At 57.7% G+C, this 111,763-nt stretch carries 114 protein-coding genes (2 of these 114 only partly in view); 64 read left to right on the top strand and 50 right to left on the bottom strand.

The genetic code is table 11. The features are described 5' to 3' along the window. Positions 1-3,395: the 3' portion of a bifunctional proline dehydrogenase/L-glutamate gamma-semialdehyde dehydrogenase PutA gene (putA, locus tag EHN06_RS15175; RefSeq protein ID WP_127333379.1), read on the top strand. Its footprint begins 235 nt before the window's first position; only the last 3,395 of its 3,630 coding nucleotides appear in the window; the start codon falls outside the window, past its left edge; it ends in the stop codon at positions 3,393-3,395. Positions 3,396-3,465: 70 nt separating this feature from the next. Here putA and EHN06_RS15170 read toward each other — a convergent pair whose 3' ends face one another. Next, positions 3,466-4,368 carry a LysR family transcriptional regulator gene (locus tag EHN06_RS15170; protein ID WP_228257326.1) on the bottom strand — a complete coding sequence of 301 codons (903 nt, stop codon included), beginning with the start codon at positions 4,366-4,368 and terminating at the stop codon, positions 3,466-3,468. Positions 4,369-4,470: 102 nt separating this feature from the next. Between EHN06_RS15170 and EHN06_RS15165 the strand changes: the two genes are divergently transcribed. Both EHN06_RS15165 and EHN06_RS15160 read left to right on the top strand, forming a co-directional pair. Then, a complete protein-coding gene (locus EHN06_RS15165; protein ID WP_127333377.1) occupies positions 4,471-4,707 on the top strand; it encodes a DUF2798 domain-containing protein in 237 nt (78 codons plus the stop codon). Between the two features lie 42 nt (positions 4,708-4,749). After that, positions 4,750-5,253: a DUF2938 domain-containing protein gene (locus tag EHN06_RS15160; protein ID WP_127333376.1), complete on the top strand. Its 504-nt coding sequence runs from the start codon at positions 4,750-4,752 to the stop codon at positions 5,251-5,253. A gap of 21 nt (positions 5,254-5,274) precedes the next feature. Here the strand turns inward: EHN06_RS15160 and EHN06_RS15155 are convergent, their stop codons facing one another. Next, complete coding sequence (locus tag EHN06_RS15155) at positions 5,275-5,586, bottom strand: hypothetical protein (protein WP_127333375.1); 312 nt, start codon at positions 5,584-5,586, stop codon at positions 5,275-5,277. 545 nt (positions 5,587-6,131) lie between these two features. Between EHN06_RS15155 and yeiP the strand changes: the two genes are divergently transcribed. Continuing rightward, entirely contained in the window at positions 6,132-6,698 is a 567-nt protein-coding gene (gene yeiP / locus EHN06_RS15150; protein ID WP_127333374.1) for an elongation factor P-like protein YeiP, read from the top strand. Between the two features lie 85 nt (positions 6,699-6,783). Beyond that, positions 6,784-7,149, top strand: coding sequence for a thiol-disulfide oxidoreductase DCC family protein (locus tag EHN06_RS15145; RefSeq protein WP_127333373.1), 366 nt, complete (start codon positions 6,784-6,786; stop codon positions 7,147-7,149). An 81-nt stretch (positions 7,150-7,230) separates the two neighbouring features. Here the strand turns inward: EHN06_RS15145 and EHN06_RS15140 are convergent, their stop codons facing one another. Continuing rightward, on the bottom strand, positions 7,231-7,656 hold the full coding sequence (locus tag EHN06_RS15140; RefSeq protein ID WP_127333372.1) for a GFA family protein: 426 nt from the start codon (positions 7,654-7,656) through the stop codon (positions 7,231-7,233). A gap of 201 nt (positions 7,657-7,857) precedes the next feature. Here EHN06_RS15140 and EHN06_RS15135 point away from each other — a divergent pair, with 201 nt between their 5' ends. Further along, complete coding sequence (locus tag EHN06_RS15135) at positions 7,858-8,358, top strand: acyl-CoA thioesterase (protein ID WP_127333371.1); 501 nt, start codon at positions 7,858-7,860, stop codon at positions 8,356-8,358. On the opposite strand, the gene EHN06_RS15130 is transcribed toward EHN06_RS15135, so the two are convergent. After that, a complete protein-coding gene (locus EHN06_RS15130) occupies positions 8,352-8,924 on the bottom strand; it encodes a DUF2845 domain-containing protein (RefSeq protein WP_127333370.1) in 573 nt (190 codons plus the stop codon). The genes EHN06_RS15135 and EHN06_RS15130 overlap by 7 nt on opposite strands. Beyond that, positions 8,902-9,606 carry a lytic transglycosylase domain-containing protein gene (locus EHN06_RS15125; RefSeq protein ID WP_127333369.1) on the bottom strand — a complete coding sequence of 235 codons (705 nt, stop codon included), beginning with the start codon at positions 9,604-9,606 and terminating at the stop codon, positions 8,902-8,904. Before EHN06_RS15125 ends, EHN06_RS15130 begins: the two co-directional genes overlap by 23 nt. Before the next feature lie 185 nt (positions 9,607-9,791). Between EHN06_RS15125 and EHN06_RS15120 the strand changes: the two genes are divergently transcribed. After that, on the top strand, positions 9,792-10,598 hold the full coding sequence (locus EHN06_RS15120; RefSeq protein WP_127333368.1) for an SDR family NAD(P)-dependent oxidoreductase: 807 nt from the start codon (positions 9,792-9,794) through the stop codon (positions 10,596-10,598). A gap of 2 nt (positions 10,599-10,600) precedes the next feature. Here the strand turns inward: EHN06_RS15120 and EHN06_RS15115 are convergent, their stop codons facing one another. Then, a complete protein-coding gene (locus EHN06_RS15115) occupies positions 10,601-11,302 on the bottom strand; it encodes a pseudouridine synthase (protein ID WP_127333367.1) in 702 nt (233 codons plus the stop codon). A 152-nt stretch (positions 11,303-11,454) separates the two neighbouring features. Between EHN06_RS15115 and EHN06_RS15110 the strand changes: the two genes are divergently transcribed. Next, the gene (locus EHN06_RS15110; RefSeq protein WP_127333366.1) at positions 11,455-12,339 is read left to right on the top strand and encodes a DMT family transporter; all 885 of its coding nucleotides are present in this window, start codon (positions 11,455-11,457) and stop codon (positions 12,337-12,339) included. Here the strand turns inward: EHN06_RS15110 and EHN06_RS15105 are convergent. Then, entirely contained in the window at positions 12,323-12,799 is a 477-nt protein-coding gene (locus EHN06_RS15105; RefSeq protein ID WP_127333365.1) for a DUF4112 domain-containing protein, read from the bottom strand. The two genes, EHN06_RS15110 and EHN06_RS15105, sit on opposite strands and share 17 nt — an antisense overlap. An 85-nt stretch (positions 12,800-12,884) precedes the next feature. On the opposite strand from EHN06_RS15105, the gene EHN06_RS15100 reads away from it, so the two are divergent. Beyond that, on the top strand, positions 12,885-13,565 hold the full coding sequence (locus tag EHN06_RS15100; RefSeq protein WP_228257325.1) for an NAD-dependent epimerase/dehydratase family protein: 681 nt from the start codon (positions 12,885-12,887) through the stop codon (positions 13,563-13,565). Between the two features lie 35 nt (positions 13,566-13,600). Here the strand turns inward: EHN06_RS15100 and EHN06_RS15095 are convergent, their stop codons facing one another. Further along, positions 13,601-15,271, bottom strand: coding sequence for a GMC family oxidoreductase (locus tag EHN06_RS15095; RefSeq protein ID WP_127333364.1), 1,671 nt, complete (start codon positions 15,269-15,271; stop codon positions 13,601-13,603). An 88-nt stretch (positions 15,272-15,359) separates the two neighbouring features. After that, on the bottom strand, positions 15,360-15,638 hold the full coding sequence (locus tag EHN06_RS15090) for a SelT/SelW/SelH family protein (RefSeq protein WP_127333363.1): 279 nt from the start codon (positions 15,636-15,638) through the stop codon (positions 15,360-15,362). A 136-nt stretch (positions 15,639-15,774) separates the two neighbouring features. Here EHN06_RS15090 and EHN06_RS15085 point away from each other — a divergent pair, with 136 nt between their 5' ends. Together EHN06_RS15085 and EHN06_RS15080 are read left to right on the top strand one after the other, a co-directional pair. Further along, a complete protein-coding gene (locus EHN06_RS15085) occupies positions 15,775-16,560 on the top strand; it encodes a substrate-binding periplasmic protein (protein ID WP_127333362.1) in 786 nt (261 codons plus the stop codon). A 126-nt stretch (positions 16,561-16,686) separates the two neighbouring features. Beyond that, positions 16,687-16,926 (top strand): TIGR02647 family protein, encoded by a 240-nt coding sequence (locus EHN06_RS15080; protein WP_127333361.1) that lies wholly within the window; start codon positions 16,687-16,689, stop codon positions 16,924-16,926. Between the two features lie 18 nt (positions 16,927-16,944). On the opposite strand, the gene EHN06_RS15075 is transcribed toward EHN06_RS15080, so the two are convergent. Continuing rightward, positions 16,945-17,457 (bottom strand): DUF2244 domain-containing protein, encoded by a 513-nt coding sequence (locus EHN06_RS15075; protein WP_127333360.1) that lies wholly within the window; start codon positions 17,455-17,457, stop codon positions 16,945-16,947. Positions 17,458-17,611: 154 nt separating this feature from the next. Here EHN06_RS15075 and mtgA point away from each other — a divergent pair, with 154 nt between their 5' ends. Beyond that, on the top strand, positions 17,612-18,307 hold the full coding sequence (gene mtgA / locus EHN06_RS15070; protein ID WP_127333359.1) for a monofunctional biosynthetic peptidoglycan transglycosylase: 696 nt from the start codon (positions 17,612-17,614) through the stop codon (positions 18,305-18,307). A 127-nt stretch (positions 18,308-18,434) separates the two neighbouring features. Next, positions 18,435-19,316, top strand: coding sequence for a chemotaxis protein (locus EHN06_RS15065; protein WP_127333358.1), 882 nt, complete (start codon positions 18,435-18,437; stop codon positions 19,314-19,316). Here EHN06_RS15065 and EHN06_RS15060 read toward each other — a convergent pair. Then, positions 19,313-20,950 (bottom strand): L,D-transpeptidase family protein, encoded by a 1,638-nt coding sequence (locus EHN06_RS15060; protein ID WP_228257324.1) that lies wholly within the window; start codon positions 20,948-20,950, stop codon positions 19,313-19,315. The genes EHN06_RS15065 and EHN06_RS15060 overlap by 4 nt on opposite strands. A 106-nt stretch (positions 20,951-21,056) precedes the next feature. On the opposite strand from EHN06_RS15060, the gene EHN06_RS15055 reads away from it, so the two are divergent. After that, complete coding sequence (locus EHN06_RS15055; protein ID WP_127333357.1) at positions 21,057-21,251, top strand: hypothetical protein; 195 nt, start codon at positions 21,057-21,059, stop codon at positions 21,249-21,251. A 42-nt stretch (positions 21,252-21,293) separates the two neighbouring features. Here the strand turns inward: EHN06_RS15055 and EHN06_RS15050 are convergent, their stop codons facing one another. Then, positions 21,294-21,959, bottom strand: coding sequence for a hypothetical protein (locus EHN06_RS15050; RefSeq protein WP_127333356.1), 666 nt, complete (start codon positions 21,957-21,959; stop codon positions 21,294-21,296). A gap of 208 nt (positions 21,960-22,167) precedes the next feature. Between EHN06_RS15050 and EHN06_RS15045 the strand changes: the two genes are divergently transcribed. After that, positions 22,168-22,833 (top strand): protein-L-isoaspartate(D-aspartate) O-methyltransferase, encoded by a 666-nt coding sequence (locus tag EHN06_RS15045; protein WP_127333355.1) that lies wholly within the window; start codon positions 22,168-22,170, stop codon positions 22,831-22,833. A 4-nt stretch (positions 22,834-22,837) separates the two neighbouring features. Here the strand turns inward: EHN06_RS15045 and EHN06_RS15040 are convergent, their stop codons facing one another. After that, on the bottom strand, positions 22,838-23,644 hold the full coding sequence (locus EHN06_RS15040) for a DUF1338 domain-containing protein (RefSeq protein WP_127333354.1): 807 nt from the start codon (positions 23,642-23,644) through the stop codon (positions 22,838-22,840). Beyond that, the gene (locus tag EHN06_RS15035; RefSeq protein ID WP_127333353.1) at positions 23,634-24,728 is read right to left on the bottom strand and encodes an arginine N-succinyltransferase; all 1,095 of its coding nucleotides are present in this window, start codon (positions 24,726-24,728) and stop codon (positions 23,634-23,636) included. The genes EHN06_RS15040 and EHN06_RS15035 overlap by 11 nt, the downstream gene beginning before the upstream one ends. A gap of 141 nt (positions 24,729-24,869) precedes the next feature. On the opposite strand from EHN06_RS15035, the gene EHN06_RS15030 reads away from it, so the two are divergent. Then, a complete protein-coding gene (locus EHN06_RS15030; protein ID WP_127333352.1) occupies positions 24,870-25,298 on the top strand; it encodes an Lrp/AsnC family transcriptional regulator in 429 nt (142 codons plus the stop codon). A gap of 79 nt (positions 25,299-25,377) precedes the next feature. Here the strand turns inward: EHN06_RS15030 and EHN06_RS15025 are convergent, their stop codons facing one another. Together EHN06_RS15025 and EHN06_RS15020 are read right to left on the bottom strand one after the other, a co-directional pair. Then, on the bottom strand, positions 25,378-25,656 hold the full coding sequence (locus EHN06_RS15025) for a YebG family protein (RefSeq protein ID WP_127333351.1): 279 nt from the start codon (positions 25,654-25,656) through the stop codon (positions 25,378-25,380). Between the two features lie 124 nt (positions 25,657-25,780). Further along, positions 25,781-26,695: a glutathione S-transferase family protein gene (locus tag EHN06_RS15020; protein ID WP_127333350.1), complete on the bottom strand. Its 915-nt coding sequence runs from the start codon at positions 26,693-26,695 to the stop codon at positions 25,781-25,783. A gap of 321 nt (positions 26,696-27,016) precedes the next feature. On the opposite strand from EHN06_RS15020, the gene EHN06_RS15015 reads away from it, so the two are divergent. After that, positions 27,017-28,699 (top strand): AMP-binding protein, encoded by a 1,683-nt coding sequence (locus EHN06_RS15015; protein WP_127333349.1) that lies wholly within the window; start codon positions 27,017-27,019, stop codon positions 28,697-28,699. Between the two features lie 122 nt (positions 28,700-28,821). Here EHN06_RS15015 and EHN06_RS15010 read toward each other — a convergent pair whose 3' ends face one another. Next, positions 28,822-29,019: a hypothetical protein gene (locus EHN06_RS15010; RefSeq protein WP_127333348.1), complete on the bottom strand. Its 198-nt coding sequence runs from the start codon at positions 29,017-29,019 to the stop codon at positions 28,822-28,824. Positions 29,020-29,149: 130 nt separating this feature from the next. On the opposite strand from EHN06_RS15010, the gene EHN06_RS15005 reads away from it, so the two are divergent. Further along, complete coding sequence (locus EHN06_RS15005; RefSeq protein ID WP_127333347.1) at positions 29,150-30,049, top strand: LysR family transcriptional regulator; 900 nt, start codon at positions 29,150-29,152, stop codon at positions 30,047-30,049. Between the two features lie 59 nt (positions 30,050-30,108). On the opposite strand, the gene EHN06_RS15000 is transcribed toward EHN06_RS15005, so the two are convergent. Then, the gene (locus EHN06_RS15000; protein WP_127333346.1) at positions 30,109-30,792 is read right to left on the bottom strand and encodes a lysozyme-like domain containing protein; all 684 of its coding nucleotides are present in this window, start codon (positions 30,790-30,792) and stop codon (positions 30,109-30,111) included. Positions 30,793-30,916: 124 nt separating this feature from the next. Between EHN06_RS15000 and EHN06_RS14995 the strand changes: the two genes are divergently transcribed. Beyond that, on the top strand, positions 30,917-31,738 hold the full coding sequence (locus EHN06_RS14995) for a DUF2059 domain-containing protein (RefSeq protein ID WP_127333345.1): 822 nt from the start codon (positions 30,917-30,919) through the stop codon (positions 31,736-31,738). A 76-nt stretch (positions 31,739-31,814) separates the two neighbouring features. Continuing rightward, positions 31,815-33,002 carry a M24 family metallopeptidase gene (locus EHN06_RS14990; protein ID WP_127333344.1) on the top strand — a complete coding sequence of 396 codons (1,188 nt, stop codon included), beginning with the start codon at positions 31,815-31,817 and terminating at the stop codon, positions 33,000-33,002. Here EHN06_RS14990 and EHN06_RS14985 read toward each other — a convergent pair. Together EHN06_RS14985 and EHN06_RS14980 are read right to left on the bottom strand one after the other, a co-directional pair. Continuing rightward, positions 32,988-33,938, bottom strand: coding sequence for a succinyl-CoA synthetase subunit beta (locus EHN06_RS14985; RefSeq protein ID WP_127333343.1), 951 nt, complete (start codon positions 33,936-33,938; stop codon positions 32,988-32,990). The genes EHN06_RS14990 and EHN06_RS14985 overlap by 15 nt on opposite strands. Next, complete coding sequence (locus EHN06_RS14980) at positions 33,938-34,216, bottom strand: peptidylprolyl isomerase (RefSeq protein WP_127333342.1); 279 nt, start codon at positions 34,214-34,216, stop codon at positions 33,938-33,940. Before EHN06_RS14980 ends, EHN06_RS14985 begins: the two co-directional genes overlap by 1 nt. 183 nt (positions 34,217-34,399) lie before the next feature. Here EHN06_RS14980 and EHN06_RS14970 point away from each other — a divergent pair, with 183 nt between their 5' ends. The 3 genes from EHN06_RS14970 to EHN06_RS14960 all read left to right on the top strand — a co-directional run bounded on the left by EHN06_RS14970 (position 34,400) and on the right by EHN06_RS14960 (position 37,542). After that, positions 34,400-35,986, top strand: coding sequence for an ABC-F family ATPase (locus tag EHN06_RS14970; RefSeq protein ID WP_127333340.1), 1,587 nt, complete (start codon positions 34,400-34,402; stop codon positions 35,984-35,986). Between the two features lie 175 nt (positions 35,987-36,161). Next, positions 36,162-36,752 (top strand): DUF1415 domain-containing protein, encoded by a 591-nt coding sequence (locus EHN06_RS14965; RefSeq protein WP_127333339.1) that lies wholly within the window; start codon positions 36,162-36,164, stop codon positions 36,750-36,752. Further along, the gene (locus tag EHN06_RS14960; protein ID WP_127333338.1) at positions 36,715-37,542 is read left to right on the top strand and encodes an NAD-dependent protein deacetylase; all 828 of its coding nucleotides are present in this window, start codon (positions 36,715-36,717) and stop codon (positions 37,540-37,542) included. The genes EHN06_RS14965 and EHN06_RS14960 overlap by 38 nt, the downstream gene beginning before the upstream one ends. Positions 37,543-37,552: 10 nt before the next feature. On the opposite strand, the gene EHN06_RS14955 is transcribed toward EHN06_RS14960, so the two are convergent. The 4 genes from EHN06_RS14955 to EHN06_RS14940 form a co-directional block, all read right to left on the bottom strand. Then, the gene (locus EHN06_RS14955; RefSeq protein ID WP_127333337.1) at positions 37,553-38,380 is read right to left on the bottom strand and encodes a metal-dependent hydrolase; all 828 of its coding nucleotides are present in this window, start codon (positions 38,378-38,380) and stop codon (positions 37,553-37,555) included. A gap of 183 nt (positions 38,381-38,563) precedes the next feature. After that, on the bottom strand, positions 38,564-39,976 hold the full coding sequence (locus EHN06_RS14950; protein ID WP_127333336.1) for a sodium-dependent transporter: 1,413 nt from the start codon (positions 39,974-39,976) through the stop codon (positions 38,564-38,566). A gap of 85 nt (positions 39,977-40,061) precedes the next feature. Further along, a complete protein-coding gene (locus EHN06_RS14945) occupies positions 40,062-41,162 on the bottom strand; it encodes a Glu/Leu/Phe/Val family dehydrogenase (RefSeq protein WP_127333335.1) in 1,101 nt (366 codons plus the stop codon). Between the two features lie 69 nt (positions 41,163-41,231). Next, positions 41,232-44,744, bottom strand: coding sequence for an indolepyruvate ferredoxin oxidoreductase family protein (locus tag EHN06_RS14940; RefSeq protein ID WP_127334462.1), 3,513 nt, complete (start codon positions 44,742-44,744; stop codon positions 41,232-41,234). Between the two features lie 374 nt (positions 44,745-45,118). Between EHN06_RS14940 and EHN06_RS14935 the strand changes: the two genes are divergently transcribed. The 3 genes from EHN06_RS14935 to EHN06_RS14925 all read left to right on the top strand — a co-directional run bounded on the left by EHN06_RS14935 (position 45,119) and on the right by EHN06_RS14925 (position 46,789). Beyond that, positions 45,119-45,661: a hypothetical protein gene (locus EHN06_RS14935; protein WP_127333334.1), complete on the top strand. Its 543-nt coding sequence runs from the start codon at positions 45,119-45,121 to the stop codon at positions 45,659-45,661. 70 nt (positions 45,662-45,731) lie between these two features. Continuing rightward, complete coding sequence (locus tag EHN06_RS14930; protein ID WP_127333333.1) at positions 45,732-46,481, top strand: AzlC family ABC transporter permease; 750 nt, start codon at positions 45,732-45,734, stop codon at positions 46,479-46,481. Next, positions 46,478-46,789, top strand: a complete 312-nt coding sequence (locus tag EHN06_RS14925; RefSeq protein WP_127333332.1) for an AzlD family protein — start codon at positions 46,478-46,480, stop codon at positions 46,787-46,789. The genes EHN06_RS14930 and EHN06_RS14925 overlap by 4 nt, the downstream gene beginning before the upstream one ends. A 25-nt stretch (positions 46,790-46,814) precedes the next feature. On the opposite strand, the gene EHN06_RS14920 is transcribed toward EHN06_RS14925, so the two are convergent. Continuing rightward, entirely contained in the window at positions 46,815-47,585 is a 771-nt protein-coding gene (locus tag EHN06_RS14920; protein WP_127333331.1) for a DUF3750 domain-containing protein, read from the bottom strand. Positions 47,586-47,696: 111 nt separating this feature from the next. Here EHN06_RS14920 and EHN06_RS14915 point away from each other — a divergent pair, with 111 nt between their 5' ends. The 3 genes from EHN06_RS14915 to EHN06_RS14905 are packed head-to-tail and all read left to right on the top strand — an operon-like array spanning position 47,697 to position 49,872. Beyond that, positions 47,697-47,912 carry a dodecin gene (locus EHN06_RS14915; RefSeq protein WP_127333330.1) on the top strand — a complete coding sequence of 72 codons (216 nt, stop codon included), beginning with the start codon at positions 47,697-47,699 and terminating at the stop codon, positions 47,910-47,912. A gap of 48 nt (positions 47,913-47,960) precedes the next feature. After that, positions 47,961-48,512 carry an isochorismatase family protein gene (locus EHN06_RS14910; protein ID WP_127333329.1) on the top strand — a complete coding sequence of 184 codons (552 nt, stop codon included), beginning with the start codon at positions 47,961-47,963 and terminating at the stop codon, positions 48,510-48,512. A gap of 22 nt (positions 48,513-48,534) precedes the next feature. Then, on the top strand, positions 48,535-49,872 hold the full coding sequence (locus tag EHN06_RS14905) for a nicotinate phosphoribosyltransferase (protein ID WP_127333328.1): 1,338 nt from the start codon (positions 48,535-48,537) through the stop codon (positions 49,870-49,872). Here the strand turns inward: EHN06_RS14905 and EHN06_RS14900 are convergent. Further along, positions 49,869-50,534, bottom strand: a complete 666-nt coding sequence (locus EHN06_RS14900; protein ID WP_127333327.1) for a hypothetical protein — start codon at positions 50,532-50,534, stop codon at positions 49,869-49,871. The two genes, EHN06_RS14905 and EHN06_RS14900, sit on opposite strands and share 4 nt — an antisense overlap. 85 nt (positions 50,535-50,619) lie before the next feature. Beyond that, positions 50,620-51,786 carry a GNAT family N-acetyltransferase gene (locus EHN06_RS14895; RefSeq protein ID WP_127333326.1) on the bottom strand — a complete coding sequence of 389 codons (1,167 nt, stop codon included), beginning with the start codon at positions 51,784-51,786 and terminating at the stop codon, positions 50,620-50,622. 162 nt (positions 51,787-51,948) lie between these two features. On the opposite strand from EHN06_RS14895, the gene EHN06_RS14890 reads away from it, so the two are divergent. The 8 genes from EHN06_RS14890 to EHN06_RS14855 all read left to right on the top strand — a co-directional run bounded on the left by EHN06_RS14890 (position 51,949) and on the right by EHN06_RS14855 (position 60,267). Then, a complete protein-coding gene (locus tag EHN06_RS14890) occupies positions 51,949-52,635 on the top strand; it encodes a response regulator transcription factor (protein ID WP_127333325.1) in 687 nt (228 codons plus the stop codon). Then, on the top strand, positions 52,632-53,954 hold the full coding sequence (locus EHN06_RS14885; protein WP_127333324.1) for a sensor histidine kinase: 1,323 nt from the start codon (positions 52,632-52,634) through the stop codon (positions 53,952-53,954). The genes EHN06_RS14890 and EHN06_RS14885 overlap by 4 nt, the downstream gene beginning before the upstream one ends. Then, the gene (locus tag EHN06_RS14880; RefSeq protein ID WP_127333323.1) at positions 53,954-54,559 is read left to right on the top strand and encodes a YigZ family protein; all 606 of its coding nucleotides are present in this window, start codon (positions 53,954-53,956) and stop codon (positions 54,557-54,559) included. The genes EHN06_RS14885 and EHN06_RS14880 overlap by 1 nt, the downstream gene beginning before the upstream one ends. Positions 54,560-54,631: 72 nt before the next feature. Further along, positions 54,632-55,186 carry a DUF4136 domain-containing protein gene (locus tag EHN06_RS14875; RefSeq protein ID WP_127333322.1) on the top strand — a complete coding sequence of 185 codons (555 nt, stop codon included), beginning with the start codon at positions 54,632-54,634 and terminating at the stop codon, positions 55,184-55,186. 16 nt (positions 55,187-55,202) lie between these two features. Next, positions 55,203-55,559, top strand: coding sequence for a translation initiation factor Sui1 (locus tag EHN06_RS14870; RefSeq protein WP_127333321.1), 357 nt, complete (start codon positions 55,203-55,205; stop codon positions 55,557-55,559). A gap of 114 nt (positions 55,560-55,673) precedes the next feature. Beyond that, positions 55,674-56,927, top strand: coding sequence for a D-amino acid dehydrogenase (locus tag EHN06_RS14865; RefSeq protein WP_127333320.1), 1,254 nt, complete (start codon positions 55,674-55,676; stop codon positions 56,925-56,927). A gap of 162 nt (positions 56,928-57,089) precedes the next feature. Next, entirely contained in the window at positions 57,090-58,820 is a 1,731-nt protein-coding gene (locus tag EHN06_RS14860; protein ID WP_127333319.1) for an alkaline phosphatase D family protein, read from the top strand. 10 nt (positions 58,821-58,830) lie between these two features. After that, positions 58,831-60,267 (top strand): alkaline phosphatase PhoX, encoded by a 1,437-nt coding sequence (locus EHN06_RS14855; RefSeq protein ID WP_127333318.1) that lies wholly within the window; start codon positions 58,831-58,833, stop codon positions 60,265-60,267. A gap of 106 nt (positions 60,268-60,373) precedes the next feature. Here EHN06_RS14855 and EHN06_RS14850 read toward each other — a convergent pair whose 3' ends face one another. From EHN06_RS14850 to EHN06_RS14815, 8 genes are all read right to left on the bottom strand, one after another. Beyond that, positions 60,374-62,017 carry a fatty acid--CoA ligase gene (locus EHN06_RS14850; RefSeq protein ID WP_127333317.1) on the bottom strand — a complete coding sequence of 548 codons (1,644 nt, stop codon included), beginning with the start codon at positions 62,015-62,017 and terminating at the stop codon, positions 60,374-60,376. Positions 62,018-62,181: 164 nt separating this feature from the next. Beyond that, entirely contained in the window at positions 62,182-62,463 is a 282-nt protein-coding gene (locus tag EHN06_RS14845) for a pyrimidine/purine nucleoside phosphorylase (protein ID WP_127333316.1), read from the bottom strand. 78 nt (positions 62,464-62,541) lie between these two features. Further along, positions 62,542-62,874, bottom strand: a complete 333-nt coding sequence (locus EHN06_RS14840) for a Na+/H+ antiporter subunit G (RefSeq protein WP_127333315.1) — start codon at positions 62,872-62,874, stop codon at positions 62,542-62,544. A 39-nt stretch (positions 62,875-62,913) separates the two neighbouring features. Beyond that, positions 62,914-63,183 carry a K+/H+ antiporter subunit F gene (locus EHN06_RS14835; RefSeq protein WP_127333314.1) on the bottom strand — a complete coding sequence of 90 codons (270 nt, stop codon included), beginning with the start codon at positions 63,181-63,183 and terminating at the stop codon, positions 62,914-62,916. Continuing rightward, complete coding sequence (locus EHN06_RS14830; protein ID WP_127333313.1) at positions 63,180-63,668, bottom strand: Na+/H+ antiporter subunit E; 489 nt, start codon at positions 63,666-63,668, stop codon at positions 63,180-63,182. Before EHN06_RS14830 ends, EHN06_RS14835 begins: the two co-directional genes overlap by 4 nt. Further along, on the bottom strand, positions 63,668-65,185 hold the full coding sequence (locus tag EHN06_RS14825) for a monovalent cation/H+ antiporter subunit D (RefSeq protein ID WP_127333312.1): 1,518 nt from the start codon (positions 65,183-65,185) through the stop codon (positions 63,668-63,670). Before EHN06_RS14825 ends, EHN06_RS14830 begins: the two co-directional genes overlap by 1 nt. Further along, the gene (locus EHN06_RS14820) at positions 65,182-65,553 is read right to left on the bottom strand and encodes a Na+/H+ antiporter subunit C (RefSeq protein ID WP_127333311.1); all 372 of its coding nucleotides are present in this window, start codon (positions 65,551-65,553) and stop codon (positions 65,182-65,184) included. The genes EHN06_RS14825 and EHN06_RS14820 overlap by 4 nt, the downstream gene beginning before the upstream one ends. Further along, on the bottom strand, positions 65,553-68,354 hold the full coding sequence (locus tag EHN06_RS14815) for a monovalent cation/H+ antiporter subunit A (protein ID WP_127333310.1): 2,802 nt from the start codon (positions 68,352-68,354) through the stop codon (positions 65,553-65,555). The genes EHN06_RS14820 and EHN06_RS14815 overlap by 1 nt, the downstream gene beginning before the upstream one ends. Positions 68,355-68,807: 453 nt before the next feature. Here EHN06_RS14815 and EHN06_RS14810 point away from each other — a divergent pair, with 453 nt between their 5' ends. Continuing rightward, the gene (locus EHN06_RS14810; RefSeq protein WP_127333309.1) at positions 68,808-70,862 is read left to right on the top strand and encodes an NADPH-dependent 2,4-dienoyl-CoA reductase; all 2,055 of its coding nucleotides are present in this window, start codon (positions 68,808-68,810) and stop codon (positions 70,860-70,862) included. 109 nt (positions 70,863-70,971) lie between these two features. Next, a complete protein-coding gene (locus EHN06_RS14805) occupies positions 70,972-71,991 on the top strand; it encodes a CNNM domain-containing protein (RefSeq protein WP_127333308.1) in 1,020 nt (339 codons plus the stop codon). Positions 71,992-72,010: 19 nt separating this feature from the next. Here the strand turns inward: EHN06_RS14805 and EHN06_RS21185 are convergent, their stop codons facing one another. Both EHN06_RS21185 and EHN06_RS14800 read right to left on the bottom strand, forming a co-directional pair. Beyond that, on the bottom strand, positions 72,011-72,175 hold the full coding sequence (locus EHN06_RS21185) for a hypothetical protein (protein WP_164735616.1): 165 nt from the start codon (positions 72,173-72,175) through the stop codon (positions 72,011-72,013). A gap of 111 nt (positions 72,176-72,286) precedes the next feature. Further along, entirely contained in the window at positions 72,287-73,282 is a 996-nt protein-coding gene (locus EHN06_RS14800; RefSeq protein ID WP_127333307.1) for a GlxA family transcriptional regulator, read from the bottom strand. Positions 73,283-73,545: 263 nt separating this feature from the next. Between EHN06_RS14800 and EHN06_RS14795 the strand changes: the two genes are divergently transcribed. Further along, the gene (locus EHN06_RS14795; protein WP_127333306.1) at positions 73,546-75,348 is read left to right on the top strand and encodes an acyl-CoA dehydrogenase; all 1,803 of its coding nucleotides are present in this window, start codon (positions 73,546-73,548) and stop codon (positions 75,346-75,348) included. A gap of 180 nt (positions 75,349-75,528) precedes the next feature. Beyond that, positions 75,529-76,308 (top strand): crotonase/enoyl-CoA hydratase family protein, encoded by a 780-nt coding sequence (locus tag EHN06_RS14790; RefSeq protein WP_127333305.1) that lies wholly within the window; start codon positions 75,529-75,531, stop codon positions 76,306-76,308. A 175-nt stretch (positions 76,309-76,483) separates the two neighbouring features. Here EHN06_RS14790 and EHN06_RS14785 read toward each other — a convergent pair whose 3' ends face one another. Then, positions 76,484-77,749: an alkane 1-monooxygenase gene (locus EHN06_RS14785; RefSeq protein ID WP_127333304.1), complete on the bottom strand. Its 1,266-nt coding sequence runs from the start codon at positions 77,747-77,749 to the stop codon at positions 76,484-76,486. Between the two features lie 177 nt (positions 77,750-77,926). On the opposite strand from EHN06_RS14785, the gene EHN06_RS14780 reads away from it, so the two are divergent. The 7 genes from EHN06_RS14780 to EHN06_RS21790 all read left to right on the top strand — a co-directional run bounded on the left by EHN06_RS14780 (position 77,927) and on the right by EHN06_RS21790 (position 86,017). Beyond that, on the top strand, positions 77,927-78,190 hold the full coding sequence (locus EHN06_RS14780; protein WP_127333303.1) for a hypothetical protein: 264 nt from the start codon (positions 77,927-77,929) through the stop codon (positions 78,188-78,190). Positions 78,191-78,319: 129 nt separating this feature from the next. Next, positions 78,320-78,619, top strand: a complete 300-nt coding sequence (locus tag EHN06_RS14775) for a hypothetical protein (protein ID WP_127333302.1) — start codon at positions 78,320-78,322, stop codon at positions 78,617-78,619. Between the two features lie 192 nt (positions 78,620-78,811). After that, positions 78,812-80,854 (top strand): PhoX family protein, encoded by a 2,043-nt coding sequence (locus EHN06_RS14770; protein ID WP_127333301.1) that lies wholly within the window; start codon positions 78,812-78,814, stop codon positions 80,852-80,854. A gap of 222 nt (positions 80,855-81,076) precedes the next feature. Then, positions 81,077-82,717: a methyl-accepting chemotaxis protein gene (locus EHN06_RS14765; protein ID WP_127333300.1), complete on the top strand. Its 1,641-nt coding sequence runs from the start codon at positions 81,077-81,079 to the stop codon at positions 82,715-82,717. Positions 82,718-82,784: 67 nt separating this feature from the next. Further along, entirely contained in the window at positions 82,785-83,147 is a 363-nt protein-coding gene (locus EHN06_RS14760; RefSeq protein WP_127333299.1) for a DUF4870 family protein, read from the top strand. Positions 83,148-83,561: 414 nt separating this feature from the next. Next, positions 83,562-84,626: an OmpA family protein gene (locus tag EHN06_RS14755; RefSeq protein WP_127333298.1), complete on the top strand. Its 1,065-nt coding sequence runs from the start codon at positions 83,562-83,564 to the stop codon at positions 84,624-84,626. A gap of 23 nt (positions 84,627-84,649) precedes the next feature. Continuing rightward, positions 84,650-86,017 (top strand): thrombospondin type 3 repeat-containing protein, encoded by a 1,368-nt coding sequence (locus EHN06_RS21790; protein ID WP_127333297.1) that lies wholly within the window; start codon positions 84,650-84,652, stop codon positions 86,015-86,017. A gap of 319 nt (positions 86,018-86,336) precedes the next feature. Here EHN06_RS21790 and EHN06_RS14745 read toward each other — a convergent pair whose 3' ends face one another. Beyond that, complete coding sequence (locus EHN06_RS14745; protein ID WP_127333296.1) at positions 86,337-86,630, bottom strand: DUF6316 family protein; 294 nt, start codon at positions 86,628-86,630, stop codon at positions 86,337-86,339. 162 nt (positions 86,631-86,792) lie between these two features. Further along, on the bottom strand, positions 86,793-88,106 hold the full coding sequence (locus EHN06_RS14740; RefSeq protein WP_127333295.1) for an MFS transporter: 1,314 nt from the start codon (positions 88,104-88,106) through the stop codon (positions 86,793-86,795). 134 nt (positions 88,107-88,240) lie between these two features. On the opposite strand from EHN06_RS14740, the gene EHN06_RS14735 reads away from it, so the two are divergent. The 4 genes from EHN06_RS14735 to EHN06_RS14725 are packed head-to-tail and all read left to right on the top strand — an operon-like array spanning position 88,241 to position 91,156. Beyond that, the gene (locus EHN06_RS14735) at positions 88,241-89,089 is read left to right on the top strand and encodes a 23S rRNA (adenine(2030)-N(6))-methyltransferase RlmJ (protein WP_127333294.1); all 849 of its coding nucleotides are present in this window, start codon (positions 88,241-88,243) and stop codon (positions 89,087-89,089) included. A 34-nt stretch (positions 89,090-89,123) separates the two neighbouring features. Next, positions 89,124-89,534: a hypothetical protein gene (locus tag EHN06_RS21525; protein ID WP_228257322.1), complete on the top strand. Its 411-nt coding sequence runs from the start codon at positions 89,124-89,126 to the stop codon at positions 89,532-89,534. Further along, positions 89,507-90,343, top strand: coding sequence for a hypothetical protein (locus EHN06_RS14730; protein ID WP_228257321.1), 837 nt, complete (start codon positions 89,507-89,509; stop codon positions 90,341-90,343). The genes EHN06_RS21525 and EHN06_RS14730 overlap by 28 nt, the downstream gene beginning before the upstream one ends. Positions 90,344-90,355: 12 nt before the next feature. After that, complete coding sequence (locus EHN06_RS14725; protein WP_127333293.1) at positions 90,356-91,156, top strand: mechanosensitive ion channel family protein; 801 nt, start codon at positions 90,356-90,358, stop codon at positions 91,154-91,156. Here EHN06_RS14725 and dctP read toward each other — a convergent pair. Further along, positions 91,133-92,236: a TRAP transporter substrate-binding protein DctP gene (gene dctP, locus EHN06_RS14720; protein WP_127333292.1), complete on the bottom strand. Its 1,104-nt coding sequence runs from the start codon at positions 92,234-92,236 to the stop codon at positions 91,133-91,135. The genes EHN06_RS14725 and dctP overlap by 24 nt on opposite strands. Positions 92,237-92,373: 137 nt before the next feature. After that, entirely contained in the window at positions 92,374-92,772 is a 399-nt protein-coding gene (locus EHN06_RS14715; protein ID WP_127333291.1) for a DUF4168 domain-containing protein, read from the bottom strand. Between the two features lie 249 nt (positions 92,773-93,021). On the opposite strand from EHN06_RS14715, the gene EHN06_RS14710 reads away from it, so the two are divergent. From EHN06_RS14710 to EHN06_RS14695, 4 genes are read left to right on the top strand one after another with little or no spacing between them, the layout of a single operon-like run. Further along, positions 93,022-94,494: an ATP-binding protein gene (locus EHN06_RS14710; RefSeq protein ID WP_228257320.1), complete on the top strand. Its 1,473-nt coding sequence runs from the start codon at positions 93,022-93,024 to the stop codon at positions 94,492-94,494. Then, positions 94,487-95,869 (top strand): sigma-54-dependent transcriptional regulator, encoded by a 1,383-nt coding sequence (locus tag EHN06_RS14705; RefSeq protein ID WP_127333290.1) that lies wholly within the window; start codon positions 94,487-94,489, stop codon positions 95,867-95,869. The genes EHN06_RS14710 and EHN06_RS14705 overlap by 8 nt, the downstream gene beginning before the upstream one ends. After that, positions 95,866-96,771, top strand: coding sequence for a DMT family transporter (locus EHN06_RS14700; protein WP_127333289.1), 906 nt, complete (start codon positions 95,866-95,868; stop codon positions 96,769-96,771). The genes EHN06_RS14705 and EHN06_RS14700 overlap by 4 nt, the downstream gene beginning before the upstream one ends. Beyond that, on the top strand, positions 96,768-97,043 hold the full coding sequence (locus EHN06_RS14695) for a GIY-YIG nuclease family protein (RefSeq protein WP_127333288.1): 276 nt from the start codon (positions 96,768-96,770) through the stop codon (positions 97,041-97,043). Before EHN06_RS14700 ends, EHN06_RS14695 begins: the two co-directional genes overlap by 4 nt. Here EHN06_RS14695 and EHN06_RS14690 read toward each other — a convergent pair. Then, positions 97,021-97,914, bottom strand: a complete 894-nt coding sequence (locus tag EHN06_RS14690; protein ID WP_127333287.1) for an alpha/beta hydrolase — start codon at positions 97,912-97,914, stop codon at positions 97,021-97,023. The genes EHN06_RS14695 and EHN06_RS14690 overlap by 23 nt on opposite strands. Before the next feature lie 135 nt (positions 97,915-98,049). Here EHN06_RS14690 and EHN06_RS14685 point away from each other — a divergent pair, with 135 nt between their 5' ends. Together EHN06_RS14685 and EHN06_RS14680 are read left to right on the top strand one after the other, a co-directional pair. Next, the gene (locus EHN06_RS14685; protein WP_127333286.1) at positions 98,050-99,069 is read left to right on the top strand and encodes an alpha/beta hydrolase; all 1,020 of its coding nucleotides are present in this window, start codon (positions 98,050-98,052) and stop codon (positions 99,067-99,069) included. Positions 99,070-99,093: 24 nt separating this feature from the next. Beyond that, positions 99,094-99,750: an OmpA family protein gene (locus EHN06_RS14680; RefSeq protein WP_127333285.1), complete on the top strand. Its 657-nt coding sequence runs from the start codon at positions 99,094-99,096 to the stop codon at positions 99,748-99,750. Between the two features lie 56 nt (positions 99,751-99,806). On the opposite strand, the gene EHN06_RS14675 is transcribed toward EHN06_RS14680, so the two are convergent. Continuing rightward, positions 99,807-100,091, bottom strand: coding sequence for a hypothetical protein (locus EHN06_RS14675; protein WP_127333284.1), 285 nt, complete (start codon positions 100,089-100,091; stop codon positions 99,807-99,809). Positions 100,092-100,310: 219 nt separating this feature from the next. Here EHN06_RS14675 and EHN06_RS14670 point away from each other — a divergent pair, with 219 nt between their 5' ends. Further along, complete coding sequence (locus EHN06_RS14670) at positions 100,311-101,603, top strand: S8 family peptidase (RefSeq protein ID WP_127333283.1); 1,293 nt, start codon at positions 100,311-100,313, stop codon at positions 101,601-101,603. Between the two features lie 86 nt (positions 101,604-101,689). Here the strand turns inward: EHN06_RS14670 and serA are convergent, their stop codons facing one another. After that, on the bottom strand, positions 101,690-102,919 hold the full coding sequence (gene serA, locus EHN06_RS14665; RefSeq protein ID WP_127333282.1) for a phosphoglycerate dehydrogenase: 1,230 nt from the start codon (positions 102,917-102,919) through the stop codon (positions 101,690-101,692). Between the two features lie 200 nt (positions 102,920-103,119). On the opposite strand from serA, the gene EHN06_RS14660 reads away from it, so the two are divergent. The 4 genes from EHN06_RS14660 (at position 103,120) to EHN06_RS14645 (ending at position 106,172) form a co-directional block, all read left to right on the top strand. Next, entirely contained in the window at positions 103,120-104,523 is a 1,404-nt protein-coding gene (locus EHN06_RS14660; protein WP_127333281.1) for an FAD-binding oxidoreductase, read from the top strand. Continuing rightward, entirely contained in the window at positions 104,523-105,206 is a 684-nt protein-coding gene (locus tag EHN06_RS14655; RefSeq protein ID WP_127333280.1) for an SIR2 family NAD-dependent protein deacylase, read from the top strand. Before EHN06_RS14660 ends, EHN06_RS14655 begins: the two co-directional genes overlap by 1 nt. Positions 105,207-105,306: 100 nt before the next feature. Further along, positions 105,307-105,690, top strand: coding sequence for a DUF6152 family protein (locus tag EHN06_RS14650; protein WP_228257319.1), 384 nt, complete (start codon positions 105,307-105,309; stop codon positions 105,688-105,690). Positions 105,691-105,710: 20 nt separating this feature from the next. Next, complete coding sequence (locus EHN06_RS14645; RefSeq protein ID WP_127333279.1) at positions 105,711-106,172, top strand: hypothetical protein; 462 nt, start codon at positions 105,711-105,713, stop codon at positions 106,170-106,172. A gap of 29 nt (positions 106,173-106,201) precedes the next feature. On the opposite strand, the gene EHN06_RS14640 is transcribed toward EHN06_RS14645, so the two are convergent. The 5 genes from EHN06_RS14640 to EHN06_RS14620 form a co-directional block, all read right to left on the bottom strand. Then, on the bottom strand, positions 106,202-107,509 hold the full coding sequence (locus EHN06_RS14640) for an ABC1 kinase family protein (RefSeq protein WP_127333278.1): 1,308 nt from the start codon (positions 107,507-107,509) through the stop codon (positions 106,202-106,204). Between the two features lie 48 nt (positions 107,510-107,557). After that, on the bottom strand, positions 107,558-108,220 hold the full coding sequence (locus EHN06_RS14635; RefSeq protein WP_127333277.1) for a fumarylacetoacetate hydrolase family protein: 663 nt from the start codon (positions 108,218-108,220) through the stop codon (positions 107,558-107,560). Between the two features lie 22 nt (positions 108,221-108,242). Beyond that, positions 108,243-108,785 (bottom strand): adenine phosphoribosyltransferase, encoded by a 543-nt coding sequence (locus EHN06_RS14630; RefSeq protein WP_127333276.1) that lies wholly within the window; start codon positions 108,783-108,785, stop codon positions 108,243-108,245. A gap of 30 nt (positions 108,786-108,815) precedes the next feature. Then, on the bottom strand, positions 108,816-110,114 hold the full coding sequence (locus tag EHN06_RS14625) for an NCS2 family permease (protein WP_127333275.1): 1,299 nt from the start codon (positions 110,112-110,114) through the stop codon (positions 108,816-108,818). 134 nt (positions 110,115-110,248) lie between these two features. Beyond that, on the bottom strand, positions 110,249-110,869 hold the full coding sequence (locus EHN06_RS14620) for a trimeric intracellular cation channel family protein (protein ID WP_127333274.1): 621 nt from the start codon (positions 110,867-110,869) through the stop codon (positions 110,249-110,251). A gap of 221 nt (positions 110,870-111,090) precedes the next feature. Between EHN06_RS14620 and EHN06_RS14615 the strand changes: the two genes are divergently transcribed. Further along, positions 111,091-111,763, top strand: partial view of an NADPH:quinone oxidoreductase family protein gene (locus tag EHN06_RS14615; RefSeq protein ID WP_127333273.1) — the 5' portion only. The gene runs 308 nt beyond the window's last position; 673 of the gene's 981 nt are visible here — the first part of the coding sequence; it begins with the start codon at positions 111,091-111,093; its stop codon lies off the right edge, out of view.

Below are 111,763 nucleotides of genomic sequence, written 5' to 3'. Positions count from 1 at the left end.
AAGAGGGCGTTGCGCTGATGTGCCTGGCGGAGGCACTGCTGCGTGTGCCGGACAACACGACCATCCACGAGCTTATTGAAGACAAAATCACCTCCGGTGCTTGGGGAGCCCATGTTGGCAAGGCCTCTTCGCCGTTGATCAATACCGCCACGGTCGCCCTGCTGATGACCAGCAACCTGCTCAGGGATTCGGAGCGCCACACCGTGGGCGATACCTTGCGCAAGCTGCTCAAGCGTTTCGGTGAGCCTGTGATTCGCACCGTAGCCGGTCAGGCAATGAAGGAAATGGGCCGCCAGTTCGTGCTGGGTCGTGACATCGACGAAGCGCAGGACGAAGCCAAAGAATACGTGGCCAAGGGCTACACCTATTCCTACGACATGCTTGGTGAGGCCGCCCGCACCGATGACGATGCCAAGCGTTATTTCGATGCCTACTCCAACGCTATCGACAGCATCGCCAAAGCCTGCGAAGGTGATGTGCGCAAGAATCCGGGAATTTCCGTCAAGCTCTCCGCGTTGCTGGCCCGTTACGAGTACGGCAACAAGGAGCGGGTGATGAACGAGCTACTGCCCCGCGCCCGTACCCTGGTGAGGAAGGCTGCGGCGGCCAACATGGGCTTCAACATCGACGCAGAGGAACAGGATCGCCTGGATCTGTCCCTGGATGTGATCGAAGCCCTGGTATCCGATCCCGAGCTGGCCGGCTGGGACGGTTTTGGCGTGGTGGTCCAGGCCTATGGCAAGCGCGCCTCGTTTACGCTGGACTGGCTCTACGGGCTGGCCGAGAAATACGATCGCCGCCTTATGGTTCGTCTGGTCAAGGGCGCATACTGGGATGCCGAGATCAAGCGTGCCCAGGTGATGGGTCTTAATGGCTTCCCGGTGTTCACCCGCAAGGCGTGCAGTGATGTGTCGTTTGTCTCCTGTGCGACCAAGCTGCTGAATATGGCCGACCGGATCTATCCGCAGTTCGCCACCCATAACGCCCACTCGGTTTCCTCGATACTGGAACTGGCAAAGGTCAAGGGCGTGGACAGCTACGAATTCCAGCGCCTGCATGGTATGGGTGAATCCCTGCATGACGAGGTATTGAAAGTGAGCGGCGTTCCATGCCGCATCTATGCGCCGGTCGGCCCCCACAAGGACTTGCTGGCGTATCTGGTCCGCCGCCTGCTTGAGAACGGCGCCAACAGCTCGTTCGTGAATCAGATTGTCGACACTCGTATTACCCCGGAAGAGATCGCCAAGGATCCGATCCTCAGTGTGGAGGAAATGGGCAGCAACATTTCCAGCAAGGCGATTGTGCATCCGTTCAAGCTGTTCGGGGAAAACCGCCGTAACTCCAAGGGCTGGGACATCACCGACCCGGTCACGGTGAAAGAAATTGACGAAGGTCGCGATGCCTACCGGGATCACCGCTGGAAGGGCGGCCCGATGATTGCGGGCGAAGTGGTCGGTACCGAGGTTCAGGTCGTGCGTAATCCTGCCAACCTGGACGACCTTGTCGGACACGTGACCCAGGCTTCCAATGCGGACGTGGATACCGCTATTACTGCCGCTGCAGCGGGCTTTAGCCGCTGGTCCGAAACACCTGTTGAGGACCGGGCTGCGTTGGTGCGCAAGGTGGGCGACCTATACGAGGAGCATGCCTACGAGCTGTTCGCGCTGACCACCCGCGAGGCAGGCAAGTCGCTGCTGGATGCGGTTGCCGAGATCCGTGAAGCGGTGGATTTCGCCCAGTATTACGCCAATGAGGCCATCCGCTATAAAAACAGCGGCGATGCCCGTGGCGTGATGTGTTGTATCTCGCCGTGGAACTTCCCGTTGGCTATCTTTACCGGCCAGATCCTGGCTAACCTGGCGGCTGGTAACACCGTGGTTGCCAAACCCGCCGAGCAGACGTCCTTGCTGGCGGCACGGGCGGTGGAACTGATGCATGAAGCTGGCATACCCCGCGATGTCATTCAGTTGTTGCCCGGCACAGGCGCCACGGTGGGGGCTGCATTGACCGCTGATTCGCGGGTGGCCGGCGTGTGCTTTACCGGCTCCACGGCAACGGCCCAAAGCATCAACAAGATGATGACTGAAAGTATGGCCCCGGATGCGCCCCTGGTTGCCGAGACCGGTGGCCTCAACGCCATGATCGTGGATTCCACTGCACTGCCGGAGCAGGTGGTGCGGGATGTGCTGGCATCCTCCTTCCAGAGCGCTGGGCAGCGCTGCTCGGCGCTGCGCATGCTCTACGTGCAGAAAGACATCGCCGACAACCTGCTGGAGATGCTGTACGGCGCCATGGAGGAACTGGGTATTGGCGATCCCTGGTTGCTGTCCACGGATGTGGGCCCGGTCATCGATGAAAATGCCCGCAAGAAAATCGTCGATCACTGCGACAAATTTGAGCGCGATGGTCGCCTGCTCAAGAAACTCCCGGTCCCTGACCAGGGGCTGTTCGTCTCTCCGGCGGTGCTCAAGGTCACTGGCATCGAGGAAATGGAAGAAGAAATCTTTGGTCCGGTGCTGCATGTGGCGACCTTTGCCGCGAAAGATATCGACAAGGTGGTGGATGACATCAACGCCAAGGGTTATGGCCTGACGTTCGGTATTCACAGCCGGGTCGACCGCCGGGTTGAACGGATCTCAAGCCGGATCAAGGTCGGTAATACCTACGTTAACCGCAACCAGATTGGTGCCATCGTAGGCTCCCAGCCGTTTGGTGGTGAGGGCCTGTCCGGGACCGGTCCCAAGGCCGGAGGTCCGCAGTACGTTCGCCGCTTCCTGAAAGGGGCAACGGTTGAGCGCCCGGCGGACTCCGGTGCCAAGCCGATTGATATCAAGAAGCTTGAGGGGCTGATTGGCAAGCTGCGCGACATGAAAGCGCCGGCACCGGAGGCCAGAATCGAGGCGATGAAACCGGTCTTCGGGGAAGTGCCAGAACCGCTGGATGCCCATTCCGAAGAGTTGCCAGGTCCGACCGGCGAGCTGAACCGACTGTCCAACCACGCCCGTGGCGTTGTTCTCTGTCTCGGCCCGGACAAGCAAACCGCATTGGAGCAGGCCGCGATGGCTCTGTCCCAGGGCAATAAAGTAGTGGTGATTGCACCGGGAGTGGACGACATCGTGAACCAGGGCGCCAAGGCGGGGCTGCCGATTGTTGGTGTCGAAGGACTGCTGGAGCCCGAGGCCCTGGCAATGGCCCGTGGCTTCCAGGCCGTGGTGAGCTGTGCTGAGCCATCGCTGCTGCGGGAATACCGTCTGGCATTGGCCAAGCGTGAGGGGGCGTTGCTGCCGTTGATCACGGAACATACCCTCGATCAACGGTTCGTGATTGAGCGCCACCTGTGCGTGGATACCACCGCGGCCGGTGGTAACGCCAGTCTGATTGCTGCGTCTGAGTAACGATCGGCGAACAAACGCCATCAGCGGCCGGGGCCGCTGATGGCTTGCCATATTTTACTGGCCGGTGGTGTCAGGCCGTTGCGGCATAAGCCCTCGGCAGGTGCCGCTGTATATATTCCTTCAGATAGTTGCGAAGGCATTTGGCCTTTGCGTTCATCAATTGCCCGCTGGGCCAAACCAGATATATCTCCCTTGGCTCTCCCAGCCATTGCGGCAGTACCTGTACCAGTTCACCGGACTCGAGCTCCGGCTGTACCTCGGTGAGGGGGAGTAGGGCGATGCCCTGCGCATCGCAGGCCAGGTATTTCGCCAGGCTGGTATCATTAAAGGTACCGCTATACCGGGGGTAGATTTCCTGGCAGGTGCCGGTTTCACGATGGCTCAGTTTCCATTTTGATGCCATGGTGGTTCCGATGATGCGGTGTCCCTTGATATCAGATGGTGTGTAAGGCTCGCCGTATTGCTTAAGGTAATGTGGGGAAGCTACCAGCACTTTGTCGATCTGCCCCAATTTCTGTTGATAGAGCAGCGAATCCTGCTGGGGGCCGATGCGTATTGCCATATCCGCCTGGCTCTTCACCAGGTCCTGTAACTGGTTTCCCAACAGCAGTTCCAGTTGGATGTCCGGATAGGTTCGGGTAAAGCCCAGCCACATTGGCCGGAAGAAACCGTGGGAAATGTTGGTGGGCGCCAACACTTTCAGGCGGCCGCGCAGCTCTGTCATGTCTTCGCTCAGCCGCCGCTGGGTCTGTTCGAATTGCTCAACCAGGTTGGCGTAAGCCTGATAATAGACTTCCCCTTCCTGAGTCAGCACACATTGCCTTGCCGAGCGATGAAGCAAGCGACAACCGAGGTGCTGCTCCAACTTCTGAAGCCGGCGTGTCACGGTGGCTAATGGCAATCCGAGGTAGCGCCCGGCACTGGAAAGATCACCCTGCTGAACAATGTGAACAAATAGGGCTATGTCATTCATCATGATTTCATATATGAAATTTAAGTTTTAAAAGTTGTCTGTATTTCTGTATGTGGAATTCAGACTATCATGGTTGCCTGGTTAAGCGAATGGAGTGTCACTATGGTTCCGGTGAAATATGCGCCCTATGTGTTTTCGTTTTTTATGTCCCTGCTGATGTCAGGGATCATGTCATTCGTCATTTCCGTGTTTAACGTTGGCCTGGTGGACGACATTGTAATCATCTGGCTGAAGGCCTGGATGTTCGCTTTTGCAGTCGCCCTCCCCACCATCATTGCAGTGACACCCCTGGTGAGAAAACTGGTTGCCCTGACGGTCGTTCAGGGAGAGGAACACTAGAGTCCGGGTTGGTGGTGATGGAACTTTTAACGGAGCGAGGACATGGTGTTGGAAACGTCTTACCTGTTGGGTGCGTTGGTCGTTGGAATTGGCGCCACGCTGATCATGGATGCCTGGGCCCTGCTATTGCGCCGGGCCTTTAATGTGGCTTCGCTGAACTTTTGCCTGGTTGGCCGCTGGCTACTGCACATGCCGGATGGAACATTCAGGCATCCGCACATTGCCAAGGCTCCCGAGAAAAAGGCGGAATGCACGATTGGCTGGGCCGCTCACTACCTGATCGGCATTGCGTTTGCCTTTGTTCTGGTTATTCTCACGGCAGGGACTTGGCTTGAAAACCCATCCCTCTGGCCTGCGTTGTTGGTTGGCATTGGTACAGTGGTGATACCCTTTTTTGTCATGCAGCCTGCGTTTGGCTTGGGCGTTGCGGCGGCGAACACCCCCAGGCCTTCACAGGCCCGGCTGAAAAGTCTGGTGACCCATACCGTCTTCGGGTTGGGACTGTATGCGTCGGCTGTGCCATTCAGTTATTGGCTGGCTGTGTAGGATTAGTGGAGCAGGTCGACATCATTCCGTTCCCTGGTAGAACTGCCGGCTCTTCTCATACACCGGTCCCATGTCGACCATTGAGAATCCCATCACTGGCCCCTGCAGGTAAAACACATATTCACCGCCCGCCGGCACCGTTTCCCAGTATTCCGGGATCTTGCTGCTCCGTTGGTCGATGACCGGATGGGCGGGATGCTCGAATAGCGCTGTGGCGGTTGATTGGTAAGGTACCGCGATCGCTTGCGGTGACGCGAGCAGGCTATAGCGTTGCAGGCCAGGGTAGGTGGCGGCAACGGTGACCAGAGCCGTGACGCCAAGGCGTTCCGCCATCGGGACGCCCCGTCCCAGGCGGTGTTCCGGCCCATCAGACCCATGCCCGTCAGCCGGGGGATTTGGATGTTGAACGTGGACGAATTCAGCTCAACCCGGACTTTCCGATTACTGATAACGATGAACGGCAGCAGTGCCAATAGGGCCAAAACCAGAATGCTCTCGTAGCTCAGGGAGCCATCGTCCGTATGGATCAGTTTTGACAGATCCCCGGTTTCACTGACCCCTAGCCAAGCCAACACCACGAATACTCCCAACATAGGCAGCAGGAGCAAGCTGAGCAGGGCAGTCATGTGAGTGGTGCGCAGGATGCTGGGAGAGTACCGAAAATGTTGGGTGGTCATGGTCAGTTACTTCCCTGAAACTGGTTTCTATCGGCCATTAACACGGGGAGGATAGCATGGAGCCCGGGGGCGGTTTGTGATGGGCTACGTATTGGGCGGTTGCGCCCACCGAAAGCACCTATCCACCTATCGCTTTGTAGTCCAACTTCATGGTATATCAGCAACTCCTTTGTCCTATTCTTTATTCCGGAACCAGAAACAATGCCAAAAGCAGGTGAAATCAAGAAAAACTCAGCGGTTGAATATGAAGGACGGGCCTACTTCGTCAAGGACATCGAACGCTCCGTGCCACAAGGCCGCGCCGGCGGCAGCCTGTACCGCATGCGGATGTATGACGTGGTCACGGGTAACAAGATCGACGAGACCTTCAAAGACTCGGACATGCTGAACCTGGCCGACCTGGTTCGCCGACCGGCGACCTTTTCCTATTCCGACGGCGATGAATACGTCTTCATGGACAGCGAGGACTTCACGCAATACAGCCTGAACCGGGAGTCCATCGCAGAAGAACTGCTGTTTATCAGCGAGGACACCGAGGGCCTGATGGTGATTCTGGTGAGTGATGCACCGGTTGCACTGGCTCTGCCGCCGACGGTGGACCTGGAGATCTTGGAAACCGACCCCTCCATCAAGGGCGGTTCGGCCACGGCGCGGACCAAGCCGGCAACCTTGTCGACCGGATTGGTGATCCAGGTGCCCGAGCATATTTCAACCGGCGACCGGATCAAGGTGAACGTGGAGGAACGCCGGTTCCTCGGGCGAGCCTGACGGTACTGGAATCGAAGGGCATTGAAAGAGCCGCCATCCGGATTCGATAATGGATGTGGCGCCAATATCCCTGAAGGAGGCGACTATGGCAACCGCAGCCGGCAAACTGGTGGTTTTCTACGATGGCTCCTGTCCTGCCTGCATCAAGGACCGCCGGTGGTATGAAAAGCTGGCGGGCAAAACCGGGGAATCCGTTGAGTGGCTGGATATTACCGGGCGTGACGATGAGTTGCGGAGAGAGGGGATTGATCCCGACAAGGCCCTCAGGGAGTTGCACGTCAAAGACAATGAAGGCAGGGTGCACCGGGAAATGGATGCCTATATCCTGTTGATGTCCCGCGTACCTGTACTGAAACCCCTTGCCTGGCTGATTGGCCTGCCGCTGATCCGGCCCGCTCTTGCTTGGCTGTATCACCGGTGGGTGGCCAAACGCCTCAGCACCAGCCAGTAACTGATGGTGTCTGTCCTGAGTTCCGCGTTCGTCGGACATGAATACCCCGGACCAGGGGGCTGGACTAGTCCGGGACGGTGATTACTCGGGCAGAGTCTCGCCCGAGCCTCCCATCTCCGCTGGCACGTCCTTCATCTTGGGCAGGCCATCATGGATAGGTAATACGGATTCCTGGTAGTGCACATGCAGTGCCGGCTTGAACTCCAGGTCGGGCAGGTTGGCTACGTACACGTCCACCAGTCCCATCTTCGGGTGGTCGGTAAAGACGTGCCCTCCGCATTTTTTGCACCACTTGCGATAGCTTTGTTCTGTCAGGTGGAAAGTGCCGATCTGGTCTTCGCCGGCCAGAACTTTGAAACTCTCGGGTGGCCATAGCGAAAACGCGTTCACGGGGCTCGCCGACCATCGCCGGCAGGAATCGCAGTGGCAGTAGCCCATGGCCGCAGGCTCACCACTGACCTGAAATGTCACTTCACCGCAGAAACAACTTCCTTGATGCTGGCTCATGATGTTCTCCCTCAGATGCCTGAATACGGAATGTTCCCATACTCTCTGTGATCAATGGGGTTCAAGTTAATATCCCAGAGAGATCCGGTTCATGTAAATACGTCTAAAGTGCTGATAGCTGGCTACTCAATGTCGATTTCTACTGTTATCTCTCAGAGGGATTCAGTACGCTTGGCAACCTGGTCTATTCAGGAGGGAGGCATGCCCAGTACCGACACCAAACCCGTTTCCGTCTCTGCCATCGAGAAGCATGTCTATAAAGTGTTTCCCAATGACATGAACTCCCATAACACGGTGTTCGGTGGAATGATCATGGCCAAGTGCGATCGCCTGGCACTGGTGGTAGCCGAGCGTCACTCCGCCCACGTCTGCGTGACAGCCGCAGTGGATTCCATTCACTTTCGGGCGCCTGCGAAAGGCAACGATACCCTGCTGTTCAGCCTGTCACTGAACCGAAGCTGGGGATCCTCCATGGAAATCGGTGCCCGGGTCGAGGCTGAAAACAGCTACACCGGCGAGGTGCGGCATATCCTGTCAGCTTTCTTCACATTTGTAGCGTTGGATGAAGAGGGTAAACCGGTAGATGTGCCTGAAGCGGTTCCGGAGACTGACGAACAGAAACGTCGGTTCGACAACGCAGAAATTCGACGGAAAGGGCGTTTGCAGACCCGGGAAAAACTGTCCGGCCGGACGGGTCAGTAGGGCTTTTTGGTGGACTCCACATCCACCACCCGGCCATTGCGAAGGGTGATCACCCGGCGAAACTGGGTGTTGCTCAGTTCATACAGCCATTCTTCGACGGGAACCGGATAGCTTTGGGTGGTCAGCCCGGTGCGGTTGGGCGTGACTACCTGCCAGGTCACCTGCTTTGACAGAGGCTTGCCACAGCGGGCGACGACTTCGAATTCGCTGATGCCTTCCTGCAGGGCGCCGGTCGTGCAGGGGCCTGCGTTATCCGGGTAAAAGCCGTAGCCCAGGCTGTCTTCCCGGTGCAGCTTGCCGTTACGGAAAACCAATCGACGAATAAAGCTCTGAGGGCCTCGGTTGTAGTACCAGTGCTCCTCGGTTTGTACCACGCCCAGTCCCGGTATGACGGCCTGGGGATAGGTCGCAACGTAGTCTGGCTGACCACAACGCTCTTCCACTTCCAGCGGCCAGTCACCCTGGCTCACCAGAGCGCTGCCACAGCGGAAAGAGGCCATCGCGGGATTGATGGTCAGCAGTAAGGTAAGGCTGGCGAGAACTTTAGTTGCGCGCGTAACGTTCATGGAGAATACCCACCCGCTCAACATAGGCACGGGTTTCCGCGTATGGCGGGATGCCACCATGGCGACCGACCGCGCCGGGGCCGGCGTTATAGGCCGCGGTGGCCAGCCTGGTGTCACCACCGAAACGTCTCAGCATTTGTGCCAGGTAATTGACCCCACCGCGGATATTTTCGGCGGCGTTCATAGCGTTGCTGACGGCCAGCTCCCTTGCCGTTGTCGGCATCAACTGCATCAGCCCCTGCGCCCCCTTGGGGGAAATGGCGCCAGCATTGAACGCGGATTCCGCATGGATGACCGCGCGAACCAGGGCTGGATCTATCTGGAACTGTCGGGCAGCCGCCTGGATTTCGTCACGGTAGGGCTCGCGGTAAAGCGGCGTGGTCCGCCAGTCCACTTTGGAGTTCGGATCGCAGGCGTAGCAGTGGAAGCGGATGACATCAAAGTCTGCCCCTGATGGCCGGTTGCCGCTGTAGGCGACCACGCCATTTTGGTCCCGATAGCGATAGACCACCTCACTCTTGCTTGAAGCGTGCCGCTGTTCGCTGCTTTTGACATTGGTGTATTCCACCGTGCCATCGGGATGGACAATACGTTTTACACTGTCGCCGGCAACCGGTTGGGACAGTAATGCCAACACCAGGGTTGCCAGTAATGGTGTGGAGAGAAGATTACCGCTTGTCATTGCGCACTCGTGAGAAACCTGAACGGACACTTGTCTGATAATCGTCAGTATACGTTGTTGTGGTACGGAAGAAACGTAACGGTCAGTGTCAATATCCGCAAATGTGATGGCGTCTCCAGTCATTGTATTTGTAACGGGTTTGACCCTAGGCTTTTGCATCAACAATAAACACGGGATTCACGATCATGAACGTAGCGGGTAAGACGGTGATAATCACCGGCTCTTCCAGTGGCATTGGCGCGGTTGCGGCGAAACAGTTAGCGAAGCAGGGGGCCAGGGTGTGCCTGGTGGCGCGACGGGAGGAAGAACTGGCCCGTGTTCAGGGTGAGATCATCAGCGGCGGCGGGCAGGCATGGATCTACCCGGCGGATCTGACCGATGAAGCGTCGCTCAACCAGTGTGCCGAACGGATTCTGGATGAGCATCAACGGGTAGATGTGTTGGTGAATAACGCCGCCCACTCCATTCGGCGCCCGATCACCGAGGCGCTGGACCGCCTGCACGATTACCAGCGTACGATGAACATCAATTACATCGCGGCGGTGGGGCTGACCCTAAAGCTGCTGCCCCGCATGCTTGAGCAGGGGGAGGGGCAGGTGGTGAACATCTCGACCCTGTCATCCCAGGTCCCGATCCCCCTGTTTTCGGCCTACCTGGCCAGTAAATCGGCGCTGGAGTCCTTTTCCCGTTCCCTGCTGGCAGAGCTTGGCCACAAGGGGATCGACGTCACGGTGGTGTATTTCCCGATGGTGCGGACGCCGATGTCCTCGAGAACCAGTATCTACCGGCATATGCCAATGATGAACGTGGACAAGGCCGCCGGGTGGATTGTGAAGGCGGTGAACAAACGCCCGGCGCGGGTGGGAAGTCCGGTGGGCACTTTGGGGAGCCTGGCACTGGCAGCACTGCCGGGGCCGGTGACCCGGCTGACGCAGCCGGCCTTTCGGCAGATGGACCGTCTGTTGAAGCAGAAGATGGGCCGGGACGGTTGACCCTATCCGCAGGGGACGGACCGGGTTTCCTGATGATTCAGTGCCCGGTATTCTCCCGGTTGCAGGTTCTGGTCCAGGGCTATGTTGCCCATCTGCTCCCGATGCAGGGAGACCACTCGATTACCTACGGCATGGAACATTCTTTTGACCTGGTGGTAGCGCCCCTCGTAAATGGTCAGCAGAGCGTTGCTGGCGTCAATCTGTTCAATCTGTGCCGGTGACGTTGTCAATTGTTCGTATTCAAACCAGATGCCTTCGGCAAAGCGTTCGGCGGTGTCCGGCGATATGGGGTGTGCCGTGGTTACCCGGTAGACCTTGGGAATCCGGATTCGGGGTTCGGTCAGACCACGGGACCAGGTGCCGTCGTTGGTCAGTATCAGCAGCCCGGTGGTGGCCCGGTCCAGGCGTCCCGCGATATGTAGGCCTGGTCTCAGGTCCGGGGCAATCAGGTCCAGTACTGTGGGGTGGAGGTCATCCTCGGTGGCGCTGAGGTAGCCGGCAGGCTTGTGCAGCATCAGGTAGCGGGCCTCGGTGCCCTGTTGGATGATGCTGTCATCAACCGCGACGGTGGCAAACCGGTCAACATCCACGGACGCCTGTGTACACACCTTACCGTTGATCGTGACCCGCCCGGCCGCGATCAGCGCATTGGCCTGTTTGCGGCTGACACCGTTCTGGTTGCTGAGGATTCGCGAAAGTTTCATGGCGTGAATGATAACGGGTTGGTCTGGCTCCGCACAGGGTTACCACAAGGCATCTGTGATGGTGGTAAAGGCCGTTGTCTGTATCTGTATTGTTTGCCTGCTAACTTTTAAAGTGGTTGTATTCTGGAATCCTTTTGCCTGGTTGAATCGTCATGCGTTCAGTTTTCTATACTTTTCTGGTACCCGCGCTGTTTGTGTGGTTGTGGAGCACTGGATTCATCGGCGCCAAGTACGGGCTGCCGTATGCGGAGCCGTTCACGCTGTTGCTGATCCGCATGTTGCTGACCCTGGTGTTGTTGGCGGTGCTGGCCTGGCTGATGAAAACGCGGTGGCCGGGATGGCGGGGTGCGGGGCATCTGGCGGTTACCGGCCTGCTGGTCCACGGCTGTTACCTCGGTGGTGTGTATTACGCCATCCAGGGCGGTATGCCGTCGGGTATTGTGTCGCTGATTGTTGGTCTGCAACCGCTGGTCACGTCGGCCGCTGCGGTTATTGTGTTGAAGGAAGGTGTCTCGGGGCGGCAGTGGCTGGGGCTGACTCTGGGGCTGGTGGGAGTCACACTGGTGTTGCTGGAAAAGTTTGTCGGAGGTGATGGCCATACTTCTGACTTTCCCCTGTGGACGCTGGTCTGGGCCGGGTTCTCCCTGGCGGGAATATCTCTGGGAACGGTGTACCAGAAACGACATGGCACCCAGGTAGACCTGGTGGCGGGCACGCTTATCCAGTACACCGCCGCGGCGGTGTTTTTTGCCATCGGCGCTTTCACACTGGAAAGCCGGGAAGTGGAATGGGCGCTTCAGCTGCAGCTCTCCATGGCCTGGCTGGTGTTTGGTGTGTCCATCGGCGCTATCCTGCTGTTGATGTGGCTGATCCGCCAGGGGGCCGCGTCGCAGGTGGCCAGTCTGTTTTATCTGGTCCCGCCGGTGACCGCCCTGGAAGCCTTCCTGTTATTTGATGAGCGGCTGGGTGTTCTGGCCATGGTCGGTGGCGCGATTTCCATCACCGGGGTAGCGCTGGTCGTTACCAGGCGATCATGACCACACTGGTGAGGATGGCAAGCAGAATGGCCAGGAACACCACTTGCGTCCATGGAAAGCGCGGTTGTGGTTCAGTCTTCAGTTCCTCCTCCAGATACTCCCGCAACAGCCGTGTATTGCGGGTGTTTGCCTTGTAGACAATATCGAAGGCATCTCCCACCACCGGCACCATGCCACCGAAGGTTTCAATCAGCATGTTCTTGATCATGTGGGCCTTGATGCGCTTGCTGGCGCCGGCCCGCTGGGCTTCCAGCAGGACATACAGGGACAGCACCAGGCCGATCAGGTCTCCCACCACGGGCAGTAACCCGATGATGGGGTCCAGGCCAAGACGGATCCGGGTAAAGGGAATCCGGATGGCGGTGTCGGTTACCCGCGAAAACCTGTCAAGGCGGGCAAGTGTTGCCTGCTGCCGGGTTCTCAGTTCGGCTTGGTCGCTGGTGGTTTCCCCGTTGGGCATGTCAGGTTGATCCTCGTAAATTCCTGAGTGTGAAGTGAGTTAGAATGTTAGCCTTCTGCAAAGATGGATGCGAGGACTAAGGTAAATGACGGCAATGACGGTTACGGTTCTGGGTGCAACGGGTCTTACCGGCGCCGCGGTGGTGAAAGGTCTGCTGGCGAGGGATGAGGTGGCGTCGGTGGTGACCCCCGTACGTCGGGCAACCGACAGGCAGCACCCGAAACTGATACAGCGGGAGGTGGACTTTGACCGGCTGGATGACCACGCAGATCTGTTTCAGGCTGACGTCATTGTGTGTTGTCTCGGCACGACCATCCGCAAAGCCGGTTCCCAGCAGGCGTTTCGACACGTGGATTACGACTATCCCCTGAAGGCGGCGGAACTTGGGCGATCCCGGGGTACGCGGGCATTTGTGCTGATGTCCGCGATTGCGTCTTCGTCTTCGTCAACCGTGTTCTATAACCGTGTGAAGGGGGAGTTGGAAGACAGTATTGGTGGTCTGGGCTATCCTTTCCTGTCGATCTATCGTCCCAGCCTGTTACTGGGGGACCGTCGGGAACACCGAACGGCCGAGGCTCTGGGCATGAAGGCCATGCCCCTGGTCAACCGGGCGCTGATCGGGCCGCTGGAAAGGTTCCGTGGTATTGACGCTGAGACTGTTGCCCGCGCCATGGTGAACGAGGTCTGTGGGCTGACATCGGCCACCGATGGCGAAGGCCTGGTCCGGATTCACGAGTATCCGGACATCGTGGCCCTGGCAAGGTAAACCCCTCCCCGAAAACTTTTTGCTTCCCGGCAGGCTTATTCGCCAGCCAGTATCCAGCCTGCCGCCTTTTCGGCGATCATCAGTGTCGGTGAATTGGTGTTACCGCTGGTAATGGTGGGCATGACGCCGGCATCCACGACCCGCAAACCGTCGACCCCGCGAACCCTCAGGTGGGAATCCACCACCGCCATCTCATCATCGGCCCGCCCCATGCGAGTGGTGCCCACGGGGTGGAAAATGGTGGTGCCGATGTCTCCGGCCAGGCGGGCCAGTTCGTCGTCGGTCTGGAACTGCACGCCGGGTTTGTATTCTTCCGGCTGGTACTTCGCAAAGGCCGGTTGTGCTGCGATGCGGCGGGTAACTCGCAATGAATCCGCCGCCACTTTAAGGTCTTCCGGCGTGCTCAGGTAGTTGGGGGCGATGGCCGGCGCTTCACCGGGATCGCGGCTGCGGATGCGCACCGTACCCCGGCTGGTGGGATTGAGGTTGCACACGCTGGCGGTGATGGCGGGGAAATCATGCAGCGGCTGGCCGAAGGCTTCCAGGCTCAGTGGCTGCACGTGGTACTGGATGTTGGCGTAATCGTAGTCATCGGAGCTGCGGGTGAAGGCGCACAGCTGGGACGGTGCCATGCTCATGGGGCCTGAGCGTTTAAATAGGTACTCGAGGCCGATCTTCGCCTTGCCGATCAGGGAGTGAGCCATGGTGTTAAGGGTATTTGCCCCGTGGACCTTGTAGACCGAGCGAATCTGCAAGTGGTCCTGAAGGTTTTCACCGACACCGGGTAGATCCCGGATCAGCTGAATATTGTGTTGTCTGAGCAGGTCCGCCGGGCCGATGCCGGAAAGCTGGAGCAATTGTGGTGAGCCGATGGAGCCGGCTGACAGGATGACTTCCCGTGATGCCAGTGCGAGGCTTTCGCGGTGCCCGGAACCGGTGATGCGGACACCAATACAGCGGGGCTGACTGTCCGTCCCGGATTCCATTTCGAGCCCCAGTACCCGGGTGGAATGCCGGACGGTCAGGTTGGGGCGTTTGGCGGCGCTGCGCAGGAAGGCCTTGGAGGTATTCCAGCGCCATCCAGCGCGCTGGTTCACCTCGAAATAATCCACGCCCTCGTTGTCGCCCCGGTTGAAATCCCGGGTACGGGGAATGCCAGCCTGCACCGCAGCCTCGGCGAAATCCTCCAGCACCTGCCATTTCAGCCGCTGGTGTTCCACCCGCCATTCGCCGCCGTGACCGTGGAACTGTGCGTGGTGAGCGTCGGCATCTCCGCCGGCATCGAGCCGGTAGTGATCTTCGTGGCGCATGAAGTCCGGCAGGCAGTTGTCCCAGCGCCAGGCGTCGTCGCCGGTTACCTCCGCCCAGTGATCGTAGTCGCGGCGCTGGCCACGGATATAGAGCATGCCGTTGATGCTGGAACAGCCGCCCAGGGTCTTGCCACGCGGATAGATCAGTGAGCGACCGTTGAGACCGGGCGACGGTTCGGTCCGGAAGCGCCAGTCCGTACGGGGGTTATCAATGCAGTAGAGATAACCCACGGGGATGTGAATCCAGTGGTAGTTGTCCCGACCGCCGGCTTCAAGCAGCAGTACACGGTGGTCCGGATTGGCGCTGAGACGATTGGCAAGCAGGCACCCGGCGGTGCCGGCACCCACAATGATGTAATCGAAGTATTCTGGAACAGAATTTGTGCTGTCGTTCATGCCGATTAACCAGGGTGTTTTTGTTGTAGTGGCCATTGGTTTTGTAGCGTATATCGCGGCCAATTACACCCTGGCTTAGACTAATTCCTCAGGCCGGTCTGTCGGAATGACCCAAATCCCGCTGTGGATTGATTTCATCGCGGACCAACTGCTTGAGTTGCATGATCTCCGGGAAGCCTCCCTGTTCCTTGCGTGACCAGATTTGTGTACCGTTGACCCAGACTTCGAAAATACCGCCGGTACCCGGGTGCAGTGTCAGCTCATCCAGTTCACCTTCAAAGGTGGTCAGCAGTTCCTGGGCCATCCAGGCCGACCGCATCAGCCAGCGGCAGCCGGTGCAGTAGTGAATATCAACTCGATTGGTCATGGCTCTCCACACTGTTTGCAAGGGGTTAGGTTGGTTTTGCACAGATACGTTTTGTCACTGACTTTTCTTTTCTGAACGGTAACCATAGGCATCGCCCAACACTAACATAAGCAGAATTGTCGATAAGGACACGATCATGTCTACCCTGATGACCTCGTTCATCGCAAGGTTACTGAAAGGCACCGTACCGGGTTTTGTTGTGCTGAGTACTGTCATCCTTAGTAGCGGCACCAATGCCTCCGAGCGTCTGTACATCTTCACGGAAAACTATCCGCCGTACAACGAGGCGGTATCCGGCAAAGGCTACGCCCACAGCGAGGACGGGATTACCGGTATTTGCAGCGAAATGGTGAAGGCGATGCTGGCCCGCGTGGATTACGACTACGTGATGAAAATGCGGGACTGGAGTTATGCCTATGATTGGGTCCAGGGGCGGGAGAATCATGGCCTGTTCTGTACTGCCCGCACCGATGAGCGTGAAGGTCAGTTCCAATGGGTAGGACCGTTGGCTCCGATCAAGTGGACACTGTTTGCTGCTCCGGGATCGGATATCACGCTGGACTCCCTGGAGGATGCCAGGAAACACCGCATCGCCGGGTACAAGGGGGATGTGATGTCTGATTATCTGGTGAGCCAGGGATTTGACGTGGTCATGAGCATCTCAGGGGATGTTAACCCCCGCCGGCTCGAGTTGGGAGAGGCCGACCTGTGGGTCACCGATGGACTGGTCGGTCCGCTGGTTGCGCAAGAGGAACATGGTATCAGTGGCCTGAACCCCGTCCTGGTGTTCCGTGAAACGCCCATGTATCTGGCGCTGAGTAACGAGACTTCACCTGCAATAGTGGCGGCCCTGCAGAAGGCCCTGGACCAGGCGCGTGAGGCGGGAGAACTTGATCACCTGATCCGTCAGTACCAGCCATGAGTTGAGCTGCGCCGGCAAGGCCGCAGGACACCGGGCGTTGCGCAATTTGTTCAGAAATGTTTTGTAGATTCGTCGATCCTCGTATAGAACTGGTAGGGTAGCTACAAACTCTTACGAGGATCGTCCATGGCTTTTTCCCCTGAGTATCTTGCTGAACTGAATTTGCTGACGCAGTTTGGGTCTTCTTCAACCCAGGAAGGTATCAAGGTGCACCAGCACTCTGCGTCGGAGGAAACCGTGAAAGCGGCTGAACGGTTGCACCAAAAGGGCTTGATCACCCAGCAGGACGGTGGTTATCTGACCAGTCTCGGCAGTGAGGCGGTGGAATTGACTCAGAAGCTCCAGTCCATTCTGTCCAGCCAATGAGTTCGTTGGGCTCTGGTGTCAGTGCCAGAACGGAATGTCTGATTCTGGTGCCCTGCGATCAATACTCACCCCTTTGCCTTCCAGGATGCGTAGCAATATCTGGGTGTCTTCCACATTGAGGAACGCCCCCAGGGAGATGTCCTGCTCCCGGTAGGTGAGAAACAGCTTGGCGGGCGTAAAGGGGTGTCGTGGCATATGAACGCGGACCCGGGCGTAACGACGTGGAAGTGTCCATTCGGCCTGTTTGACACGTCTGCCTTTCTCCAGGGTGAGACTGTCAGTGTATATGGACAATACCTCACGCGTCTGGCAAGCCTGTGCCGTGTAATAAATGCCGGCTGCCAGTGCGATGAGTTCCAGTCCCGCAAAGGGCATCACAACCCAGGCGCCGGCCACTGCCATGCCGGTGGCGATTACCAGTGATACAGTAAACAGGGCCAGCCAGACCTGAACGTTGCCCCGCCAGCTGAGTGACCGGTTGGGGGTTAGTAACAACCTGAGACCTTCATTGCATTCGAGGTGTTCTACCATGGCCCTTATCCCGCAACGGATTTGACCGCTGATACCCCAGGGCGGTTGATGCCGACAGGTTGCCGCACCCTGACAGAGCCGTAATTCAAAAGGGACGGAAACCGCGACATACTGTCTGCTTTCAGCATAGCTGCTAGTACATCGGAGTTTCCATTTGGCGAAAAAAACTTTTCCGCGAGGTATTGTCCGGTCCCTGTTCTGGGGTGTTGCCAGTTTGCTGGGGCTGCTGATTGCTGTCCTGTTGGTGTTGCGGTTTATCAATCCGCCCACCACCGCGTTCATCGTCGCTCACAGCCTCAGCCACCCGGATGACAACATCCGGAATCAGTGGGTGGACTACGCCGATATATCCCCATGGATGCCCCTGGCGGTGGTCGCCAGTGAGGACCAGCGCTTTCCCGATCATTGGGGCGTGGATTTTGCCGCTATCCGCAAAGCGTTGGCCGAATACGAGGCGGGCAGGGGGCTCCGGGGAGCCAGCACCATCACCCAGCAAACCGCCAAGAACCTGTTTCTCTGGAACGGTCGAAGCTTTGTGCGCAAGGCGCTGGAGGCGGCCCTGGCGCTGGGACTTGAAACTCTGTGGCCAAAACAGCGGATTCTTGAGGTGTACCTTAACGTCGCGGAATTCGGGCCGGGAATATACGGCGTGGAGGCGGCCAGTCAGGCCTATTTCGGCACCAGTTCACGCTACCTCTCGCCGTCCCAGGCTTCGAGGCTGGCAGCCGTGTTGCCCAACCCGAAAGTGTTGAGTGCGGATAACCCCTCCCGGTATGTGTGGGAACGTGCCGCCTGGGTGCAACGGCAGATGCGACAACTGGCGGGGCCGGGATACATTCAGGGACTGTGATTCGAACGCCTGGTGATCGGGATCAGGGCGGACGTAACGAAATCAATACACTCTTTCAGATACCCCGTCTGTGGCGGCTCTGTTAGAGTATTGTCGTCGTTATCTCGCTACAGGATCTGCGCCTGATATGTCCAGACAAACCACCCATTCCCAGAAGTTGTTGCTGTTCAGTCTGACCGGACGAAAGCAATTCGCGCTCGGAACGCTGAAAATCCGCGAAATTCTGCCTTACACCCGGCTGACCCGATTGCCCCACAGTCACTCCGCCGTGCTCGGTACCATGTCGTTTCGCGGCGCCGCCGTGCCGGTTATTGATATGGCAGCCGCTGTGGGTGGGCGCTCCCTGACCATCGACGAGCAGAAAGCCGGTTCCATCATCGTGACGGATATCCAGCGCCGGGAAATCGGTTTTGTGGTGCGTAGCGTCAGCAAGATCATAGAGGCGGACTGGAAGCAGGTTCAATCGCCGCCGGCGGCGCTTGGGGACCAGGCTTTTGTGACTGGACTGCTTGATCTGGAAGGCGAGCTGATCCAGTTACTGGACGTAGAGTTACTGTTGTCGAAAGTCTATCCTTCCGCCGTCAATGTCGACATGGCGGCCCTGACGGATGTGGAAAGCGAGACCCTCAGGGCTCAGCGCATTCTTCTTGTGGATGACTCTCAGGTTGCCCGCAAGCAGCTCTCCGATGTGCTCGATAGCAAGGGCATTCCCTATGAGGTGACCAGTAATGGTCAGAGCGCAATGGATATCATGCTGCAGGCGGCATCCATCGGTGAACCCGTGGATATCCTGGTGAGTGACATTGAAATGCCAGGGCTGGATGGCTACGAACTGACATTCAAGCTCCGTGATCATGGCTCACTCAAGCAGCCCTATATCATTCTTCACACCTCTCTTAACAGCGAAATGAGCCTGAGCTATGCCAATCAGGTTGGCGCCAACGAGGCTCTGACCAAATTTGATGCCCACGAGTTGATGCAGGCAATGTTACGTGGGGCTGAGTACTAGTCGCTGCGGGCTTGATCGGGAGTCAGTGTTCGGGGGGATTCTGTCAGCCGTGCGATGAGGCGCGGGTTACGTTCGTAGATGTCATTACGGAAGTGCAGGGTGCCGTCGCCGTCCACCCAGGTGGTCCAGTATTCCAGATGTACCGGCACCGGCTCTTTCAGGTATACGGTGGTCAGCTCGCGGGAATTGACCACACGCTCAATGCGTTCCCTTGACCAGCCATCCTGCCCCTCCAGCAACAGGCTGGCCAGCCGGAACGGCTCCTCGACACGAATACAGCCGGAACTGAAGGTCCGTTTGCTGTGGGAGAACAGGCTGCGGGCGGGCGTGTCATGCAGGTAGATATCAAATTTGTTCGGGAACATGAATTTGACCCGGCCAAGTGCGTTGCGTGGTCCGGGCTCCTGAACCAGTTGAAACGGAAAGTTGTTTTTGGACAGTAGCCACCAGTCGATGGTTTCCGGATCGACCCTTTCACGATCCGCACCCCACCCCCGATACACTGTGAAGTCCATTGTCTGAAGATAGTCTGGATCTCGCCGTATGGTGGGTAACTGGTCTTCGATCATGATGGAACGGGGAACCGTCCAGGTCGGATTGAAGACCAGATAGCGAATTCGATCGCTGAATACCGGTGTCTGCCGGTACGGGCGACCGACAATCACCCGTGTTTTCAGAACCTCTTTGCCTTCTTTCACCATGCGCAGTTCGAACCCGGCAATGTTCACGATGATGTAGGTGTCGCCGAGATCTTCGGGCAGCCATCGCCAGCGTTCAAGGTTGGCGTCAAGTTGGACCAGCTTTTCCCGTGGGGTGATGTTGAGGCTGGCGAGGGTGCGTCGCCCGATCAAACCGTCGGTGGCCAGCCCGTGGCGAGCCTGGAATCGGGTGACAGCCGCCTCCAGCCTGTCACTATAGTGGCTCTCGATTATCTGTTCTTCCAGCGATATTGTGGGCATCAGGTCGCCCAGGGCAATCAGACGCTGGCGGATAAGCGGTAGCCGATCATCGGTCATGCCGGGGCGGATGGTGGGGCCGCCGGCAATTGGCTCCCAGGGGATGGCGAGCAGGGATTGCAGGAATTCGCGGGCTGTCAGTAACTGCCGGTAATCGCTGGAAGAGGGAGTCAGGCGATCGATCAGGGTATGGATCTGTTGATGCTCCAGAGCCTGGGTTACGATTTTAGCCACGTTTTCAGCTTGGCGGCTCGCTGTCCATTCCGCCTCCATGGAGTCTTTGTTTACCTTGCCATGAAGTAGGTGCGAGGTGAGCAGGAGCAGGCTGTCACTGAGTAACAAATCCAGATCCGCCCTTGCCTCGGGGACCAGGTCCTCAGGGGAGCGCGCCGCAAACGTTGCCAGCACGTTGTAATGATAGTCCGACGGCTTCAGGCCGTGACGTCCTGCTTCCCGGATCGTGTCCAGTAACACTTCGCGATCTTCGTCCCGGTTCCAGGCCAGGGCGTACTCCCTGTGACTGTAGAATTCCGGCAGGGCGTTCAGCGCCAACAAGGGTTCCCCGAGTGCGCTGATTGTGAACCCCTGGTGCACTGCTTCCATGCGTTCACGGATAGCGTCGTTCGCCACGCTGACCAGGGACCACAGGCACACTAACAAGCACAGCAGAACTCGCACAGCCGTCAATCCTGGGAACATCCTTCTCTCCCGGGCGGGTAAAAATTGAACCGCCCTGTTATTAATCCTAGACTTTTATTGGGCGGTTAAAAAGGAGGTGTGCCCGATGAACAAGACATTGAACGGACATTACGAGGATTTCGATCAGGCAAGAAATACCGAAGAGGATTTGCTCGCAACGGGGTTGCCGCGGGAATCGGTTTTTGTGGACAAGGAAAACCAGGTAATCAGAGTGATGATTCCCTCGGAGGAAGAGCGGGAAATCAGGGAAATCTTCGACCGGCACCGCGTCACTTATTAGGAGGGCAGGACCCCGGCTAATCAATGGGCGGGGTCCTGTTATTCAGCCAGCCCGACCGAATACACGTTCGAAGAAGCCCGCCTCTCTGGTGTCGGGAATGGGGAGGTTGTCCATTTCTGCAATAGCACGCCGCCAGAAATGCTCCGGGTTATCCAGCGCAACAACTTTGTTTCGCTCCTCGGAGGTGAAGGAGTTGTGTTCGCCGCCGATGCCCAGCGCAATGAGCTCTCGCGTCCACAGGTAGATCGCGGCCCGAACCGTTTTCAGGATGCCGGAGTAGGTGTCTCGGCTGACATTGATGGCCAACTCGGCACTCAGGTTGATCCTGGATTGCAGTTGCGCCATTGCCTCAGGGGGCAGAACAACCCTGTTGCCCGTACCTTTTTTGCAGTTCAAACAGATTTTTTCCAGTTCCTTGATGCCGTCATTCAGATCCAGGTGGCCGTGATCCGCTTTCTGTTTGTCGTCCACTGGCGCAGGAATCCAGCCATATTGGGGAGAGCGGGCAACGATGTGGCCAGGCAGGTCCCGACGATAGGGTGGTGCCAGTGTACTGTCACTGTAGCCTTCGAACTCAGTGCGTAGCCACGTTGCCATTTTGCGGTGGCGAAGCATCATCGCCAGCGTAATCGCGGACGGCATCATCTTTCCGAGAAGTTCATTGGCATCCTGTGCTCGTTCCTCCAGATGATTCACTGGTGCGGACATTCCGGATCTCCTCATGGACAAACGGCAGCCACTGGCTGCCTTGTTGTTTTTATTGGTAAGCCCGTTTTCGGTATCACGGACCATGGTTGAAAAGTAGTCAGGAAGAGCACAATCGTCCATAGTAAAGCGTAGGTGTTTTGTTACTTAAAGTAAGGCAGGGGCTGTCGCCTTGACGCTTGGCATCGCCGAACGGAATCAGGGGATTATCATGAACGAGCCCGATTTTACTGCGCGCAGGATGGCGATGGTGGAATATCAGGTCCAGGGCAGGGGGATTACCTCAACCCTGGTGACTGAGGCTATGCGTCGTGTCCGGCGGGAGCGGTTTGTACCAGAAGATATGCAACTGTTGGCTTATGAGGACGGCCCGCTGGGGATTGGGGAGGGGCAGACCATTTCCCAGCCCTATGTGGTGGCTTTGATGATTGATGCTCTCAATCTTCAGGGGGGAGAAAAAGTGCTCGATGTGGGCACGGGGTCTGGCTATGGGGCGGCGGTGCTGGGCTGTATCGCCGGTGAGGTTTTCGGCGTCGAGCGACTGCCGACCCTTGCTGCACGTGCCCGCGATGTATTGCGCGCAGAGGGGTTCAGCAACGTTCATGTTTATTGCGGTGATGGCACCCTCGGGATGCCGGAGGTGGCGCCTTTTGATGGCATTGTCGTTGCCGCCGGCGGCCCGTCGGTCCCGCAGGCATTGAAAGACCAACTGACCATCGGTGGACGCTTGGTCATGCCTGTTGGCGGCGAGCACATCAGTCAGGATCTTGTTCGTATCACCCGGGTGTCAGCATCCGAATACGAGAGCGAAAGCCTGGGTGGGGTACGATTCGTCCCCCTTCTCGGAGCACAGGGCTGGCCGGAAGAATTTGGCTAGCCCTTTAGCCCGTTGCATTGGTGCTCTCAAAGATCTTGTCCGCAGAGGCGGCTACAAAGCCCGGATACAGTTTGCCACTGGCATCGGGATAACGCAGTGCAAATTCATAGAAGCAGCTCGGAATGGCTTCAGTGCGGTCGGAAAAACGGACCGGCACCCTGTCCGCCATGGTAGAGGACTGCTCCAGAAGGTCTTGCGGTGAGCCTTTGATCTCTCCGCCGGAACGGTTAACCCGATAGCCGTTGTCTTTCAGCAACTGATTGATCTCGGCCACCGTCTGGTACTGGCTGAGCTGGTTGATGCTGACGGTAAAGTGGTTGGCACGGAAGCCCCAGGCGGCCAGCCATGCTGCGTACTCGCTTTCCTGCAGCAGGGTCTCATAGGTGGCGTAGTCCACGTTCCAGTGTCGTCCCGAGTACAGGAAGTTGTCCGCCTGAACGTCGTCAGGGTTGACTTGTGACACCAGTTCATTGGCAATAACCTGTAACTCATTTGAGCACTGCTCGGTCAGGAGTTCCGAGATGAAGACTTTCGGGGCTAACGGGTCCGGGTGTTCATAATGTCGGGCGTAGAGTTTTTTCGCCTCGAAATGGTATTCCCCGCCCTGGTAGTAACCGAGAGACGTGAAGTGTTCCGCCAGTGCATCCAGGCCAACGGGTGACAGGTTGAAGGTACGCAGGGCTATGTGGTCATTGACGATGGTCTGACCTTCCGCCGCGCCAAGGATCCTGTGTATTTCCTCAGCCGAGGGTGTTACCTGGCGGTAGGTGTCCCACAGATGTTGAAACAGTGTGTTCCGGTCAGTGTGCATACAGGACCTCCGGTGAGTTGGGGTGGATAGTGGTTTCGGCTTTGCCAATGGCGGCCAGTGACAAAAAGCGGGTCATGCTGCCGTCCGACAGCCCCAGTTTCCGGGCCAGGGATGCCGGCACTGAGAGCAGATTGTGATGGGGCAGCCAGGCCGCTGCGTGGGTGATCGTGGCGCGGAAATCCGAAACAGCGGTGTTGGCAATCAACATGGCATTATCACGGTTGCCCGTTTGATTGCGGGTAATCGCGGGCATGGAGTCATCAACCACCTGAACCCGGCACAGACTGGAGCGTCTGATACTGGTGATCTCGTGCAGTTGTGCCTCCACCGTGGGGCCTGCATCAAACAGGTCGACGAAACCGGTGTGCCGGAAACCCTCTGCTATCAGCATCTTCAGTGCGGGCCTTGTCTGCTCGTGAACCTGGCCTATCACCTGGCGCGCTGCCGGAGGCATCGCCGCCATGGGCAGCGGTCCGTCCGGCAGCAGGGTGTCCAAAAGCTCGGGCGTGGCGGTGCCTGCAAGTCGGGTGACGGTGGCAAAGTCCAGGTTGCCTGCCCGGGTTTTCAGCCAGTTCCAGAAAGGAGACTGGCCATTGGCATCGGAGACACCCCGCATCTCGGCAATGATGGTGGCGGAAAATCGATGCGGATTCTGGGCCATGAACAGGAACCGTACTTTCGACAGCAGCTTGCCGGCGTTGGCCCGGCGATATCGGGGGCGCAGGTAGAGGCTGCAGATTTCTGTACAGCCGGTGTAATGGGAACAACGGGTGAGCCGTTCACTCCCTGAGAGAGAGGCGGGGTCGGTTTCCCTCCTGAAGTGGCAGAGTGGCCTGTCATGCCCTGCGGAAGCTTCAATACCGGTTGTGCCCATAATATCGCCCGTTGTCTCATCTTCCAGGACAAAAAGGTAGTGTTCATCGCCAGGCTGGTAAAGCTTCCGTTGGAAACTGTCGATGGTGTGCCGAAGCTTGCTGTCCAGATACTCCGGATCATCAACCAGAGACGTGAAACCGGGGCCGGATTCACGTGCAATCGCGCGCAGTGCTGGCAGATCCTGGTACTCGATTGGGCGAATAATCATGGTCAGTCCCCGCGTGTGGATGATGTGCCTGTTGTCATTGCCTCTTGTGAGTCAGTATGTAAGCGGAGGGCGGTAAAATGTAGTGGTAAAATGACCGAATTAGTGGAAAGATTTATCAAAACGTTGGCGTGAGTTGGCAATATGATAGGAAAGCAGGATCAGAAGTTGTTGCTGTTACTGCGGCAGAACGCACGAACGAGCATTTCCGACCTGGCGCGTGCGCTCCATTTATCGCGGTCAACGGTCCAGAACCGTCTCGGGCGTCTGGAGAGCAGTGGGGTGATCAAGGGCTATTCCGTGCAGTTGGGGGATGCCTATGCTGCCAATCAGGTTGAAGCCCACGTGTCGATCAAGGTCTATCAAAAGCTGACAGCCAGAACCAACGCTTCGCTGGAAAGTATCAGCCAGGTATCGCAGCTTTTTTCAGTAAGCGGGGAGTACGATCTGATTGCGATCGTGCAGGCTCAATCGCTGGAGGAGTTGAGCAAGGTGCTGGATGACATTGGCAATCTGGAAGGGGTTGAGCGAACCAACTCGGCGGTGGTGCTGGAAACCCGGTTTCGGCGCTAGTCGTTGGCGTAGGCTCGTCCCTGAGCCGCGCATCTGGCTTTATTCCGACAGGATGCGTTCTATTCTGGAAGGCTGCTCTCTATTCTGGAAGGGTACTCTGGTTCAGCAGTGACGGCTTCTTCAGGGCTTTGCCAAACAGGTCCTTTTCTTCGGCGATGGCCAGCGCCGCTTTCTCCGCCAGGTGTTCATCCAGGCCTTCAACCCGCGCCTGCAGGAACTGGGTGATTTCCTCCGCCAGTTCGAGAACCTTGTCTCTGGCATCGGCGTCCGCCTTGGATGAGAACAGCAGGGTATCCGGGTGTTTCAGCGCCATCTCCAGTCCATCCCTTTCCGAGTAATACAGTGCTTGTACAGCCATGAATCTCTCCATTGGGCCCCCACACCCCGGAATCGGGTGTGGGGTGATTGTTACGTATGGGAAGAGTGTACAATACTGTCGCTGTATATGTATACAGTGTTTGGTCTGGGTGGTGGGTGCTGAGTCACGCAGGGGACATGGTAAAGCCCTGTGTGGGGAAGTGAACATGAAGCACACCCGTTCGTGGGTGCTCGCGCGCCAGGATGATGGCGTTATCATCTCCGAAAACCAGCACGCCCTGCACCGGTTCCCGGCCATAGTCGTCGGGTGCTACGACAACGGTCTGCCCGATCAGGGGGTGTGGGGAGTCGTTGTCAAGATCCCGGGGGATCGAATTTCTGGCCATGTCCAGGGCCTGATCCTCAGTAATGTCAGAGGGGCGGCCATGACCGAACGCCTTCATGCGAGTCATCCAGTCCCGGACGCGGGGGTAGTCCCTGAGCCAGGGCTTGCCGGCCAGGTCGCACACAAACCAGAGGCCGTGATAGGCGGAAAAATCGGCAATGCAGGGCGAGTCGCCAAACAGGAAGTCCTGCTCCAGCATGGATTCCATGTTTGCCATGTGGTCGAGAACCAATGCCTTGGCTTCCGGCCCTCTGACCGCTTTCACCCGCGCCTTTCGGCCCATATTGATGCGGTCCTTCAGGAAGCGGAAGGCATTCAGCAGGGAGGTCTCTTTGATCAGTTTTTTCAGCATACGGCCATCACTGGCGGCGATGACACAAGCCAGAAACAGGCTGAGGTCCGCTTCCCTGACAAAGGCCTGAACATCGGCGGATTGTTGCTCAAGAATCAGTTCATTGCGGCCACTCAGACGGGCGATTTCAACGGCGATGCTCCGGCTATCGCAGAATATGTCGGCCCCGTTCTGGGCCACCGGAATCTTGCGGTAGCCGCCGGCGATGGCTTCAAGTGTGGGTCGTGGAGGCATTTCCCTGACAGTGACTGATTGCCAGTCAAGATCTGCGTAGCCGAGCATGGCCCGGGTTTTCTCCGAGAACGGAGACATGGCGTAATGGTAGAGGACAAGTTCTTGCATCAGGTTGTCAGTAATCCCGTGGAAGCGCAGTAAATGAAAGCAGCAGAGCCTACCAGAATGAGGGCCCAGGCCGGAAAGATAAGGGATGAGCGAGTGGTTGTTCTCATGGGCATCTCCTGCAGTGACCTTTGTACTACGCACCGCATTTCAATGTAGACCATTCTGACGGAGTGTCACGACTATTTGAGGATGGCGGAACAAAGTGAGAACCAGTCAGTTACCGAGGCACATCCGGCTATTGAGGAAAGCTGAAATACCGGTAGTATGCAGTGGAAACAGAAAAAGAACCTGTACTTATACAATAACAACAAGGAGCCATACATGGCTGTAGACCGCGAGAAGCAGACATCACTCCATTGCCTGTACTACTGGGCCAGACAAACCCCGGACAGTGTATACCTGACTCAACCGTTTCCCGATGGCCAGGTTGAGGACATCACCTGGAAACAGGCGGCCGACCAGGTGTCGCGCATGGTCTCCCATCTGAACAGTCTTGGCCTGCCCGAGCGTAGCAATATCGCCATCCTGGGGAAGAACAGCGCCCACTGGATTCTGTCCGACCTGGCTATCTGGGGGGCAGGCCATGTCTCCGTGCCCCTTTATCCGACCCTGAACGGTGACACCGCTGCCTATGTCCTGGAGCATAGTGAGGCGAAGCTGTTGTTCCTTGGCAAACTCGATGGCACGGCCGACGGCTGGAACGATATCAAGGGACACCTCCCGGAAGATTTGCCGATCATCTCCCTGCCACTCTCCCCGCGGGATGACACGCCGAAGTGGCTGGATATCATTGCCCAATGTGAGCCGGCAGAGCCGGATTTGCCAGCCCCGGACGATCTCGCCACCATTGTTTACACTTCTGGCAGTACCGGGCGCCCGAAGGGCGTTATGCACAGTTTTCGCACCATGATTTCAGTGGCTGATGGTCTTCAGCAGCTGTTTCCGGTGAATTCCGATGAACGCATGCTGTCCTACCTGCCGCTGGCCCATGTCGCGGAACGGGCGGCGGTGGAAACCCAGTCGCTTTACTATGGTTTCCATCTGTATTTCGCCAACTCGCTGGATACCTTCCAGGAAGATCTGCAGAGGGCCCGCCCGACGTTGTTTTTCTCGGTGCCACGTTTATGGATGAAGTTCTACCTGGGTGTTAACGCCAAACTGCCTCCCAAGAAGCAGAAGCTGCTGTTCAATATTCCGATTCTTAACGGCCTGGTGAAGAAAAAGGTGCTCAGGCAGCTTGGGCTGGATCACTGTCGTGCCGCATTGACCGGCGCGGCTCCCCTGTCAGCGGAGATTATTGACTGGTATCGCGGTCTTGGCCTGGAATTGCTGGAGGTCTACGGCATGTCGGAGAACTTCGGCTACTCCCATGCCAACCGGCCTGGCCAGGCGAAAGTCGGTACTGTTGGCATGGCCAACCCTGGTGTGGAACACCGTTTGGGGGAAGGTGGTGAAGTCGAGGTCAAGAGCCCGGGGCAGATGCTGGGGTATTACAGGAACGAAGAGAAAACCCGGGAAGACGTTACCGATGATGGTTTCCTGAAAACCGGTGACATGGGGGAGATCGATAGTGACGGTTGCCTGCGCATTACCGGTCGGGTGAAAGACCTGTTCAAGACGTCGAAGGGCAAGTATGTGGTGCCTGTGCCGATCGAGAACCGTTTCAATCACCCGAAGGCGGAAGTGGTGTGTGTCGCGGGCGCCAACCAGCCACAGCCGTGTCTGATGGTGTTGCTGTCAGACGAGGCGAGGGAAGAGCTGGAAGCCGGCGGCAGTCGTGCCGAACTTGAACAGGAATTGGCACATGAACTGGATGCGGTGAATGCGCTGTGCGAAGGGCATGAAAAGCTGGCGTTTGTTGTCGTGGTGAAAGAGCCGTGGACCATGGAGAATGGCATGCTCACACCGACCATGAAGATTAAACGCAACGTGATCGAGAACTACTACACCCGGAAAATGGACGAGTGGTTCGGCCAGAAGGCCAAAGTAGTCTGGGAGTTCTGAGCCCGAAACGTAAAACACCGGTGGCACGCGTTTGCGTGGCTACCGGTGTTTTCAAATTCCTTTTCCCGCATTCTTTCCACTTTACTTCGAACTCACTGGCCAGTGCCGGTCGTGTTGCCGTGTTAGTGGCCGCCTTGAACCATCTGCGGCATGTCCGGAGTTGCAGTCTTGGCTTTCCTGCCCATAATGCGCATTTTCTTGCTAATCAACTGAACCGCCTGCTTTGCTGCAGCACGGGTATACTGGCGCCTGACCTCAACACTGTTGTGGAGGATACTGGACGGCAGCGGTTGAACGGTTGCGATATGCTTTTGAGTCATAGCGCCTTCCTCCTTTTACTCTGGTGGATTAATTAGCGATCTATCTTTAATTTATATTCAATTCTAAGGATTCTTTTTTGCAGTTTGAATACGTTAAACTCCGTACTCACGTTGCAAATATGCAGTAATTATGGACTGGGATTATCTTCGATACATACATGCGCTGGCAATAGGCGGAACACTCGCCAAAGCCGGAGAAATACTGGGTGTACACCAAACCACTGTTTTAAGACGACTTGATCAGATGGAGGAGTCGTTGGGTGTGCAGTTTTTTGAACGCAACAGGGACGGTTTGCAACTTACGCCGGTTGGGGAGACTGCGTTTCGGGAAGCTGCACGCCTGTCCACCGAGATGGAGAATCTCGAACGCAAACTTGTCGGGCAGGACTCGGCTCCGGTGGGAAAGGTACGTCTGGCTGCTGAAGACCCGATGATGAACGAGCTACTCAGCCCGATACTGGCGGAACTGGTGCGGGAGTTCCCGGATATTGAGCTGGAAGTCCTGACGGATAACGATGTGGCCAATCTGAGTCACCGGGAAGCGGACCTGACCCTGCGCCCGGAGAACAAACCCCAGGCAACGCTTGAAGGCGAACGCATTGCCGCCGTTGAGTCGGCCGTCTATGGCTCGGCACAATACTGCCGCCGCAATCGTGATATGGACGTTGAAAATCGCCCGGAAGGGTGTGTCTGGATTATCCCCGATGAGACCTTCAGCCATCTGGCGACCGGTCGCTGGTATCGCAAGCATCTGAAGCATGTGTCATCGGTTATACGCTGCAACAGTCTGCAGTCCATGCATGCCCTGGCCAGGGCGGGCGCCGGTCTTGCGGTGTTGCCCTGCTACCTGGGGGAAAGCACGCGGGAGCTGCGGCGCCTGTCCGATCCTCTGGAAGGGGAAAGCGTGGACCTGTGGCTTCACGTCAATCAGGACACCCAGCAAATGGCCCGGGTTCGTATCGTGATGGAATACCTGGTGGACCGCCTCCAGTCCCTGGAGTCGGTGATTGAGATTAGCAGCACGTTTTAGGGGGCTATAACAGCAGCTTGCCTGTTTGTCGGGTTACGCTTCGCTAACCCGACAAATGACTAGCCACAGAATGGCCAGAACTGGTACCAGCGCCAGCACTGGAATTCCTGCTCACAGGTGTTGAGCTGGTGGTCGTAGCGGAATGCGCGGGTTTGCACCCGGGAGGCAAGGTCGATCACTTCAGGCTTGGCATCGTAACTCCGGCGTGCATAGCCGGTTCTGCCCTCGTGATAGGCCAGATACAGCTTTTGCGGACTGTAGAAAGAAACGCCCAGCTTGCGGTTGGTCAGGTGGTTGTACCAGCCGACAAAGTCGAGGGCGTGTTCCATATGGGTTCGCACGACAAACAGACCGTCGCCGGTGTCTTCCAGGTACTCGCCCCACGCGGGATCCAGTGCCTGGGCATAGCCGTAGGCGGTCGTGGGCCGGCTCCAGGGAATGAATCCCCAGAGCCTGGTTCGTGGCGGTCTGGCGTGGCTGCGGAATGATGACTCGTAGTACACGAATGCCATCTGGGTTGCGATGGGCGTGCCCCATTTCTCTTGCGAGGCTTTGGCATAATCGTACCAGACCGGATGTTCACGGAAGATCTCGCAGACATTGTCCTGCCGCAGTGGCGGGTCGGGGGCCAGCAAACTGAATTGCAGGGTGGCCCAGGTGGCGACCAGCAGTCCGAGGGTTGGCATTCCAAACCACTTGAATCTCGACTTCCAGACATTAAGACGTTTTTTGCGCTTACTCATGGGCTGGGGAACCACGACCTCCTGTCACCATACCAATTTGTCATCAAACTCCTCCCTATACAGCTTGCAGGCGGCAAGTTGGTCATGGCATAAACCGCCCATCAATCTTTCCGGATGATAGGCCATGAAAGCGTTTTCCCAAATTAAACCCGTTTTAGTATCCATCGCCTTGCTGTGGGGCAGTGCCCACGCAGCCCCTTCCGCAGAAACCGTGCTGCAGGCTTCTCCCATTGACGATATTGTCGCCCAGTACCCAGCGATGATGAGCCAGGGCATACGGCAGGGCCTGAAGCAAAGCGGTCGGCTACCACCCTTTGCCGCCGATTCCATCGGTCATGTGGTCAGCAGCAGTTACAGTGCGGCGGAGATTCAGGCGCGGATTGTCTCCGGCCTGGAGGCATCTCTTAGCGATCAGCAGTTGCAGTCGGTGATGGATTGGTACCAAACCCCCGTGGCGAAAAAAATTGCAGAAGCGGAAGTGGCGGCCTCCCGGCCGGAAGCCTGGGCGGAGATTCAGGCCCGGGCTCCGGAGCTGAATCGCCGCTTCCGGGGCAGTGAGCGGGCCGGTATGTTTGATCGCTTTGACAAGGCATCCCGGGCGACCGAGAGTGCGGTGGATACTTCCATCGCCGTTCAGTTGGGACTGGCGTCGGCGTTGGCTGCATTCAAGGGTGACAAGGGGGCTTCTTTTGATCAGATCCAGCGTCAGATTGAAGGCCAGCGTGGCATGCTCGAGGGCATGGTGGGCCAGCAGGTCTATGACAGCTATCTGTTCACCTATCAGGATATCAGTGCCGCCGAACTGGATTTGTACATCCGGTTTCTGGAAAGTCATGCTGGCTCGCAGTTTTCACAGGTGGTGACCGACAGTATCCAACAGGCGATTACTGACCCCATCGAATCGATCGGCAGTCAAATGGTGAGAATGATCCGCCCCTCCAACTGATCGCTTGCAGATATTTGAATAACTCACCATTTGGGTCCACCCTCAAGGTAAAGGGCTGTGCTTGAGGAGCGCCCAGATGGATTTTAATGCGTACCAGAAAGAGTTGTCCGGTACCGCAAGAGGGGAAGAGTGCCCGTTCCCACCTGAAGAATTTGAACGACGGCTGGTCCGGGTACGCTCCCGCATGTCGGAAGAAGATATCAGCGCGCTGCTGATAACGGATCCCGCCGATATTTTCTATCTCACCGGTTATAGCACCTTTGAAGTGTCGGTGCATGTGGCGCTGGTGGTTACTCCTTCCGATCTGTTGCTCCAGGTGCCGTCCATCGAGATGGGGCCTGCTATGGTGACCACCAGGGTAACGCGGGTGGTCGGCTATCGTTGGGAGGGTATCGGTGAGGTCCTGATACCGCTGGTCGATGCGCTGACCGGTTTTGAGGACCAGGTTGGCGTTGATTTTTGGCACGGTTCCCTGCGCCATGGTGTCATTGAGGGGATTCGGGCCCGTCTGCCGGATGTCCGCTTCGTGGACAGCGGCGCACTGCTGAAAAAGGTCCGTAAGGTGAAGTCTGCCGCCGAGCTGGAATACCTGCGACAGAGTGCCCGAATCACGGTAATTGGACTGGACGCGGCTGTATCCGCGATTCAGCCCGGAATGACTGACAATGACATCGCCGCGATCGGGGCGGAAGCCCTGTTATCCGCCGGCAGTGAATTCATGAGCATGCAGCCCATCGTCACCGTGGGCCCCCGAAGCGGGGTCATTCACGCCAACCACAAGCGGTGCCCGATTGGCACCGGAGATGTTGTGTTTCTGGAATTCGGTGCTGCCTGGCAACGTTATACCGCACCTATGATGCAAACCGTGGTGGTTGGAGAGCCCAACCGCCGGATGCAAAAGGTTTTTGATGGTTGCCGGCGGGTGGTCGACGCCCTGCAGGCGAACATCCGGCCCGGAGTGACCTTTGACTTTGCCGCGCAGGCAGCTGAAAAGGCGCTGGCGCCACTGGCCAGGGAGGTCTTTTTTTCCGGGGTATTTGGCTACACGGTCGGGGCGCAGTTTCCGCCTTCCTGGGTCGAAGGCTCCGGATTTATTGCCCGGGGCCAGTCGTCTGCGTTCCAGCCAGGCATGGTATTTCATTTGCCCATATGTCTGAGGGTTCCCGGGCAGTGGGGCATTGGTTGCAGTGAAACGATTGTAGTGACGGACAAGGGTACGGAATGTCTGACCTGCAATCCCTGGAGGTTGTCACTTCAGCCGTAAGTCCAGCAAGTAAATCGTTCTTGGTGCGGGTAACCGGGTCGTAAAAATTCCCAGTCTCCGGATGTTGTCCATGTTCATGGCGCGGTTGCGCGGCGCATTCTCAATGTCCTCCAGCCCCAGTGTAAAGGTATTGAGTCCTGGCTTCAGTGGCAGTTGGGTATTGAACCGGTCGCTATAGACATTGCTACCACGCTCATGCTCAACATCGTTGATTCTCAGGGTCAGCGTAAGATCTGCATCGTCCGGATTGAACAGGGTGACAGTCAGTTGGTCATAGTCGCGCCAGTCGACAGGCAGGTTGTCCAGGGTGACACCGGAATACAGCCGGGTGCTCAGGGAGATTTTCAGGCTTTGTCCGTTGATGTCGCTGTGGGCGTCTGATGGTTCAAGTTTTCCCCGCCAGAAGGTGGCAGGATCGTTGCGGCTGAAATCATAAAGTGCCGGCAGCTGTTGGTTGATCTGAAACTGCCGCACAGCGACGCTTCCGGTTAAACCCAACTCGAAAACGACCAGCACAACTGCTAAGGCGGCCAGTAGTCGCTGGCGCGTGTTGCGGTGCGTGTCAGAGGTAAGAATGGGGCGGCAGGCGAGAGCCAGCCAGGTGCCCACCAGGTTCCTCCATACGTCATGCCAGTCGTCTTGTCGCCCCAGCCCCGATTGCAGAAACTCGATAACGAGGCCGAGTGCCAGCACAAGCGCGGTTGTTGTCAGCCACAGCCGCCGACCACTGAGCCAGCGCCAGGGTTGGATGGCGTAGGTCAGAAGCCCAAAGTACAGAATATGGCCCAGGTTCCAGACGGACTTGTGCAGCGGGCCAGAGGTCCAGTCGGGGCCACCGATGAAAAACAGTGGTGCGCTAATCAGAACGCCCGCAAAGGCCAGGATTCTGATTTGCGGGCCTTTGTGGGCGATCCGGTATACGGTATCGAAACCCATCAGCTCCGGCTGGTCACTTCCAGTAGATGGTAGCCGAACTGGGTCTTGATGGGACCAATAACGGTGTTCAGGTCACTGCTGAATACCGCTTTGTCGAACTCGGGAACCATCTGGCCCGGGCCGAAGGAGCCCAGATCGCCACCGTTGCGGCCGGAAGGGCAGGAAGAGTGCTGTTTCGCGACTTCGGCGAAATCCTGACCACCTTCGATGGCTTTCTTCAGTTCTTCGCATTTCGCTTCGCTGTCTACCAGGATGTGGCGTGCGGTTGCCTGTGTCATGGGTGTTGTCCTGTTGGTTTCAATGAATGTGCACTACAGGGTAGGAATGCTGCCCGCCCGGCGCGCCGGAGGCAAGTGCTTTTTATCCGTGTTTCTTCTGTCTCACGGTTGGCTTGCCAAACCTGTACAATGCCGGGTTTTCTTTGCCGGCTTGCCCGGCCCTCACATAGACAGGTCTGTTTCTTGATTTCCACCGCTAATATCACCATGCAATTCGGGGCCAAGCCCCTGTTTGAAAACGTATCCGTCAAGTTCGGTAATGGCAACCGCTACGGACTGATCGGCGCCAATGGCTGTGGCAAGTCCACGTTCATGAAAATTCTGGGTGGCGATCTGGAGCCCTCTGCGGGGCAGGTCATGCGGGAGCCCAACATCCGTCTGGGCAAGCTGCGCCAGGACCAATTCGCCTATGAAAACTGTTCGGTGATGGACACGGTGATCATGGGGCACGAGGAGCTGTGGAACGTCAAGAAGGAGCGTGACCGCATTTATTCGCTGCCGGAAATGAGCGAGGAAGACGGTATGGCCGTGGCGGATCTGGAGGTGCAGTTCGCTGAAATGGATGGCTACACGGCCGAATCCCGCGCCGGCGAGCTGTTGCTGGGTCTGGAGATTCCACTGGACCAGCATAACGGACCGATGAGCGCCCTGGCACCGGGCTGGAAGCTGCGGGTGCTGCTGGCCCAGGCGCTGTTCTCCGACCCCGACGTATTGTTGCTGGACGAGCCGACCAACCATCTGGATATCAACACCATCCGCTGGCTGGAAAATATCCTGGTGGCCCGTAACAGCACCATGGTGATTATTTCTCACGACCGTCACTTCCTGAACAGTGTCTGCACCCACATGGCGGACCTGGACTATGGCGAGCTGCGGCTGTTCCCGGGTAACTACGACGAATACATGACCGCCGCGACCCAGGCCCGCGAGCGCATGATGGCCGACAACGCCAAGAAGAAGGCGCAGATTGCCGAGCTGCAGCAGTTTGTCAGCCGCTTTTCCGCCAATGCGTCCAAGGCGAAGCAGGCCACCTCTCGCGCCCGTCAGATAGACAAGATTCAGTTGGAGGAAGTAAAGCCTTCCAGCAGGGTCAGTCCGTTTATCCGGTTTGAGCAGACCAAGAAGTTGCATCGCCAGGCAGTGACCCTGAAGGATCTGACCAAGGGTTTTGATACCGGGCCGCTGTTTAACAAGCTTAACCTGCAGATCGAGGCGGGTGAGCGGGTGGCGATCATCGGCCCCAATGGCATCGGGAAGACGACGCTGATGCAGTGCATGGCCGGTGCCCTGGCGCCGGATAGTGGCGATGTGAAGTGGACCGACAGCGCCCAGGTGGGCTATTACGCTCAGGATCACTCTGCTGATTTCGCTGAGGACATGAATCTGACCGACTGGATGGCCCAGTGGACGACGGGTGGCGAGCAACTGGTTCGCGGTACGTTGGGGCGGATGCTGTTTTCAGGTGATGATATTGGCAAGATGGTGAGTGTGATTTCCGGTGGTGAGCAGGGGCGTATGCTGTTCGGCAAGCTGATTCTGCAGAAGCCGAATGTGATGTTGATGGATGAGCCGACGAACCATCTGGACATGGAGTCCATTGAGGCGTTGAATCTGGCGCTGGAGAATTATCCGGGGACGTTGGTGTTTGTCAGTCATGATCGGGAGTTTGTTTCCTCTTTGGCGACCCGGATTATTGAGCTTAAGGCCGATGGTATTACGGACTTCAGCGGATCTTATGATGATTACCTGCGGAGTCAGGGTTACCTCTGATCGTCTTCGGGTCTTGGAGTCGGCGGGCAGGTGGGCGTGTCTTTTCAAAACACGCTCAAGCCCATCCATGGGGCGCTTGGGCTCCGCCATCCATGGCTCCGCACAGTTTTGAAAAGACACGCCCACCTGCCCGCTCATGCTATTGAGTGGTCTTCGAACTTGAAAGAGAAATTGTATGGATGAGGCCGGGATTATTAGTGCGACTCGAAAATGGGTCGAAGATGTGGTTGTCGGCCTTAATCTGTGCCCGTTTGCCAAACGTGAGCTGGTCAGGGACCGGGTGCGGTTTGTGGTGTCGGATGCGCAGACAGAGGAGGAACTTCTGCAGGCGCTGCATGCGGAGCTTCAGCGTCTGGAGGACGAACCGGATGTTGAAACCACGCTGCTGATCCATCCGGGTGTGTTGCAGGATTTTGCGCTTTACAATGAATTCCTGGACGCGGCGGATGGGCTGTTGGTGTATCTGGAGCTGGAAGGGGTTTACCAGGTGGCCAGTTTCCATCCGCAGTATCAGTTTGGTGGTACCCGGCCGGATGATGCGGAGAATTACACCAATCGGTCGCCGTTTCCGATGTTGCATCTGCTGCGGGAGGAGAGTCTGGAGCGGGCGATTGCGGGGTATCCCGATCCGGAGGGGATTCCGGAGCGTAATATCCAGCGGGTAGAAGAGCTGGGTGTCGAGAAGATGCGGTCTTTGCTGGCCGCCTGTTTCGGTGAGGAGGATTGTGATGGAGAATCCGGAGGTGGCGGGTCGGCAGCTGGCTGAGTTTATCCATCGCTATCCCCGCCTGATGATTCTAACCGGGGCGGGGGTCAGTACGGATTCGGGGATTCCCGATTATCGTGACCACGAGGGTGCCTGGAAGCGCAGGCAGCCGGTTCAGCATCAGGCGTTTATGACCAGTCCGGAGGTGCGTCGTCGATATTGGGGGCGCAGTCTGATTGGCTGGCCGGTGATTCGTAATGCCCGTCCGAACCCCGCTCATCATTTCATTTCCGATCTTGAATTACTCAATCACAGCACCCTGGTGGTGACCCAGAACGTGGATCGTTTGCATCAGCGGGCGGGCACGCGGGCGGTTAATGACCTGCATGGTCGCGCGGATCAGGTGGTCTGTATGGACTGCGGGTATCGGTGTGACCGGGATGAGGTGCACGATCGTTGCGCGGATCTGAATCCGGGGTTTCGTCACTTTGCTGCAGAGACGGCTCCGGACGGGGATGCGGATCTGGAGGTGGATTTTGCGGAGTTTCGGCTGGCGGATTGCCCCCGCTGCGACGGGATTCTCAAGCCGGATGTGGTGTTCTTCGGGGATTTTGTGCCGAAAGAGCGGGTAACGACGGCGTTGGATACGCTCAGGGCCAGTGACGGTCTGTTGGTGATTGGTTCGTCCCTGATGGTGTATTCCGGGTTTCGCTTCTGCCGTTATGCCAGGGAGTGGGGAAAGCCTATCGCGGCGTTGACACGAGGTCGTACCCGCGCAGATGAGATGGTGGCGTTGAAGCTGGATGCCGGAATCGGCGAGACCCTGAGGGCCTCGCTCGACCGGCTTTAACTGGCGGGCTTCAGTCGTAACCGAGCTGCTTGCGCCACTTCCGCAGCAGGAAGTTGGTGTCATGCTGCCAGGGGTGGAAGCTTGGCTTGAAGTAGTCCAGGTACTCGGGAATGATCGCGGTAAACATGCCCTTCGGGCCCCAGACGCGGTTCAGGCCTTTGGCCCAGGAGCGCAGGTTCAGCAACTGCTTGTCTTCGCGCATCAGTTCCACGATGAAGGAGTGGATCGCCACCATGATCAGGGTGGTGATCAGTGCCATGGTGCCCATGCGGATAGCGTAGTCCACCACGCTTTTGTCATACAGCGTCTCGTAGGTGTCGAAGGCGACGGCCTTATGCTCGTTCTCTTCGATACAGTGCCAGGCCCACAGGGTGCGCATGGACGGATCGATGGCATTGACCATGTCTTCGCGCTTGAGTAGCTGGGCGGACAGGATGCCGGTGAAGTGTTCCAGAGCGACGGTCGCGGCGAGGTGAACCCGCTTGTTGTTCAGCCCCGGCAGATTCTTCACTGACAGGAATCCGCGGGTCCAGCGTTCCAGCTTCTTGATGTCAAAGCCCTGTTCAATCGCACCTTCGTTGAAGTGACCGTGCTCTTTGGCGTGCATGGCTTCCTGGCCGATGAAAGCGCCGATGTCTTTCTGTAGCTGCGGATCATTGATCTGGTCACGTACCGCACGAACACTGTCCACGAAGAAGCGCTCGCCATCCGGAAACAGGGCGGATAGGGCGTTGAACAGGTGCGTCATGAACGGGTCACTGTCGACCCAGTGCCGTGGCACTTCCTCAAAACCGAAGTCCTGGCGACGTACGGGAAACGATGCGGTTACTGCAGTCATGGTGTGACCTCTCTGATTTATTGTCCTACAGTGCCAACGATACTGGGACGACCCCTTATCCGTCCGGTTATAAAGGGACAGAATCCGGTCACCTGTTGGTAAGTCATACTTTGGTATAAGGAAACTAATCGGGAGAGATCGGGAGAGAAAGAGGGGGTGACGGTTGCCACCCCCTCTGTGGGATCAGGTCAGGTTGTAGAGGAACACAACGGCCACGGCCACCGGTGTTACGAAGCGAATGGTGAAGAACCACAGGCGGAACATCGGTTCTGACAACGACAGTTCGTTCTCCATGGCCTGGCGCGACATCACCCAGCCGGCGAACAGGGCAACCAGCAGGCCGCCCAGCGGCAGCAGGATGTTGGCGGTGAAGAAGTCCAGCAGGTCGAAGATGGTCTTGCCTTCCAGCATCGGTATAAAGCCAAGGGGAGCGAAGTCGGCCCACAGGTTCAGGGACAGGATCGAAGCAATGCCCAGTGCCCAGCAGACAAAACCTGCGCCCAGGGTGCTGATCATCCGGTTCATGCCTTTCTGCTCTTCCAGCCATTCCACGATGGGCTCCAGCAGGGAGATGCCGGATGTCCAGGCGGCAAAAATCAGCAGCACGAAGAACAGGGTGCCGAACAGGCTGCCCATGGGCATCTGGCCAAACGCCAGCGGCAGTGTCTGGAAGATCAGACCGGGGCCAGCGCCCGGTTCAAGGCCGTTGGCGAAGACGATCGGGAAAATCGCCAGGCCGGCAAGCAGGGCCACGCCAGTGTCGATCACCGATACGGTGATGGAGGTCTTGGCGATGGAGATTTTCTTGGGCAGATAGGAGCCGTAGGCCATCATCACTGCCATACCCAGGCTCAGGGTGAAGAACGCGTGTCCGAGGGCCACCAGGATGCCGGACGTGGTCAGTTTGGAGAAGTCCGGCTGGAACAGGAACGCGGCGGCCTGGCCGAAGTGCCCGGTGGTCATGGCGTAGCCCACCACAATCAGCAACAACACGAACAGTGCGGGCATCAGGATACTGACGGCCCGCTCCAGCCCGGAGCGTACGCCCCGTGCAACCACAAACATCACCAGTGCCATGAACAGGGTGTGCCACGCCAGCAGAGTTACCGGATTACTGAGTAACCCTGAGAAGATGGCGCCGACCGCATCGGCGGATTGTCCGGCGAGCTGGCCGCTGGCAGTGGTGCCGACGTAGGAAATGGCCCAGCCGCCAATAACAGAATAGAACGACAGAATCAGGAAGCCTGCCAGAACACCCACGGCGCCTACCAGTTTCCAGGCGGGTTTGAGGCCATCCCGTTGGGTAATCGCGCGCAGACTGTTAACCGGGCTGTGGCCGCCGCGCCGGCCGATCATGACTTCCGCCATCATGATGGGGATGCCCACGATAGCGATACAGAGAAGGTACACGAGAACAAAGGCGCCGCCGCCATTCTCACCCGTTACATAGGGGAATTTCCAGATATTGCCGAGGCCAACGGCGGAACCGGTGGCTGCGAGGATAAAGGCGAGGCGCGATGACCAGAGGCCGCGCTTGGCGTTGGAGCCTTCCAGCTCACCGGAATAGGTGGCAGAACCTGATTGTGATACAGACATAGCTGTCTCCTGCTTGGTACTTGTTTTTGTTGGGGAAGCAGAGGCCGCGAATGGTTCGCGGCCTCAAAGACATGGCCCCGGTGTACTACCCGGCATGGGCCATCCGTTCCTGCATCGCATCGACGCGGGCGGTGTGCTTGCGGAACCGCTCTTCCGCCAGTTCGTTGGCAATCGCCCCGGTGGGCTTGCCGCTGTGGTCGGAGCGGGTAAAGATCTCGTTCAGTGTGTCGCCGATGGTCTCTACGTGGGCGCAGACTTTCTCGGGGGCAGCGCCGGTTCGCTCGTAGGACACATCAATTATGCCGCCGGCATTGATGGCGAAATCCGGGGCATAGAGAATGCCGCGGTCCATCAGTGCCTGGTCGTGGTCCGGGCGTTCCAACAGGTTGTTGGCTGCGCCAGCGACCACGGTAGCCTTGATTTGCGGAATGCTTTCATCGTTCAGAACCGCACCCATGGCACAGGGGGCGATGACATCCACCGGCAGGAACAGGATGTCTTCCGCGGTGGCCGGCTTGGCCCCCAGTTCATCAATGGCGCGTTGCATGTTGTCCGCGTGGATGTCGTAGACCCACAGTTCGGCGCCAGCCTCCTTCAGGTGCCGCGCGAGGCGAAAGCCGACGTTTCCGATGCCCTGGATAGCGACCTTCAGGCCAGCGAGGTCGGAACGACCAAGCTTATGCCTGACGGCTGCTTTCAGGCCGATGAAGGTGCCGTAGGCGGTGGCCGGTGACGGATCACCGTTGCTGGGCTTGCCGTCGAAGCCAATGTGCTGTGAGATCCCGGCCACATGTCGGGTGTGCCTGCCCATGACTTTCAGGTCGGGCACGCTGGTGCCGGAATCCTCGGCCGCGATGTAGCGACCGCCCAGGCTTTCCAGGTGGCGGCCCATAGCCTCCAGCATCGCTTCGGTTTTGTCTTTGCGCGGGTCGCCGATGATGACGGACTTGCCACCCCCCAGATCCAGGTTGGCCAGGGCGGACTTGTAGGTCATCCCCTTCGACAGGCGCAGAACATCCCACACGGCTTCCTCGTCGCTGGCATAGGGGAACATGCGGCAACCACCAAGGGCGGGGCCCCGGGAGGTGTTGTGAATGGCAACTATGGCCTTGAGTCCTGTTTCCGGATCGCAGAAGAAGGACAGGTGTTCGTGGTTATCGAACTCGGGATGGCTGAATACGTTCATGGCGTTTCACCTCTCTTTGAAGGCCGCCGCTACCCTTTTGGGGCCTGCGGCAACCGGTTTTGTTATGGGTTAGACAGCAGCACTGGCAATTTGTTGATGCTCAGATGCATTCGGGTTCAGAGCTGCTCGTAATTGTGAGCGTTCTTTCCGGGTTGCTTCGTAGGCACCTTCCTTTACCGGGCCATAGCCACGGATCCTGGAGGGCAGGCTGGCAAGCCTGCGGGCTTCGTCCGCGAGATCACTGTTCAGGTGCTTGAGCAGGAAGGCGATGTCTGCCTCGTACTCGCGAATCAGTTTGCGCTCCAGGCGGCGGTCTGCGGTGTAGCCGAACGGGTCCAGGGGGGTACCACGCAGGCCGCGTGCCTTGGCCAGTAACGCGAACAGGGTTTCCATCCAGGGGCCGAACTTGAGCTTCTTCGGCCGCTCACCGTTTCTGGCACGGCTGAGCAGTGGCGGCGCCAGGTTGAACTCCAGTTCCACCTCGCCCTCGAATTCTTCTTCGAGCTGCTTGCGCAGACTGCCGTTGCTGAACAGGCGGGCCACTTCGTACTCGTCCTTATAGGCCAGGACCCTGGCGTAGTTCTCGGCAATGGCGCGGAACAATACCGGGTCGCGGCCCAGTTTCTGGGAGATCACCGTTTCAGCGTCGCGCACCAGCTTCTCATAGCGCTTCGCCAGGGCGGTGTTCTGATAGTCGGTCAGGTGCGCTTTGTTACGTTCGATAAGTTGGTCGGTGGTTTCCATGATCTGGACGGTCTGTACGCCGGCCCCCTTCGGCTCGGGAAATGCCAGCGTCTTCACCCGCTCGAGATCATGGGCTGCCCGACGGCCCCAGAGGAACGCCTGTTTATTCTTCTCGATGGCCACATTGTTGAGTTCGATGGCCCGTTCAATTGACTCGGCCTTCAGCGGCAGAAGCCCCTGTTGGTAGGCGAAGCCCACGGTAAACAGGTTCACTGCCATGCCATCCGCCATCAGTGCCTTGGCGAGACCACCGGCATCCAGGAACCAGCTACCTTCGGGACGGCAGGCATCACGTACACTCTGTTCCATGGACTCGCCCGGGAACTGTATATCGGGGTCGCGGGTGAAGGCCGCCGGCATGGCCGGTTCGGCGTTGACCACTGCGCGGGAAAAGCGGTTGTCCAGTTTCGCCAGGGCGTCGTCGGTGGCTGCCACCATCAGGTCGAAGGCTAGCATCAGGTCCGCTTCACCGGCCGGAATGCGCACGGCGTGAATGTTGTCCTGATGGTCACTGATGCGGATATGACTCACCACGGCACCGAACTTCTGCGCCAGGCCGGTCTGGTCCAGCACCGACACGCCTTTGCCCTCGATATGCGCGGCCATGCCCAGCAGCGCACTGACGGTGACCACGCCAGTGCCGCCCACACCCGTGAGCAGGATGCCATAGGGATCGCTGCCGGAAACGGGTGTCGGCTCGGGCAGTTCGGGGAAGTCTACGTTGGCGCTGACGCCCGCGGGCTTCTTCAGCTTGCCACCCTTGACGGTGACAAAGCTCGGGCAGAAACCGCGTACGCAGGAGAAATCCTTGTTACAGGCGGACTGATCGATGGTGCGTTTGCGGCCGGCGTCAGTTTCCTTGGGCAGGATTGACAGGCAGTTGGACTGGATTCCACAGTCGCCACAGCCTTCACAGACGTCGGAATGGATCATCACCCGCTGCTCAGGGTCCGCCATGGTGCCGCGTTTGCGCCGGCGGCGTTTCTCGGCGGCACAGGTCTGGTCGTAGATGATGACGGAGCAGCCTTCGATTTCACGCAGTTCCCGCTGCACGGCGTCCAGATCATCGCGATCATGGAAGGTGGTGCGGTCGGCGAAATCCGCCCGCGACGGGTATTTGTCGATGTCGTCGCTGACGACCGCAATGCGTCGAACGCCTTCACCGTAGAGCTGATGACTGATCTGTTGAACGGTCAGGGTTCCATCCACCGGCTGGCCACCGGTCATGGCGACCGCGTCGTTGTAGAGAATTTTGTAAGTGATATTGGCGCCGGAGGCGATGGCGGCCCGAATGGCCAGCACACCGGAGTGGAAATAGGTGCCGTCCCCCAGGTTTTGAAATACGTGTTTCTGATTGGTAAACGGCGCCTGACCAAGCCAGGTGACGCCTTCACCACCCATCTGGGTGAAGGTGTCGGTTCCCCGTTCCATCCAGGTGGCCATGTAGTGGCAGCCAATCCCGCCCAGGGCGCGGCTGCCTTCGGGCACCTGGGTGGAGGTGTTGTGAGGGCAGCCGGAGCAAAAGTGCGGTGTACGCTCCAGGCGGTCGCGCGGTTGTGCCAGGCTGTTTTCCTTTTCCGTGAGAAAATCCAGGCGCTTGCGCAGGGTGTCGCTGCAGTGGCGGCCATCCAGGCGGGAGGCGATCGCCCGCGCCACCATGGCTGGCGTAAGCTCCGCAATGGAGGGCAGTAATTCCTCACCCTTGTCATTGCGTTTGCCGATGACTGTCGGACGCAGCCGATCCTGCCAGCTGTATAGCTGGGCCTTGATCTGCTCCTCAATCAGGCCGCGTTTTTCCTCCACCACCAGGATTTCTTCCAGGCCGGACGCGAACTCGAAGATGCCTTCCGGCTCCAACGGCCAGGGCATGGCGACCTTATAGACACATAGCCCGATGGCTTCTCGCTCTTCTTTACCCAACCCCAGGTCTGCCAGAGCCTGGATTACATCCAGGTAGGCCTTGCCGGTGGTGACGATGCCCAGCTTCGGATGGCTGGCCGCCAGGACCGTATGGTCCAGCCGGTTGGCGCGGCAGAATGCCTTGGCAGCTTCCAGCTTGTAGCGGTGCAGGCGTTCTTCCTGCTCCATGGGCTTGTCCGGCCAGCGTGAGTTCAGGCCGCCTTCTGGCAGATGAAAATCCTTGGGAATGCGGATGTTGATCCGGCTCAGGTCCAGGTTGGCGGAGATCGAGGAATCCATGTTTTCCGCCAGCGCCTTGAAGCCGATCCAGCAGCCGCTGAAACGGGACATGGCCCAGCCATAAAGGCCCATGTCCAGAATGTCCTGGATACCTGCCGGGTTCAGGACTGGCATGGAGGCATCCATGAATCCGTAGTCACTCTGGTGGGGCAGGGTGGACGATTTACAGGCATGGTCATCACCGGCCACGGCGAGCACCCCGCCGAAGCGTGAGGTGCCGGCGGCATTGGCGTGCTTGAATACATCGCCGGTGCGATCCACACCGGGCCCTTTACCGTACCAGAGGCTGAACACGCCATCGTATTTGGCGCCTTCGAAAATATTGACCTGCTGGGAGCCCCATACGGCCGTCGCGCCGAGGTCTTCGTTAATGCCTGGCAGAAAGTGAATGTTCTGTTGTTTCAGGTAGTCACGGGCTTTCCACAGAACCTTGTCGAAACCACCCAGGGGAGAGCCGCGGTAGCCGGAAATAAAGCCGGCGGTATTGAGGCCGTTGGCCTGATCAAGCTGGGCTTGCAGCAGGGGTAAGCGGGCCAGGGCCTGGCTGCCGTTCATATAGACGGGGCCGGAATTTTTTTCCCAGACATCGTTGAGACTGACGTGGCGGAGTCCGCCCGTGGAGGGTGCAGAATGGTGCATGTTGAAATCCTCTTCCACCTGGCCGGATCGCGGCATGAGTGGATGTCTTGTTCTTGTCGTCCGGCTTGTGGCCGGCGGTTTGATTTCAAGTGTCCATGTTTCCCGACAGGGAAGGGCCCTTTTGAGGCCGGACGAAAACAAAGCTAGTTTCTTTTAACGTAAACGTCAACTTCTATTTTTGTGTCTGCGCGACAGGTCACGAAAGAACCTTCACAAGGTTTTGTGTTGAGGGGAAAAACAGCCGTTAGAAAAAAATGCCATATCAGGCGTCTGCTTATCCTGAATCGATTTGAACGAACCGCAGGAAGCAGAGTTGGTTGTTTTATAATCAAGTCATAGTTTCGCTCCACCTGTTGATGAGTGAAGGGGGAATTATGAAACGGCTATTTTATCTGGTGGATTCCATCGACAGTGTCCAAAGCATTTCCGATGATCTTCACCAGCGAGGGATTAGCGATTGGCGATTTCACATCCTCAGTAAGGACGAAGCAGGTCTTTATACCCATCGTCTGCACTCCGCCAGTGTGCTGGACAAGACCGACCTGCCGAGGTTTGTCGAGCGTGGCATGCTGATTGGCGCCTTGTTCGCCCTGTTTTTTGTGGTTCCCCTCGCGCTTTGGGGCGGTCTTGGGTGGCCGACGGCAGCCTACGTTGCCATGGGGGCATTTGCGATTATCGCCGGTGGCTGGCTGGGCGGCTTCGGTGGTATCAGTACCGAGAATTACCGGATTCGGAAGTTCCACGGTGATATCGAAGCGGGCCGCTATCTGGTCATGGTGGATGTGCCGAAGAAACACGTGTCACAAATGAAAGAGTTGATGGCGCTGAATCATCCGGAAGCGGAACTGCAGGGCGAAGGCAGCAGTGTTAACAACCCGCTGGCCGGGGGTGACGGCAAGATTCACGTGGTGCATTAACCAGAGCATCAAAAGCGTGCTTCGGCATTTACCTATACGCATGATGGGGAATCTGCCTTAGTTTCCTCGGATGTCCGTCGCTTCCTATTCTTATAAACTCCAGCCGCGCAAGGTGCGACTGGAGTTCTTCCGTCTGCTTCCCATCTCCTTGTTCGTGGTGGCGTTTGGTGCTGCCTTTGGTTTGGCCGCCACACAGAAGGGTCTGCCGCCACTGGATGCGATACTGATGAGCACTACGGTGTTCGCCGGTGCCTCTCAGTTTGCGGCGATTGATATGTGGGGCAGCGAAGTGTCGGTGCTGCCGTTAGTGGCGGTGGTCTTTGCAATCAATTCCCGTCATCTGTTGATGGGTGCCTCCCTGTACCCGATGTTGAGGGATGTCTCCCCGGGCAGGCGTTATGGTCTGCTTTTGTTGCTGACCGATGCCAACTGGGCCGTGTCTGCCCAGGATTACCAGAATGGCAAGCGCAACCTGGAAGTGATCCTGGGGGGCGGCCTGGTTCTTTGGCTGGCCTGGATCGTGGGAACCTGGCTGGGTGTTTATTTTGGCGGGTTGCTGCAGGATCCCAAGAGCCTGGGGCTGGATATGGTGCTCGGCTGTTTCCTGCTGGCCATGGCCCTGGGTGGCAAGAAATCTCCAAGGGTGCTGGTCGCCTGGACGGTTGCCGGGCTGGCATCATTGGCCGCCTGGCGATGGTTGCCTCCCAACACCCATGTAGTGGTGGGGGCGCTGGCTGGTGGTGCCATCGGGTTCTTCTGGCTTGAGCGCCAGGAGACATCCGGAGAGTCCTCCGAGGCAGCGGAGGGAGCCACCCAATGACTATTGAAACCACCACTGCCGGTATCCTGGCGCTGATTGCCATTATGACGGTGGTCACTCTCGCCACCCGCTTCGGAGGCGTGTTCATCATGTCCTTCGTGCGGATCAGCCCCCGCATTGAGAGCTTTATCAACACCATGGCCAGTTCGGTACTGATTGCCATCATCGTGCCCATGGCGTTCAGTGGTGACACCGGTGCGCTGGCCGCACTGGCCGTGACCGCAGCGCTCATGCTGGCCTTTCGCAAGCCACTGCCGGCCATTGCGGCCGGTATTGCAGCGGCGGGACTGGTTCGCTATATGGCGTAGCCCCAATTCTTCTCCTGCTGCGCTGTCAGGGGGTATTGGCTGGCATTGGGTTGGTGCTGCGCAGGGCCAGCTCACCAATGCCAGGTAACTTGATGCCCAGGCCCAGAGGGTTTACCCCCAGTGACAGGCCCATGACGTTCAACTCAAGTCCTTCCCGGATCCCCGCCAGAACACCGAAGTAGCCGCCCAGTGAGAACTGATAGCCGGTACCGCCCGGAACCTCGGCAATCACCCGGTCACCCAGGTAGTCCTTACCGATAGCGTGGTTTGGCAGGGCCACGTCCAGTCCGGGGACCTCCCGGATCACCCAGGCCACGAACGTGTTGCTGTTAGGGCCTGGCCAGGCTTCATACTCTTCCGGGAAGGGATAGGATGCGACCGCATCGTAAATGGCGGGGATCAGTTGTTCCGCTTCCTCTCCGCGAATGTCCGCGTATAGCGTTGGCCTGGCGCCATACCAGTGTCGGTCGGGATCACCAGGGCTGGAACTGACCACATAGCGGCGCCACCCGGTCACCTCATGGACCCGGTAGTGATCCGCACCGGTTTCCTTGGTACTGATCCAGGTGTGTACCGCAAAGTATCCACGCCAGCTCCAGGCCCTGGCTCCGTATACCTGAATAATGGCCTCTTCGGTTTCTCCGGGCCGGGGAGCGATACCGGCACTGTCCCTGGATGCGGTTTGCCAGCTTTCCGCGCTTTGCAGGGAACCGCTGGTCGCCAGAAATAACGGGCCCGTCAGCAGGATAAAGAGTCCGGCGACAAACCAGGCGGTATAGCGGAAAGGTCGTTTCATGTCATGTGTCCGGAGTGAGGAGAGTTATAATAATACCGTACTGGGTTTGCCCGCTTCTGTTGCGTCTTCTAGGCTCAGAAGTAACGGTTAGTGTATGCAATCGGAGGCGGTATGTCAGACCATCACGTTTATAAGAAAGTGGAAATTGTTGGTTCGTCGAAAAAGAGCATTGAAGATGCCATCGAAAATGCGCTGTCTGAGTGTGGAAAGAGCGTCCGTAACATGGAATGGTTCGAGGTTCTCGAAACCCGCGGTCATATTACGGATGGCAAGGTGGGGCATTATCAGGTGGTAATGAAAGTGGGCTTCCGCATCGCGGACAGTTAACGCCTGCCGCGTCCGGGAGTCCGGATCCGGTAGAGAGGGGGTGGCATTATGTCTTCCGATAAATGCGCCCTGCTGCTCGTTGATATACAGAACGACTTCTGTGAAGGCGGCAGCCTGGCGGTACCTCAGAGCGATGCGATCTTTCCGGTCGTGAATGAATGGATCAGCAAGGCCCGGCAAGAGGGCTGGGAGATTATTGCCAGTCGCGACTGGCATCCTGTTGATCATGTCAGTTTTGTTCAACGTGACGGCCCATGGCCCGTGCATTGTGTGCAGGACACCCGGGGAGCGGAGTTTCATCCGGCGATGGACCTGCCGACTGATGCCGTGCGGGTGAGCAAGGGAACGGCGTTTGATACGGATGCCTATTCGGCGTTCGATGGCACCCAGCTTGACAGTTACTTACGGCGTCACGGTATTGGGTCCCTGTATGTCGCCGGCCTGGCACTTGATGTGTGTGTGCGGGCTTCGGTTATCGATGCTGTACAGTTGGGGTTCGGTGTCAACCTGATTGTCAACGGTACCTACGCTGTAGACAGCGACAGTGCGCCAGAAGTGCTGGACGAACTGGCTGGGCTGGGTGTGTCGCTGCAATACTGACAGGATGCAGGAGTCTGACAACATGGTGCATGAGAAAGATCTTGCACTGCTGGTGGATCTTTACGAGCTTGCCATGGCCCAGGCTTACTGGGCCGAAGGCATGCACGATACAGCGGTTTTCAGCCTGTTTTTCCGGGACCTGCCGAAAAACCGGAATTTCATCCTCGCCTGCGGCCAGCAGCAGGTTGCTACGGTCATTGAGACCCTGAAGTTTTCCCCCGAACACATCAAACGCCTGGAAAGCCTTGACCGTTTCCAGCCCGCGTTTCTCGAATGGCTCGGCAGGTTCCGGTTTAGCGGACATATCAGGGCGGTCCCCGAAGGAACCCCGCTGTTCCCCCAGGAACCACTACTGGAAATTGAGGCGCCCATTGCCGAAGCCCAGATCCTGGAAAGCCTGGTGATGAACTATGTGCACCTGGAAACTGTGCTGGCGTCCAAGGCGGTACGGGTCAGGCTTGCCGCGGGTGAGCGCCCGGTGATTGATTTCGGAATGCGGCGAATGCATGGCGTCGATGCAGCCCACCGGAGTGTGCGGGCGTTTCGCCTCGCCGGCCTGGCCGGGACCAGCAATGTACTGGCAGGCCTTGATTACGGCCTGACCGTCAGCGGCACCATGGCTCACAGTTTTGTCCAGGCCTATCCCGACGAGATGGATGCCTTCAAGGTGTATGCACGGCTGTATCCCGGCACCACGTTACTGGTCGACACGTACGACACTCGGCGGGCTGTCCGGCGCATCGCCGATTGGCTGAAACGGGACCCCGATGCCCGGGTCAGTGCCATCAGGCTGGATTCCGGGGATCTTGAGGCCGAAGCGCGTGACTGTCGGGCGATACTGGACGAAGCCGGCCTCCAGGATGTCCGCATCATGGCAAGCGGCGGTCTGGATGAGTACAGGATTTCCCGGCTGGTCGCCGCCGGCGCCCCTATTGACGGCTTTGGTGTGGGCACGGCCATTGGCGCTTCGAATGACGCCCCCGCCCTGGAACTGGCTTACAAGTTGACGGAGTATGGTGGCCTGCCAAGGATGAAGAACTCGTCAGGCAAGCAGTCCTTTCCCGGCGGCAAGCAGGTTTTCCGCCAGTATGACCGGGATGGCCGGATGAAGGGGGATGTGATCAGTGGCCGGGAAGAGGTGTTCGATGGCGATCCCTTGCTGAGGCCGCTCATGAAACACGGAGTAGTGTTGCTGAACGCCATCGATTCCCTGGAGCAGCAGGCAGAGCATGCCGCCGCCGCGATCCGGTCATTGCCGCCGTCATACCTCAAAATCGAACCCGCTGAACCGTTTCCCGTCGTCATCAGCCGGTATCTCCGGGCGTTGCAGGCCGATGCACTGAAGCGGGTCCGGGGTTAACCTTTCCTGAGGGTTCGATTCCGTATAACCGATACGAGTTGGTTGATCATCTCTCTTGCCTCCCCGTCGTACAGCAGGTGAAACTTCTCACGCTGGATGTTCCTGTCGTGGGTGGTGTTGGAGGTGGCGGATTCCTTCAGCAGATCCATGTACTGGCAGGCTGCCAGGTGCGCCTTGATATCGGTATCGATGATCCTGGTGACCAGCTCGTCCACCTCCTCGTGGCAGAACGGCCGGTTTCGATTAAGTGCGCTGCGTGCCTCGAGAGCAGCGTTACGGGCTTCCAGGCGCAGTTCCCCGGCCGGTTCTCCGGACTCAACGGCGCGCAGGAACATACCCAGGCGATCGTGGAGTTGCCAGACCAGTGGCCAGATCGTCTCGTAGGCGGCTTTCTCGGTAGCGAACTGGTCCGAGTCCGAATCGCGACCGTGAGGACCCGGTGTGGGCGTTACGGTGTCGTTGAATTGATGGATGCGCAGCTCGTCCATATCCCGCCACAGGGTTTCCGTCCGTTGTTTGAGCTGATTGTCCAGAAAATCCTGCCGGCGTCTGCTGCTGGCAACATAGAGCAATGTCACTACTGCCACGATGAGAGCGGTGGCAGAAAGTGCGACTGCGGCACCGTCGTGGTTGATGAGGCTGAGCAACTGATCCGTATCCATTGGTAGTGCCTCGGTTCGATTCCTGAAACTGATAGTCCCGAAAGTATCAGGAATTCGCGGTCAGAGTTATTACACGACAGTATAGTTAACCGCACCCCTGTTGCCTGAAGGGGAGTGCATCGGTGGCATCGTCAAAGTATTGTCGGACGTGGTCCGCTTCCTCCAGAGTGAAACGACGGATGGCGTCGCGGAAGCCTGAATGGCGGATGCCATGCCAGGAATGGGTGATCACCGGCTCGAAGCCCCGTATCAGTTTGTGTTCCCCCTGGGCGCCAGCATCGAACGTGGACAGACCAAGGTCAATGGCCAGGTCGATGCCCTGGTAGTAGCAGGTTTCGAAGTGCAGGAAGTCGTATTCTTCCAGGCAGCCCCAATAGCGGCCAAACAGAGTGTCGTCACCACTGAGAAACAGGGCGCCGGCGATCATGGTGTCATCCTTCACCGCCATAATGATGTGACACTGGTCGGGCATGGTTGCGCACAGTTGCTGAAAAAACTGTTGGTTCAGGTATGGCCGCTGGCCGCGCTTGAAATAGGTGGCCTGATAAAATGTGTAGAACACCGACAGCACATGGTCGGGGAGATCTGCTCCGGAAAAGTGGCGGAACGACACACCGGATTCCGCAATCTGGCGGCGTTCCTTGCGGATGGACTTGCGCTTGCGAGAGGTGAGCTCGCCCAGGAATCCGTCGAACGAGTGGTAATTCCTGTTGTGCCAGTGGAACTGGCAGCCCAGGCGGTGAAGGCTTCCGGGTTGATTCAGCAGGCGCTGGTCGTCGGCATTGGGAAACAGCAGGTGCCATGAGTGAGCGCCTACGGAGTCACAAACGCTGTCCAGCAACTGGTGAATCACAGCGGGTGACAGGCTTGCCCTGAAGGTGTCATCCAACAATAGTCGGGGCCCCTGGCAGGGCGTGAAGGGAACGGCCATCAACAGCTTGGGGTAATAGGATTCTCCGTAGCGCCGATAGGCATCGGCCCAGGCCCAGTCAAACACATACTCCCCCATGGAGTGGGTTTTCAGCCACGCCGGGGCGACACCAACCAGCCGGTCCTCCAGCCAGAAAGTCAGGTGTGATGGTGTCCAGCCGGTTGATGATGTGGTGCAGCCGGAATCCTCCAGTGCTTTCAGAAAGCCATGTTTGAGAAACGGGTAGGTGCCGGGGCACAGAGCGTTCCAGACAGCCGCGGGGACCTCATGGATGGATGAGCAGACGCGAATGTGTGGAAATGGGGAGCCGGATTCGGGCATGGTCGGGAATACTCCTTGGTGTCACCCCGATACCATACGCCAGAATCCGGTTTGTGATCACTGTTGACCGTCTGATGTAAAGGTTATGCAAAGGAAAAGGCGCGCAAAAAGACACCACCGGCCAGCGTGTTAGACTGAATGCCGTTAATCGGGAGGGTATCCATGCAGAACAGGGTATTACTGGTTGAAGATGACGATGAATTGCGGCAGTTACTGGCGCGCTATCTGACCAATCAGGGCTTCAGCGTGCGTGAAGCGGCAAATGGCAACGATGGTCTGTCCCTGGCCCGTAGTCAGAACTGCGACATTGTTGTGCTGGATATCATGCTGCCGGACATCAGCGGTCTCGACGTGCTGCGTGCTCTGCGCGCCGACACTCACTTGCCGGTTGTCCTGCTCACTGCCCGGGGAGACGAGACCGATCGCATCGTCGGGTTTGAGGTTGGTGCCGATGATTACATCCCCAAACCCTGCAATCCGCGTGAGCTGGTCGCCCGCCTGCAGGCCTTGCTGCGCCGGATAGCATGGGATCAGTCGGTGGAAGTGGATGCCGCCAGGACATACGGTGATCTCAGGGTGGAGCCCTCTCATCGGCGCATCTATCAGGATGACAAGCCTTTGGAACTGACCGCCACCGAGTACGAAGTTCTGCAGGTGCTGCTGGCCCACGCTGGCAGTGTGGTGCGTAAAACCGACCTGATGCAGTGGGCCCTGGGGCGACGCCTGGAAGCCCACGACCGGACCCTCGATATGCATATCAGTAACCTGCGCAAGAAACTGGGGAATGACGATCCCCCGAGGATCGAGACCGTACGCGGGCTGGGGTACAGCTATCGGGTGCCCACATGAAGCGGAGGACAATATTTCCCCTGTTCTGGCGAATCTTTCTTTCGATATGGCTGGCGATGGCGGTGACTGTGGTGGTCAGCAACCTGGCGACCCGAATGCTTCTGGATCGTGAACGGGAGGCCATCGAACGTCAGGCAGGGCTCAGGGATCTGGCCGAGGAAGCGATAAAAATTCGTGAATCTGGTGATCGGGGCGGCGCCTGGCGTTTTCTCAGGTCGGAGGGTGAGCGCATAGAATTGCACCTGATCCTTATTGAACAGGATGACAATGAAGACAGGCTCCCCTCATTTATTCGTGATCGTATGAAGTCCGGCTGGTATCCGCAGAAGCCTGCAGTGCTTGATGTTGGTGACGGTTATCGTCTGGTAGCGTGGCCACGAATGGACGGTGCCGGCTGGCTGGATCCGAAATTCTTCCGTGCCATAGAACTGGGGCTGGCATTCGTGATGATCTCCCTGGCTTGCTGGTGGATTGCCCGTCGGGTTTCACGGCCACTTCTGCACATGGAGACGACCGCTCAGGCCATCGCCCGGGGGAATAACACGTTGAGGGTCAGCGACAGAGTCACGAAACGGCGGGATGAAGTGGGTCAACTGGCGACGGCATTCAATGCGATGACCGAACAGCTTTGCAGTTTGCTGGAACGGCAGAAACACCTGCTTCGGGATATTTCCCATGACCTGCGTACGCCCCTGACACGCCAGCGAATTGCCATTGAGTTGGCCAGCGAAGGTGCCGTGGACGGCGACCTGATCGCCAGCATCCTGCGGCAGAATCAACGTCTGGAAGCCATGACCTCACAGATACTGACGCTCTACCGGGTAACCGAGGAAGGGGCTGACATCCCCCGTGAGGCGGTTCAGCCGGTGGTTATTATCAATAACGTTCTTCAGGATGCTGCCGATTACGCTGAACATCAGCGGGTGGATTGCCGGCTGATGGTTCGCCCGGAATGTCGCAACGTGTCGGTACTCGGCGATCAGGGGTTGTTACAGCGGGCGTTCGATAACATCGTCCAGAATGCCCTGGACCATACCAGCCCCGGCCATGCCATTCACATTGCTGTAGACAAGCTGGGTGGCAACCTGGTGGTCGCGGTTGAAGACGAAGGGGCGGGCGTGCCTGAGGAGATGCTGCCTCACTTGTTTGAGCCATTCTACCGGGCAGATAAGTCCCGTGGCGGCAAGGGCTGGGGGCTCGGGCTGGCAATCGCCCGAGACATCGTCTCGGCCCATGATGGCGAGATCCGGGCGGAAAACGGTCCTTCGGGCGGTCTCAGGGTTACCGTCAGTCTGCCCATTTTTACGGACGTTCTCTAATGAGCAAGGATTACCCTGTTCCCGCGGAATATCTGGAGCGGGAAACGGAGATAAAGAAAAGTCGGTTTATAGCCCGTGTCGCACCGGTTGCCGATCGGGACGAGGTGAAAGCGTGGCTGGAGCGGGCGCACCGGGATCATCCCGATGCCCGTCACATATGCTGGGCATACCAGATAGGTCGCCCCGGCTCGGCCGCCGAAGCCGCCATGAACGATGACGGTGAACCATCGGGGACTGCGGGAAAACCTATCCTGAGTGTGATTCAGCATAAGGATATGGGGGATGTCCTGGTCATGGTGATTCGCTATTTTGGCGGCATCAAGCTTGGTGCCGGCGGGCTGGTCAGGGCTTATGCCGGGGCAGCGGAAAGTGTGCTTTCGGCAGTGGATCGAGTGGTACAGCGATCCATGGATCCGGTTGTTGTGACCATGAGCTTCGCGGATGAACAGCCGTTACGGCACTGGTGTGAAACCAATGACGCCTCGGTGGAGTCCATAGAGTATGGTTCGACGGTAACCGCCCGGGTGTTGGTGCCGTCGGATCGAGGTGAGCAATTCGCGGGATTCTGCAGTGCCCAGAAGTTGGATTACTGTTTTGACAGGTAGGGAACGGTTGTTACATCTCCGAGCGTCAAGTGTCCGTATACTACCTGAAAGGCAACCGTAAGGAGGTTCGCTATGGCTATTCGAGTGATGATTGCATCGTTTCTAATGTTGGCGATGGCAGGCTGCGCCAGTAACGTGGTGACAGATTATGATTCCGCTGCCGTGTTCGGGAACTATTCCTCATGGGCGTTTACGGATGAGCTTGGCGAGGGTCAGTCCGTGGTGTCACTGGATGGTAGTCGCATTCGTAACGCGGTAGAACGTGAGCTGAATCGCAAGGCCATGAAAAAGGTGAGCGCGGACGAAGCGGACCTGCTGGTGGCCTGGAAGATCGTGGAAGAAGAGCGACTCGAAAGTTACGGTGTGGGATTTGGCTTGGGATTTGGCCATAGCCCATTTGGTTGGGGGCTTGCATCCGCACCGCCGGTAAGGGAAATCCAGGAAGGCAAGTTGGTGATTGAGCTGGCAGACACCAACACGCAACGCGTGGTCTGGCGAGCGGCCAGTCGTCGCTACCTCAATGAAGACCAGTCCCCAGAGTATCGTCGTGAGTTGATCGACGAAGTGGTGGCTGAAATGTTTTCCAAGTATCCTCCGGGACTCGATCAGGGCTCTGGCGGCTACTAACAGAAACGGAGTAAGCATGAAGTCGAAATCCTCGGGTGGTTTGGTCTTTTCAACCGAGCAGGGTCGTATGTGTCCCGACTGTCGCAACCCGATTGCTGACTGTACCTGTGGCCAACCTTCCCGTCCCCACGGGGACGGCGTTGTGCGCGTCAGTCGCGAAACCAAGGGCCGGAAAGGCAAGGGTGTGACACTGGTGACAGGTATCCCCATGGATGACCGGGAACTCAAGGCCTTCGCCAAGGTACTCAAGGCCAAGTGCGGTACCGGCGGCACGGTCAAAGACGGCGTGGTGGAAATCCAGGGCGATCAGCGGGACACCCTCGTCCCGTTACTGCAGGCTAAAGGCTGGACCGTCAAACGTGCCGGGGGCTGAGAGGCCTGCGGACAACTCCTCCATGGTATAACACGCAATCCCCTGTCCAGACGCTACAATAGAGGCTGCTCTTGAACTGTCCGTGAAGGGACAATGGCTTACCGGAGGATAGAAATGCACATACTGGTGTTGGGGGCTGGTGTTGTTGGCGTCACCACTGCCTGGTTTTTGCGCAAGCAGGGCCATGAGGTCACCGTGGTTGATCGCCAGAGCAAAGCCGGTCTTGAAACCAGTTATGCCAATGGTGGACAAATTTCCGTGTCCCACGCAGAACCGTGGGCCAATCCGTCGGCACCGCTCAAGATATTGAAGTGGCTGACTCAGCCGGATGCCCCCCTGCTGTTTCGTCCAGGCCTCGACCCTGCCCAGTGGCGCTGGGCACTGTCATTTCTGATGCAATGCACGTCCGCCAGGGCGGCCCATAATATTCGGCAAATCGTCAATCTTGGCCTCTACAGCAGAGCCCAGTTACAGGCAGTACGACAGGACACCGGGATTGAGTATGACCAGTTGGAAAAGGGCATATTGCATTTCTATACCAATCCGAAGGAATTTGAGGGCGCGTTGGCGCCGTCCCGGCTGATGCGTGACCTCGGGTGTGACCGTCAAGTGGTCGATGCTGCCCGAGCCGTTGAACTGGAGCCGGCACTGTCTCCGATTCGCGACCGGATTGCCGGGGCAACCTACACCGCGTCAGATGAATCCGGGGACGCCAGAAAGTTTACCCAGGGCCTGGCCCGAAAAGCGGAAGAGGCGGGCGTGACGTTTCTCTACGGAACGGAAGTTCTGGGTTTCGATCGTACCCGTGACCGGATTCTCGGGGTCCAGACCCTGAGGGAGGGGCACTACGAAATGTTGCGTGCTGACGCTTATGTCTTGAGTCTGGGAAGCTTCAGCGCGCTACTGGCCCGCAAACTGGGACTGTTCCTGAATATCTATCCGGCCAAGGGGTACTCCATTACCGTCCCGGTCAAGAACGAAGACGCGGCTTTCAGAGTGAGCCTGATCGATGATGAGTACAAGCTGGTGTATTCCCGTCTGGGAGACAGGATCCGGGTTGCCGGTACTGCGGAACTGAGCGGTTACAGCCGGACCCTGAACTATACCCGCTGCCGGGCCATTGTCAGACGTACGGCGGAAATTATGCCGGAGGCTGCCTACTGGGACAAAGCTGAGTTCTGGAGTGGTCTGCGACCGGCGACGCCCTCCAATGTGCCTTACATTGGCAAAAGCCACTTTGGCAATCTCTACCTGAACACAGGGCATGGCACGCTGGGGTGGACTCACTCCTGCGGTTCCGCGGCAGCAATCGCCGATATTATTTCCGGCCGGCGGCCGCAAGTGGACTTCAGTTTTACGGGGCTCTGAATCGAGCCATACGCTGCATCAGGGTACATTCTGGCCCTTTATGCATAATCTTTGTCATTTCTCCGTCATGTGTTGAACTCACTGTGTGAGCTTTATCACATGCTGTATCCCGCCTCTAGATCAATCCTCGGTGGTCTTCAGGCGTGATTAGTGGAGAAAGCTATGAACAAACAACGTCGTACCGTGGTCAAGGGGCTCGCTGCAGCTTCATTCACGGCCCTGACCGCCTGTGGCGGTAGTTCGACAGGGTCATCTCGTGCCGGCCAGGAGCCCTCCCCGGGAACTGTTTCAGGAGATGAGGCATCCCTGCCGGCAGTTGCTTTCAACCATGGCGTGGCGTCCGGTGATCCCCTGGCTGATCGGGTGATTCTCTGGACCCGGGTGACGCCAACAGGCGTGTTGCCCCGAACCATTGACCGCATACCTGTGCAGGTGAGTGTCGCGCGGGACCGGGATATGCAAGAGGTCGTGGCACGGTTTGATGCCTCTACCGGCCCGGACAGGGATTTTTGCGTCAAGGTTGATGCCGTGGGTCTGCAACCGGACACCTGGTACTACTACCAGTTTGCCGTTGGAAGTCAGCGCTCTTCCATCGGCCGCACCCGCACCTTCCCAATCTCCAGCGCCGCCACTGAACGGGCGCGGTTTGCGGTCGTCTCCTGTTCAAATTATGCGTTTGGTCTGTTCTCGGTTTATAAGGCTGTGAGTGACCACGCCGACCTGGATTTTGTGTTGCACCTGGGCGATTACGTCTATGAGTACGGACCGGGTGAGTATGGCGATTTCCCGGGGCGAGAGCCGTTGCCAGCCCACGAAATGATTGAGCTGGCGGATTACCGTTTGCGCCACGCCCAGTACAAGACCGATCCTAATCTGCAGGCTGTTCACCAGCAGTTCCCGATGATTTGCATCTGGGATGATCACGAATCAGCGAACGACAGTTATGTTGGTGGCGCCGAAAACCACGATGAAGCCACCGAGGGCGACTGGTCGACACGAAAGGCTGTCTCCATACAGGCCTACCATGAGTGGCTGCCGATTCGCGAGCACCCGACCGACCCGGAAAGGATCTGGCGTGATTTCGCCTTTGGCAATCTGATTGACCTGTTCATGATGGACACTCGATTGGAGGGTCGGGATCAGCAGGTTTCCTCGCCCAGTGATCCGGCTCGTTTCAGTGCGGACCGCAGGCTGATCAGCGAGGACCAGTTAGGCTGGTTGGTGGCCGGGCTGACAGAGTCTTCAGCCCGGTGGCGAATGATCGGCCAGCAGGTGATGTTTGCGGAGCTCAATATAGCCCGCACTGTCGATGTAGCCAAAACTCTCGGACTGGAAGACGAGATTGAATTCAACGGTCAGTTGGCGGCCCTGAATGTCGATCAGTGGGACGGTTACGTGGCGGATCGCGAGGTTATTCTGCAAACTCTGGCAGAAAACGGGATCGACAACACGGTCATCTTTACCGGCGACATTCATACCTCCTGGGCCAATGAGGTCTACGCAGACTCCGGCAATCTTCTGGAAAATACCCTGTCCACACCATTGGCGGCCGAGTTCGTCACACCCTCTGTAACGTCGCCCGGATTACCTGATGGGGTGGCGGAGCTTGCGGAACTGGCTGTACCTGTCGCTAATCCACACATGAAATACGTTGAGCTGAAATCCCGCGGATTCATGCTGGTGGACGTCACTTTGGAGCGCACCCAGGCAGAATTCTATTACGTACGCAATATCACCAGTGAAGATGATGTTGGCAAGATCGATGCCGCTAAAACAAAAGTGGTTGGCGTGGATGATGGAAACAGCTCCATATACCAGGATCGGGCGCTTTCCGAGCCGCGGGCTCTGCGCACAGCCATGTTTCATCCGCCTGTTCGAACAGCTGTAAGTTGAGGAAGCTTTCATGTCTGGACCAATGATCCCCAACCACCAGCGCTGGAGCCGTCGTGATGTACTGCGCACCATCTTTTTTACAGCGGGGGCGGTTGGATCCGCCTCCTGGCTGAGCGGGTGCGGTGGCGGCTCGGAATCGTCGGCTTCGCCCATTGCTCCCGGGCCGGGTGTCGAACCAGTACCCGGAGACATTCCCGATACAGTGGAGAGTCTGGTTGGTCGTTTTGCAAATATTGGCCCGCTGCGTGAGATTCCGGATATACACGGTGTGCGCACTCCAGAGGGCTTCGCGACGAGGATCGTTGCTATCAACGGAGAACTGCCTCAACCTGCGGGCATGTCGCCTCTGGCGCCACAGACGGGTGGGGTGGGAAACAGGCCCTGGCACATTTTTCCGGATGGGGGTGGCGCGGTTCCCAGAGACAACGGCGGTTGGATATATATCAGCAACAGTGAAGTGCCTGGAGTCGGGACCATTGGTTTTACCTATCCGGCCTTGGCGACATTGGCCAATGCCGCGGAAGAACTGACTCCGGGTCTCGCCCAGGTAGGCACGTTGGTTTTTGATCCCGATGGCACAATTGTTGACTCGTACACCATCCTGTCCGGAACAACCTTCAACTGCGCCGGTTGTGTCACGCCCTGGAATACCTGGCTCTCCTGCGAGGAGTTTCCCAATGGTCAGGTGTGGGAGTGCGACCCGTACCAGCCGGGTGAGGGACTGGCCCGCCCGACGCTGGGGTATTTCTCCCACGAAGCCATTGCGATTGATCCGCAGCAACGCCTGCTCTATCTCACTGAAGATATGCCGGATGGCCGTTTTTACCGCTGGATACCGGACCCCTCCGATTGGCCTGAGGGGGCAGAACGCGCCGCCCTGCAGTCAGGTCGATTGCAGATGTTGAGTGTTGGAGGCGAAGGGGCGGAAGGTGCCCTGCATTCGCCTCAGCCCGTGACCTGGGTCGATGTGCAGAATCCCCATGAGCCCCAGCATGAGAATCGTCTGGAAGAATCCACGGTCTTTGATGGTGGGGAGGGCGTCTGGTTTTTCCAGGGTATTGTCTATTTTGCAACCAAGGGCGATGATCGAATATGGGCCCTGGACGTTGCGGCCCAGACCGTTGAGGTTATCTACGAGCGAGCAACTGCCGAAGCGCCCAATGACATACTCTCCGGCGTTGATAACCTGTTCGTGACCTCGCAGGGGGATGTACTGGTGGCCGAGGATGGTGGCGATATGCAGGTGGTTGTGATTCTTCCGGATCGCACCCTCAAGCCATTGCTTCAGATCGTTGGTCAGGATGCTTCGGAAATCGCCGGGATTGCGTTCTCGCCGGATGGCAAGCGTATGTACTTTACTTCTGATCGGGGAGGGCGGAATGGTTTGGGCGGATTTACCAATGGTCTTGGGATGGTGTACGAGCTGATTCTGCCCGACGGTCTTTAAAGATCCGGGTCTGGAGAGTAGTGAGCTCTTGTGGCAGTTACAAGAAACAAGTTGAGATGCCGCCCGTTGAGGCGGCATCTTGGGCAGTGGCCCGTTTGGGCGGTTATTACTTGAGTTGATCCCGAATCAGCTTCTTGTTGATCTTGCCAACACTGGTCTTGGGAATGTCTTCCACGAAGTCGATCTGTTCGGGAATGGCCCATTTGTTGATCTCGCCGGTGTCGACGAATTGCTTCAGGTGACTCTGGATATCCGCCAGCGTTGCTTCCTCGCCCGGCTTCAGGGTGACCAGAGCGTGAGGCCGCTCGCCCCATTTCTCATCGGGAACACCGACAACGGCAGCGCCAGCAACGGCCGGATGCTGGCTGATCAGGTTTTCCAGATCCAGGGAAGATAGCCATTCGCCGCCGGTCTTGATAACGTCCTTGATGCGGTCCTTGATCACTAGGGTGTTGTCCGGTTCGATGGACGCGACGTCCCCGGTATGGAGCCAGCCGCCTTCCCACAGCTCTTCGCCTTTCTCCGGTTCCTTGAAGTAGCTCTGGGTCAGCCAGGGCGCGCGGGCAACCACTTCCCCCTTGGCTTCTCCGTCATGGGCGACCGGATTGCCGGAGGGGTCCACGATCTCCAGGTCAACCATGGGGACGGCAATACCGGTTTTGACCCGCTTGGCGGTCTGTTGCTCCAGTGGCAGCTCGAGATCTTCCGGTTTCAAGTGGGTAACACTCAGCAGCGGGCAGGTTTCCGACATGCCGTAACCGGTGTACATGCGAATGCCAAGCTTGGCGCCGGCATCACACAGGCCCTTGGTCAGCGCGCTACCGCCGATCAGCACATGCCAGTTGCTGAGGTCCGCGGTCTTGATCGACTCGGTGCCCATCATCATCTGCATTATGGTCGGTACACAGTGGGAGAAGGACACCTTGTGTTCTTTGAGCAGGTCCACCAGCAGTTCCGGCTCATAGCGGCCGGGATAGACCTGCTTGATACCCATCATGGTAGCGGCGTAGGGGACGCCCCAGGCATGGACGTGGAACATGGGGGTGACCGGCATGTAGACCGATGAGGAGCGTAAGAGTGGCATCTCGTCGTAGGCAGATAGCGACCCGGTCATCGCCAGCGTGTGCAATACCAACTGACGGTGGCTGAAGAAAACGCCCTTGGGATTCCCTGTTGTGCCAGTGGTATAGAAAGTGGTTGCGACGCTGTTCTCGTCGAAATCCGGGAAGTCGAATTCGGTTCCGGCCCCTGCCAGAAGGGTTTCGTATTCACCGAGAGTGTCGAGGCTGGTGGATTTTGCTTCGTTGTCGTCGGTGAGCTGGATGTAGTTTTTTACGGTTTTGATCTCATCCCTGACGCCTTCAATGATGGGCAGGAAGTCATCGTGCACCAGCACCACATCGTCTTCGGCGTGATTCATGGTGTAGACGATCTGATCAGGCGAGAGGCGCACATTAATGGTGTGCAGTACCGCTCCGATCATCGGAATCGCAAAGAAACATTCGAGGTAACGCGGCGTGTCCCAGTCCATCACCGCCACCGTGTCGCCGGGCTTTACGCCAGCATCGGTGAGGGCGTTGGCCAGCCGATGGATGCGTTCAACCAGATCGGTATAGGTGTACTTGCCGCGGTTGGCGTACACAATTTCCTGGTCCGGAGAGTATCTGGGGCCGGACAGCAGTAGTTGCTTGATCAGGAGGGGATACTGGTGAGCGTTGTCCGCTGGTGGAAGAATGCGGGTCTGTGCCATTGCTTGATACCTCTTTCCCGGTTGTTGATGTTATTGCGAGAAACAGGAGTAAATCTGACACACTTTGGCGGAAACCGGAACCTTGAAACGCAGAAAAATTACAGAACGAATCAGGCTCTTAAGGAATCCTGTTCCGCTCTGCAATTCAGGTTCGCTTATACGGTTTATTCGTAGGTGCAGAGGTAGGCGGTATCGATATCAGTTTTCGCCTTGAAGCTTGCTTGGCCTGCAACATCGAAACTCTCGCCGGAGCCGTATGTCATCCACTCTTCCATGCCGGGAAGCAGAACGGTCAGGGCGCCGCTGATCACCGTCATGGTCTCTTTTTTGCTGGTTCCGAACTCATATTCGCCGGGGCTGATGACGCCAACGGTGGCCGGCAGAGTAGAGGTCTGGAAGGAGATGGATTTTGCCTTGCCGTCAAAGTATTCGTTTACAGTCAGCATGGGTATGGCTCCTTGATTAAAAGTGGGGGCCTACTATACGGCAATTTGCTTTCCATCCAATGACATTTTTTGTCCGGTTCACTGATCCCAGGGATTGCCCTGGGTGCCTTCCATTACATCGACGCGGATATGCATGGCTGCCTTGGCCAGGATGTTGGCACTGATCGGCGCAGTCAGGAACAGGAAGGCAGTAATCAGGATCTCGGTGATACCAATACCTTCTCCCCGGGAACTGAAGTAGACCACGGAAGCCAGTATGATGGCGCCTACGCCCAGAGTCGTAGCCTTGGTCGGCCCGTGAAGGCGGGTATAGAAGTCAGGCAGCCGGGCGAGGCCGATGGCTCCGACCAGAGTAAAGGCACCCCCGGTCAGTAGCAGGGCCGTTATAGCATATTCGGCAAGCGCGTTCATGGGTGAACCCCTTTGTTTACCTTCAAGATATTTGGAAACCTATTCAATGACACTGCCCCGTTTCAGGTATTTCGCCATCGCAACGGTGCCAACGAAGCCCATGACGGCAATCAACAGTGCCGCCTCCAGATACATGCGCGTTCCGAGCGTAATGCCGAGCAGGATGATCAGGGCGATGGCGTTGATATACAGAGTGTCCAACGCCAGGACCCGATCCGGAGCATCCGGCCCCCTGATCAGGCGATAGACATTCAGCAAGGCCGCAAGTACGACCATGGCAATGGTCATGTTAAGAGCGATGCCAATCATCGAAACATCTCCATCAAGGGTTTCTCATATCGGTGTTTGATGGCGTCAATGACTTCCTGTTCACTGTCCGCATCCAGGGTATGAATCAGCAGTATTTTCTGGTCGTCACTGACATCCGCACTCACCGTCCCGGGCGTGAGGGAGATGGTGCTGGCAAGTATCGTGATGGCCATCGGTTGTTCCAGTTCCAGTGGATAACTGACGAAAACGGGTTTCGGGGTGCGCCCGCTTACAATCAGCCGGGCAACCGTGATGCTGGCGATGACAATATCCACCAGTACCCGCAACAGGTAGCCGGGCAAACGCCAGGGTCTGACGAGGACCGGGCGTTCTGGCCAGAACCCCTGGGTCAGCTGAGGGATCAGCCAGGCCAGGAACAGTCCCATCACCACGCTGGCACCGGAAACACTGTTGCTCAGGAACTGCCAGACAAGAAACAGGGTCAGACTGAGCCATGGCTGGGGGAAATTCAGGCGGTCAAACATTATTCCTCCTCCCCGACCATGGGTGTTTTCAGTATTTCAATGTAGTCGCTGCTGTTGTGCAGTTGCGCCGCTGTGGCATCGGCGTAGCGGGTGATAGGGCCGGCAAGGATAACGATCACCACGCTCAGTGCGACCAGTGCGCCGGCCGAGACTGACACGGTACCACTGAGCTTGCCTGGGTTCTCAATGTGACCATCGACGGTACGCCAGAATATGATGCTGCCGGCGCGACTGTACGCGATGAGCGTGAAGAAACCGCCACCCAGCACCACCGACCATAGCCAGGCCATTTGTGTTCCTGGCGCTGCGGCCTGGAGAATCAGTAGCTTGGCAAAGAAGCCACTCAATGGTGGCAGCCCTGCCGCGGCGACGGCGCCGATCAGGAACAGCGTACTGAGGAAGGTGCGATTGTGCATTCTGGGCGCCGTCACGATCCGGTCCCTGGCAGTGCCGCGCTGTCGGCTGATCAGGTCCGCTACGAGGAACAGACCGCCCACCACCCAGGTGGTGTTGAGCAGGTAGAACAGAGCGGCTGAAGTGCCCGCTTCGGACCCCAGGGACATGGCAGCCAAAAGGGTGCCGACGGAAATAATGACTTGCCAGGCCACCAGGGTTTTCAGGCTTTCGGAGCCCAGCGCACCGATAACGCCCATGGCCAGGGTAATCAGTGCCAGCGGGAAGAGCCAGTCCATACCCAGGCCGGCGAGCTCGCCCGCCTGATTGCCAAAGATCAGCGTGTAGACACGAAGGATGGCGTAGATACCGACCTTGGTCATCACTGCGAAGAGCGCAGCAACGGGCGCGGTCGCTTTGGCGTAGGCTCTTGGCAGCCAGAAACACAGGGGCAGGATCGCGGCCTTAAGTCCAAACACCACCAGCAGCATCATACCGGCGGCTTTGACGATGAGCAGATTTTCACCGCTGACTTTTGGCACCTGCAGCGCGAGGTCCGCCATGTTGAGGGTGCCGGTGACACTGTAGATCATGCCCACGCTGATCAGGAAGACTGAAGAGCCGGCCAGATTCAGGACCACGTAGTGCAATCCCGGTACCGTGCGTGCGGTTCCCGTGCCATGCATCAGCAGCCCGTAAGAGGCAATCAGCAGTACCTCGAAGGCGACAAACAGATTGAACAGGTCACCGGTCAGGAAGGCGATGTTCAACCCCAGCAACTGAAACAGGAACAGGGCGTGGAACTGCCGGTTGCCTTCATCTGCCCCGCCGATGGAATAGATGTGGCAAAACAGGGCCAATGTGGCGGTTAACACCAGCATTAACGCTGCAAGACGGTCGAGAACCAGAACAATGCCGAACGGTGGTGCCCAGTTGCCAAAGGCATAGGCACGGTAGCTGCCGTCATCAGCGAGCACCAACAGGACAATGGCGGACACCAGGAGGAGGACCGTTGTTGTCATCGCCAGGGTGCGACGCAGGCTGATGGGGGCATATCCCATGAAGACCTGGAGGATGCCCCCGAGAAGGGGGATCAGAATAGGCGCGGTAAGCCAGTGGTTCATTTGCCGGATCCCTCCGCGTCTTCTGTCTTCTTCCCGGGCTTCGGCCCGGACTGGTATCCGTCTACGTGATCGTCTTCATTGTCTGCCAGGTTCCTGAGGGCCAGCACCACCACAAACGCGGTCATGGCAAAGCCGATGACAATGGCGGTCAGCACCAGTGCCTGCGGCAGTGGATCTGAATACTGGCTGGTGCTGCCGATGATAGGCTGCCCGCCGGTAGCCAGTCGGCCGGAAGAGAACAGGAACAGGTTGACGCCATAGGACAACAGCGTCAGGCCGATCACGACCGGGAAGGTCCGGGCGCGTAATAGCAGGTACACACCGGAGGCAGTCAGCGCACCGATGGCCAGAGCGAATGCCAACTCCATTATGCGCTCTCCTTCTTGCTTTTAATGGCGGAATGGGGAGACATGCGACCGATGCTGACCAATGCCAGCAGTGTCGCTCCAATAACTGTGAGATAGACCCCCAGATCAAACACCAGGGCCGAGGCCACTTCGAATTTGCCGACAACCGGCCACGTTATGTAGTCGAACGTACTGGTCAGGAACGGGTAGCCAAACGCGTAGCTGGCAGCGCCGGCGATCACCGCGAACAGCAGCCCGAGACCAATGACGTTGTGATAGCGGAACGGCACCCGATGCTGGGTCCAGACCATGCCACTGGCAATGTACTGGAGGATCAGTGCCACGGCTGTAATCAGGCCGGCGATGAAGCCGCCGCCGGGCATGTTATGCCCACGCAGGAAAATATAAACAGACACCATCAGTGCCAGGGGTAGCATGGGCCGCGCGATCTGACGCAGCATCAGCGGGTAGGCATCACGGTTCCAGGCATGTCCCTGTCCGTCGCCGGGCGGCGGTGTCAGGACGGTATTCTTGAGCATGGCGTAGATGCCCAGAGCGGCAATGGCCAACACGGTGATTTCACCAAGGGTATCGAAACCCCGGAAGTCAACGAGGATGACATTCACCACATTGGTGCCGCCGCCGCCCGGCTTGCTGTTCTCGAGAAAATACTCGGAAATGGACGTAAACGGCCGGGTGAGCATTGCCAGGGTTACCAGGGTCATGCCCGTGCCAGCAACCAGGGCAATTACTACGTCACGAACGCGTCGGCCGGTTGAGCTTTCCATCGGGGTCCAGGAAGGCATGTAAAAGAGCGCCAGCATCAGTAGCACGATGGTCACCACCTCAACGGACAGCTGGGTCATGGCGAGATCCGGTGCGGAGAAACGGGCAAAGCCCAGGGATACCAGGAGGCCGACCACGCTCAGCAGAATCAGAGCGTAGAAGCGTTCCCGGTGCATCACGGCTGTTGCCAGGGCGCACAGGATCAGGACGGCAATGCCCGTCAGGGTGGGCCAGTCGATGGGCGATAGCCCGTTCTCGCCGACGAATACCCCCAGGCTGGTCAACGGCACAATCGCGACGGCGACCACACTGATAACCAGCAATGCCGCGTAGCGTTGCAAAGAGCCGTTTTCTATATAGGAAGTCAGCCGGTTAGCCGTCGTCGTCAGCCAGGAAATGACGGCCTCGAAGACCGCCTTTTCATCGATTTCCTTGAAGCGGGCGTGGAAGTCGAAGAAGCGCTGGCGCTGGCTGTACATAAGCAGGCCACCAAAGAAGGCAGCAAAACTCATCACCAGTGGCAGGTTGAAACCGTGGACGATGGTCAGATGATACTCCGGCACGGCGCCCCCAAGGGTGGCAGTGGCTGCGGCATAAAGCAGCGGACCAACGGAGATGGCGGGGAACACCCCGACCATAATGCAGGCAAACACCAGGATTTCCACCGGGATCTTCATATAGCGGGGTGGTTCATGTGGGGGGTAAATCGGCAGGTCCACCGGTTTGCCGTTGAAGAACACATCGTGGATAAAACGTGCTGAATAGGCGACGGCAAAGATCCCCGCCAGGGTGGCGATCAGTGGTGGTATCCAGGCCCAGAACCCCGGCAGGTTCAGTTGCAGGGCTTCGGCAAAGAACATTTCCTTGCTCAGGAAACCGTTGAGCAACGGCACACCTGCCATAGAGGCCGCGGCAACCATTGCCAGGGTGGCGGTATGAGGCATGTATTGCCAGAGGCCGTTGATCCGCCGCATATCCCGGGTGCCGGTTTCATGGTCAATGATGCCCGCCGCCATAAACAGTGACGCTTTGAAGGTGGCGTGATTGATCACGTGGAAAACGGCGGCGACGGCGGCCAGTTTGGTGCCCATGCCAAACAGCAGGGTAATCAACCCCAAATGACTGACCGTCGAATGTGCCAGCAGACCCTTCAGGTCATGTTTGAACATGGCCACATAGGCACCGATCAACAGTGTGGCCATGCCGGTGAAGCTGACCATATAGAACCACTGTTCGGTGCCCGCCAGTGCCGGGTAAAGGCGAGCCATCAGGAAAATGCCGGCTTTTACCATGGTGGCGGAATGCAGGTACGCCGATACCGGGGTGGGTGCCTGCATGGCATGGGGCAGCCAGAAATGGAACGGGAACTGGGCTGATTTGGTGAAAGCGCCCAGCAGCACAAGGGTGAGGGCGACAGGATACAGGCTATGGGCCTTGATCAGGTCGCCGGCTGCCAGTACATCATCGAGCTCGAAGCTGCCGACAATGTTGCCGAGAATCAGAATGCCCGCCATCAGGGCCAAGCCGCCTCCACCGGTGACGGCCAGCGCCATGCGGGCACCGCGACGGGCATCCTGTTTATGGTTCCAGAAACTGATCAGCAGAAAGGACGTCAGGCTGGTCAGTTCCCAGAACACCAGCATCAGCAGGAGGTTGCTGGACATGACGATACCCAGCATCGAGCCCATGAAACACAGCAGGAGTGAGTAGAACTTCCCGACGTTCTCCTTGGCCTTCAGGTAGTAGCGGGCATACAGAATGATCAGCAGGCCGATAACCAGAATCAACAAGGCGAACAGCATCGATAGGCCGTCCAGCCGGAAACTGAAGGAAATGCCCAGCGCCGGCAGCCACTCATAGCTGTGCAGGACAATGCCCCCGTTGGCAAGGGTTGACCAGTGCGGGTAGAGCGCTGCCAGCGCAATAATGGCGGGAACGGACGAGGCTATGGCGATTGCCGTGCGTCCTCCCTGTGCAAACAACGGTGCTGCCAATGCCCCTAAAAAGGGCAGTAAAACGACCAGCGGTAGCGACATCGCAACCTCGTTATCGGTTTTTCTCTTTCATGGATGGAGATGCAGTCTGTGCCTGAGTCTAGTCCCCGGCCAGCCATTCTGCACCAACCGGTGCAAGCCGCCGACGTTGACGGAAGGTAGCGGGAAAATCAGATCAGATGGGGTGGGTCCGGAAAGTACGGCAACCTGCCCCGGTGTCTCTGCGCATCGGCAGTGACCGGGCGGAACCCAGGTTGGTTTAACACGTTGGACCTTGCGGTCATAAGTGCTCCGTTAGTCAGATACGAATGCCGATGATACGTGGCAGGTCTCTCAGGTCAAGTCGGCTTGTGATTAATCAATCCGATAACGTCGTACAGGATTACTTTCCGCGCTTGACCGGGGTGAGGCTGAATCGCGGGTTTTGAGTCATACGTTGGTCTTAGGTGCCTGTGCTACCATGACATTTTTCATTGTGTACCCAAGAGAATCACTATGACCGCACCCTATCCGACCCTTCTCAAGCCCCTCGACCTCGGTTTTACCGAGCTCAAGAACCGGGTATTGATGGGTTCCATGCACACCGGCCTGGAAGACCGGTTCTGGAACATCCACAAGTTCGCCCGCTATTTTGCCGAGCGGGCTGAAGGGGGCGTAGGACTGATGGTCACCGGGGGGTATTCGCCGAACCTGGCTGGCCAGCTGGCGCCTTTGTCTTCAACCATGAACAACCGTGCCACCGCGTTGTTGCACCGGCACGTTACCGGCGCTGTCCATGAAGCGGGCGGCAAGATCTGCCTGCAGTTGCTGCACGCCGGTCGCTATGGCTATCAGCCACTGATCGTCTCCGCATCCGCCACCAAGGCGCCAATCAGCCTGTTCAAGGCCCGCGCCTTGTCCACCAAAGGTGTCGAGCGGCAGATTAACGATTTCGTCAATGCCGCGAAACTGGCGAAACTGGCCGGCTATGACGGCGTTGAAGTGATGGGTTCGGAAGGGTATTTCATCAACCAGTTTCTGTGCGAGCGTACCAATAAGCGCACCGACAAGTGGGGCGGCCCTTATGAGAACCGTATGCGTTTGCCGGTGGAGATTGTGCGCCGGATGCGTGAGGCGGTTGGCCGCGAATTCATCATTATTTACCGACTGTCCATGCTGGACCTGGTGGAAGGTGGGCAAACCTGGGACCAGGTTGTGACTCTGGGCAAGGCTATCGAGAAAGCCGGTGCCACCATTATCAACACCGGTATTGGTTGGCATGAGGCCCGGGTGCCGACCATTGTGACCTCCGTACCCCGTGGCGGCTTCGCCGATGTAACGGCCAAGTTCTACGGTGAAGTGGATATTCCGGTCTGTACTACCAACCGCATCAATACCCCGGAGAAAGGGGAAGAAATTCTTGCCGCCGGCAAGGCGGATATGGTCTCCATGGCCAGGCCGTTGCTGGCGGACAGCGAGTTCGTACGCAAGGCTGAACAGGGCCGTGCCGACGAGATCAACACCTGTATCGCCTGTAACCAGGCCTGCCTTGACCATGTCTTCAAGGCCAAGCGTGCTTCCTGCCTGGTAAACCCCAGGGCCTGTCACGAAACCGAACTGGTGTTGACGGTCGCACCGGTGGTCCGCCGTGTCGCGGTGGTGGGTGCCGGTCCGGCGGGGCTGGCGGCTGCGACCACTGCCGCCAAGCGGGGCCACAAGGTCACGCTGTTCGAAGCCGACGACAAGATCGGCGGTCAGTTCAATTACGCCAAGCGCATCCCCGGCAAGGAGGAGTTTTATGAAACCCTGCGCTATTTCCAGCGTCAGATTGAACTGCTGGAGATCGACCTGAAGCTCAACTCCCGTGTCGAGGCTGCAGAGCTGGCCGAACAGGGGTTTGACGATGTCATCATCGCCACCGGTGTCAAGCCGCGGACACCGCAAATAGACGGTATCGACCATCCCAGGGTGCTGGGCTACCTCGATGTCCTGCGTCACAATAAACCGGTTGGTCAGAGCGTTGCGGTGATCGGTGCCGGCGGTATCGGCTTCGACGTCAGCGAATTCCTGACCCACGATTTCAGTCATCACCCGGAAGGCGAGCAGATCAGCGTGAGTGACTGGCAGGCGGAGTGGGGGGTGAACCCCGCATTTGACGGACCTGGTGGGTTGGCGCAGCGTAAGTCCACGCCGTCGCCACGCAAGATCTACCTGATGCAGCGCAAAACCGGCAAGGTTGGTGGTGGCCTGGGTAAAACCTCGGGCTGGGTACACCGCAGCAGCCTCAAGCACCGTGGCGTGGAAATGATGCGGGGTTGCAGCTATGACCGCATAGACGATGAAGGCTTGCACATCACCATCCGGGACAAAGAGGGCAGGGTGACGGAAAGCAAAGTGCTGAATGTCGATAATGTGATCATTTGCGCAGGTCAGGAATCCTATCGTGAACTATTTGATCAATTGGTTGGCGCTGGTGTGAAAGCCCATTTGATAGGCGGTGCCGACGTTGCTGAAGAGCTGGACGCAAAGCGGGCTATCCGTCAGGGGACCGAAGTGGCTGCGGGCATCTGATTCTGATGATGCTGTGCGACGGGCTACGCTTGCCGTCGCACAGAGAAAATCTGGTTAAGTCCTTGCCCGTTGAGTAAAATTTGTTTATCTCACAAGTCACAAGGTCTTTATGACGCTCCTGATTGCTTTTGCAGTTCTGTCTATTGGTTTTTCTTTTTTGTGTTCCATCCTCGAAGCGGCGTTGCTCTCCGTTACGCCGAGCTACATTGCCTCTCTCAAGAGCAATAACGTCGATTTGTTTGCAAGACTGAGAAAACTGAAGGATGACGTGGATGACCCGCTCTCTGCAATACTGACCCTTAACACCGTAGCTCATACGGTGGGTGCTACCGGGGTGGGCGCCCAGGTTACCGTCGTCTTCGGCGAGGCCTGGCTTGGTGTGGCTTCTGCCGCGATGACCCTGGCCATCCTGATCCTGTCGGAAATCATCCCCAAGACAATCGGTGCAAAATACTGGCGCGGTATTGCGCCGCACCTTCCCGCCATACTGGGCTTCATGATCAAGGCGCTTCTGCCGTTTATATGGCTGTCAAAGCAGGTCACCCGTCGTATTGCGCCTGGTGAACCCGAGACAGATGTCCGGGCCGAAATCAGCGCCCTGGTGGAAATCGGTAAGGATCAGCAGGCGCTGGACGAAGATGAGCGGCGGATGATCCAGAATGTGCTGCGCTTCCATGAGATCAAGGTCAGCTCCGTGATGACCCCGCGCACGGTGTGCAAATTCATCTCGCCGGACACCACCATTGGGCAGTTCCGGGAAAAAGTGAAGGCGGGGCCCTTTTCCCGCTATCCGGTGATCGACGAGGATGGTGAGGCACTGGGCTACATGCACCGCTCGGATCTGATCACCCTGCCTGATGATGCAGACCTCCAGAAGAGCATGAGAGCGGTCAAGAGGGTGAAGGGCAACACCAATATCGAACTGGTGTTTTCAGATATGTTGCGAGAGCGGCAGCACCTGGCGGTGGTCTATGACGAACTGGGGACCTGGCTTGGAATAGTGACGCTGGAGGACATATTGGAGACACTTTTGGGCACCGAGATCGTGGACGAAACCGATAATGTGTCCAACCTTCGCCGTTATGCGAAGCAACGATGGAGCCGACGCCTGAAAAAATACAGCTCCTGATGTCTGCGGAATTGTCCCGTTACCGGATGGATTTCAGGGCATTGAAGATGGCTTCCGCTTCCGCTTCAAGTACCTGACAACGCAAGCTGTTTCCCTGCTGAGAGGCCTGAGCGATCTGCTTTTGTTTCATGTCATAAAGCTTGCTCAGAATGTCTGCCTGGTTTTGTCTGATCGGTGCGTTCATGGCGAACCTCCCCATTTTTACACCTGTCAATGTTCTTTACGTTCCGTGGCACGTAATGGCTCACATCCAATATCGATGCATAACCCGGGCCAGCCGGGCGTTTCCGGCGGATTATCGGGAGAATCGGGAACGATAGGCACCCGGCGACAACCCCGTGTGTTTACGAAATAGTCGACTGAACGAACTGAGGTCCTCGTAGCCTACCTGGCGGGTCACCTCTTCCACCGATATTCGGGAACTTTCCAGACGTTGTCGTGCCGCCTCAATCCTGAGAATCTGAAGGTAGCCGACAGGGGTGTCGCCAGTCGCTGCCCTGAACCGTCGAATCAGAGAACGTTCCGTCAAACCGCATTGTGCGGCAAGGAATTGCAGGGTTACCGGCTGATCATAATGCTCATCCAGCCAGTCCTGCAGTTTCAGGATGGCCGCATCCGAATGGTACCGCCGGGCCTGCAGAGCACCATAAGGTGCCTGACTGGTCCGCCCGGCATCGATCACAAACGCCTTCGCCAGCTCACGCGCCACCCGCGCTCCGGCGTATCGCTCCACCAGGTAAATCCCCAGGTCCCACCAGGCCATACCACCCCCGGCACAGGCAATATGACCGTCCACCGTCACCAGTTTGTCCTGGTGCAGATCCACCGCAGGGTATCGCTGACGAAACTGATTGCTGAACCCCCAGTGAGTCGTCGCCTGCCGTCCATCCAACAGACCGGCCTCCGCCAGCATGAAAGCGCCCGTGCAGTTGCTGGCTACCCGCACCTGCCCCGAGTCTGACGACTGAAAACCGGCAAGCCTTTTAATCAGCTCCGGGTTCTCTGCCAACACCCGCTCAATCGGCCCACCAATGGTTGGAATGATGACCAGATTGGTGTCGTCCTCAGAAGACGGCCTGTCGTTCCATGCCCCATCCGGAAGAATCGTCAGGCCGTTTATACAACGGCAGGGCACCCCGTCCTTCGTTAGCAAACGGGTAGTAAATTGCGGTTCGGGCGGCTCTCCGTTTATCCGTGCCCAGGTCACGCCGGCAAGCCGAAACAGATCAATAACGCCGGTAATGGCACTGGCCAAAGCGCCATCAAAACCTATGACCGAGACAGTCTGCATGCAAACTCCGGAAGCAGGGTGCCAGTGGGGAATACCCCTCCCGGGACTGTGTGCAGCAGGGATGCTGCACTCAAGCTTACAGGGAGGTATTCACAGCGTGTCCCGGGAGGGGTATTCCCCACTGGTGCCCGGGAGGCAAGCGCCAGTCGCAGATAAGGAAAGGCAATCCGGAATGGCGATATTCACCAAGATTATGTCATAAATGCCGGTTCCCAGAAAAACAGAGGTGTGAGAGGCTGTCAGCAACAAACAGGAGACCAAGAATGACTGACACCCTGATCGACCGCCGCGACCTGTCGTTCCAGCTTTATGAAGTCCTCGATACCGACAGCCTCACCACCCGCGAGCGCTTCAGCGAACACAGCCGCGACACCTTTGATGCCGTCATCGAAACCGCCGACAAAATGGCCCGGGAAAAATTTGCCACCCACAACAGCGCGGCCGACAAAGACGAGCCCAGATTCGTCAACGGCCAGGTCGAGATGCTCCCCCAGGTCAAAGAAGCCTTCGACGCCTACGCGGAAGCCGGCTTTATCGCCGGCCGCTACGATTACGACCTGGGTGGCATGCAACTGCCGGAATCGGTCATGGCCGCCTGCAACGGCTTCTTCACCGCCGCTAACCCGGGCACCGCTGGCTACCCGTTCCTGACCACCGCCGCCGCCAACCTGATCCGTGTGTTCGGCAACGAGCAGCAGAAAGCTAACTTCTTGCCCCACATGCTCAGCGGTCGCTTTACCGGCACTATGGCCCTCACCGAACCCCATGCCGGCTCATCCCTGGCGGATATCCGTACCTCGGCCTCGCCCACCGATGACGGCCACTATCTGATCAAAGGCGCCAAAATTTTCATTTCCGGTGGCGAACAGTCCATCACCGAGAACATCGTTCACATGGTACTGGCGAAAATCAAAGGCGCCCCGGCAGGTGTGAAAGGCATCTCCCTGTTTATAGTGCCCAAATTCCTGGTAGATGAAGAGGGCAATCCCACCGAGCGTAACGGCGTCAGTCTTGCCGGCCTGATCCACAAGCTCGGCTACCGGGGTACCACATCCACTGCATTGAGTTTCGGTGATGATGCGCCCTGTCACGGTTACCTGGTTGGCGAACCTCACCAGGGGCTGAAGTACATGTTCCAGATGATGAACGAAGCCCGGGTCGGCGTCGGCTTTGGTGCTGCGGTAGTCGGTTATCGCGGTTACATGCATAGCCTGGAATACGCCAAAGACCGACTGCAGGGCCGCAAGGCCAGCGAGAAGAGCCCGGAATCGCCACAGGTGCCGATCATTGATCATGCGGATGTACGGCGTATGCTGCTGGCCCAAAAAGCCTACAGCGAGGGTGGCCTGGCCTTGTGCCTGTACGGGGCCCGGCTGATGGACGACCAGCATACCCACCCGGACGAACAGAAGCGCCTGGAAGCCGGCAAGCTGCTGGACCTGCTTACCCCGGTGATCAAGGCCTGGCCATCCGAATACGGTCCCAAGGCCAACGACCTGGCGATCCAGGTCTACGGCGGTGCCGGTTACACCCGGGAATACCCGGTGGAGCAGTGCTGGCGTGATAACCGCCTCAACCCGATCCACGAGGGTACCAACGGCATCCAGGCCCTGGATCTGCTGGGGCGCAAGATCTGGCAGGACCAGAGCCATGGCCTGCAACTGCTGATGCAGGAAATGCAGGTGGACCTGGAAGCTGCAACCACCGACCGTTGCCAGCAATGGGCGCTGTCCCTGAGCGAAACCCTGCAGCAGGCGGTCAAAGTCACCCAGGACCTGGGCAAATCCCTGATGGTAGGCGATGTGGACAAACCCCTGGCCAATGCCGCCTGCTACCTGCACCTGTTCGGTCACATCATCGTCGCCTGGATGTGGCTCCGCCAGGCCAACGCCGCCGCCAATGCCCTGGCGTCCGCCAACAGTGATGACGAGCGCAATTTCTACCAGGGCAAGCTCCAGGCCGCCCAGTACTTTTTTCACTGGGAACTGCCAACCGTGGCACAGGACCTGGTCCTGCTGAGGAATCAGGACGATACTTGTCTGAACATGAAATCCGAATGGTTCTAGTCAGGGAGTAGGCACAATCGGCTGGTACGGCCTCCCGGGACACGCCACGAGTACATCCATGCAGGCTCGGCTGTGGCCATCCATGGCCACAGACGGTCCCGGGAGGTCGTACCAGCCGCTTGCGCCCAAACATGGGTGCGGCCTGCGGAATACCACAAACGAACTTTGAGGGTGTTGGAAATGGCTCTGGTTAACGTAGAAGAGAAAAGCCACATCCTTCTGATCGGGCTGAACCGCCCGGACAAAATGAACGCCATGAACCGGGCGATGTACCACGAAATCGCAGCGGCCTATCATCAACTGGAGAACGATCCTGACCTGAGAGTCGGTCTGATGTACGCCGAAGGCGACCACTTCACTAGCGGTCTGCAACTGGATGACTGGGCCGAGGTGTTCGCCAATGGCACAGGCATTGAACCGGGGGAAGGCGAGCTCGACCCCTTCCACGTTACCGGTGAAGGCCTCACCAAACCGGTTGTTTTCGCCGCCCAGGGCATCTGTTTTACCTGCGGCGTCGAAATGATGCTCAATACAGACGTTCGCGTTGCGGCCAAAGGCACCCGCTTCGCACAGTTGGAAGTCAAACGCGGCATCTTTGCCTGTGGTGGTGCGACCATTCGTCTGCAACGTGAAATCGGCTGGGGCAATGCCCAGCGTTACCTGCTCACCGGTGACGAATGGACCGCCGAGCAGGCTTTCCAGTGGGGGCTGATTCAGGAACTGGTGGAGCCGGGTGAGCAGTTCAACGTCGCCATGGACATTGCTGAGAAAATTGCCAGGGCAGCGCCGCTGGGAGTACAGGGCAGTCTCAAATCATCAAAAATTGCTGTCAGCGAAGGGCAGGAAGCCGCGAAGCAGCGGTTGTTCCCGGATTTGCGGCCGATCATGGCCAGCGAGGATGTAAAAGAGGGCATTCAGTCGTTTCTTGAAAGAAGGGACGCGGTTTTTAAAGGAAGGTAACCCCGGACTCTGAGCGGACGGCGGGCCAGCACCCAGGCCGGAGCGGTCAGCAGGGAACGTCTTTCCGAAACCGTCTGTGGCCGGGGATGGCCACAGCCGAGCCCTACATGGACGTACTTGCGGGCGTGTTTCGGAAAGACGTTCCCTGATGGCCGCATGCACCAGGGTTGGAATTCTAGGCGGCGTCCTCCGAAGCGGGAGCCTCTTTGCGTGCCTTGGCCTCGGCAGCCACTGCGGCGGCATAGTCCGCGTACTTGGCCATCAGCTCCGCTTTGCGGTCAGGGTCCCAGTTGATCTTTTCCAGATCCCCCTCGTAATGGTCGATCACCCGCTTATCCATCATCTCGTACCACCAGGACGGCAAATAGGCAGGCAACAGCATCGACGCATAACCACCCGGCAATTGCGGCGCGTCCTCGAAGTGACGCAGAGCCTGGAAGCTGCGGGTCGGATGCGCGTGGTGGTCGGAGTGGCGCTGCAGCTGATACAGGAACAGATTGGTCACAATGTGATTGCTGTTCCAGCTATGGGACGGCTTGGTACGCTCGTACTTGCCCTTGGCATCCTTTTGACGCATCAGGCCATAGTGCTCCACATAGTTTACTGTCTCCAGCAAACTGGCACCGTAGGCCGCCTGTGCCGCCAGGAACGGAATGGCGCGGGGCCCGCACACCAGGGTGGTGGCGCCAAAGAACCCGGCGCTCATCGCCCAGCCCTGTAGCAACTCGTTGTCCAGACTCCAGAATCCCTTGCCCTTGCGGGCCAGTCGTGCTTTCTCGATCTTTACGGCTGACTTGATGCCGCCCACCACCGTTCGTGGCAGGAACTTCCAGAAGCTTTCCCCCATGCGACTGCTGGCCGGGTCCTCGGGGGTTGCCACCCGTTTGTGGTGACCAAAGTTGTGCTCCACCACAAAGTGGGTGTAACCCGTTGGGGCGAGGGCCGCCATGGCCATCAGCTTATTCAGCTTGTTGGACTTGTGGCCCAGTTCGTGAGCCGTGTTGATACCGACGCCGTTAATGGCGCCCACTGTCAGGGTCAGTCCGATGCGGTCTGCCAGGGGTGTTTTCTTACGACTTGCCAGCCAGGCCCCCATGAACGTCATGGCATACTGGGTGGGGATAAACGCCTTGACGATCCGGTCGTAGTATTTGTCCTGCTCCAGGGTCTTGACTGCCGATTCGGGAGGATTGCTTTGGTCTTCTCCAATGGCCCGGTCCAGCCCGGGAATGATGCCATGTACCAGTGCCGGTCCGGTCCAGGCGAGGGCCCGGAGCTTTTTCGGTGCAATGGCATACCCCGCCAGAGCGGCAAGTCCGATCCCCGGCAGTGCGGGTCCCATCAACCATAGATAACGTTTGGGGTCTTTCCAGTCCTGGCCTGCCTGGGACGGGGAGGAGGTTTCCGTTATATCCAGATTGTCGCGGGTTTTTGTGTTCATTGTGGGGCTCCAGTTATCAGGATGTCTCTTAACTTTATGTCGGACAATCTTGCAATGCAACAGTAGGCTTCGGTCATTATGGGTCACCGGCTGTGCACTTTCTGATGGCTCTGGCGGATTGGAGGTTTATGAACCACACTGAACCTATTGGTCACGACCTACAGGGAAGAACCAGCCATGACCTCGAATAACCTCTCCAACCCTCAGCAACCCGTCCATTGGTCCATCCACGAGTTTTTGCAGGAACACCTGTTCTCCTCCCGGATTCTGGAGATTGTGTATCGGGACGATGCCGGTCAGGTCCAGATCATTCACGATGTGATCCGGGATCTGTTCAGCAGGGCGGGGCAGGAATTCGTGCTGATCGGGCGGGGTCAGATGCTTCGGCTTGATCACGTCGTGATGGTCGATGGCATGGAAATATCCGCCGGCATTGGCTGATTCGTCGGATAAGGGCCCTGTCCCGCCATTATGGGTAACAGAAGGGTAATCCCCCGGTAATTGCCTCTCATGTATCCGCAGCCCTACACTTGCCTTCGTTGTTTACATTCGCCAAAGAAAGGACATGGTATGAACAAGCTAACTTTGAGTGCATTGGTTCTGATGATGACGCTGGGCCTTGCCGCCTGCAGTCAGGAAGATGAGGGTGCCGACATCGAGCAGGCTGAGGATAACGCCGGTGAGATGATGGAAGAGGCCGGCGATTCCATGGAAGAAACCTATGAAGAGGCTACCGGGCAGGACGAAAGCGCCATGGAGGAAATGCAGGAGGGTGCTGAAAACGCCGCTGATGAGATGGGCGATGCGGCGGAAGAGGCTGGTGACGCCATGGAAGAGGGCTACGAGGAAGCCACTGACGATAGTAAGTAAGCAATGGCCATTGCTGAATGCCGAAAGCCCGCTCCGCGCACACGGAGCGGGCTTTTTCGTGATCGGATGTCTGAAGCCGGTTGTCAAAAAACGTTAAGAGTACTGTCTTCTTTTTGACTGCTGTCTGTCATTTAATAGCCTGACACTGTCCTCTCATAAACATGTACCCATAACCAGATGAGAGAGGCACCGATGGCTAAGCAAGACCTGGACCCCAATTATCTTGATCCGGATTACGAGCCCGTGGTCAATCACTCGGGTAACACCCCGTTTACCTCTGTTCTGGCGTCGCGGTTGAAGCGACGTACCGTAATGAAAGGAACCGTGGGTGCTGCGTTGACCAGTCTTATGGGGGCGGGGCTGGTGGCTTGCTCCGACGACAACAGTGATGACAACGGCAACGTCGATGGTGGAAACGGTAGTTCTGATGGCGCTCAAAGCGAAACAGAACTCGGTTTCAAGGCTGTTGCCGTCTCTGATGCGAACCAGGTAATTGTGCCTGAGGGCTATACCGCACAGCCTTTTGTTCCCTGGGGAACGCCTTTGACCGGTGATTATCCGGACTATCGCGCGGATGGAACCAACACCGGGGCTGACCAGGAAAATCAAGTGGGCATGCACCACGATGGCATGCACTTTTTCCCCATCGACCAGAAAGCTGGCGGCAACAGCTCTACGGAAGGTCTGCTGGTGATGAACCATGAATACATCAACCAGTCTGCGCTGCATCCATCCGGTGCCACCACGAACGGAGACGGTACCCGGCCTGCGGATGAGGTCCGCAAGGAAGTGGCTGCCCACGGCATCTCCGTTATCCATATCAAGCGATCCACGGATGGTGAGTGGGACGTGGTCCATGGCAGTCCGTTCAACCGTAGGGTCACCGGTGGCACACCAATGGATCTCCGCGGGCCACTGCGTGGTTATGAAAAGCTGGTCACCAAATACAGTCCAACGGCCACTGAAACCCGGGGCACACTTAACAATTGTGCGATGGGCCCCACTCCCTGGGGAACCTACCTGGCGGCTGAAGAGAACTGGCACGGCTACTTCGCCAACAGCGACGCCACCCAGCCCCGCGAGCAGGTACGGCATGGAGTGGGTTCAGCTTCTCGCTATGACTGGGAGCTGGCCGACAGTGCAGAGGATCGGTACCTGCGGTTTGATGTTTCTGTAAAGGAGGCATCCGCCGACCTGGATTACCGGAACGAAGCCAATACCTATGGCTTCATGGTGGAGATTGATCCGTTCACGCCGGAGAGTAAGCCACAAAAGCGGACTGCCCTGGGGCGTTTTGGGCATGAAGGCGTCATCTTTGCTCCCGCGAAAGAGGGAGAACCGGTGGTTTGCTATTCCGGTGATGATTCCCGTTTCGAATACATCTACAAGTTTGTTTCCGCGCAGCCATACCACGCAGCAACCGCCGGCGGTTACCTGCTGGACGAAGGCACGCTGTATGTGGCGCGCTTCAACGAAGATGGTTCCGGGGATTGGTTGCCACTCTCACTGGACGATGAAGAATTCTCCGCGAAGGTGGCAGCAGCCGTGGGCACCAACGTCGGGGATATTGCCTTTGATGGCTTCGACAGTCAGCAGGATGTTCTGCTCAATACCCGCCTGGCCGCGGACATCGCGGGTGCAACCACAATGGATCGTCCGGAGTGGGGCGCGGTGGACCCGAGAACAGGCGAAGTCTATTTCACCCTGACCAACAACAGTAACCGGGGCAAGGACGGATATGACGACGTCAACGCCGCGAATCCGGTGGTTGAGAACCGCACAGGCCACATCATTCGCTGGATGGAAGCGGGCAATGACCATGCCGCCACGGCGTTTGAGTGGGATATTTTCGTGTTTGCCGGCGAGCAGGGCACCGAAACAGTCGTGGACGGCGAAGCCATTGTGACCCTCGACGATTCCAACCTGTTCAACAGTCCGGATGGTCTCTGGTTCGATTACAACGGTCGTCTGTGGATCCAGACCGATGGGAGCTGGAGTGAGCCGTACCTCAACAACATGATGCTGGCCGCCGATCCGCGGACACGGGATATTCGCCGGTTTTTCGTTGGCCCGTATGGATGTGAGGTTACGGGTGTTGTCACAACCCCGGATGGCAAGACCATGTTTGTCAACATCCAGCATCCACAGGGTAACTGGCCTAATGCCGATGAATCCCGGCCCCGGGATGCAACGGTTATTGTGACCAGGGATGATGGTGGTGTTGTTGGTGCCTGAGTCTATATCCCCCTAGGCTAACCATCACGCCAGACAGCAAACGCGGGCTGCTCAGATAATGAGTGGCCCGCTTTCGTTTTGCTGCTTTAGTTCCAGTTCCCCCTGCCGTTACACGATAACAAATCAACTAAAGTATGAGATCTTCACTCACCTCACTTCAGTAAGCTTCAGAATGGCCTTCAATAACAATACTGATTCAGACAACTCATCATCGAGGTTGGCATGGCACTACTTTCGCGACCTGTGGTCTTTATGGGAGCAATCCTGGCGGTTGCAATCGGGGGCGCTGGCATACTGGTGGCATCTGTGACCGGTCTGGACGCGCCTTCACTGCTCATAGGGATCATTGTTGGCCTGGTGGCCGCTTCCGTCTATTTTGTCCTGCGTGTCCTGGAGCCGGTTGAGCGGGGGCTGAAAGAACTTAACTCTGGTCAGTTGTCTGAGGGGAATCCCCTCAGTGATCAGTGTGGCCGTCTGGTATCGGATGCCAGGGTGGGGCGGGCGCTGGTTGAAACCCTCTCCGGGAGTGCCGATAAAAACGCCATTTCCGCTGCCCAGGTGTCATACGCTGCGGACCAGCTCAAACTTCGGCTGGACCGCCAGGTGGAAGAAACCGCCCAAATGGCAGACTATACCGGCCAGATCACTGAAACCGTCCGGGAGTCATCCCGTCAGGCAACCGATGCTGCGACCATGGCTCAACAGGCAAGTCAGATCAGTGCCGAGGGCCGTCAGGCTTTGACTGGCGCTATTGAAAGCGTGCGGGTCGTGCATCAGCAGTCCGGCGAGAATCTCAGGTTGATTCAGGAGCTGAATGAGAAATCCAACAAGATTCAGGGTGTCACAACCACCATTCAGGGGATCGCCGAACAGACCAATCTGCTGGCCTTGAATGCCGCCATTGAGGCGGCAAGGGCGGGCGACCAGGGGCGCGGTTTTGCCGTGGTGGCGGACGAGGTGCGGCAACTGGCCGGTCGGACGGCCCAGGCCACTGGCGAGGTGGCTGAGACCCTGCAGGATATTCGTAACGACACCACGCTGATTGTTACCCGTATTGAGGACCTGGCCCGAAGTGTGGAGGAAGGCCTGATCTCAGTTGAAAACGTGGGTGAGCAGCTGGATCAGATTCGCGATCAGTCCGATCACCTGCAGCAGCAAGTGGCCCGCATTGCGGAAAATGACCAGAATAACGAGCAGAGCCTTGAGCGGGTATTCATGGCTATCGGCACGGTTCGTGACCAGATTTCCGAAAGCGACGGTAGTGTGAAGTCCCTAGCTGAGCAGGCTGCAACGTTGATGGAGCTGGCCGAGAAAGCAAATGCCGCTTTCGCCCTCAACAGCGATGCCAGCTATCACCGTTTCTTCTACCAGCAGGCAAGGGAAGGGGCGGACAGAATCGGTCAGCTGTTTGAGCAGGCTATTCGTGATGGCAAAATCACCCAGGGAGCGCTGTTCGATAAAACCCGGAAGCCGGTTCCCAACACCCGGCCACAGAAGTATTCCAGTGCATTTGACCAGTTTACTGACCAGTATCTGCCGTCCGTTCAGGAGGCCGTCAAGGATTCGCATAATGCCGTGGTGTTTGCCATTGCTGCAGCGCCGGATGGCTACGTGCCAACCCACAACCGGGATTTCGCCCATGCCCCGACGGGGGATCCCGACGTCGACCTGGTGAAAAGCCGTAGCAAGCGGCTGTTCAATGACCGCACCGGGGCACGATGTGGCAACCACACCCAGGATATGTTGTTACAGACGTACCGGCGGGATACCGGCGAAATCATGCATGACCTGTCGGTGCCGGTATATGTAAATGGTCGCCATTGGGGTGGTTTCCGGGTCGGCTATCGTCCGGATAATCACTGAGGCGGCGGGGCTTCCGTGCCAGCAGGCATGTGGTAGACTTCGGCCATCGAATTGACTGGAGCTGCCCGTGACCGACCCCGAATTCATTCCTGCCGATTCAGATCCTGTCGCCCGTCGGTCCGACCCGGCCCGTAACCTGGCCGTGTTGGTTTATATCCTGCAGGGGCTGTCTTTTTTCCTGGGAGGGATCACCGGACTGGTTGGCGTCATTATCAACTACGTCAAGATGGATGATGTCAGAGGTACCTGGATCGAGCCTCATTTTCGTTGGCAAATTCGCACTTTCTGGATCGGGTTGTTGTGGACGGTCATCGGCATCGTTACCACGCCGCTTATTATTGGCTGGTTTGTGTTGCTGGGGATTTCCATCTGGCTGATTTTCCGGATTGTGAAGGGGGCCCTGGCCCTGAATGACGGAAAAGCGCCATAGGTTACTAAAAAACAACAATTCTGTGATTTATACCCATGATGGATAGAAAAATCACATATTTTTTAGAATATTTTGTGCCATAAAGTGGTCGCTAGAAAACCTGATATTTGGTCAGTTTTCTGGCGCACTGTGTTCCAGAAGTTAACATCCGTCTTATCCCGCCCCGAAACATTAATAAAAAGTCATTAATTTTCAAATGCATGGGGTCAGTCATACCTCTCTCACGCTCGATCATTCTTTTTATTTCCATCCAGTTCTTTCGTAGTCACCCGAAAGTGTCATGGCTTTTGTGGCCTTTTGTAGGTGGCAGTCGGGCCAATTGTTGCCAAATTTTGTCCTATACTCTGGGCAGTTAGCGTGTGAGCCAGCTCACACGGTGGCTGCCGTACTGACAAAAAAGGGAGAGCATTTGGAATGAGGAAGCCGATACAAATACCTTCGTTGCTGGCCGCAAGCATTCTTGTGACGCTGGCGTCGGAAGTGGCCCAGGCTACAGACAGCGTTCAGCACACCACCGAGATGTCGGTCATGGGTGTCTATATTGAGCCGGATAGTGATCGCACCGACGAATATGGCTCTGCCGTACGGGTGATCTACGGTATTCGTCTGGACAGGCACTGGTGGCTCGAGCCCCAGGGCTTTGCCGGGGTCATCGAAACCGGCGAATCCGGATTCACTGACTATTACCAGCAGGGTCTGGGTGCAGATCTGAGCTACCGTTTCTTCGGTGACCAGGAATTTACCCCCTATGGCCTGATTGGTGGCGGTGTTTCCCGAAATGACGTTGCCAACAATTCCTCAAGCGAGTTCGGCGGCTTTGCCAACGTCGGGCTCGGCCTGATGACTTCTCCCTTGACACAATCCGGGCTCCGTATCCGCGGTGATGCCCGTTATTTCTATGACTCCTTTGACGATGGCCAGTCCGATATCCAGTTCAGTCTGGGGCTCACTGTCCCGATTGGCGCCACTCGCAGGCAGATTGTCGAGAAGACAACGGTTGTTGAACGCGAAGTGGTGGTCGAGAAGGACTTTGCCGATTCCGATGGTGATGGTGTGGTTGACGGTGTCGACCAGTGCCCGAACACTCTGGAAGGGCTGGAAGTGAATTCGGTGGGCTGTGTTGATACCGATCGGGAACAATCTGTGGTCCTGCTGGGGGTTACCTTTGAGTTCAATTCCGATCGTTTGACCGCCAATGCCCGGGACCTGCTGGTTCGTACCGCCGATGCCCTGAAGGGGCAGCCGGATCTGGAAGTGGAACTGGCCGGCCATACCGACAGTGTCGGTTCGGAAGAGTACAACCGTGATCTCTCCCAGAGGCGGGCGGAATCGGTTCGAAACTACCTGATTGACCTGGGGGTTGCGCCAGATCAGATGATTGCCACCGGCTACGGTGAATCAGATCCGGTTCGCAGCAACGACACAGAAGAAGGACGAGAGCGGAATCGTCGCGTTGAATTCAACGTGCTCTCCCGCTAAGTGTTGGCCAAAGGAGTAACACAATGAAAATAAATCAATTTAACTGGTATATGGCATTGCTGTTCACGGCGGTGTTGGCGTTGGCTGGTTGTAAGTCGGATAGTAATGGCGGATCTGATAATGGTTCCGGGGGTGATGTCGGTGGTGATGTCATTCAACAGGATGGTGATGGTGATGGTGTTGTTGATCTTGAGGATAATTGCCCCTTTGCCAGCAACCCTGGCCAGACTGATACGGACGGTGATGGGATCGGTGATGTGTGCGATACCGATGCCGATGGTGACGGGGATGGTGTGGACGACACCCTCGATAATTGTCCCACTGTGAGCAACCCGGATCAGAACGACATCGACAATGATGGCACGGGTGATGCATGTGATCCTGACATGGATGGTGACACTGTGGAGAACTCTGCGGATAACTGTCCGACGGTTTCCAACCCCGGCCAGGGCGATCGTGATGGTGACGGCACAGGCGATGCGTGTGACACCGATGCCGATGGCGATGGTGTGGATGATAAGGTCGACAATGGCGATGGTACATTCACGTCCATTTCTTCGTCGGAAGGTGGTGATAACTGCCCGCTTGAGCCCAATGCGGATCAGGCCGATTCTGACGGTGATGGCACCGGTGATGCCTGTGAAGATGTCAACGATCCTGATGGCGATGGCATTGCGACCGGTGATAACTGCCCATTGACGTTCAACCCGGATCAGACGGATACCGATGGCGATGGTTTCGGTGATGCCTGTGATACCGATGTTGATGGCGATGGCGTTCTGAATGACGTGGATAACTGTCCGGAGACAGCGAATGCCGATCAGGCTGATACTGACGGCGATGGCGTCGGTGACGCCTGTGACCTGGTGGATGATTCAACATATGCCTGCGCGGTGAGCGGTGAGCAGTTTGTGCCGCTGCTGGCGCCTGAGTCCTCTGCCAGCGATACCTCCAGTGGCTGTCTGATCTGCAGCGTTGCCAACCTCGGAAACCTGGTGGACGACGATCTGACTAATGCAACAACTCTTAGGCTGGAATTGAACGTTGCCGGCTACGTTGCGGCCAGGGTTGTGGATAGTTCCAGGATTTATCCGGCTAACAACGTTGTAGGGGTTGCGGTGTCTGATCCTGAGAACGCGCTTAGTGTGGACCTGCTGGAAAGCATCACGATTGCGACTTATCTAAACGGTGAGGTTCAGGAGTCCAATGTCGATTTTTCAGTTCTGGGGCTTGATCTGAATGGGCAGTTGGGAGATACGGAGGTTGCGTTCCTGACTCTCCAGACGTCCCTGACGTTTAACGGCATCGAGATACGAAACGGTGCCCTGGCGGACGTACTTAGTGATCTGAACGTTCACGCAATGTGTGCCAGCCCGACAGATATCCTGTAGTAAAGCAGGACGCCCGGATTCGGGCGCATATCTTCGAGGGCTGGATTGATCGACTCTCGGAAACAGAAAAGCCCCGGAGTTTTCCGGGGCTTTTCTGTTTTCAGATCCCTGAAGTTCAGTAGTGAGTTCCCGCAAGTGGTGTTGTCAGGCAGGTGGGGCTCGCTCTAGCAGGGGAGTGGGAGAATTCAGAGACTGCTAACCCAATGTGCGGCAGTCAGGCCAATGGAGAATGCAAACAGCGCTACGAATACCCTGTATCGCCGGTGATGAGGGACAAGTATTGCCTGCTCGCCCTCGTCAATTCGGTGTCGATCCGTTGTCACGAAGCGACCATCCCCTGACGGAGAATATACGCTTCGGCGCACAGGGCGCAGTTGGTTTTGTGGCAGTGTGCGGAGTCATGAAGTGAAATGCCGGAATGCGGCTTGCCGTCACTGTCGTTGCGGGTGTTTACACCCTTATAGACGTGGATATGGCGACTCAAGGCCTCAGAGGCTTCCTGCTTGCTTGGGAATGGGCCCAGATCGGACTGTTCCCGGGTCAGTGCGTACCAGCCGAAAGCGGTGTGGACCAGTCGATTGGTATGGCTGGAAGGAATTTTTGGGTCTCGCATGTTCAATCCTCAATGGATATATACTTCAGAACTACTACACGAAACGGCACATCCATGTTGTCTTTATCCCCGCAAGGTACAGACCTACCGCTGCTGGCTCGATGATACGATCTGATCATGTAAATGCATTGATTTTTGTGACGCAAGTCATGGTTTTGTCGGTCAATCGTCGGTGACCTCTTTCAGGCGCAGTGCGCTGACGGTGCCCGCCATCCCCATTAATCCAAGCGTCAGGATAACCGCCACATCGGAGATCATCGAGATCAGTGCCGTGAATCCCCCGGTAACCAACAGCAGGAAGCCGATAACGGTGTTGCTGACAGCGGTATAATCGGTACGTTTGTTACCTCCGGCCATATCGACCAGATAGGTCTTCCGACCCAGGCGGACGCCGGCATGGGCAATGCTCAGGATAAAAAACGCAAGGGGGTAGAACCAGACGCTTCCGGCTTGTTCGTCGGTAAACAGGGCGACGGCGCCCACCAGAAGGCAGGCGGAGCTGGCAATGGCCGCCCCACGAATCATCACCCGTCGGCTGGAGGTATCCGCCATCCAGCCCCAGACGCTTGCACTGACGGAACTGGCCAGGCTGCTGGCCAGGAGAAATACCCCCAGAAGCCAGCCATTGTCTGCTTGCTTTTGCGCCAGCACCACGAAATACGGTGATGCCAGGGCGGAACAGAGCAGCAGTGCACGGGTGATGACAAAATGACGAAAAGGCGCGTCGTCCCGTAATAGTGACAGGCTCTTCACCGCTTCGGTCATGGCGTTGCCGCCACCACCTGTTTCACCGTGATGCTCCTGTATGTTTGCAAACAGGAAGCCGGCGATCATCCAGAGCGTGGCAGCCAGTAGCAGGAGCAGGGCATAGAAGGTAAGGCCGGGTTCACCGCGATCCCAGAACAGGAGGACTGTCAGCACCACGGTGATTGATCCGCCGATGGTGGTTGCCAGACCCGACAAACGACCCCGGCGGGTCTTGGGGATGCATTTACCCTGCACGTCCTTCATGGAGACCGAGCAGAATCCCCGCGCCAGGGAAAAGAACACCAGCGCGGCAATGACTCCACCGCCGGCGATATAGCCGTCGAAGAACCAGATGCTGGCCGCCATCGCAACGACACTGATTGCCTGACCAACGCTGCCCAGTGTCCAGAACCACTTCCTTATGGGTTTGCGGCGAACCCAGGCCGCAATGACCATCTGCGGCACCATGGACCCTGATTCCCGGATCGGCACCAGCCAGGCCACCAGGGCAGGGGCGCCTACCGCGCTGAGCAACCAGGCCAGGACAGTCTTGGGGCTGATTAGCAAGTCGCCGAGTTTGGTCAGGACGTTACTGGCCAGTATCAGGAAAAAATTGCGGGGAACTTCGCGGCAGGCTTCATCGGGGATGTCCTTGCAGACCCTGGCGTCTTCCTCGTTAGCGATCAGGGCGTAGAGTTGTTCCGCAGCATTGCTGGACTTCGTTGACAAGTGTGTCTCCTCTGGAAACCGGGGTCCGTTCGGAATGATAACAGGGCCGGGGCGAGGGCCCCAGTTGGCTTGCTCCCTTTCCGATCTTAGGGCCTAATGCGGACATACGACGACAGATCGCCACAGGATGCTTCATGCTCAGCTATCTTCATGGGTTTCACGCCGGTAACTTTGCCGATATCCAGAAACACGCGGCCCAGGTTCTGGCGCTCCGGATGCTGCAGATCAAGCCATCCGGCATTGCCTGTTTTGATACTCATGCCGGCAGCGCACTGTATGACCTGCGCAGTGAGCGTGCACTGAAAACAGGTGAAGCGGAGCAGGGCGTCCAGAAACTCTGGAAGCTTGCCGGTGAGCAGGCATCGTCACTTGCAGAGGATTGGCAGCCGTTGATTACTGCGCTGGCAGATATCAACAGAGGGCGCCCAACCCTGGACCGTTATCCCGGTTCACCGGAGTGGTTCCGGCGCTTCCGGCGCTCCCAGGATTCATTGACTGCATTCGAGCTTCACCCGACCGAGGGGCGGCACCTGGAAGATTGGGCCGGGCAGGGCAAGGTCCGGGTCTTTCGCGAGGATGGCCTGCGCGGCCTGTTACGCCAACTGCCACCCCGGTTGCCGCGCCTGTTCGTGCTGATTGATCCCTCCTATGAGGTCAAATCCGATTACCGCGCGGTGGCGGATACCCTGGCCAGCGCCTGGCGCAAATGCCGTCACGGCGTCTATCTTGTCTGGTATCCGATATTGACGTCTGGCCTGGAACAGACACTGAAACAGGCGGTAGTGGATGGCCCGGTGTCGCGGGTTCTCTGTAGCGAAATTCACCTGAAGTGCCCTCCGGACAGGGGCATGGTTGGGTCCGGGATGCTGGTGGTCAATCCACCCTGGGGCTTTGACGAACGTCTTGCTGCCATGCTGGCCAGTGTTTCAGGTGACGATTGCCTGGCGGTGACTGCGTCCCTGGACTGGCTGGTGCCGGAGTAGGTTGCTTCTTTTTTGCTGTGAGGGAGTGTGTTGCTTGGCCAAAGTCGCCGAAAAGGAAACCATTAATCCGGACCTGCCCGGAGGCCTGATTCCACTGGAGGAGTGGCGGCTTCCTGAAACATCCGTTCATCGTTCGATCAAGGGCGCCATACGCAATACCTGGATACAGGTTAGGGCCGGCCTTTCCCCCGATGAAGAAGCGTTCCAGAGTCTCGATGAGCTTCCGGCTTTGTCGCAAGCCCAGATTGAACGCTTTGCGCCCGACCCTGATTATGCCCGCATGGCCAGGCTTTTTCTGGTGTCCATGGCGGAAAGTGGGTGCACCAGCCCCGTGAGTTTTCTGGTGGCACCGCCATTTTCGGGTGTTCGGAGAGCGCTTCAGGCTCTGGGAGAGGACGAATCGATGGGGGACAGGCAATGGATCCAGCCCCCGGTAACCTGCTGATGTCCGACAGTGATGCAAGGGCCTGGTGGGATGGCTGCGATTTGTCGAAACCCTGGGTTATTCCCGAACTGGCGAGCTTCTGGCTTCGTCACCGTTGTGGGCTGTCGCTGGTGAAGGAGCTCTTGCGGCGGGTTGCCGCCGGTGAAGCCGGTGAAGGGCTGATTGGCTGTTCCAGCTGGTGCTGGCGGTTCTGGAGTTGTTATCTGCCTGATGCGCGTTTCCAGCCACTGACGCCTGCGCCCATGGACGCTGACAAACTGGGCCGTTGGCTTGGTGGCCTGGCGTCTGCCCATCATGAGTCCGGAGTCGTCGCGAGAATGGCTGACACCGGATTATGGGTTCTCCCCTCCGACCCGGAATTACTGCAAGAGGGTCAAAAGTCATCGAACCTTCTCCGTGATCTGGCAGCCCTGTCCAGGGGAATTCCCGGGGTTGCCCTGATGATCTGGCAGAAGGCCTTGCGGTCCCGGCCAGAGGAGCAGCAGGATCCGGCTGAGCATGCGCCGACCTCTCAGTGTTGGGTTGCACCACTGGATAAGCTCAGCCTGCCAGTGGTGCCTTCCTCTCCCGACCGGAAACTTGGTGTCGTGCTCCATGCCCTGCTGCTGCACGATGGACTGGGGAGCGACCGTCTCGAGCTGGTGACCGGTATGCCCGGCCATGAGGTGGATCCCATACTGAGCCGGTTGCGCCGGGCGGACCTGGTCGAATACCACGAGAGCGATGAGGTATGGCGGGTAACCCCCTTGGGATATCCGGCGATTCGCAGGCAGCTTCAGAGCGACGGCTTCCCCGTTGATACTTTTTAACAGGAGCGGTGTATGGGTGATCTTGGTATAAGTGACGCATTTTCCGGTATCACGATCAACGCCCTGCTGGAAGCGTTATTGCTGGTGGTGCTGGCCTCGATCCTGATCATGCTGGTGCAGAAGCTGTTGCCGCGTGTGGCGGAAACGCTGGGTGGCAAACCGCGGTTATATCTGTTGGCGTCGGTACCGCTGGTGCGATTGCTGGTCATCGTGGCCACCATCATTCTTGTGGTTCCGGTGCTGGTGGAACCGTCGTTCGAGAACATGATTGCAATCTTTGGCGCCCTGGGCCTTGCCCTGGGATTTGCCTTCAAGGATTACGCCAATAGCCTGATTGCCGGCATCGTGACGCTGTATGAAATGCCCTACCGCCCGGGCGACTGGATTGAGGTCAACGGGCAATACGGGGAGGTGAAGTCCATCGGTACCCGTTCGGCGGAGATTGTCACTCCGGACGACAACGTGGTGATCATTCCCCACAGTACCCTGTGGACGGCGCTGATCGCCAACGGAAATGATGGCTCTGATAACCTGATGTGCGTGGCGGAGTTTCACGTCGAGCCCCACCATGAAGTCAGCGCTGTACTGTCGCTTCTGCGGGATGTTGCTTACACCAGTCCGTTGGTGAAAACCTGGCAGCCAGTGTCGGTGACGGTTCGGAATACTCCCCATGGCATGCAGTACAAGGTCAAGGCGTATCCCCTGGCTCCCAGGGAGCAGTTCCGGTTTATCACCGACCTGACAGCCCGGGGGGCGGAAGCACTGGCGTCGGAGGGGGTCCGGATGGTGTCAGTTCCTGTTGCCGCTGCTTGAGTCTGTCAGTTCCTGTTTCAGGCTGGTGACCATGCCCAACACCGTGTCGAGAATCTCTCCACCGCGATCGCCGGTCTGTTCAACGTAGATATCCCGGGCGCTGAGGCTGGCTTCCCGGAAACGCTCGCGCTCCTCCTCGGTCAGTTTTACCAGCGAGATATTGCTGTCCTCGGTAATTTTTTGCAGCCTGGACTCGTTCAGAGCTGTCTGCTTTCGGTAAATCAGTCGGGCAACTTCCGTGAGGGCCTCATCCAGCCATCGCTGCTGATCATCCGGCAAGGTTTCGTACCATTCACGATTGGAGACCACAGAGGTCACGAATTGGGCCGGGCGTGCAAAGGTCATGGTGCTTTGGACCTCATAGAATCCCATCTCCTCGATCGCAAAGACCGGATTGGCCTGACCATCAATCCGCTGCAACTGGAGGTCGCTGTACACCTGGGAATAGGGGGTAGGCTGAGGATCGGCGCCATAGGCCCGGTAAGCTTGCGAGGCGATGCCGGCGGTCATGGTTCGGATCTTTAGCCCGTCAAAGTCCTCGGGACTGCGCAGGGGTTTATTGGCGGTCCACACCATCCAGCCTTCCGGCACAAAGCCCAGGAGCTTCATGTTGTGCTCGGCATAGGGCTCACTGAATAGTTCCAGAAGCTGGTTACTGGCCAGCAATTTGCGATTAACCTCATTATGGTCGGACAGCACATAATGCAGGGTAAACATACCCACTTCCGGGATGGTGTCGGCCAGGTGCCCGGGGGAGGCAAAGGCAAGATGAACGGAGCCGTCCTGCGTCAGTTCTGTCAGGTGGGCTGAGGTGCCCAGGGAGCCATAGGGGAAAATGTCCAGTTCAATGTTGCCATCGGAAATGTTTTCGATCCGCTCTTTGAGTTCATTGGCATAGAGATGCTGGACGCTGCCTTCGATTTCTTCCAGAGCAAATCGCCAGGTGACAGGGTAGTCCGGTAGGCCGTTATTGGATCCGCTTGCCTCGGGCTCTTTCTCCTGCTGTGGTTCCGAGCAGCCTGCCAGCGCGGCCAATACAGCAGCGAACAACAGGGTGAGCCGGGGGCGAACTGATGGCATGTCTGTGTCTCCAATGCGGTTTTCGGACTGAAACTCCCTTTGATAACGTACCACAGGATACCGTTTCCGGCTGCTTGGGCAAAAAAAAGACCCCGGTAGCGGGGTCTTTAACTGACGATACTCGCAGGGGGATTCGATTACATCAGAGCATCAACACGGTTTCGAACCTTCGGCTCACTGTTGTAAGCCGTGGCGATCGCGTTGTAGGTCGGAATGTCCAGGCCGGCATCTTCGATAACGGTGACCATCTTATCGTTGGCCTCCATCTGCAGCTTCTGGGCTTTTTCCTGAGAGTCCGAATTCTCGATCTTCTGCATGTATTCGTCGCGGATATCATTGATGCCGCTTTGCGCTTCGACGAATTTCTTCAGCTCCGCGTCGTTATAGGTGGTTTCTTGTGTGCCCGCCGCTGCAGGGTTGCTATAGCCATCCTGACCGGTCTGGGCGGGGCTCTGCTGCTGGCTTTGCTGCGCCAGGGCGGGACCTGCGGCAAGCAGTGCCATGGAGATGGTCAGTGACGTGAGAAGTTTGTTCATAGCGTTACTCCTTTCTCTTCATTTGGGCCGCCGAAAGTCAAAGACGGCCGCCGATGTGAAACCAGGTTGTTGCGGTGCATTTGTGTTCGTACCCTTCAGGCAGTCAAAGTGCGTGCCAGTTTTTAGTTTCTGTTTAAATTCAATAAAAACAATAATGTAGAAATTTTCTGGGTTAATTTCAGGTAATAACGGTTGTGGCTAAATGTCACATGTGGCAAAACGGCGTGACATTTTGTCGGAGCATCCTTTATGCAAAGGCCTGTCCTGAATGCGGGAAAAATGTTTCGTTCCCTGCGTTTGACACTGGTGCTGAGTCTTGTGGTACCGCTGATGGTGTTCAGCGGTCTGGCAATTTACCTGGGGTTGAGCACGGTAGAGCGCAATCTGAACGATCGGCTGAGGGAAGATCTCGAGCTCGTGGCCCGGGCTGTCAGCGGTCCTCTTTCCAGAGCCATGTCCGAAGGGGATGAGATTGTGATGGGAGAGTCCCTGGAGTCTATCTTCCGGATTGGCCGGGTGTACGGCGCTTCGGTGTTTGATGAGGATGGCAAACAGGTTGCCAGTCTTGGTGTGGCGGACACTGACGTTGCCAGCAGTGAAAGCGCCGAGCAGGTTATTTCCAGTGGTGAGTTGGGCGGAGCTTTTCGCCGGGTCGATGGCGAATCGGTGTTTTCCCAGTTCACGCCGTTGGTCGCCGGGGATGGTCGTATCCAGGGCTTGTTGCAGATTACCCGTAAACGCAGTGACTTCCATGAGCTGGTAGCGTCAAGCCGTCTGTGGGCCATCGCCATCTGGTCATCGCTGTCGCTCATTGTCATTCTCGTGGTGGTTCTGGGGCATTACGGTGCCGTGGGACGCCACGTCAGCCGGTTACTGGAAATCATGTATGGTATGGCGCCCGGGCATTGGCGTGTTGATTCACGCCCCGGCGGGCCCCGGGAGTTGAGGCAGATTCACGAGGGCCTTCAGGATATCGGTGATCGAATGGCTGCGGCCGAAGAGGAGATCAGTGAGCGGGTCATCCGGGAGCGGGAACTGGCGGAACAGCTTGAGTACCAGGAAAAGGTGGCGATGATCGGTCGGGTTGCCGGCGGCGTGGCCCACGAGCTGGGGGCGCCTCTGAACGTCGTCCAGGGGCGGGCAAATATACTGCGCCGCGCCGGACTGCCGGAGGGACAGGAACGACATCTGAACGACATCGAACACCAGGTGGAACGCATGACACTGATTATCCAGCAGTTGCTGGACTGTTTCCGCCATGTGCCGGACTCGCGAAGAAATACCGACCTGGCAGCGATTCTGCGTGAGGTCACCGCCCGTATTGACGATGACCCCAAATGTTCTTCGAAAGCGTTGGTAACTCGCGGGCTGGACCAGCAGGCAGGGATCAGGGCCGAACCGACCCGTCTTGAACTGGCTTGTGTCAACGTGGTTCGTAATGCCTGTCAGGCGGCTGGAAACCGGGTCGAGGTGTCCCTGTTGCACGACAACGGCTTATGGGAAATCCGCGTTGATGATGACGGCGAGGGCATTGCCCCCGATGTTCGGGAGCGTATTTTTGAGCCTTTCTACAGTACCCGTCCGGCGGGAGAGGGCACCGGCCTGGGGCTGGCAGTGGTGGGCAGTGTTCTCAAGGAGCATGGTGGCTATGCGCAGGTTGGTGAGAGCCCCCTCGGTGGCTGTCGTATGAGTCTGTTCTGGCCGGGAGGTGAATATGAGTAACAGACATCCTTCCATCCTGCTGGTTGAGGATGACGCCAGTCTTCGTTCGTTGCTGGCGGAAGAGCTGGAACTGGATGGATACCGTGTAGAAACTGCATCGACCGCAGCGGAAGGGAAGCACAAGGCGCTGTCGAGCATGCCCGGCCTGATTGTCTCTGACCTGCGTCTGCCCGATGAGGACGGGCTGTCGATCCTGAGGGAAGTTCAGGCCGCGGGACATTCGGTCCCTTTTATCATCATCACGGCCTTTGGAACGGTTGACCAGGCGGTGGATGCCCTCAAGGCGGGCGCCGATGACTTCCTGACAAAACCCTTATCAACGGACCACCTGCGATTGAAAATCCGGCGGCTGTTGGCCCAGGCCGAAATCACCAGTGAGCTGGCCAGGTACAAATCCAGAAGCAGCGAGGATACATCCCTGGGCCTTGTGGGTGAGAGTGCAGCCATGCGACGACTGCGTACGGAAATCCGCCAGGTCGCCCGCAGTCATGCGGCCGTATTGATCAATGGAGAGAGTGGCACCGGTAAAGAGTTGGTGGCAAGGGCCATTCACCAGGAAAGCGAGCGGCAGTCAAAACCGTTTCTTCCGGTTAACTGCGCGGGTATTCCCCATGAGCTGATGGAAAGCGAATTTTTCGGTCATGAGGCGGGCGCTTTTACTGGTGCAAAACAGTCCCGGAAAGGGCTGTTCGCGGAAGCGGATGGCGGCACCCTGTTACTGGACGAAATCGGCGAAATGCCCCTGGCGCTGCAAGCCAAGCTGTTGCGGGTATTGCAGGAGGGCACCATCAAGCCGGTGGGGGCCGACCAGGAAGAAACCGTGGATGTCCGCATTATAGCGGCGACGCATGTGGATCTCCTGAAGGCGGTTGAGGAGGGTGCTTTCCGGGAGGACCTTTACTATCGGCTGGAGACCCTGGCACTGGTGGTTCCGCCGTTGCGTGAGCGGGGTGACGATGTTGATATTCTCGCCATGTATTTCCTCCGGGAGGCGGCCCTGAGGCACAATCGCGGCTTTATGCGTCTTGGTGAGGTGGCTTCCCGGACCCTGATGGATTATCCGTTCCCGGGCAATGTGCGGGAGCTGGCCAGCGCCATCGAGCGTGCCGTGACCTTTTGTGATGGTGATGTAATCCAGCCGGAACACTTGCCTGCCAGGATACGTAAGCGTCAGGCCGAATCGCCGGCCGCGCCTGCTCGACTCAATACGGAAAATCTGGCAGATTGGCCGACCCTTGAAACCCTCCAGCAGAATTACGTCAACGACGTCATCCGTGCCGTGGAGGGTAACAAGCGCCGGGCCGCCCAGATTCTGGGGGTGAATCGAAGGACACTCTACCGCTGGCTGGACGCCGGTGCGGGAGAAAAACAGTGACCAACCAGAAACAGGCGATGTTGTACGGCTTGGCAACGGTGTTGCTCTGGTCCACCGTGGCGACCGCATTCAAGTTGTCCCTGCGTGAATTGTCCCCCGTACAGATGCTGGTCATCGCCTGCGCGGCATCGGTGATGGTGATGGCGACGATTCTCGTACTCCAGGGGCGCTGGCACCTGGTTTTCTCGCTGAGCCGCAAGCAGTATCTGCAGTCCATCGGGTTGGGGCTGATCAACCCATGCCTCTACTATTTTGTCCTGTTTGGCGCTTTCGACCGTCTGCCCGCCCAGGAAGCTCAGCCACTGAACTACACCTGGGCCCTGGTGCTGGCGTATATGTCCGTGCCTTTCCTGGGGCAGCGGCTGCGTCGCCTGGATATTATTGCGGGCCTGATCTGTTATGCCGGGGTGGTGGTCATTGCCACCAGGGGGGATGTCCTGTCACTGACGTTTTCGGACCCGCTCGGTGTTGGGCTGGCGATCGCAAGCACGTTGATCTGGGCGTCCTACTGGATCATTGCCACCCGGGATACTCGTGACCCGGTCGTGGGACTGTTCCTGAACTTCCTCTGCGGCTTGCCGGTTATCGCCGTGATATGCGGGGTCACCGACGGTTATGACATGGTGCCGGGTACGGCCTTTGCCGCAGCCGTATATGTGGGGGTTTTCGAAATGGGGATTGCTTTCGTGCTGTGGTCCTATGCCATGAAAAAGGCGGAAAACACATCACGGGTCAGTAACCTGATCTTTATTTCCCCGTTCCTGTCCCTGGTGTTTATTTCCCTGATACTGGGGGAGGTCATTCTGCCATCGACCTATGTTGGTCTGGTATTGATTGTGGCCGGGCTCTGGGTGCAGCAACGCAAGGTCAGGGAGCGCGTGTCACAGGTGGAATGCGGATGAGTGGCTGGTACCTATACATGGTGCGGACGGCAAAGGGGGCGCTGTATACCGGCATCACCACGAATGTGGAGCGCCGGTTCGCAGAACATCAGGCCGGTGGTCCGAAAGGGGCAAGAAGTCTGCGAGGAAAGGGGCCGCTTGAGCTGGTGTTCACCGCCGAGGTCCGCGACCGGAGTGCTGCATCCCGGATGGAATGGCAGCTCAAACAGTGGCCCCGTGCCCGCAAGGAGGCGTTGGTTCGGGGGGACACTACTTTGCCCGGTGACGATTGAGGTGTGCTGCCGCGTCGGTCAGGGCGTCGGTTGCTCGGTCCAGTTGGCCGGCATGGACCTGGAACACATGCCAGAGGCTGTTATAGATTTCCAGGGTGGCCTCGCCGCCTTGCTGGTTGACCCGGTCCGACAACCGCTGGGCATCGTTGAGCAGGATCTCCTCGCTGCCAACCTGAATCAGCAATGGAGGTAAGCCGCTGAGGTCGCCGTGGATAGGAGAGATCAGGGGGTTGGTTCTGGGTTCCTTGCCTGTGTAAAGCCTGGCCGCTTTTTCGATCCAGCGTGGCTGCAGGACGGGCTCGCACTCCGGCGAATAGAGGTGATCGTGTGTCAGGTCGACCCAGGGCGAGAAAACCGTTAGCGAAGCGGGCAGTGGGCGGCCCTTGTCCCGGAGTCGCATGGCCAGAGCGATTGTCAGACCGCCACCGGCGGAATCACCGGCAATGGCAATAGAGGCAGGGGCATGACCGTCTTTTAACAGACCTTCATACGCGGCTTCGGCATCATCCAGGGCTGCGGGAAACGGGTGTTCCGGCGCCAGTCGATAATCCGGTGCAATGATGGTGTGGCCGCTGGCCCTGGCGAGGTGGCCGGTTATTCCCCGATGGGTGGACGGGGATCCGATAATGTAGCCGCCACCATGGAGGTAGAGCACCACGCCCTCTGTTGAAGCTCCATGGAGTGTGCGGAGTGCCTTGATGCCGCCAACGGTGACCGCGTCGAATTTGCAGCCCCTGGGAGGAATCGAGCTGCGATAGGCCTGGGCAATAATTGTGCGCTGGAGGGAAACCGGTACTGCCGGGTGCAGCAGGGGACGAACCATGCGGTTCATGGTTTGTCTTAAACTGGATTCAAGCAGATGTTGCAGCATGGGTTTCTCCATGGAATTAATCAGGTTCTGTCCGTGATGATACGGCGGTGTGCTAACCTAGTGGCGGAAGCTGAAGCGAACAAGAGGCGTGTGGGCCATCTTGAATCACCTTAAATGACAAGCGTGTAACTCTACGTGTACTGGAAAACAGATACCATAGAAATTCCGGATTGGGATCGCAGCTCATTGCTGGACCGGCTTGAGCCGTTTGATCCGTCTGCCCCCCGGGAACTGGGGGAAGAGATGGTCGCGTACTGCCGTTATTATGGCCTGGATCTCTGGGTGGAACATCCCGAGGTAAGCTACCATCAGGGCTATGTCAGCGCCGGGCGGCACCAGGTCATGGTGCATTACTTCCGGTCACCGGAGGGTGCCGGATCGAAAGGCACGGTATTTATCCTCCATGGGTACTTTGACCATGTGGGATTATACAGCCAACTGATCGATCGCTGCCTGGGCGCCGGGTTTGACGTGCTGTCCTATGATCAGCCAGGCCATGGACTGTCCAGTGGCACGCCAGCGGCGATTGGCAGTTTCCTGGAATACCAGGCGGTGTTATCGGAGGTGATGGCCCGGATGAAAGGTCGAGTGAGGGGCCCCTGGTATGCGGTTGGACAGAGCACCGGCGGGGCCATCCTGATCGATTACCTGTTGTCGAACCAGCACGATCAGCAAACCTCGGATTTTCGGCAGGTCGTGTTGTTGGCGCCATTGATCCGGCCCATGGGTTGGCTGGGTGCGAAGGTGCTGCACAGTCTTGCCAGGCCATTCCTGACACGATGGCGTCGGGTGTTTGCCGAGAACAGCGGCAATACGCGGTTCCTGCGATTCCTCAAGGAACACGATCCGCTCCAGGCGCGGGCGGTTCATGTGGACTGGGTATCGGCTCTGAGGAGCTGGGTGCCCCACATTGAGTCTGCCAGACCGGTGAATTTTCCGGTTACGGTGGTTCAGGGCGAAAAAGATCTGACCGTCGATTGGCAGCATAATTTGCGGATCATCCGTAATAAATTTTCCTCGGTGGAGGAACTTCGTATCCCCGATGGTCGTCATCATTTGGTGAACGAAGCGCAGGATCTGCAATCGACGGTATTCAATACCATTATTGATACCTTCTTAAACGACCGTGCGGGTGCTCTGTCAGAGGCCTGCTAGGGATAAAAAAGCCAGGAGTATGCTGTGAAAAAGACTGTTCTCGCATTTGCGGTTGCCACCGTTGGTTTGGGTGGCTGTATGACCTACGACCCGTATACCGGGGAAGAGAAAACTTCCAATGCCACCAAGGGAAGCATCATCGGCGCTATTGGTGGTGCTGCTGTGGGTGCTGCAACGTCTAGCAGCAGTGACCGTGGCAAAGGTGCGCTGATTGGCGCTGCCAGTGGTGCTGCCGTTGGCGGTGGTATCGGCTACTACATGGACAAGCAGGAAGCCGAGCTTCGCCGTAAGCTGGAAGGCTCAGGCGTGCGGGTAGTGCGTAACGGTGATGAAATTGAGCTGGTCATGCCGGGCAACATCACTTTCGATACCGATCAGTCCACGATCAAGCCTTCCTTCAGCAATACACTGGAGTCCGTTGGCCTGGTGCTCAAGGAGTTCGACAAGACCATCATCCAGATTGATGGCCATACCGACAGCACCGGTTCCCAGAACTACAACCAGCTGTTGAGTGAGCGCCGTGCCGGTTCCGTTCGGGACTTCCTGCTTAATCAGGGCATTGAGCCCAAGCGTACCAGGGCCGTGGGTTATGGCCCACGTTACCCGATCGCGTCCAATGACACGGCTGCCGGACGGGAGCAGAACCGTCGGGTAGAGCTGACGCTGGTGCCGATGCAGTAAGATCTGTTTTGGACAGGAAAGCCCCGGTGTCGCAAGGCACCGGGGCTTTTTAACATTTAGTTGGTATTGCTGGGGAGCCACTCATCAATGCGGTCTTTCAGATCCTGAAGCCGGTCTTCGCCGGAATCCCGTACCTCTCCCAGTTTTTTTCGGGCGTCCTCAATCCGGTCTTCCAGTTTCTGTATCTTCTCGGAAAACTCTTTCTGAATCTCAGCCTCGGCCTGGTCGTCCCTGGCTTTCGCCATCTTGTGCTCGGCGTCTGCCCTGAGACTGTCGATCTGCTTGCTCCAGCGTTCAGTCTGGGTTTCCAGCTTGGTCAGCAGCGAATCCTTCAGTGACATAGTCCACTCCTGTCTGTGGGTGATGCGTGCGACTTGAACAAATATTCTCCCTATTAACCATGGACGTTATTGGCAGTTTCTCAAGTGCGAATGGAAAACAAGGTGGTTAAATAACGTTAACCTGATCACACTTTGGCCCTCGTGGCCATGTTTGGGATGTGCCGCCTGTGACAGATTGTCACGCTTGAGCGATTAGAATAACCAAACAGGACGTGCACTATGATCAACAGAATGTTTTCCGCCGCTTGCCTCGGTGTGGCCTTAGTCGCTTCCGCCCCAGTGGTCCATGGCGGCTTGCTGGGGGCTACCGGTAATACCGCTGAAGAAACCACCCAGCAGGATCTGCAGCCAGGCGACGTACTGCCCGGGCGTTATATCCTGACACTCGATCCAGAACTGCCCCATCTGCTCGGGTTGCCGGACTTGCAGGCGGGTGTTGAATCACTCCTGTTGGCTGTTGGCGGTGGAGATATTCTCCACCTGTACAGCACCGCAATGACCGGTGCTGCTGTGGAATTGACCGATGGCCAGGCTGAGCTGCTGTCGTCCCTGCCGGGGGTGCAGGCTGTTGAGCCGGATCGCATGGTTGCCGCCAACTCGGAAGTTCAGCAAGGTGCACCCTGGGGCCTGGATCGTATTGATCAACAAGTGTTGCCTCTGGACGAGTCATACCGCTATCCGGCCTCAGCCGGGGCGGGGGCCAACGTCTATATTATCGACACCGGTCTGCGGGACAGTCATGTGGAGTTTTCCGGTCGGGTGATTGAAGGGCGCAATTTCGCGGCAAACGACACCGGCCTGTTGGGCCTGGGCGGTCTGCCTTTGATCGGTTCTCTGTTGAACGCTGGTGGGGAAACTGACCCCGCTGACACCACCGACTGCAATGGTCATGGGACTCATGTGGCCAGCACAGCCGTGGGTTCCGAGTATGGTGTTGCCAAGGCAGCCTCCGTGGCTGCGGTGCGGGTGCTGGACTGTTCCGGTGCCGGTTCGAATGCTGACGTGATTGCCGGTGTGGACTGGGTTGCTGAAAACCATCAGTCGCCTGCGGTTGCCAATATGTCCCTCGGAGGTGGTGATTCAGACGCCTTGGACTTTGCGGTGAAAGGTGCCATTGCGCAAGGTGTGACCTTTGTTGTTGCTGCCGGTAACAGCGATGCCGACGCCTGCTCGGGTTCTCCCAACCGTGTGGAGGCTGCGATAACGGTGGGTAGTACCACCCGTGAGGATCAGCGCTCATCCTTCTCCAACCACGGTGAGTGTGTAGACCTGTTTGCGCCCGGATCCGACATCACGGCGGCCTGGTACCGGAACGATACCGAAACCAACACCATCAGCGGCACGTCAATGGCTTCGCCCCATGTCGCCGGTGTGGCGGCTCTGCTATTGGGGGATCAGGGTGGCCTGAGCCCGGATCAGGTGAGTGCCGCCATTCAGGAGATGGCGACGGCGAATGTGCTGAGTGGTATCAAGGCGGGTTCGCCGAATCTGTTGCTGCGCGCACCTCAGTAATCGCTATCGAAACTGAAACTGGCGCAGGAGGAATAAAAAACGGGAGCCCAAGGCTCCCGTTTTTTATGGGCCATCCGCCGTTCTGATCAGAACAGAACGCGACAGCGAATGGTGCCCTTCACGTGGCGCAGCTTCTCCAGCGCCAGCTCACCGTATTCCTTGTCAACATCGATCACCACGTAGCCAATGTCTTCCTTGGTTTGCAGGTACTGGCCGCAAATGTTGATGCCATTCTCCGAAAACACCTGGTTGATCTCTGACATCACGCCCGGCACGTTCTCGTGAATGTGCAGCAGACGGTGCTGGTTCGGATGCGACGGCAGTGCCACTTCCGGGAAGTTTACGGAAGAGACAGAGGTGCCGTTGTCGCTGTACATGGCCAGCTTTTCCGCCACTTCGCGGCCGATGTTCTCCTGGGCCTCGATGGTGGAGCCGCCGACGTGCGGGGTCAGTATGACGTTATCGAACTCCCGTAGCGGAGAAATAAACTCCTCGTCGTTGGACTTGGGCTCAACGGGGAATACGTCGATGGCCGCACCCAGCAGCTTGCCGCTCTTCAGTGCATCCGCGAGGGCGTCAATATCCACAACAGTACCGCGGGACGCGTTCATCAGGATGGAACCCGGCTTCATCTGGGCGAACTGCTCGGCCTTGAACATGTACTTGGTCGACGGGGTTTCCGGTACGTGCAGGCTCACCACATCCGAGATGTTCAACAGCTCCTGCAGGGTGCCCACCTGAGTGGCGTTACCGATCGGCAGTTTGGAGACTACGTCGTAGAAGTAAACGTCCATGCCCAGACCTTCAGCCAGCACGCTGAACTGGGTGCCGATGTTGCCGTAACCGATGATGCCCAGCTTCTTGCCGCGAATCTCGTAGCTGTTCTTGGCAGACTTCAGCCATTCACCGCGATGGGCCTTCGCACTTTTCTCGGGAATGCCACGTAATAGCAGAATAGCCTGTGCCAGGACCAGCTCAGCCACGCTGCGGGTGTTGGAGAAGGGAGCGTTGAATACGGCGATACCCCGGCGGGTAGCTGCCTGCAGGTTTACCTGGTTTGTACCAATACAGAAACAACCCACTGCCACCAACTTCTGGGCGGCATCAAATACTTTCTCGGTCAACTGGGTGCGCGAGCGAATCCCGATGAAGTGCGCGTCGGCAATCTTCTCAATCAGGTCTTCCTCGGCCAGCGAGTGAGTCAGGTACTCGATGTTGGTGTAGCCTGCGGCGTTCAGGGTATCAATGGCAGATTGATGCACGCCTTCCAGCAGCAGGATCCGGATTTTGCTCTTTTCGAGAGACGTATTTGACATGGGCTTGCTTCCGAACCTTTCGTCACGTGAAATGACCTGGAGCCAGGATCGTCGGGCTGGCTCACAGAACAGGGGCGGTATGATACCATAAACGCAGATTTTCACAGCGCGTCGGATTGCCTGAATCAACTGTCTGGTGATTGCCAGGGGATCGGGCATACAACGACCGGCCGCCGAACCCTTACGAGACATCGAACTCCATGAACTCTGAACAGATTATCGCTTCGCTCCGAGAACTGGTTGCCACCGGTGACACCCCCGGCAAGGTACTGACCGATCCGGCCGACCTGGAAAACTACGGCAAGGACTGGACCAAAATCTATCCGCCGAAGCCGTTGGCCATAGTGCTGCCAAAAACAACGGAGCAGGTGCAGGCATTGGTGAAATTTGCCAATCAGAACCAGGTCGCACTGGTGCCATCCGGTGGTCGTACCGGTCTGAGTGCGGGTGCGGTTGCCGCCAACGGCGAAGTCGTGGTGGCGTTCGACAACATGAACCAGATTCTGGATTTCAGTGCCAGTGACCGCACCGTACGTTGTCAGGCAGGAGTGATAACCGAGCAATTGCAGACGTTCGCGGAAGAGAATGGCCTGTATTACCCGGTAGATTTCGCCTCCGCCGGTTCCAGCCAGCTGGGAGGCAACCTGTCGACCAATGCCGGTGGCATCAAGGTGATCCGCTACGGCATGAGCCGGGACTGGGTTGCCGGTCTGAAAGTGGTGACTGGCAAGGGCGATATTCTGGACCTGAACAAGGACCTGGAAAAGAACAACACCGGTTACGACTTGCGCCATCTGTTCATCGGTGCCGAGGGCACCCTGGGCTTTATCACTGAAGCCACCATGAAGCTGTCCCGCAAACCGGACAACCTGACCGTGCTGGTGTTGGGGCTCAATGACCTGACTAACACCATGGACGTGCTGCAGACGTTCCAGAAGCAGATCGACCTGACCGCCTACGAGTTCTTTTCCCATGAAGCCATGGGACACGTGCTGGCCCACGGCCAGGTGCAGGCACCTTTCGAAACCGAGGCTCCGTATTACGCCCTGCTGGAGTTCGAAGCGGTGTCGGATCAGGTGATGGATGACGCCATGACCCTGTTTGAACAATGCGTCGAGAACGGCTGGGTACTGGACGGAGTGATCAGCCAGAGCGAAACCCAGGCTAACAATCTCTGGCAATTGCGGGAGCGGATCTCCGAATCCATCGCGCCGCGCACACCCTACAAGAACGACATTTCCGTGGTGGTCTCCAAGGTGCCGGGCTTCCTGCAGGAAATCGATGCTGTGGTGAACAAGCATTACCCGGATTTCGAGATCATCTGGTTTGGCCACATTGGCGATGGCAACCTGCACCTGAATATTCTCAAGCCGGAAGACATGGCGAAAGAGGACTTCTTCGAGAAGTGCCAGCAGGTGAACAAATGGGTGTTCGAGATTGTCGAGCGTTACCAGGGCAGTGTCTCCGCCGAGCACGGTGTTGGCATGACCAAGAAGCCCTACCTGCATTACACCCGCAGTGAGGCGGAGATCGCTTACCTCAAGGGTATCAAGCAGGTCTTTGATCCCAACGGCATCATCAACCCGGGCAAGATTTTCGACTGATGCAGGATCACATCGTGGTACTGACAGGCGCTGGCATCAGCGCCGAAAGCGGACTCTCCACCTTCCGTGACAACGGCGGGCTGTGGGAGCAGCACAGTGTGTACGATGTGGCCACACCCGAAGCCTTTGCCCGCAACCAGGAGTTGGTGCTGCAGTTCTACAACGAACGCCGGCGCCAGCTTCGGTCCGCCCGCCCCAATCAGGCCCACCGTATGCTGGCGGAGCTGGAACAGCAGTATCGCGTTACCGTGGTCACCCAGAATGTGGATGATCTTCACGAACGCGGCGGCTCCTCCAACGTGATTCACCTGCACGGCGAATTAACCAAGGCCCGCAGCTCCCGCTTTCCGGAACTGGTGTATGACATCGGTTACCGGGACATCGCCCCGGGTGATACCTGTGACCACGGCGCCCAGCTCAGGCCCCACATCGTCTGGTTCGGCGAGGAAGTGCCGATGCTGGAGAAGGCAGCGGAGGTTGTGCGCACGGCCGATCATCTGCTGATTGTAGGCACCTCGCTACAAGTCTATCCCGCCGCCGGTCTGGTCTATGAAGTGGATGTGGATGTGCCCATCACCGTCATAGACCCGGGCGAGCCCGCCAGCGTGTCCCGGGCCCGGGTGATTCAGAAGGGAGCCTGCGAGGGCGTGGCTGAGTGGGTAAGCTCAATCACCCGCCGTTGAACCTCTCCGCGCTTTGTTGAACGTTTCCCGTCCGCAGCGGTCTTAGCCTACTGTTGTCAGTGTCCCATGGAAAAGTCCGGCATCTGTCCAGGAGGAAATAATGATGACCATAGGCAACCAATCCGGATTACTGGCGCTGCTCATTGGCGTCCTGCTGGCGTGGTCCACCGCATCCTTGGCCCATCACGGCTGGGGCTGGGCCACGGATGAAGAGTTTGAAATCACCGGTACCATTACCGGAGTGCGTCTGGGAAATCCTCATGGCGAGGTGACCATTGAGGTGGATGGCGAGGAATGGGTGATCGAGGTTGGGCAGCCCTGGCGTAATATGCGGGCGGGGTTGACGGATGAACAGCTCAGCAAGGGCCGCAAGATCACTGTTCATGGACACCGTTCCGCCCGGGAGGGGGAGCGTCGTATGAAGGCAGAGCGGGTGGTGGTCGATGGTGAGGATTTCAACCTCTACCCGGGGCGTGATTCCTGACGGTTCACTGACGCTGGCTCATGGAATCCTGGCTGACTGCCCTGGAAGCCTCCGCGTTGGCTACGGCACTGCGTAACTCGGTGTGGCTGTATCCACTGGTCAACGCAGGCCATATCCTGGGGGTCGCGCTATTGGTTGGTGGCATTGTGCCACTGGATCTGCGGCTGCTGGGCTTGTGGCGAAACCTGCCCCTGGCTCCGTTTTGGCAGGTGTTGCGGATAACGTCCGCGACGGGGCTGGTGGTTGCGGCGGTTTGCGGGACCCTGCTGTTTTCCACCCGCGCTACCGAATACGCGGCCTCCCCCTGGTTCCAGGCCAAGATGTTGGTGGTGCTACTGGCCGTCACCAACGCACTCTGGTTGGCCTGGTGTACACGGGGTAGTGGGCCGTGGAAAGCCGACGTCGCGAGATTGCCGGCGGCCATTTCACTGCTGGCCTGGGGAGTGGCGCTTGGCCTCGGGCGACTGCTGGGATATTTTTGAGGCCTGTTCACCGGACAGTAACCGTGCCGTCAAATCCGGCCCAGGTATTTCTCCAGTTCGTCGCGAAACGCCGCCTGCACCCCCAATCGCTTTAGCATCCAGTAATGCCCCGCAATCATCCGGTCGATAAAGATGCTCTCCACCGGCGGCTTGAAGTAATCCAGGTATTTGAAGACCGTACTGGTCTTGGCGGCAACGTGTTTGTGTAGCTCGGATTCGGCGAAGTCGTAGGGTTCGTCCTGGTCAAAGGGGACAATCAGGATATCTCGCCACATGGCGTAGTACGCTTCATCCACGGCGGGCTGGTTTTCCACTCGCGCGCCCAGATCGATCAGGTGACGATCCAGCGCCTGGTAGTCCTCGTCCAGGGCGGCAACCAGCACCTTGCGATAGGCCTCCACAATCTCCGGTTTCAGTTTCTTGACGCAGCCGAAGTCGTATAGGATCACCGAGCCATCGGGCCGGTAGGCAAAATTGCCGGCATGGGGGTCGCCATGGATGCACTGGAAGCGAAACAGTTGGTCGGCCATGGTGGTGAAGATGCGGTGACCGATCAGGTTGATGGTGTCCTGATCGTAGCGGGCCGGTGTGACCTGGTTGACGTGATCGCCTTCCACCAGCTCCAGGGTGAGCACCCGCCGGGTGGAATGGCTGTCGATGACCGCGGGGATGATGACCCAGGGATCATTGGCGTGGAACTCCCGGAACATCTTCAGGTTGCGGGCTTCGTTTTCGTAGTCCAGCTCTTCCTTGAGGCGTATCCGGATCTCTCCGAACAACTGGTCAACGGTTTCCTTGGGCATCTTCAGCAGGCCACCGAGTTTCAGTGCCAGGCGCAGTTGTTTCAGATCCGAGTCACAGGATTCGTCCACGCCGGGGTACTGGACTTTGACGATCACATCGGTGCCATCGTGCAAGCGGGCCCGGTGAACCTGGCCGATGGAGGCGGCGGCGTATGGCGTTTCCTGAAGGTATTCAAAAAGCTCCGGGACCGGCTTGCCGAGCTCGGCCTCCACCTGCGCGACGATAACCTCGAACGGCATCGGCGGAGCTTCTTTCTGCAGTCGTTCGAGGGCGTCGGAGAACTCCTTGGGCAGGAAATCCTGGGTCTGGGACGCAATCTGACCCACTTTCATCACGGCCCCTTTGAGCTCGCCCAGAGTATCGGCGATCTGGCCGGCCATGCGAGTGTAGCTTTCACTTTGGGCGCCTTCGTCGTTCTCGGTACCGAACAGGCGACGGGCTCTCTGCCCGGCGTACTGTCCCGCCACGGAGGCGGTCATGCCTGCAAGTTTAAAGAAGCGTCCACTGCGGGAAGTCACCGGTTTTTTAGCCATGCACTGAATACGTCCTGAGCGACGGAAAGGTTTGGACCCTATCTTACGCTAAATGACCCGGGTTTCGACAAACAGGACGTCTTCCAGCTCCAGGGACAGGGTTTGCCCGGACGCGAGTGCGCCGACGCCACTGGGCGTGCCCGTCAGCACCACGTCTCCCGGCATCAGGGTGAACTGGCTGCTCATATGGGCGATCAGCGGAATGATCGGGTTGAGCATGTCGCGGGTATCGCCGGTTTGCTGTCGCTCGCCGTCAATGTCGAGGGTAAAGGTGAGGTGATCCTTCCTGAGCTTGTCTGCGGCCACGAAAGGCGACAGCGGACAGGCACCATCAAACGCCTTGGCGCGTTCCCAGGGCTGCCGTTTTTCTTTCAGCATGGTTTGAACGTCCCGGAGCGTAAGGTCCAGTGCCAGGCCGTAGCCGAGGATGGCAGCTTCCGCCTCGCTGGGTGAGGCATTGGTGAGCGGGCGGCCAATCAGAACGGCCAGTTCTGTTTCGAAATGAACATCACCCCGATCACGGGGAAAGTCCAGGGGGCGAGTAATGTGTACTGCTGCGGTGGAGGGCTTGATAAACAGCAGCGGTTCGTCAGGCACCGGGTTATTGAGCTCCCTGGCGTGCTCCGCATAGTTGCGGCCAATACAGACTATCTTCCCCAAAGGCAGATGAACGGGGGTGCCGTCCTTCCAGTGATGTTGATAATCGGGCATGGCCGCCTCCTGATGATTCGTGCTATTCGCCTTCGAATGAGCAAACAGTATAAACCTGTAATCCCTCTTCCCGCAGCTTCCTCGAACCGCCGAGATCCGGCAGGTCGATCATCGCCGCCACTTCCACAATATCAGCTCCGATCCGACGAATCAGCCTTGCAGCGGCCAGCATGGTGCCGCCGGTGGCAATCAGGTCATCAACCAGGACAACACTGTCTCCGGGTTTGAAGGCATCTTTATGGAGTTCCACCGAGGCCGTGCCGTACTCCAGTTCGTAATCTTCCACCAGGGTGTCGAACGGCAATTTGCCTTTCTTGCGTACCAGCACCAGTGAGGCGTTCAGTTCGTAGGCCAGGGCCGAACCAATGATAAAACCACGGGCATCCACGGCGGCGACAGCATCAATTTCCTTGCCGTGGTAGCGGTGTACAAAGGCATCAATCAGCTTTCGAAACGCCGTCTTGTCCTGAAGCACCGTAGTGATGTCACGGAACGCAACACCGGGTTTGGGCCAGTCCGGTACCGTGCGAATGGTTTTTTTGATGCTCTCTGAAAAGTAATCCATAACAGTTCCGATGATCGCTCTGGATGCGGCTCAGGCCACATCCAGGAAAATGAATTTCAGGATAAAGACAACGGCAATAATGACCACGCTGGCATTAAGGTCGGACCAACGGCCACTCAATGCCTTGAGAATAGCGTAGGTGATAAAGCCGAGTGCGATGCCGTTCGCGATGGAAAAAGTCAGTGGCATCATCAGTGCCGTCACCACCGCCGGTGCCGCATCCGTGACGTCGTCCCAGTCGATCAGTTTCAGGCCGCTGGCCATCAGCACAGCCACATAGAGCAGGGCGGGAGCGGTTGCGTAGGGCGGAATGATGCTGGCAATCGGAGACAGTAGCAGGCACGCCAGGAACAGGGCCGCAACGACCACGGCGGTAAGACCGGTGCGACCGCCAGCGGAAATACCGGCTGTGGATTCGATATAGCTGGTGGTGGTGGAAGTGCCCAGTGCCGCTCCCGACATGGTGGCGATCGAGTCAGACATCAGTGCGCGGCCCAGGCGTGGTAGCTTGCCGTCCTTATCCAGCAGGCCGCCGCGCTGGGCAGCGCCGATCAGGGTGCCGGACGTATCGAACAGGTCTACAAACAGAAATGCAAACACCACGCTGATCATGCCCACATTGAGGGCGCCGGCGAGATCCAGTTGCATAAAAGTGGGCGCGAGGCTGGGTGGTGTGGAAATAAAGCCTTTGTATTCCACCATTCCGAACGCCATGGCGACGCCGGTAACCGCTATGATGCCGATCATGACCGCGCCGGTGATCTGACGGAAGGACAGGGCGCAGATCAGCAGGAAACCACCGAAGAACAGCAGGGCTTCGGGAACCTTTACGTCCCCCATACCCACCAGCGTGGCCTGGTTGTCCACGACAATGCCGGCATTCTTCAGCGCAATCAGAGCCAGGAAAAAGCCAATACCCGCAGAGATGCCGAATCGCAGAGACATCGGGATACTGTTTATTATCCACTCCCGTACCCTGAGAATACTGAGCACGAAAAACAGGAAGCCGGACAGAAAGACCGCACCCAGGGCCACCTGCCAGCTGTAGCCCATGCTGCCGACCACGGTGAATGAAAAGAACGCGTTCAGCCCCATGCCCGGGGCCAGGGCGATGGGATAATTGGCCCAGAGGCCCATAATCAGGGTGCCGATCACTGCCGCCAGGCAGGTGGCGACAAACACCGCACCGAAATCCATGCCGGTGGAGGATAGGATGCTGGGATTGACCACAATGATATACGCCATGGTCAGGAAGGTGGTCACTCCGGCCACCACCTCTTTACGAACATCGGTGCCGTGGGCCTTTAACTGGAATAGTCGCTCAAGCATGACGTGGGTCTGCCTCACTGAGTGCTGGGTAGGGGTTCGGGATTGAAAAGACTCGATAAAACGGGATTGTGTGAAAAAACGGCAATCTTACCGACTGGAGGACTTCAGGCCAAGGGATGATTGCTGATTCAATATTACGGATTGCCCCTAGTGTCCCGCTGTAGCCTGATATCAAACCGGACAGCCAGCATCCGTACAATAACGATAAACAACAGGCCGATACTCAGCGCCATGGTCTCGCTTTCCATGACCCATTGGCACACAAAATAAAGCCAGCAACCGGCGAATGAGATGGACGCGTAAATCTGGTCTTTGCGGAAAATGAACGGTACCTCATTGCATAAAGTGTCTCGCAGAGCGCCACCAAAGGTGCCGGTCATCACACCGAGCAGGGAGGCAATAAACCAGGAATGGCCGAGATCAAGGGCCAGTTGGGCACCCAGAATGGAGAAAATGCCCAGGCCGATGGCGTCCGGAAACACGATTCGTGACTCACGGATTCGGTGTGCCCGGCGCCAGTAGCTGAATATAATCGCCATGGCAAGAATGAGGATCGGCTGCTCCTGGTGCTGGATCCAGTACAGCGGGTGGTTGTCCATCATCAGGTCCCGCAGGGTACCGCCGCCCAGCGCCGTGATGAAACCAATGGTAAAGACACCCACGGGGTCCATGTTTTTGGAGCGGGCAACGATCATTCCTGAAATGGCGAAGGCAATGACCCCGATCATTTCAAGAACGTAGATGATATCGAACATAAAAGATCCTGAACGGCAGGAAACAGCGGCAAACCGGTCCGGTTTGAGTGCGCGAAGGATAGCCTAAATTGACACCGGATTCATCCCCGACAGGCACTGGTTATAAGTGCTACTAATAAAGTTGGATAAGACACCTTTATTTGCTTCATGCGGCGACTCTGTTTAGCTTGATGGAAATCAGGTACGGCATTCCCTTTCGCCAATAACAATGGAGTCACTGAATGAAAGCCATTCTCTGTAAAGAATACGGCCCAGCCGAAAAGCTGGTGATCGAAGACGTTGCAAGCCCCGATGTGAAAGGCCACGGCGTGAAGATCCGCGTCAAGGCCGCGGGCCTGAACTTTCCCGATACCCTCATTATTGAGAACAAGTACCAACTGAAACCATCCCTGCCGTTTTCACCTGGCGGTGAAATGGCCGGTGAAGTGATCGCGGTGGGCGAGAAAGTCACCCGTTTCAAGCCGGGTGACCGGGTAGCCGGCCTCACCGGTTACGGCGCTTTCGCTGAGGAAATCGTGGCGCCGGAACAGAATCTGATTCCAGTACCCGACGCCATGCCAGACGAAAAGGCCGCCGCCTTCTCCATGGTCTATGGCACCTCCTACTACGCCCTGAAGCAACGCGCCAACCTGCAGCCGGGCGAGACCCTGCTGGTATTGGGCGCCAGCGGCGGCGTGGGTCTGGCCACGGTGGAACTGGGCAAGGCCATGGGAGCCCGTGTGATTGCGGCAGCCAGTTCCACCGAGAAGCTTGCGGTGGCGAAAGCAGCCGGTGCCGATGAGCTGATCAACTACACCGAAGAGCCGCTGAAAGAGACCGTCAAGAAACTCACCAACAGCAAAGGGGTGGATGTCATCTACGACCCGGTCGGCGGCGATTTCACCGAACAGGCCC

It is taken from the genome of Marinobacter sp. NP-4(2019), assembly GCF_003994855.1.
Classification (GTDB): Bacteria; Pseudomonadota; Gammaproteobacteria; order Pseudomonadales; family Oleiphilaceae; genus Marinobacter.
Note: the sequence above shows the minus strand (reverse complement) of the source record. Positions and strands in the feature narration are given on the sequence as shown.

Coding starts and splice junctions, on each gene's coding strand:
- EHN06_RS15170 (WP_228257326.1), bottom strand. CDS start 4,368: ATGAATGACATAGCCCTATTTGTTCACATTGTTCAGCAGGGTGATCTT.
- EHN06_RS15165 (WP_127333377.1), top strand. CDS start 4,471: ATGGTTCCGGTGAAATATGCGCCCTATGTGTTTTCGTTTTTTATGTCC.
- EHN06_RS15160 (WP_127333376.1), top strand. CDS start 4,750: ATGGTGTTGGAAACGTCTTACCTGTTGGGTGCGTTGGTCGTTGGAATT.
- EHN06_RS15155 (WP_127333375.1), bottom strand. CDS start 5,586: ATGGCGGAACGCCTTGGCGTCACGGCTCTGGTCACCGTTGCCGCCACC.
- yeiP (WP_127333374.1), top strand. CDS start 6,132: ATGCCAAAAGCAGGTGAAATCAAGAAAAACTCAGCGGTTGAATATGAA.
- EHN06_RS15145 (WP_127333373.1), top strand. CDS start 6,784: ATGGCAACCGCAGCCGGCAAACTGGTGGTTTTCTACGATGGCTCCTGT.
- EHN06_RS15140 (WP_127333372.1), bottom strand. CDS start 7,656: ATGAGCCAGCATCAAGGAAGTTGTTTCTGCGGTGAAGTGACATTTCAG.
- EHN06_RS15135 (WP_127333371.1), top strand. CDS start 7,858: ATGCCCAGTACCGACACCAAACCCGTTTCCGTCTCTGCCATCGAGAAG.
- EHN06_RS15130 (WP_127333370.1), bottom strand. CDS start 8,924: ATGAACGTTACGCGCGCAACTAAAGTTCTCGCCAGCCTTACCTTACTG.
- EHN06_RS15125 (WP_127333369.1), bottom strand. CDS start 9,606: ATGACAAGCGGTAATCTTCTCTCCACACCATTACTGGCAACCCTGGTG.
- EHN06_RS15120 (WP_127333368.1), top strand. CDS start 9,792: ATGAACGTAGCGGGTAAGACGGTGATAATCACCGGCTCTTCCAGTGGC.
- EHN06_RS15115 (WP_127333367.1), bottom strand. CDS start 11,302: ATGAAACTTTCGCGAATCCTCAGCAACCAGAACGGTGTCAGCCGCAAA.
- EHN06_RS15110 (WP_127333366.1), top strand. CDS start 11,455: ATGCGTTCAGTTTTCTATACTTTTCTGGTACCCGCGCTGTTTGTGTGG.
- EHN06_RS15105 (WP_127333365.1), bottom strand. CDS start 12,799: ATGCCCAACGGGGAAACCACCAGCGACCAAGCCGAACTGAGAACCCGG.
- EHN06_RS15100 (WP_228257325.1), top strand. CDS start 12,885: ATGACGGCAATGACGGTTACGGTTCTGGGTGCAACGGGTCTTACCGGC.
- EHN06_RS15095 (WP_127333364.1), bottom strand. CDS start 15,271: ATGAACGACAGCACAAATTCTGTTCCAGAATACTTCGATTACATCATT.
- EHN06_RS15090 (WP_127333363.1), bottom strand. CDS start 15,638: ATGACCAATCGAGTTGATATTCACTACTGCACCGGCTGCCGCTGGCTG.
- EHN06_RS15085 (WP_127333362.1), top strand. CDS start 15,775: ATGTCTACCCTGATGACCTCGTTCATCGCAAGGTTACTGAAAGGCACC.
- EHN06_RS15080 (WP_127333361.1), top strand. CDS start 16,687: ATGGCTTTTTCCCCTGAGTATCTTGCTGAACTGAATTTGCTGACGCAG.
- EHN06_RS15075 (WP_127333360.1), bottom strand. CDS start 17,457: ATGGTAGAACACCTCGAATGCAATGAAGGTCTCAGGTTGTTACTAACC.
- EHN06_RS15065 (WP_127333358.1), top strand. CDS start 18,435: ATGTCCAGACAAACCACCCATTCCCAGAAGTTGTTGCTGTTCAGTCTG.
- EHN06_RS15055 (WP_127333357.1), top strand. CDS start 21,057: ATGAACAAGACATTGAACGGACATTACGAGGATTTCGATCAGGCAAGA.
- EHN06_RS15050 (WP_127333356.1), bottom strand. CDS start 21,959: ATGTCCGCACCAGTGAATCATCTGGAGGAACGAGCACAGGATGCCAAT.
- EHN06_RS15045 (WP_127333355.1), top strand. CDS start 22,168: ATGAACGAGCCCGATTTTACTGCGCGCAGGATGGCGATGGTGGAATAT.
- EHN06_RS15040 (WP_127333354.1), bottom strand. CDS start 23,644: ATGCACACTGACCGGAACACACTGTTTCAACATCTGTGGGACACCTAC.
- EHN06_RS15035 (WP_127333353.1), bottom strand. CDS start 24,728: ATGATTATTCGCCCAATCGAGTACCAGGATCTGCCAGCACTGCGCGCG.
- EHN06_RS15030 (WP_127333352.1), top strand. CDS start 24,870: ATGATAGGAAAGCAGGATCAGAAGTTGTTGCTGTTACTGCGGCAGAAC.
- EHN06_RS15025 (WP_127333351.1), bottom strand. CDS start 25,656: ATGGCTGTACAAGCACTGTATTACTCGGAAAGGGATGGACTGGAGATG.
- EHN06_RS15020 (WP_127333350.1), bottom strand. CDS start 26,695: ATGCAAGAACTTGTCCTCTACCATTACGCCATGTCTCCGTTCTCGGAG.
- EHN06_RS15015 (WP_127333349.1), top strand. CDS start 27,017: ATGGCTGTAGACCGCGAGAAGCAGACATCACTCCATTGCCTGTACTAC.
- EHN06_RS15010 (WP_127333348.1), bottom strand. CDS start 29,019: ATGACTCAAAAGCATATCGCAACCGTTCAACCGCTGCCGTCCAGTATC.
- EHN06_RS15005 (WP_127333347.1), top strand. CDS start 29,150: ATGGACTGGGATTATCTTCGATACATACATGCGCTGGCAATAGGCGGA.
- EHN06_RS15000 (WP_127333346.1), bottom strand. CDS start 30,792: ATGAGTAAGCGCAAAAAACGTCTTAATGTCTGGAAGTCGAGATTCAAG.
- EHN06_RS14995 (WP_127333345.1), top strand. CDS start 30,917: ATGAAAGCGTTTTCCCAAATTAAACCCGTTTTAGTATCCATCGCCTTG.
- EHN06_RS14990 (WP_127333344.1), top strand. CDS start 31,815: ATGGATTTTAATGCGTACCAGAAAGAGTTGTCCGGTACCGCAAGAGGG.
- EHN06_RS14985 (WP_127333343.1), bottom strand. CDS start 33,938: ATGGGTTTCGATACCGTATACCGGATCGCCCACAAAGGCCCGCAAATC.
- EHN06_RS14980 (WP_127333342.1), bottom strand. CDS start 34,216: ATGACACAGGCAACCGCACGCCACATCCTGGTAGACAGCGAAGCGAAA.
- EHN06_RS14965 (WP_127333339.1), top strand. CDS start 36,162: ATGGATGAGGCCGGGATTATTAGTGCGACTCGAAAATGGGTCGAAGAT.
- EHN06_RS14960 (WP_127333338.1), top strand. CDS start 36,715: ATGGAGAATCCGGAGGTGGCGGGTCGGCAGCTGGCTGAGTTTATCCAT.
- EHN06_RS14955 (WP_127333337.1), bottom strand. CDS start 38,380: ATGACTGCAGTAACCGCATCGTTTCCCGTACGTCGCCAGGACTTCGGT.
- EHN06_RS14950 (WP_127333336.1), bottom strand. CDS start 39,976: ATGTCTGTATCACAATCAGGTTCTGCCACCTATTCCGGTGAGCTGGAA.
- EHN06_RS14945 (WP_127333335.1), bottom strand. CDS start 41,162: ATGAACGTATTCAGCCATCCCGAGTTCGATAACCACGAACACCTGTCC.
- EHN06_RS14940 (WP_127334462.1), bottom strand. CDS start 44,744: ATGCACCATTCTGCACCCTCCACGGGCGGACTCCGCCACGTCAGTCTC.
- EHN06_RS14935 (WP_127333334.1), top strand. CDS start 45,119: ATGAAACGGCTATTTTATCTGGTGGATTCCATCGACAGTGTCCAAAGC.
- EHN06_RS14930 (WP_127333333.1), top strand. CDS start 45,732: ATGTCCGTCGCTTCCTATTCTTATAAACTCCAGCCGCGCAAGGTGCGA.
- EHN06_RS14925 (WP_127333332.1), top strand. CDS start 46,478: ATGACTATTGAAACCACCACTGCCGGTATCCTGGCGCTGATTGCCATT.
- EHN06_RS14920 (WP_127333331.1), bottom strand. CDS start 47,585: ATGAAACGACCTTTCCGCTATACCGCCTGGTTTGTCGCCGGACTCTTT.
- EHN06_RS14915 (WP_127333330.1), top strand. CDS start 47,697: ATGTCAGACCATCACGTTTATAAGAAAGTGGAAATTGTTGGTTCGTCG.
- EHN06_RS14910 (WP_127333329.1), top strand. CDS start 47,961: ATGTCTTCCGATAAATGCGCCCTGCTGCTCGTTGATATACAGAACGAC.
- EHN06_RS14905 (WP_127333328.1), top strand. CDS start 48,535: ATGGTGCATGAGAAAGATCTTGCACTGCTGGTGGATCTTTACGAGCTT.
- EHN06_RS14900 (WP_127333327.1), bottom strand. CDS start 50,534: ATGGATACGGATCAGTTGCTCAGCCTCATCAACCACGACGGTGCCGCA.
- EHN06_RS14895 (WP_127333326.1), bottom strand. CDS start 51,786: ATGCCCGAATCCGGCTCCCCATTTCCACACATTCGCGTCTGCTCATCC.
- EHN06_RS14890 (WP_127333325.1), top strand. CDS start 51,949: ATGCAGAACAGGGTATTACTGGTTGAAGATGACGATGAATTGCGGCAG.
- EHN06_RS14885 (WP_127333324.1), top strand. CDS start 52,632: ATGAAGCGGAGGACAATATTTCCCCTGTTCTGGCGAATCTTTCTTTCG.
- EHN06_RS14880 (WP_127333323.1), top strand. CDS start 53,954: ATGAGCAAGGATTACCCTGTTCCCGCGGAATATCTGGAGCGGGAAACG.
- EHN06_RS14875 (WP_127333322.1), top strand. CDS start 54,632: ATGGCTATTCGAGTGATGATTGCATCGTTTCTAATGTTGGCGATGGCA.
- EHN06_RS14870 (WP_127333321.1), top strand. CDS start 55,203: ATGAAGTCGAAATCCTCGGGTGGTTTGGTCTTTTCAACCGAGCAGGGT.
- EHN06_RS14865 (WP_127333320.1), top strand. CDS start 55,674: ATGCACATACTGGTGTTGGGGGCTGGTGTTGTTGGCGTCACCACTGCC.
- EHN06_RS14860 (WP_127333319.1), top strand. CDS start 57,090: ATGAACAAACAACGTCGTACCGTGGTCAAGGGGCTCGCTGCAGCTTCA.
- EHN06_RS14855 (WP_127333318.1), top strand. CDS start 58,831: ATGTCTGGACCAATGATCCCCAACCACCAGCGCTGGAGCCGTCGTGAT.
- EHN06_RS14850 (WP_127333317.1), bottom strand. CDS start 62,017: ATGGCACAGACCCGCATTCTTCCACCAGCGGACAACGCTCACCAGTAT.
- EHN06_RS14845 (WP_127333316.1), bottom strand. CDS start 62,463: ATGCTGACTGTAAACGAATACTTTGACGGCAAGGCAAAATCCATCTCC.
- EHN06_RS14840 (WP_127333315.1), bottom strand. CDS start 62,874: ATGAACGCGCTTGCCGAATATGCTATAACGGCCCTGCTACTGACCGGG.
- EHN06_RS14835 (WP_127333314.1), bottom strand. CDS start 63,183: ATGATTGGCATCGCTCTTAACATGACCATTGCCATGGTCGTACTTGCG.
- EHN06_RS14830 (WP_127333313.1), bottom strand. CDS start 63,668: ATGTTTGACCGCCTGAATTTCCCCCAGCCATGGCTCAGTCTGACCCTG.
- EHN06_RS14825 (WP_127333312.1), bottom strand. CDS start 65,185: ATGAACCACTGGCTTACCGCGCCTATTCTGATCCCCCTTCTCGGGGGC.
- EHN06_RS14820 (WP_127333311.1), bottom strand. CDS start 65,553: ATGGAGTTGGCATTCGCTCTGGCCATCGGTGCGCTGACTGCCTCCGGT.
- EHN06_RS14815 (WP_127333310.1), bottom strand. CDS start 68,354: ATGTCGCTACCGCTGGTCGTTTTACTGCCCTTTTTAGGGGCATTGGCA.
- EHN06_RS14810 (WP_127333309.1), top strand. CDS start 68,808: ATGACCGCACCCTATCCGACCCTTCTCAAGCCCCTCGACCTCGGTTTT.
- EHN06_RS14805 (WP_127333308.1), top strand. CDS start 70,972: ATGACGCTCCTGATTGCTTTTGCAGTTCTGTCTATTGGTTTTTCTTTT.
- EHN06_RS21185 (WP_164735616.1), bottom strand. CDS start 72,175: ATGAACGCACCGATCAGACAAAACCAGGCAGACATTCTGAGCAAGCTT.
- EHN06_RS14800 (WP_127333307.1), bottom strand. CDS start 73,282: ATGCAGACTGTCTCGGTCATAGGTTTTGATGGCGCTTTGGCCAGTGCC.
- EHN06_RS14795 (WP_127333306.1), top strand. CDS start 73,546: ATGACTGACACCCTGATCGACCGCCGCGACCTGTCGTTCCAGCTTTAT.
- EHN06_RS14790 (WP_127333305.1), top strand. CDS start 75,529: ATGGCTCTGGTTAACGTAGAAGAGAAAAGCCACATCCTTCTGATCGGG.
- EHN06_RS14785 (WP_127333304.1), bottom strand. CDS start 77,749: ATGAACACAAAAACCCGCGACAATCTGGATATAACGGAAACCTCCTCC.
- EHN06_RS14780 (WP_127333303.1), top strand. CDS start 77,927: ATGACCTCGAATAACCTCTCCAACCCTCAGCAACCCGTCCATTGGTCC.
- EHN06_RS14775 (WP_127333302.1), top strand. CDS start 78,320: ATGAACAAGCTAACTTTGAGTGCATTGGTTCTGATGATGACGCTGGGC.
- EHN06_RS14770 (WP_127333301.1), top strand. CDS start 78,812: ATGGCTAAGCAAGACCTGGACCCCAATTATCTTGATCCGGATTACGAG.
- EHN06_RS14765 (WP_127333300.1), top strand. CDS start 81,077: ATGGCACTACTTTCGCGACCTGTGGTCTTTATGGGAGCAATCCTGGCG.
- EHN06_RS14755 (WP_127333298.1), top strand. CDS start 83,562: ATGAGGAAGCCGATACAAATACCTTCGTTGCTGGCCGCAAGCATTCTT.
- EHN06_RS21790 (WP_127333297.1), top strand. CDS start 84,650: ATGAAAATAAATCAATTTAACTGGTATATGGCATTGCTGTTCACGGCG.
- EHN06_RS14745 (WP_127333296.1), bottom strand. CDS start 86,630: ATGCGAGACCCAAAAATTCCTTCCAGCCATACCAATCGACTGGTCCAC.
- EHN06_RS14735 (WP_127333294.1), top strand. CDS start 88,241: ATGCTCAGCTATCTTCATGGGTTTCACGCCGGTAACTTTGCCGATATC.
- EHN06_RS14730 (WP_228257321.1), top strand. CDS start 89,507: ATGGATCCAGCCCCCGGTAACCTGCTGATGTCCGACAGTGATGCAAGG.
- EHN06_RS14725 (WP_127333293.1), top strand. CDS start 90,356: ATGGGTGATCTTGGTATAAGTGACGCATTTTCCGGTATCACGATCAAC.
- dctP (WP_127333292.1), bottom strand. CDS start 92,236: ATGCCATCAGTTCGCCCCCGGCTCACCCTGTTGTTCGCTGCTGTATTG.
- EHN06_RS14715 (WP_127333291.1), bottom strand. CDS start 92,772: ATGAACAAACTTCTCACGTCACTGACCATCTCCATGGCACTGCTTGCC.
- EHN06_RS14710 (WP_228257320.1), top strand. CDS start 93,022: ATGCAAAGGCCTGTCCTGAATGCGGGAAAAATGTTTCGTTCCCTGCGT.
- EHN06_RS14705 (WP_127333290.1), top strand. CDS start 94,487: ATGAGTAACAGACATCCTTCCATCCTGCTGGTTGAGGATGACGCCAGT.
- EHN06_RS14695 (WP_127333288.1), top strand. CDS start 96,768: ATGAGTGGCTGGTACCTATACATGGTGCGGACGGCAAAGGGGGCGCTG.
- EHN06_RS14690 (WP_127333287.1), bottom strand. CDS start 97,914: ATGCTGCAACATCTGCTTGAATCCAGTTTAAGACAAACCATGAACCGC.
- EHN06_RS14675 (WP_127333284.1), bottom strand. CDS start 100,091: ATGTCACTGAAGGATTCGCTGCTGACCAAGCTGGAAACCCAGACTGAA.
- EHN06_RS14670 (WP_127333283.1), top strand. CDS start 100,311: ATGATCAACAGAATGTTTTCCGCCGCTTGCCTCGGTGTGGCCTTAGTC.
- serA (WP_127333282.1), bottom strand. CDS start 102,919: ATGTCAAATACGTCTCTCGAAAAGAGCAAAATCCGGATCCTGCTGCTG.
- EHN06_RS14660 (WP_127333281.1), top strand. CDS start 103,120: ATGAACTCTGAACAGATTATCGCTTCGCTCCGAGAACTGGTTGCCACC.
- EHN06_RS14655 (WP_127333280.1), top strand. CDS start 104,523: ATGCAGGATCACATCGTGGTACTGACAGGCGCTGGCATCAGCGCCGAA.
- EHN06_RS14650 (WP_228257319.1), top strand. CDS start 105,307: ATGATGACCATAGGCAACCAATCCGGATTACTGGCGCTGCTCATTGGC.
- EHN06_RS14645 (WP_127333279.1), top strand. CDS start 105,711: ATGGAATCCTGGCTGACTGCCCTGGAAGCCTCCGCGTTGGCTACGGCA.
- EHN06_RS14640 (WP_127333278.1), bottom strand. CDS start 107,509: ATGGCTAAAAAACCGGTGACTTCCCGCAGTGGACGCTTCTTTAAACTT.
- EHN06_RS14635 (WP_127333277.1), bottom strand. CDS start 108,220: ATGCCCGATTATCAACATCACTGGAAGGACGGCACCCCCGTTCATCTG.
- EHN06_RS14630 (WP_127333276.1), bottom strand. CDS start 108,785: ATGGATTACTTTTCAGAGAGCATCAAAAAAACCATTCGCACGGTACCG.
- EHN06_RS14625 (WP_127333275.1), bottom strand. CDS start 110,114: ATGCTTGAGCGACTATTCCAGTTAAAGGCCCACGGCACCGATGTTCGT.
- EHN06_RS14620 (WP_127333274.1), bottom strand. CDS start 110,869: ATGTTCGATATCATCTACGTTCTTGAAATGATCGGGGTCATTGCCTTC.